This is a genomic window from Amycolatopsis speibonae, from assembly GCF_042647925.1.
Lineage (GTDB): Bacteria > Actinomycetota > Actinomycetes > Mycobacteriales > Pseudonocardiaceae > Amycolatopsis > Amycolatopsis speibonae.
In genome coordinates this window covers 115,343-228,054 of the sequence record NZ_JBHRWK010000009.1, presented here as the reverse complement: position 1 = coordinate 228,054, position 112,712 = coordinate 115,343, and the positions used below count along the sequence as shown (strand labels likewise).

At 68.9% G+C, this 112,712-nt stretch carries 102 protein-coding genes, 1 other RNA gene and 1 pseudogene (2 of these 104 running past the window's edge); 57 read left to right on the top strand and 47 right to left on the bottom strand.

The annotated features are described in order from the left end of the window. The 5 genes from prfB to ACFOSH_RS05270 all read left to right on the top strand — a co-directional run. A protein-coding gene (gene prfB / locus ACFOSH_RS05290) for a peptide chain release factor 2 (RefSeq protein ID WP_020633848.1) crosses the window boundary here: on the top strand, nucleotides 1-792 show its 3' portion. The gene continues 312 nt to the left of window position 1, outside the view; the window shows 792 of its 1,104 coding nt (coding positions 313-1,104); its start codon lies beyond the left edge, outside the window; the stop codon is at nucleotides 790-792. Nucleotides 793-928: 136 nt separating this feature from the next. Further along, on the top strand, nucleotides 929-1,618 hold the full coding sequence (gene ftsE / locus ACFOSH_RS05285) for a cell division ATP-binding protein FtsE (RefSeq protein WP_005168409.1): 690 nt from the start codon (nucleotides 929-931) through the stop codon (nucleotides 1,616-1,618). Between the two features lie 51 nt (nucleotides 1,619-1,669). Continuing rightward, complete coding sequence (gene ftsX, locus ACFOSH_RS05280; RefSeq protein ID WP_378237527.1) at nucleotides 1,670-2,563, top strand: permease-like cell division protein FtsX; 894 nt, start codon at nucleotides 1,670-1,672, stop codon at nucleotides 2,561-2,563. A 52-nt stretch (nucleotides 2,564-2,615) separates the two neighbouring features. After that, entirely contained in the window at nucleotides 2,616-3,098 is a 483-nt protein-coding gene (smpB, locus tag ACFOSH_RS05275; RefSeq protein ID WP_101612637.1) for an SsrA-binding protein SmpB, read from the top strand. Further along, nucleotides 3,095-3,991, top strand: coding sequence for an amidohydrolase family protein (locus ACFOSH_RS05270; RefSeq protein ID WP_378237526.1), 897 nt, complete (start codon nucleotides 3,095-3,097; stop codon nucleotides 3,989-3,991). The genes smpB and ACFOSH_RS05270 overlap by 4 nt, the downstream gene beginning before the upstream one ends. Here the strand turns inward: ACFOSH_RS05270 and ACFOSH_RS05265 are convergent. From ACFOSH_RS05265 to ACFOSH_RS05245, 5 genes are all read right to left on the bottom strand, one after another. Beyond that, nucleotides 3,981-5,306, bottom strand: a complete 1,326-nt coding sequence (locus tag ACFOSH_RS05265) for an acyltransferase family protein (RefSeq protein ID WP_378237525.1) — start codon at nucleotides 5,304-5,306, stop codon at nucleotides 3,981-3,983. The genes ACFOSH_RS05270 and ACFOSH_RS05265 overlap by 11 nt on opposite strands. A gap of 93 nt (nucleotides 5,307-5,399) precedes the next feature. After that, nucleotides 5,400-5,651 (bottom strand): hypothetical protein, encoded by a 252-nt coding sequence (locus ACFOSH_RS05260; RefSeq protein WP_378237524.1) that lies wholly within the window; start codon nucleotides 5,649-5,651, stop codon nucleotides 5,400-5,402. An 81-nt stretch (nucleotides 5,652-5,732) separates the two neighbouring features. Then, the gene (locus tag ACFOSH_RS05255) at nucleotides 5,733-6,374 is read right to left on the bottom strand and encodes a response regulator transcription factor (RefSeq protein ID WP_378237523.1); all 642 of its coding nucleotides are present in this window, start codon (nucleotides 6,372-6,374) and stop codon (nucleotides 5,733-5,735) included. A 52-nt stretch (nucleotides 6,375-6,426) separates the two neighbouring features. Continuing rightward, nucleotides 6,427-7,566, bottom strand: coding sequence for a sensor histidine kinase (locus ACFOSH_RS05250; protein ID WP_378237522.1), 1,140 nt, complete (start codon nucleotides 7,564-7,566; stop codon nucleotides 6,427-6,429). Further along, nucleotides 7,563-8,258 carry a sensor domain-containing protein gene (locus ACFOSH_RS05245; protein ID WP_378237521.1) on the bottom strand — a complete coding sequence of 232 codons (696 nt, stop codon included), beginning with the start codon at nucleotides 8,256-8,258 and terminating at the stop codon, nucleotides 7,563-7,565. The genes ACFOSH_RS05250 and ACFOSH_RS05245 overlap by 4 nt, the downstream gene beginning before the upstream one ends. Before the next feature lie 156 nt (nucleotides 8,259-8,414). Between ACFOSH_RS05245 and ssrA the strand changes: the two genes are divergently transcribed. From ssrA to ACFOSH_RS05230, 3 genes are all read left to right on the top strand, one after another. Continuing rightward, nucleotides 8,415-8,787: a transfer-messenger RNA gene (gene ssrA, locus ACFOSH_RS05240) on the top strand. 116 nt (nucleotides 8,788-8,903) lie between these two features. Next, nucleotides 8,904-9,725 carry a MerR family transcriptional regulator gene (locus ACFOSH_RS05235; RefSeq protein WP_378237520.1) on the top strand — a complete coding sequence of 274 codons (822 nt, stop codon included), beginning with the start codon at nucleotides 8,904-8,906 and terminating at the stop codon, nucleotides 9,723-9,725. Between the two features lie 605 nt (nucleotides 9,726-10,330). Next, the gene (locus ACFOSH_RS05230) at nucleotides 10,331-10,546 is read left to right on the top strand and encodes a hypothetical protein (protein WP_093936178.1); all 216 of its coding nucleotides are present in this window, start codon (nucleotides 10,331-10,333) and stop codon (nucleotides 10,544-10,546) included. Here the strand turns inward: ACFOSH_RS05230 and ACFOSH_RS05225 are convergent. After that, complete coding sequence (locus tag ACFOSH_RS05225) at nucleotides 10,534-11,319, bottom strand: IclR family transcriptional regulator (protein WP_378237519.1); 786 nt, start codon at nucleotides 11,317-11,319, stop codon at nucleotides 10,534-10,536. The two genes, ACFOSH_RS05230 and ACFOSH_RS05225, sit on opposite strands and share 13 nt — an antisense overlap. Nucleotides 11,320-11,495: 176 nt before the next feature. Here ACFOSH_RS05225 and hutH point away from each other — a divergent pair, with 176 nt between their 5' ends. Genes hutH through hutI form a run of 5 tightly spaced genes read left to right on the top strand, consistent with a single transcriptional unit; the run spans nucleotide 11,496 to nucleotide 18,327 of the window. Further along, on the top strand, nucleotides 11,496-13,022 hold the full coding sequence (hutH, locus tag ACFOSH_RS05220; RefSeq protein WP_378237518.1) for a histidine ammonia-lyase: 1,527 nt from the start codon (nucleotides 11,496-11,498) through the stop codon (nucleotides 13,020-13,022). Between the two features lie 4 nt (nucleotides 13,023-13,026). After that, nucleotides 13,027-14,679, top strand: coding sequence for a urocanate hydratase (hutU, locus tag ACFOSH_RS05215; protein WP_378237517.1), 1,653 nt, complete (start codon nucleotides 13,027-13,029; stop codon nucleotides 14,677-14,679). Next, a complete protein-coding gene (locus ACFOSH_RS05210) occupies nucleotides 14,676-15,872 on the top strand; it encodes an allantoate amidohydrolase (RefSeq protein WP_378237516.1) in 1,197 nt (398 codons plus the stop codon). Before hutU ends, ACFOSH_RS05210 begins: the two co-directional genes overlap by 4 nt. Then, complete coding sequence (locus tag ACFOSH_RS05205; RefSeq protein WP_378237515.1) at nucleotides 15,869-17,173, top strand: formimidoylglutamate deiminase; 1,305 nt, start codon at nucleotides 15,869-15,871, stop codon at nucleotides 17,171-17,173. The genes ACFOSH_RS05210 and ACFOSH_RS05205 overlap by 4 nt, the downstream gene beginning before the upstream one ends. Next, nucleotides 17,161-18,327: an imidazolonepropionase gene (gene hutI / locus ACFOSH_RS05200; RefSeq protein ID WP_378237513.1), complete on the top strand. Its 1,167-nt coding sequence runs from the start codon at nucleotides 17,161-17,163 to the stop codon at nucleotides 18,325-18,327. Before ACFOSH_RS05205 ends, hutI begins: the two co-directional genes overlap by 13 nt. A gap of 27 nt (nucleotides 18,328-18,354) precedes the next feature. On the opposite strand, the gene ACFOSH_RS05195 is transcribed toward hutI, so the two are convergent. Continuing rightward, nucleotides 18,355-19,113, bottom strand: a complete 759-nt coding sequence (locus ACFOSH_RS05195) for a hypothetical protein (protein ID WP_378237512.1) — start codon at nucleotides 19,111-19,113, stop codon at nucleotides 18,355-18,357. Next, complete coding sequence (locus ACFOSH_RS05190) at nucleotides 19,110-19,319, bottom strand: hypothetical protein (protein ID WP_378237511.1); 210 nt, start codon at nucleotides 19,317-19,319, stop codon at nucleotides 19,110-19,112. The genes ACFOSH_RS05195 and ACFOSH_RS05190 overlap by 4 nt, the downstream gene beginning before the upstream one ends. A 107-nt stretch (nucleotides 19,320-19,426) precedes the next feature. Between ACFOSH_RS05190 and ACFOSH_RS05185 the strand changes: the two are divergent. Both ACFOSH_RS05185 and ACFOSH_RS05180 read left to right on the top strand, forming a co-directional pair. Continuing rightward, nucleotides 19,427-21,048, top strand: a pseudogene (locus ACFOSH_RS05185) (sensor histidine kinase). Next, nucleotides 21,023-21,697, top strand: a complete 675-nt coding sequence (locus tag ACFOSH_RS05180) for a response regulator (RefSeq protein WP_378237510.1) — start codon at nucleotides 21,023-21,025, stop codon at nucleotides 21,695-21,697. The pseudogene ACFOSH_RS05185 and the gene ACFOSH_RS05180 overlap by 26 nt, the downstream one beginning before the upstream one ends. On the opposite strand, the gene ACFOSH_RS05175 is transcribed toward ACFOSH_RS05180, so the two are convergent. Further along, on the bottom strand, nucleotides 21,642-22,763 hold the full coding sequence (locus ACFOSH_RS05175; RefSeq protein WP_378237509.1) for an FAD-dependent monooxygenase: 1,122 nt from the start codon (nucleotides 22,761-22,763) through the stop codon (nucleotides 21,642-21,644). The two genes, ACFOSH_RS05180 and ACFOSH_RS05175, sit on opposite strands and share 56 nt — an antisense overlap. A gap of 43 nt (nucleotides 22,764-22,806) precedes the next feature. Here ACFOSH_RS05175 and ACFOSH_RS05170 point away from each other — a divergent pair, with 43 nt between their 5' ends. Further along, nucleotides 22,807-23,352: a TetR/AcrR family transcriptional regulator gene (locus ACFOSH_RS05170; RefSeq protein WP_378237508.1), complete on the top strand. Its 546-nt coding sequence runs from the start codon at nucleotides 22,807-22,809 to the stop codon at nucleotides 23,350-23,352. A 140-nt stretch (nucleotides 23,353-23,492) separates the two neighbouring features. Here ACFOSH_RS05170 and ACFOSH_RS05165 read toward each other — a convergent pair whose 3' ends face one another. The 3 genes from ACFOSH_RS05165 to ACFOSH_RS05155 are packed head-to-tail and all read right to left on the bottom strand — an operon-like array spanning nucleotide 23,493 to nucleotide 26,193. Next, nucleotides 23,493-24,239, bottom strand: coding sequence for an ABC transporter permease (locus ACFOSH_RS05165; RefSeq protein WP_378237507.1), 747 nt, complete (start codon nucleotides 24,237-24,239; stop codon nucleotides 23,493-23,495). After that, the gene (locus ACFOSH_RS05160; RefSeq protein WP_378237506.1) at nucleotides 24,236-25,279 is read right to left on the bottom strand and encodes an alpha/beta hydrolase family protein; all 1,044 of its coding nucleotides are present in this window, start codon (nucleotides 25,277-25,279) and stop codon (nucleotides 24,236-24,238) included. Before ACFOSH_RS05160 ends, ACFOSH_RS05165 begins: the two co-directional genes overlap by 4 nt. Next, the gene (locus ACFOSH_RS05155; protein ID WP_378237505.1) at nucleotides 25,276-26,193 is read right to left on the bottom strand and encodes an ABC transporter ATP-binding protein; all 918 of its coding nucleotides are present in this window, start codon (nucleotides 26,191-26,193) and stop codon (nucleotides 25,276-25,278) included. Before ACFOSH_RS05155 ends, ACFOSH_RS05160 begins: the two co-directional genes overlap by 4 nt. A gap of 136 nt (nucleotides 26,194-26,329) precedes the next feature. On the opposite strand from ACFOSH_RS05155, the gene ACFOSH_RS05150 reads away from it, so the two are divergent. After that, nucleotides 26,330-27,118 (top strand): ion transporter, encoded by a 789-nt coding sequence (locus ACFOSH_RS05150; protein WP_378237504.1) that lies wholly within the window; start codon nucleotides 26,330-26,332, stop codon nucleotides 27,116-27,118. A gap of 60 nt (nucleotides 27,119-27,178) precedes the next feature. Here the strand turns inward: ACFOSH_RS05150 and hrpB are convergent, their stop codons facing one another. Further along, entirely contained in the window at nucleotides 27,179-29,569 is a 2,391-nt protein-coding gene (gene hrpB, locus ACFOSH_RS05145) for an ATP-dependent helicase HrpB (protein WP_378237503.1), read from the bottom strand. Beyond that, nucleotides 29,566-30,393, bottom strand: coding sequence for a glutamate ABC transporter substrate-binding protein (locus ACFOSH_RS05140; RefSeq protein ID WP_378237502.1), 828 nt, complete (start codon nucleotides 30,391-30,393; stop codon nucleotides 29,566-29,568). Before ACFOSH_RS05140 ends, hrpB begins: the two co-directional genes overlap by 4 nt. Nucleotides 30,394-30,484: 91 nt before the next feature. Between ACFOSH_RS05140 and ACFOSH_RS05135 the strand changes: the two genes are divergently transcribed. Together ACFOSH_RS05135 and ACFOSH_RS05130 are read left to right on the top strand one after the other, a co-directional pair. Next, complete coding sequence (locus ACFOSH_RS05135) at nucleotides 30,485-30,973, top strand: MauE/DoxX family redox-associated membrane protein (protein WP_378237556.1); 489 nt, start codon at nucleotides 30,485-30,487, stop codon at nucleotides 30,971-30,973. Nucleotides 30,974-30,975: 2 nt separating this feature from the next. Beyond that, entirely contained in the window at nucleotides 30,976-31,770 is a 795-nt protein-coding gene (locus ACFOSH_RS05130) for a DsbA family protein (protein WP_378237501.1), read from the top strand. Between the two features lie 203 nt (nucleotides 31,771-31,973). Here the strand turns inward: ACFOSH_RS05130 and ACFOSH_RS05125 are convergent, their stop codons facing one another. Next, the gene (locus tag ACFOSH_RS05125; protein WP_378237500.1) at nucleotides 31,974-32,858 is read right to left on the bottom strand and encodes a LysR family transcriptional regulator; all 885 of its coding nucleotides are present in this window, start codon (nucleotides 32,856-32,858) and stop codon (nucleotides 31,974-31,976) included. Between the two features lie 131 nt (nucleotides 32,859-32,989). Between ACFOSH_RS05125 and ACFOSH_RS05120 the strand changes: the two genes are divergently transcribed. Together ACFOSH_RS05120 and ACFOSH_RS05115 are read left to right on the top strand one after the other, a co-directional pair. Further along, nucleotides 32,990-34,819 carry a glycoside hydrolase family 3 protein gene (locus ACFOSH_RS05120; protein WP_378237499.1) on the top strand — a complete coding sequence of 610 codons (1,830 nt, stop codon included), beginning with the start codon at nucleotides 32,990-32,992 and terminating at the stop codon, nucleotides 34,817-34,819. Between the two features lie 3 nt (nucleotides 34,820-34,822). Continuing rightward, on the top strand, nucleotides 34,823-35,644 hold the full coding sequence (locus tag ACFOSH_RS05115; protein WP_378237498.1) for a ThuA domain-containing protein: 822 nt from the start codon (nucleotides 34,823-34,825) through the stop codon (nucleotides 35,642-35,644). A 219-nt stretch (nucleotides 35,645-35,863) separates the two neighbouring features. On the opposite strand, the gene ACFOSH_RS05110 is transcribed toward ACFOSH_RS05115, so the two are convergent. After that, the gene (locus ACFOSH_RS05110; protein ID WP_378237497.1) at nucleotides 35,864-36,562 is read right to left on the bottom strand and encodes an RraA family protein; all 699 of its coding nucleotides are present in this window, start codon (nucleotides 36,560-36,562) and stop codon (nucleotides 35,864-35,866) included. A gap of 9 nt (nucleotides 36,563-36,571) precedes the next feature. Beyond that, on the bottom strand, nucleotides 36,572-37,525 hold the full coding sequence (locus ACFOSH_RS05105) for a hypothetical protein (RefSeq protein WP_378237496.1): 954 nt from the start codon (nucleotides 37,523-37,525) through the stop codon (nucleotides 36,572-36,574). Nucleotides 37,526-37,706: 181 nt separating this feature from the next. Here ACFOSH_RS05105 and ACFOSH_RS05100 point away from each other — a divergent pair, with 181 nt between their 5' ends. From ACFOSH_RS05100 to ACFOSH_RS05080, 5 genes are read left to right on the top strand one after another with little or no spacing between them, the layout of a single operon-like run. After that, nucleotides 37,707-38,900: a lipid-transfer protein gene (locus ACFOSH_RS05100; RefSeq protein WP_378237495.1), complete on the top strand. Its 1,194-nt coding sequence runs from the start codon at nucleotides 37,707-37,709 to the stop codon at nucleotides 38,898-38,900. Nucleotides 38,901-38,920: 20 nt separating this feature from the next. Further along, on the top strand, nucleotides 38,921-39,352 hold the full coding sequence (locus ACFOSH_RS05095) for a type II toxin-antitoxin system Rv0910 family toxin (RefSeq protein WP_101612668.1): 432 nt from the start codon (nucleotides 38,921-38,923) through the stop codon (nucleotides 39,350-39,352). Next, the gene (locus ACFOSH_RS05090) at nucleotides 39,349-40,194 is read left to right on the top strand and encodes a MaoC/PaaZ C-terminal domain-containing protein (RefSeq protein ID WP_378237494.1); all 846 of its coding nucleotides are present in this window, start codon (nucleotides 39,349-39,351) and stop codon (nucleotides 40,192-40,194) included. The genes ACFOSH_RS05095 and ACFOSH_RS05090 overlap by 4 nt, the downstream gene beginning before the upstream one ends. A gap of 10 nt (nucleotides 40,195-40,204) precedes the next feature. Next, nucleotides 40,205-41,074 (top strand): SDR family oxidoreductase, encoded by an 870-nt coding sequence (locus tag ACFOSH_RS05085; protein WP_378237493.1) that lies wholly within the window; start codon nucleotides 40,205-40,207, stop codon nucleotides 41,072-41,074. Next, nucleotides 41,071-42,285: an acyl-CoA dehydrogenase family protein gene (locus ACFOSH_RS05080; protein ID WP_378237492.1), complete on the top strand. Its 1,215-nt coding sequence runs from the start codon at nucleotides 41,071-41,073 to the stop codon at nucleotides 42,283-42,285. Before ACFOSH_RS05085 ends, ACFOSH_RS05080 begins: the two co-directional genes overlap by 4 nt. 190 nt (nucleotides 42,286-42,475) lie before the next feature. Here the strand turns inward: ACFOSH_RS05080 and ACFOSH_RS05075 are convergent, their stop codons facing one another. Both ACFOSH_RS05075 and ACFOSH_RS05070 read right to left on the bottom strand, forming a co-directional pair. Beyond that, nucleotides 42,476-44,962 carry a DNA gyrase/topoisomerase IV subunit A gene (locus tag ACFOSH_RS05075; RefSeq protein ID WP_378237491.1) on the bottom strand — a complete coding sequence of 829 codons (2,487 nt, stop codon included), beginning with the start codon at nucleotides 44,960-44,962 and terminating at the stop codon, nucleotides 42,476-42,478. Between the two features lie 29 nt (nucleotides 44,963-44,991). Continuing rightward, nucleotides 44,992-47,043 carry a DNA gyrase/topoisomerase IV subunit B gene (locus tag ACFOSH_RS05070; protein WP_378237490.1) on the bottom strand — a complete coding sequence of 684 codons (2,052 nt, stop codon included), beginning with the start codon at nucleotides 47,041-47,043 and terminating at the stop codon, nucleotides 44,992-44,994. A gap of 277 nt (nucleotides 47,044-47,320) precedes the next feature. Between ACFOSH_RS05070 and ACFOSH_RS05065 the strand changes: the two genes are divergently transcribed. Next, entirely contained in the window at nucleotides 47,321-48,211 is an 891-nt protein-coding gene (locus ACFOSH_RS05065) for a hypothetical protein (protein ID WP_378237489.1), read from the top strand. Here ACFOSH_RS05065 and ACFOSH_RS05060 read toward each other — a convergent pair. Then, complete coding sequence (locus tag ACFOSH_RS05060; protein WP_378237488.1) at nucleotides 48,195-49,619, bottom strand: glycoside hydrolase family 76 protein; 1,425 nt, start codon at nucleotides 49,617-49,619, stop codon at nucleotides 48,195-48,197. The two genes, ACFOSH_RS05065 and ACFOSH_RS05060, sit on opposite strands and share 17 nt — an antisense overlap. A gap of 135 nt (nucleotides 49,620-49,754) precedes the next feature. Here ACFOSH_RS05060 and ACFOSH_RS05055 point away from each other — a divergent pair, with 135 nt between their 5' ends. Both ACFOSH_RS05055 and ACFOSH_RS05050 read left to right on the top strand, forming a co-directional pair. After that, nucleotides 49,755-50,831, top strand: coding sequence for an LLM class flavin-dependent oxidoreductase (locus tag ACFOSH_RS05055; RefSeq protein WP_378237487.1), 1,077 nt, complete (start codon nucleotides 49,755-49,757; stop codon nucleotides 50,829-50,831). Continuing rightward, nucleotides 50,828-51,406: a CE1759 family FMN reductase gene (locus tag ACFOSH_RS05050; protein WP_378237486.1), complete on the top strand. Its 579-nt coding sequence runs from the start codon at nucleotides 50,828-50,830 to the stop codon at nucleotides 51,404-51,406. The genes ACFOSH_RS05055 and ACFOSH_RS05050 overlap by 4 nt, the downstream gene beginning before the upstream one ends. Nucleotides 51,407-51,715: 309 nt before the next feature. Here ACFOSH_RS05050 and ACFOSH_RS05045 read toward each other — a convergent pair whose 3' ends face one another. Beyond that, a complete protein-coding gene (locus ACFOSH_RS05045; RefSeq protein WP_378237485.1) occupies nucleotides 51,716-52,057 on the bottom strand; it encodes a YciI family protein in 342 nt (113 codons plus the stop codon). Next, nucleotides 52,057-53,286, bottom strand: coding sequence for an MFS transporter (locus ACFOSH_RS05040; RefSeq protein WP_378237484.1), 1,230 nt, complete (start codon nucleotides 53,284-53,286; stop codon nucleotides 52,057-52,059). The genes ACFOSH_RS05045 and ACFOSH_RS05040 overlap by 1 nt, the downstream gene beginning before the upstream one ends. Nucleotides 53,287-53,434: 148 nt before the next feature. Here ACFOSH_RS05040 and ACFOSH_RS05035 point away from each other — a divergent pair, with 148 nt between their 5' ends. From ACFOSH_RS05035 to ACFOSH_RS05025, 3 genes are all read left to right on the top strand, one after another. Beyond that, nucleotides 53,435-53,848 carry a PGPGW domain-containing protein gene (locus tag ACFOSH_RS05035; protein WP_378237483.1) on the top strand — a complete coding sequence of 138 codons (414 nt, stop codon included), beginning with the start codon at nucleotides 53,435-53,437 and terminating at the stop codon, nucleotides 53,846-53,848. A 29-nt stretch (nucleotides 53,849-53,877) separates the two neighbouring features. Beyond that, nucleotides 53,878-54,546, top strand: a complete 669-nt coding sequence (locus tag ACFOSH_RS05030; protein WP_378237482.1) for a TetR/AcrR family transcriptional regulator — start codon at nucleotides 53,878-53,880, stop codon at nucleotides 54,544-54,546. An 86-nt stretch (nucleotides 54,547-54,632) separates the two neighbouring features. Beyond that, entirely contained in the window at nucleotides 54,633-55,490 is an 858-nt protein-coding gene (locus ACFOSH_RS05025) for an oxidoreductase (protein ID WP_378237481.1), read from the top strand. Between the two features lie 59 nt (nucleotides 55,491-55,549). Here ACFOSH_RS05025 and ACFOSH_RS05020 read toward each other — a convergent pair whose 3' ends face one another. Together ACFOSH_RS05020 and ACFOSH_RS05015 are read right to left on the bottom strand one after the other, a co-directional pair. Continuing rightward, nucleotides 55,550-56,374, bottom strand: coding sequence for an ABC transporter permease (locus ACFOSH_RS05020; RefSeq protein ID WP_378237480.1), 825 nt, complete (start codon nucleotides 56,372-56,374; stop codon nucleotides 55,550-55,552). Continuing rightward, nucleotides 56,364-57,260, bottom strand: a complete 897-nt coding sequence (locus tag ACFOSH_RS05015) for an ABC transporter ATP-binding protein (RefSeq protein ID WP_378237479.1) — start codon at nucleotides 57,258-57,260, stop codon at nucleotides 56,364-56,366. Before ACFOSH_RS05015 ends, ACFOSH_RS05020 begins: the two co-directional genes overlap by 11 nt. A 155-nt stretch (nucleotides 57,261-57,415) precedes the next feature. Between ACFOSH_RS05015 and ACFOSH_RS05010 the strand changes: the two genes are divergently transcribed. Continuing rightward, on the top strand, nucleotides 57,416-57,874 hold the full coding sequence (locus ACFOSH_RS05010) for a hypothetical protein (protein ID WP_378237478.1): 459 nt from the start codon (nucleotides 57,416-57,418) through the stop codon (nucleotides 57,872-57,874). Between the two features lie 7 nt (nucleotides 57,875-57,881). On the opposite strand, the gene ACFOSH_RS05005 is transcribed toward ACFOSH_RS05010, so the two are convergent. Together ACFOSH_RS05005 and ACFOSH_RS05000 are read right to left on the bottom strand one after the other, a co-directional pair. Continuing rightward, entirely contained in the window at nucleotides 57,882-58,202 is a 321-nt protein-coding gene (locus ACFOSH_RS05005; RefSeq protein ID WP_378237477.1) for a hypothetical protein, read from the bottom strand. After that, nucleotides 58,192-58,815, bottom strand: coding sequence for a hypothetical protein (locus ACFOSH_RS05000; protein ID WP_378237475.1), 624 nt, complete (start codon nucleotides 58,813-58,815; stop codon nucleotides 58,192-58,194). The genes ACFOSH_RS05005 and ACFOSH_RS05000 overlap by 11 nt, the downstream gene beginning before the upstream one ends. 641 nt (nucleotides 58,816-59,456) lie before the next feature. On the opposite strand from ACFOSH_RS05000, the gene ACFOSH_RS04995 reads away from it, so the two are divergent. The 3 genes from ACFOSH_RS04995 to ACFOSH_RS04985 all read left to right on the top strand — a co-directional run bounded on the left by ACFOSH_RS04995 (nucleotide 59,457) and on the right by ACFOSH_RS04985 (nucleotide 64,151). Next, the gene (locus tag ACFOSH_RS04995; RefSeq protein ID WP_378237474.1) at nucleotides 59,457-62,069 is read left to right on the top strand and encodes a CHAT domain-containing protein; all 2,613 of its coding nucleotides are present in this window, start codon (nucleotides 59,457-59,459) and stop codon (nucleotides 62,067-62,069) included. Nucleotides 62,070-62,305: 236 nt separating this feature from the next. Next, entirely contained in the window at nucleotides 62,306-62,821 is a 516-nt protein-coding gene (locus ACFOSH_RS04990) for a lytic polysaccharide monooxygenase auxiliary activity family 9 protein (RefSeq protein WP_378237473.1), read from the top strand. A gap of 388 nt (nucleotides 62,822-63,209) precedes the next feature. Further along, on the top strand, nucleotides 63,210-64,151 hold the full coding sequence (locus ACFOSH_RS04985) for a DNA polymerase domain-containing protein (RefSeq protein WP_378237472.1): 942 nt from the start codon (nucleotides 63,210-63,212) through the stop codon (nucleotides 64,149-64,151). Here the strand turns inward: ACFOSH_RS04985 and ACFOSH_RS04980 are convergent. The 3 genes from ACFOSH_RS04980 to ACFOSH_RS04970 form a co-directional block, all read right to left on the bottom strand. Beyond that, nucleotides 64,148-64,741 carry an AAA family ATPase gene (locus ACFOSH_RS04980; RefSeq protein WP_378237471.1) on the bottom strand — a complete coding sequence of 198 codons (594 nt, stop codon included), beginning with the start codon at nucleotides 64,739-64,741 and terminating at the stop codon, nucleotides 64,148-64,150. The genes ACFOSH_RS04985 and ACFOSH_RS04980 overlap by 4 nt on opposite strands. A gap of 66 nt (nucleotides 64,742-64,807) precedes the next feature. Further along, complete coding sequence (locus tag ACFOSH_RS04975; protein WP_378237469.1) at nucleotides 64,808-65,473, bottom strand: DUF998 domain-containing protein; 666 nt, start codon at nucleotides 65,471-65,473, stop codon at nucleotides 64,808-64,810. A gap of 110 nt (nucleotides 65,474-65,583) precedes the next feature. Then, nucleotides 65,584-66,735, bottom strand: a complete 1,152-nt coding sequence (locus ACFOSH_RS04970; protein ID WP_378237468.1) for a beta-ketoacyl synthase N-terminal-like domain-containing protein — start codon at nucleotides 66,733-66,735, stop codon at nucleotides 65,584-65,586. A 389-nt stretch (nucleotides 66,736-67,124) separates the two neighbouring features. Here ACFOSH_RS04970 and ACFOSH_RS04965 point away from each other — a divergent pair, with 389 nt between their 5' ends. The 4 genes from ACFOSH_RS04965 to ACFOSH_RS04950 all read left to right on the top strand — a co-directional run bounded on the left by ACFOSH_RS04965 (nucleotide 67,125) and on the right by ACFOSH_RS04950 (nucleotide 71,455). Next, entirely contained in the window at nucleotides 67,125-69,446 is a 2,322-nt protein-coding gene (locus ACFOSH_RS04965; protein WP_378237467.1) for a sensor domain-containing protein, read from the top strand. Between the two features lie 130 nt (nucleotides 69,447-69,576). Beyond that, nucleotides 69,577-70,158, top strand: a complete 582-nt coding sequence (locus ACFOSH_RS04960; protein WP_378237466.1) for an Rv1733c family protein — start codon at nucleotides 69,577-69,579, stop codon at nucleotides 70,156-70,158. A 369-nt stretch (nucleotides 70,159-70,527) separates the two neighbouring features. After that, complete coding sequence (locus ACFOSH_RS04955) at nucleotides 70,528-71,091, top strand: TetR/AcrR family transcriptional regulator (RefSeq protein WP_378237465.1); 564 nt, start codon at nucleotides 70,528-70,530, stop codon at nucleotides 71,089-71,091. A 1-nt stretch (nucleotide 71,092) separates the two neighbouring features. Continuing rightward, on the top strand, nucleotides 71,093-71,455 hold the full coding sequence (locus ACFOSH_RS04950) for a tautomerase family protein (RefSeq protein ID WP_378237464.1): 363 nt from the start codon (nucleotides 71,093-71,095) through the stop codon (nucleotides 71,453-71,455). Here the strand turns inward: ACFOSH_RS04950 and ACFOSH_RS04945 are convergent, their stop codons facing one another. Beyond that, nucleotides 71,456-72,160 carry a CDP-alcohol phosphatidyltransferase family protein gene (locus ACFOSH_RS04945; RefSeq protein ID WP_378237463.1) on the bottom strand — a complete coding sequence of 235 codons (705 nt, stop codon included), beginning with the start codon at nucleotides 72,158-72,160 and terminating at the stop codon, nucleotides 71,456-71,458. Nucleotides 72,161-72,220: 60 nt separating this feature from the next. Between ACFOSH_RS04945 and ACFOSH_RS04940 the strand changes: the two genes are divergently transcribed. The 6 genes from ACFOSH_RS04940 to ribA are packed head-to-tail and all read left to right on the top strand — an operon-like array spanning nucleotide 72,221 to nucleotide 77,123. Beyond that, nucleotides 72,221-73,201 (top strand): zinc-dependent alcohol dehydrogenase, encoded by a 981-nt coding sequence (locus tag ACFOSH_RS04940; RefSeq protein WP_378237462.1) that lies wholly within the window; start codon nucleotides 72,221-72,223, stop codon nucleotides 73,199-73,201. Nucleotides 73,202-73,221: 20 nt separating this feature from the next. Beyond that, complete coding sequence (locus ACFOSH_RS04935) at nucleotides 73,222-73,620, top strand: 6-pyruvoyl trahydropterin synthase family protein (protein ID WP_378237461.1); 399 nt, start codon at nucleotides 73,222-73,224, stop codon at nucleotides 73,618-73,620. Continuing rightward, nucleotides 73,617-74,684 (top strand): glycosyltransferase family 4 protein, encoded by a 1,068-nt coding sequence (locus ACFOSH_RS04930; protein WP_378237460.1) that lies wholly within the window; start codon nucleotides 73,617-73,619, stop codon nucleotides 74,682-74,684. Before ACFOSH_RS04935 ends, ACFOSH_RS04930 begins: the two co-directional genes overlap by 4 nt. Next, entirely contained in the window at nucleotides 74,681-75,499 is an 819-nt protein-coding gene (locus ACFOSH_RS04925; RefSeq protein WP_378237459.1) for a methyltransferase domain-containing protein, read from the top strand. Before ACFOSH_RS04930 ends, ACFOSH_RS04925 begins: the two co-directional genes overlap by 4 nt. Continuing rightward, a complete protein-coding gene (locus tag ACFOSH_RS04920; protein WP_378237458.1) occupies nucleotides 75,496-76,482 on the top strand; it encodes a lysylphosphatidylglycerol synthase transmembrane domain-containing protein in 987 nt (328 codons plus the stop codon). Before ACFOSH_RS04925 ends, ACFOSH_RS04920 begins: the two co-directional genes overlap by 4 nt. After that, the gene (gene ribA / locus ACFOSH_RS04915) at nucleotides 76,479-77,123 is read left to right on the top strand and encodes a GTP cyclohydrolase II (RefSeq protein ID WP_378237457.1); all 645 of its coding nucleotides are present in this window, start codon (nucleotides 76,479-76,481) and stop codon (nucleotides 77,121-77,123) included. The genes ACFOSH_RS04920 and ribA overlap by 4 nt, the downstream gene beginning before the upstream one ends. Here ribA and ACFOSH_RS04910 read toward each other — a convergent pair. After that, nucleotides 77,079-77,774, bottom strand: a complete 696-nt coding sequence (locus ACFOSH_RS04910) for a creatininase family protein (protein WP_378237456.1) — start codon at nucleotides 77,772-77,774, stop codon at nucleotides 77,079-77,081. The genes ribA and ACFOSH_RS04910 overlap by 45 nt on opposite strands. Before the next feature lie 17 nt (nucleotides 77,775-77,791). Here ACFOSH_RS04910 and ACFOSH_RS04905 point away from each other — a divergent pair, with 17 nt between their 5' ends. The 3 genes from ACFOSH_RS04905 to ACFOSH_RS04895 all read left to right on the top strand — a co-directional run bounded on the left by ACFOSH_RS04905 (nucleotide 77,792) and on the right by ACFOSH_RS04895 (nucleotide 80,548). After that, nucleotides 77,792-78,580, top strand: a complete 789-nt coding sequence (locus tag ACFOSH_RS04905) for an inositol monophosphatase family protein (RefSeq protein WP_378237455.1) — start codon at nucleotides 77,792-77,794, stop codon at nucleotides 78,578-78,580. A gap of 80 nt (nucleotides 78,581-78,660) precedes the next feature. Next, nucleotides 78,661-79,755, top strand: a complete 1,095-nt coding sequence (locus tag ACFOSH_RS04900; RefSeq protein ID WP_378237453.1) for a glycosyltransferase family 4 protein — start codon at nucleotides 78,661-78,663, stop codon at nucleotides 79,753-79,755. A 55-nt stretch (nucleotides 79,756-79,810) separates the two neighbouring features. Beyond that, nucleotides 79,811-80,548, top strand: a complete 738-nt coding sequence (locus ACFOSH_RS04895) for a Long-chain-fatty-acid--CoA ligase (protein WP_378237451.1) — start codon at nucleotides 79,811-79,813, stop codon at nucleotides 80,546-80,548. A gap of 715 nt (nucleotides 80,549-81,263) precedes the next feature. Here the strand turns inward: ACFOSH_RS04895 and ACFOSH_RS04890 are convergent. From ACFOSH_RS04890 to ACFOSH_RS04845, 10 genes are all read right to left on the bottom strand, one after another. Continuing rightward, entirely contained in the window at nucleotides 81,264-82,934 is a 1,671-nt protein-coding gene (locus tag ACFOSH_RS04890; protein ID WP_378237450.1) for a M14 family zinc carboxypeptidase, read from the bottom strand. 99 nt (nucleotides 82,935-83,033) lie between these two features. Then, nucleotides 83,034-83,999, bottom strand: a complete 966-nt coding sequence (locus ACFOSH_RS04885; RefSeq protein ID WP_378237448.1) for an LLM class flavin-dependent oxidoreductase — start codon at nucleotides 83,997-83,999, stop codon at nucleotides 83,034-83,036. Between the two features lie 16 nt (nucleotides 84,000-84,015). Continuing rightward, on the bottom strand, nucleotides 84,016-85,938 hold the full coding sequence (locus ACFOSH_RS04880) for a GTP-binding protein (protein WP_378237446.1): 1,923 nt from the start codon (nucleotides 85,936-85,938) through the stop codon (nucleotides 84,016-84,018). Between the two features lie 201 nt (nucleotides 85,939-86,139). Beyond that, a complete protein-coding gene (locus ACFOSH_RS04875; protein ID WP_378237445.1) occupies nucleotides 86,140-87,582 on the bottom strand; it encodes a glycoside hydrolase family 3 protein in 1,443 nt (480 codons plus the stop codon). 3 nt (nucleotides 87,583-87,585) lie between these two features. After that, on the bottom strand, nucleotides 87,586-88,416 hold the full coding sequence (locus ACFOSH_RS04870) for a carbohydrate ABC transporter permease (RefSeq protein WP_378237444.1): 831 nt from the start codon (nucleotides 88,414-88,416) through the stop codon (nucleotides 87,586-87,588). After that, complete coding sequence (locus tag ACFOSH_RS04865; protein WP_378237442.1) at nucleotides 88,413-89,399, bottom strand: carbohydrate ABC transporter permease; 987 nt, start codon at nucleotides 89,397-89,399, stop codon at nucleotides 88,413-88,415. Before ACFOSH_RS04865 ends, ACFOSH_RS04870 begins: the two co-directional genes overlap by 4 nt. Then, on the bottom strand, nucleotides 89,396-90,688 hold the full coding sequence (locus tag ACFOSH_RS04860) for an extracellular solute-binding protein (protein ID WP_378237441.1): 1,293 nt from the start codon (nucleotides 90,686-90,688) through the stop codon (nucleotides 89,396-89,398). Before ACFOSH_RS04860 ends, ACFOSH_RS04865 begins: the two co-directional genes overlap by 4 nt. A gap of 298 nt (nucleotides 90,689-90,986) precedes the next feature. Further along, nucleotides 90,987-91,409 carry a DoxX family protein gene (locus ACFOSH_RS04855; RefSeq protein WP_378237439.1) on the bottom strand — a complete coding sequence of 141 codons (423 nt, stop codon included), beginning with the start codon at nucleotides 91,407-91,409 and terminating at the stop codon, nucleotides 90,987-90,989. A gap of 426 nt (nucleotides 91,410-91,835) precedes the next feature. After that, nucleotides 91,836-93,890 carry a hypothetical protein gene (locus ACFOSH_RS04850; protein ID WP_378237438.1) on the bottom strand — a complete coding sequence of 685 codons (2,055 nt, stop codon included), beginning with the start codon at nucleotides 93,888-93,890 and terminating at the stop codon, nucleotides 91,836-91,838. A 78-nt stretch (nucleotides 93,891-93,968) separates the two neighbouring features. Further along, complete coding sequence (locus ACFOSH_RS04845; protein ID WP_378237436.1) at nucleotides 93,969-94,766, bottom strand: thioesterase family protein; 798 nt, start codon at nucleotides 94,764-94,766, stop codon at nucleotides 93,969-93,971. Between the two features lie 58 nt (nucleotides 94,767-94,824). Here ACFOSH_RS04845 and ACFOSH_RS04840 point away from each other — a divergent pair, with 58 nt between their 5' ends. Together ACFOSH_RS04840 and ACFOSH_RS04835 are read left to right on the top strand one after the other, a co-directional pair. After that, entirely contained in the window at nucleotides 94,825-95,520 is a 696-nt protein-coding gene (locus ACFOSH_RS04840; RefSeq protein WP_378237435.1) for a TetR/AcrR family transcriptional regulator, read from the top strand. Between the two features lie 9 nt (nucleotides 95,521-95,529). Then, the gene (locus tag ACFOSH_RS04835; protein WP_378237434.1) at nucleotides 95,530-96,735 is read left to right on the top strand and encodes a PP2C family protein-serine/threonine phosphatase; all 1,206 of its coding nucleotides are present in this window, start codon (nucleotides 95,530-95,532) and stop codon (nucleotides 96,733-96,735) included. Nucleotide 96,736: 1 nt separating this feature from the next. Here ACFOSH_RS04835 and ACFOSH_RS04830 read toward each other — a convergent pair whose 3' ends face one another. Beyond that, nucleotides 96,737-97,096: a YdeI/OmpD-associated family protein gene (locus ACFOSH_RS04830; RefSeq protein ID WP_378237433.1), complete on the bottom strand. Its 360-nt coding sequence runs from the start codon at nucleotides 97,094-97,096 to the stop codon at nucleotides 96,737-96,739. Between the two features lie 90 nt (nucleotides 97,097-97,186). On the opposite strand from ACFOSH_RS04830, the gene ACFOSH_RS04825 reads away from it, so the two are divergent. Next, nucleotides 97,187-97,549 (top strand): arsenate reductase family protein, encoded by a 363-nt coding sequence (locus tag ACFOSH_RS04825; RefSeq protein WP_378237431.1) that lies wholly within the window; start codon nucleotides 97,187-97,189, stop codon nucleotides 97,547-97,549. Between the two features lie 186 nt (nucleotides 97,550-97,735). Here ACFOSH_RS04825 and ACFOSH_RS04820 read toward each other — a convergent pair whose 3' ends face one another. After that, nucleotides 97,736-98,917 (bottom strand): MFS transporter, encoded by a 1,182-nt coding sequence (locus tag ACFOSH_RS04820; protein WP_378237430.1) that lies wholly within the window; start codon nucleotides 98,915-98,917, stop codon nucleotides 97,736-97,738. Nucleotides 98,918-98,992: 75 nt separating this feature from the next. Here ACFOSH_RS04820 and ACFOSH_RS04815 point away from each other — a divergent pair, with 75 nt between their 5' ends. Then, nucleotides 98,993-99,535 carry an ArsR/SmtB family transcription factor gene (locus tag ACFOSH_RS04815; protein ID WP_378237428.1) on the top strand — a complete coding sequence of 181 codons (543 nt, stop codon included), beginning with the start codon at nucleotides 98,993-98,995 and terminating at the stop codon, nucleotides 99,533-99,535. A gap of 313 nt (nucleotides 99,536-99,848) precedes the next feature. Here ACFOSH_RS04815 and ACFOSH_RS04810 read toward each other — a convergent pair whose 3' ends face one another. Both ACFOSH_RS04810 and ACFOSH_RS04805 read right to left on the bottom strand, forming a co-directional pair. Further along, on the bottom strand, nucleotides 99,849-102,899 hold the full coding sequence (locus ACFOSH_RS04810; protein WP_378237427.1) for an AfsR/SARP family transcriptional regulator: 3,051 nt from the start codon (nucleotides 102,897-102,899) through the stop codon (nucleotides 99,849-99,851). Between the two features lie 211 nt (nucleotides 102,900-103,110). Next, nucleotides 103,111-104,268 (bottom strand): epoxide hydrolase family protein, encoded by a 1,158-nt coding sequence (locus ACFOSH_RS04805; RefSeq protein WP_378237426.1) that lies wholly within the window; start codon nucleotides 104,266-104,268, stop codon nucleotides 103,111-103,113. A 61-nt stretch (nucleotides 104,269-104,329) separates the two neighbouring features. Between ACFOSH_RS04805 and ACFOSH_RS04800 the strand changes: the two genes are divergently transcribed. Next, on the top strand, nucleotides 104,330-105,310 hold the full coding sequence (locus ACFOSH_RS04800; protein ID WP_378237425.1) for a helix-turn-helix transcriptional regulator: 981 nt from the start codon (nucleotides 104,330-104,332) through the stop codon (nucleotides 105,308-105,310). Here the strand turns inward: ACFOSH_RS04800 and ACFOSH_RS04795 are convergent. Further along, nucleotides 105,307-106,980 carry a sulfatase-like hydrolase/transferase gene (locus ACFOSH_RS04795; protein ID WP_378237424.1) on the bottom strand — a complete coding sequence of 558 codons (1,674 nt, stop codon included), beginning with the start codon at nucleotides 106,978-106,980 and terminating at the stop codon, nucleotides 105,307-105,309. The two genes, ACFOSH_RS04800 and ACFOSH_RS04795, sit on opposite strands and share 4 nt — an antisense overlap. 84 nt (nucleotides 106,981-107,064) lie before the next feature. Between ACFOSH_RS04795 and ACFOSH_RS04790 the strand changes: the two genes are divergently transcribed. The 3 genes from ACFOSH_RS04790 to htpG are packed head-to-tail and all read left to right on the top strand — an operon-like array spanning nucleotide 107,065 to nucleotide 111,214. Then, nucleotides 107,065-107,682 carry a hypothetical protein gene (locus ACFOSH_RS04790; protein WP_378237423.1) on the top strand — a complete coding sequence of 206 codons (618 nt, stop codon included), beginning with the start codon at nucleotides 107,065-107,067 and terminating at the stop codon, nucleotides 107,680-107,682. A gap of 49 nt (nucleotides 107,683-107,731) precedes the next feature. Continuing rightward, on the top strand, nucleotides 107,732-109,318 hold the full coding sequence (locus ACFOSH_RS04785; RefSeq protein WP_378237422.1) for an alkaline phosphatase D family protein: 1,587 nt from the start codon (nucleotides 107,732-107,734) through the stop codon (nucleotides 109,316-109,318). A 30-nt stretch (nucleotides 109,319-109,348) separates the two neighbouring features. Further along, on the top strand, nucleotides 109,349-111,214 hold the full coding sequence (gene htpG / locus ACFOSH_RS04780; protein ID WP_378237421.1) for a molecular chaperone HtpG: 1,866 nt from the start codon (nucleotides 109,349-109,351) through the stop codon (nucleotides 111,212-111,214). A gap of 213 nt (nucleotides 111,215-111,427) precedes the next feature. Here the strand turns inward: htpG and ACFOSH_RS04775 are convergent, their stop codons facing one another. Then, nucleotides 111,428-112,712 carry the 3' portion of an iron ABC transporter permease gene (locus ACFOSH_RS04775; RefSeq protein WP_378237420.1) on the bottom strand. The gene runs 755 nt beyond the window's last position, so 1,285 of the gene's 2,040 nt are visible here — the last part of the coding sequence; its start codon lies beyond the right edge, outside the window; its stop codon occupies nucleotides 111,428-111,430.

Sequence of the window (112,712 nt, the reverse complement as noted above, 5' to 3'; positions counted from 1 at the left end):
ACCAAGGACATCGACGGGCTCGAGGTCCGGACCCTGCTGTCGGGTGAATACGACCCGCGCAACGCCGTGGTCACCATCCGGTCCGAAGCGGGCGGCGTCGACGCGGCCGACTGGGCCGAGATGCTGCTCCGGATGTACCTGCGGTGGGCGGAGCGGCACAACTACCCGACGGACGTCTACGACATCTCCTACGCCGAAGAAGCGGGCATCAAGTCCGCCACCTTCAAGGTGACCGCGCCCTACGTCTACGGCACGCTCTCGGTCGAGCAGGGCACGCACCGGCTGGTGCGCATCTCGCCGTTCGACAACCAGAGCCGCCGCCAGACCTCCTTCGCGCACGTCGAGGTGATGCCCGAGGTCGAGGAGGTCGACCACGTCGACATCCCCGAGAAGGACATCCGCGTCGACGTGTACCGCTCGTCCGGCCCCGGCGGCCAGAGCGTCAACACGACGGACTCGGCGGTGCGGATCACGCACATCCCGACCGGCGTGGTCGTTTCGTGTCAGAACGAAAAGTCGCAGCTGCAGAACAAGGCGGCCGCGATGAAGGTCCTCCAGGCGCGGCTGCTGCTGCGGAAGAAGGAGGAGGAGCGCGCCGAGATGGACGCGCTCAAGGACGGCGGCTCCAGCTGGGGCAACCAGATGCGCTCCTACGTTCTGCACCCGTACCAGATGGTCAAGGACCTGCGGACCGAGTTCGAGGTCGGCAACCCGTCGTCCGTTCTCGACGGTGAGATCGACGGTTTCCTGGAGGCGGGCATCCGCTGGCGTAAGCAGTCCGGAGCCGCGTAACAACCCTGCGTGAGAAGAGCAAGGGACCTTTGGTGTCACTCTCCGGAAGAGAGTGACACCAAAGGTCCCTTGCTCGCTTGGCCGCCGGGACCGGGCTACCCGGGCTTAACGACAGGCATGGGTAGTATGCCGAACCGTGATCCGGCTCGAAGAGGTTTCCAAGGTCTACAAGACCTCGACCCGTCCCGCCCTCGAAAGGGTGTCGGTCGAGATCGACAAAGGTGAGTTCGTCTTCCTGATCGGTCCCTCGGGGTCCGGGAAGTCGACCTTCCTGCGTCTCCTGCTGCGCGAAGAGGTGCCGAGCAAGGGTCGCGTCATGGTCTCCAACTTCGACGTCGCCAAGCTCGCCCGTCGCCGGGTGCCGCGCCTGCGGCAGACCATCGGCTGCGTCTTCCAGGACTTCCGCCTGCTGTCGAACAAGACCGTCGCCGAGAACGTCGCCTTCGCGCTCGAAGTCATCGGCAAGCCGCGCCCCACGATCCGCAAGGTCGTGCCCGAGGTGCTCGAACTCGTCGGCCTCGACGGCAAGGCCGACCGTCTCCCCAACGAACTCTCCGGTGGTGAGCAGCAGCGTGTCGCGATCGCCCGAGCGTTCGTGAACCGCCCGCTCGTGCTGCTCGCCGACGAACCGACCGGGAACCTGGACCCCGACACCAGCCAGGACATCATGTTGCTGCTGGAGCGGATCAACCGCACCGGCACGACGGTGCTGATGGCCACCCACGACCATTCGATCGTGGACTCGATGCGGCGAAGGGTCGTCGAGCTTCAGCTCGGCAAGGTCATCCGTGACGACGCCCGAGGCGTCTACGGCATCGGCCGCTGACCGGCCCCGCCCTCCTCCGTTACCCACGACTTCCAAGGGACATCAACCCCGATGCGCGCCAGTTTCGTCTTCAGCGAGGTAGTCACCGGCTTGCGCCGGAACGTCACGATGACCATCGCGATGATCCTCACCACCGCGGTCTCCCTCGCCATGCTCGGCTTCGGTCTGCTGGCCGTCGGCACGATCGACAAGATGAAGGCCAACTTCCTCGCCGACGTCGAGGTTTCGGTCTATCTGGTCAACGACATCAGCTCGGGTGACCCGAACTGCTCGCAGTCCGCCTGCCAGTCGCTGCGCCAGGACCTGCAGGGCAACGACGGCGTCGAGTCGGTCGTGTTCGAGAACCGCGAGCAGTCCTACGAGCGGTTCAAGAAGATGTTCGAGAGCCAGCCGGAACTGCTCGCACTGACCGGGCCGGAGGCGCTGCCCGCGTCGCTCCACGTCAAGCTGAAGAACCCCGAGCGCAGCCAGGCGATCATCCAGGAGTACACCGGCAAACCCGGCGTCAGCAAGGTCGACGATCAGCAGAAGGCACTGGACCGCGTGTTCAACGCGCTCAACGGTGTGCGGAACCTGGCGTTCGGGGCCGCGCTGATCATGGCCATCGCCGCGCTGATGCTGATCGCCAACACGATCCAGGTGTCGGCGTTCACCCGGCGCACCGAGGTCGGCATCATGCGCCTGGTCGGCGCGACCCGGTGGTACACGCAGCTGCCGTTCCTCCTGGAGGCGGTGGTCGCCGGCCTTGTCGGTGCGATCATCGGGATCGTCTTCCTCGTGCTCACCAAGGTGCTGTTGCTCGACTTGGTGCTCACCGGTGACGTGTTCCCCGCGGTCGGCATGCTCGAACTGCTGTTCCCGGTGGCACCGATCCTGCTCGCCGTCTCGGTCGTCATTTCGGCGATCACCGGCTACGTGACGCTGCGCCTGTACGTGCGCCACTAGCCGCCCCGATAACCACCTGCTCGAACACAGGAAATCACGTAGAGTCGCCGCTATGCCCAAGGAACGTGGACACAAGGTGATCGTGTCGAACCGCAAGGCTCGCCACGATTACTCCATCCTCGACACCTACGAAGCCGGTCTCGTGCTCGTCGGTACCGAGGTGAAGAGCCTGCGTGAAGGACGGGCATCACTGGCCGACGCGTTCGCCACGGTGGACGACGGCGAGGTCTGGCTGCGCAACGTGCACATCCCGGAGTACGTGCAGGGCACGTGGACGAACCACACGCCGCGCCGCACCCGGAAGCTGCTGCTGCACCGCCAGGAGATCGAGCGGCTCATCGGCAAGACCAAGGAGAGCGGGCTTTCCCTGGTCCCGCTGTCGATGTACTTCAAGGACGGCAAGGTCAAGGTCGAGATCGCGCTCGCCAAGGGCAAGAAGTCCTACGACAAACGTCAGGACATCTCCAAACGCGACGCGGACCGCACCATCAGCCGGGCCCTGGGCCGGGCGCTGAAAGGCCGGTACAACGATTGATCCACGGACCTGCTTCGGACGCCGAGATCCCCGAGTGGATCTCGGCGCTGGGTATCGACGGGCTCGTGGACCTTCATCTGCACTTTCTGCCGAAGCCGGTCATGGACAAGGTGTGGGCCTATTTCGACCAGGCCGAGGAGCACTACGGCATGGCCTGGCCGGTGCACTACCGCACGTCGGAGGAAGAGCGGATCGAAACCCTGCGCTCGTTAGGCGTGCGCAAGTTCGCTCCGCTGGTCTATCCGCACAAACCGGGGATGGCCGAATGGCTGACCTCCTGGGCGCTGGAGTTCGCCGAACGTGTGCCGGACGCCGTCCCGACGGGAACGTTCTACCCCGAACCCTCCGCACTGTCCGTTGTGGACGGAGCGCTGCGGGCGGGTGCCCGCTGTTTCAAGGCGCACGTCCAGGTCGGCGCCTACGACCCGCGTGACGCGCTGCTGGACGGCGTCTGGGGCGCGCTGGCGGACGCGGGCGTCCCGGTGGTCGTCCACTGTGGACACGGTCCGTTGAAGGGCGCCTACACCGGGCTACGACTGTTCGAAGAGATCCTGGTCCGGCATCCCGGCCTGACGCTGGTGCTCGCGCACGCGGGTATGCCGGAGATCGACTTCGCGTTCGAGCTGGCCCGGAAGTATCCGCGGGTGTACCTCGACACCACGATGGTCGGGGTCGAGTTCACCCAGCGCGGCAACCCGCTCCCGCCGGACTGGGCGGATCTGCTGGCGGAGTTCCCCGATCGCGTGGTGCTCGGCACCGACTTCCCCAACATCCCGTACTCCTACGCCACACAGCTGCAGGCGATCGCCGGCTGGGCGGCCGACGATCGCCTGGGTGAGCCCTTCCTGCGGGCGGTGCTGCACGACACCCCCGCGAAGCTGCTCAGCGTTTGAGCTGCGCCGTCTCGGTGACCGAGAGCGCGCGGCCGAGCAGCCGCGTCCCCAGCTCCGAGACCGGGATCTGCTTGCCCGCCAGGAGGAATCCGCCGGTCGCCAGCGCCACCCACGGCACGGGACCCTGCGTGAGACCGTCGCTCAGCGGCGCGAAACCGTGCGCGGCCAGTCCGAGCAGGCCACCGGCGATCGCCAGTCCGGCCAGGACGAGCTGAGGCGTCTGCGCGGTCGAGGCCGGGCCGGAGGCTTGCGTTTCGAAGCGGGCGAAGAGCCGCAGGAGACCGAGGAGCACGAGCCCGCAGGCGCCGAGCCAGACCGGAACCATCGTCAGCCACAGCACGGAACCCGGTTCGGGGGTCTCGTAACCCAGGCCATAGACCGTGACACCGGAGACGACGATCAGCGCCGGCATGTGCCACAGGTAGACGCTCATGAACCGCGGGCCGATCCACTTCAGGGCGGCGTCGAGGTTCGGACGGGCGGCCAGGGCGTTCAGCTGCGGTTTGAAGGCCAGCAGGAGCCCGATCTGGCCGATCGCGAGGAAGGCCAGCAGCACGGTGGGCGGGCTCATGTTCGACACCGGGGCACCCGGCATGCCGATCATGCTGGCCGGGTACGGGCCGAAGACGACCATCAGCGCGGTGATGCCGAAACCGGCGCCCGCCATGCCCAGCGCGGCGTTGCGGCCCATCGAGCCGAGACGGCCTTGCGTGTAGTGGAAACCGAGCTGGTGCACGGCCATCCAGACGAAGATCGCGTTCGCGAAACCGATCAGGCCGAGGTCGTTGAAGCGGGCGACGTCGACGAGGACGGCGGCGGCGAGCATCACGAGCGGGACTTTGAGGCCCCAGCGGCGATGCGCGGCGGCCAGCATCGGGGTGAGCAGCACGGTGAGCACGTACACGGCCAGGAACCACAGCAGCTGGGCGGCGATCGCGCCGCCGACCTGCAGCGGCTGCTCCGGGATGCCCATCCCGCGCAGGATGTCCGGGACGAACAGCCAGACGGCCACCAGCGGCAGCACCGGGATCATCAGCCGCTTGAGGCGGGCCGCGAGCCAGGAACGGGAACTTTCCGCGCGGCCCAAGGAGATCAGGTTCGCCGCGCCGCCCGCGAAGAAGACGAGGGGCATTACTTGACTGAGCCAGGTGACGACCCACCAGCCGGGCGTCGCGAGGGCGTTCCCCGTGGCGAGGTGGCCGTCGGCGTAGGAGAGCACGGGCATGCCCCAGTGCTGGACGACGACCGCGAGGATCGCGACCGCTCGGACGATGTCCAGGAACCTGTCCCGGCCCTGTTTCTGGCTCGTGTGCATGGAAAGAAGCCTGGTGCTTTCCATGCTCGGAAACAGCAGTGCGGGCCGCCGTATCGGTCTTCCGGTTTTCGCCCGCCGAAGGTGGAGTTTTCCCTACCCCACACCGTCGGGTTCGGGCTCCGGCCGCGGCGCCGGCTCCGGAACCTGGGCCTGGCACAGCCGGAACTCCCAGCAGTCGTCCTCGGCGAGGCCGAGTTCGTACCGGGTTTCGATCTTCGGCCCGTCGTGGAGATGGACGTGCTTGAGGACGGTTCCTGCGACCGGCTCGGTATCACCGAGTTCCTGGACGCGTCCGTCGAGGGGCCCACCGAAGAAGCGGACGCTGTGGGAGGTCCGGTCGGTCATGAGGCCTCCTCGGTTCGGCTCGTCACTCACCAACAGTCTGCCCATGTTAGGTGAGTGACGGCTTTGCCACCAAGAGCTACTTCAGCGTCCTAAGTAAGTGAGGACCGCGCGGACCCGGCGGTGTTCCACGGAACTCGCTTCGAGGCCGAGCTTCGAGAAGATGTTGCCGATGTGCTTCTCGACCGCGCCGTGCGAGACGACGAGAGAGTTCGCGATCGCGGTGTTCGACAAGCCCTGCGCCATCAGCCCCAGCACCTCGGACTCGCGGGCGGTGAGCGCGTCGAGAGGGTTCTTGCGGCCACGGGCCATCAGCTGCGCGATGACGTCCGGATCGATGGCCGTGCCGCCGCCGGCGACCCGTTTGACCGCGTCGAGGAAGTCGCTGACGTCGGCGACGCGTTCCTTGAGCAGGTAACCGACTCCGCCCGCGCCGCCGGACAGCAGCTCGACGGCGTAGCTCTCTTCGACGTACTGGGAAAGCACGAGAACGGGAAGGCCGGGAACGGCCTCGCGGGCGCCCAGCGCCGCGCGCAGGCCTTCGTCGGTGAAGGTGGGAGGCATCCGCACGTCGACGATCGCGAGATCGGGCCGGTGCTCCTTGACCGCGCCGAGCAGGTCGTCGCCGTTGTCCACGGCGGCGACGGTCTCGATGTTCTCGTCGGCGAGCAGTCGGATCACCCCCGCGCGCAACAGCACAGCGTCTTCGGCGATGACGACCCGCATCCTGCCCCCAGGTTCGTGAGTGAACGGCAGGGCCTATTCACTCACGAACGGGTCACCATTGGCACGGCAGGTCCGCGCGAATCACCGTCGGGCCGCCGGGCGGGCTGACGACGGTGATCACGCCGTCGATCGTGGCCGCCCGGTCGGCGAGCCCGGCGAGGCCGCCACCTGGCCGGACTTCGGCGCCGCCGTGCCCGTTGTCGGTGATCTCGACGATCACCATCGCGTCGGTGCGCCACACCTTCACGCCCGCTTCGGTCGCGCCCGAATGCTTCGCGATGTTCGTCAGCGTCTCGCCGACGATGAAGTACGCCGTCGTTTCGACCGCGGCGGGCGGTCGCGGTTCGACGTCCACCTCGACGTCGACGTGGATCGGCGACTTCGCGGCCTGAGCGGACAGTGCCGCGTCGAGGCCGCGGTCGCCGAGCACGGCCGGGTAGATGCCGCGGGCGAGATCGCGCAGTTCCGACACCGCGAGCTTGGCGTCGAGGTGCGCTTCGTCGATCAGTTCGCGCACGGCGTCGGGGTCCTGGTCGAACTTCGACTTCGCGCGGCCCAGGCTCATCGCGACGGCGACCAGGCGCTGTTGGGCGCCGTCGTGCAGGTCGCGTTCGATGCGGCGGCGTTCGGCTTCGGCGGCGTCGACACCGCGAGCCCGCGACGCCTGCAGCCGCTCGGCCTTCTGCTCCAGCTTCTGGGTGCGGTTCGGGCCGAGCAGCGAGAACGCCAGGTTGCCGTGCAGCCAGCCGACCCACGGGGTCACCCAGATCGCCATCGGCAGCAGCACGATCGACGCGATCGCGATCGGGAGCTCCACGCAGGCCAGCGGGAACGCCAGCATCAGGTAGGCGAGGTCGCGCCAGGTCGTCGGGTCGGTCAGCCGGGTCAGCCAGCGCTTGACCAGCGAGAGCCCTTCGAGGGAGAGACGTTCGACAGGCTCCAGCGGAGTTTCGAGCATCTTCCGTGCCCAGCCCCGCTCGCGGTCGGCGGACCAGCGGATGAAGTTGGTCGTGGCCATGAGGATCGGGAAGCCGATCCACACCACCGCCGTCGCGATACCGACCGACAGGCCCACGATGATCAAAACGAACTGGAGCAGCCGGAACAAGAAGCTGACGAACATGTAGACGATGGTCCGCAACGGCCGCGGCCGCGGAATCTGCACTTGCTGTACCTGCTGGTCGATCGTCATCCGCGCACCGTGCTCATCGTCGGAACCTCGCCCCATGAATCCTCCAGACGGCGGCGCTGGGCATGGGTCGGCCCGAGCAACGCCGTCGCCAGCCGGGCATGCAGCCCCGCCAGCGCCTTCGTCAACGCTACCGAGAGCGCGACGCACAACACGCCGAGAGCCGCCCAAGGCAGCGCCGAGACCGTCGAGTCGACGGTGAACCACGCGTTTTCCCAGGTCGGGAAGCGGTACTCGCCATTCGGCAGGAAGCGGTAGTAGATCGGCAGGCCGGCGAGGCCGAGACTGGTCGACCAGAACACCGTGACCAGGACGAACTCGACGATTCCGAGCGGGAAGAGCACCAAGAAGTAGCTGAGGTCGCGCCAGGTGGAGCCGTCCCGCAGCCGTGCCTTCCAGCGCACGGACTGGCCGCCGACGGGCAACGGGAGGTACGGCAGGTCGATGTAGCGGTCGAGCAGCGCGTACACCCTGGCGCGCTCCATCCTGGCCGCCCCGCGGACCGACAGGATCACCAGCGCGAGGATCGGCAGCCCGATCCAGACGATCGCCGTGCCGATCCCCGCCCAGATGAACGCCATCATGAGCGCGAACGCGCACACGCCCATCGGCAGGTTCATCAGCAGGTAGACCAGCGAGCCGCCGAACGACGGATCGGACCTGCTCAGCTCCCGCTCGGCCGCTAGCGAACTCATGGTCGTGCTCCTCTCCGAGGTCGATGGGACAAGCATCGTCCTCGGGAGGGGGCGGCGACATGGTGCCCGCGGGCATCCCGCAGGTGGGGCTAGCCCCACCTGCGGGATTAACCCGGTTGCCGAACGCGTTATGCTGTGGAGGTTGTGTCCCACCAAGGGGGTGAACGGTTTCGACTTTGGACGTTGAATCAGGAGAAGCGTGCCGGTGCAGGCGAGAGACCACCGTAAGCGTCATCGCAAACCAATAAGCGCCGAGCCTAAGAGCCAGCGCGAGTTCGCCCTTGCTGCCTAAGCAGTAGAGCAACTCTGTCGGTCCGGGGTCGCCTCCGACCCGGTCACCGGCATCAGCTAGGAGGCTTACCGTCACACTCGGCTACGGAGTGTGGTTGGGAATCAAACAGTGGCTGGGCTCGTCACTTCAGCTTGTTCGCGTGACTGAAGGGGCCAAGTAGAGACATAGCGGACTGCGCACGGAGAAGTCCTGGTGATACGCCAGAGGACCCGGGTTCAATTCCCGGCACCTCCACTGGTCGAACGGCGAGTGCTCGTACTGAGCACTCGCCGTTTCTCGTTTCTTGACCTTCACCCTGGGGCCGGGCTCAGGGTGGTGGAACCGGGCGATCGCCCGGGACGAGGGAGGTGATCATGGACCTGGTGACCATCGGCGCGTTCGCGCGGCTGGCCAGCCTGTCGCCCAAGGCCTTGCGGCTCTATGACGAGCTGAGCCTGCTGTCGCCGGTTCGGGTCGACCCCGGCACGGGATACCGCTGGTACTCGCCGGAACAGCTCGGGCGAGCACGCCGGATCGCGCAGTTGCGCCGCCTCGACATGCCGCTTTCCCGGATCAGGGCGGTCCTCGACCTGCCGTCCGGTGAGGCGGCCGTCGAGATAGGTGCCTTCCGGGGCGAGCAGGAACGGGGGTGGAAGGCCAAAAGCGAACTAGCCGCTTTCCTCGTCGCTCATTTGTTGGGGAAGGAAACCGTCATGTACGAAGTGTCCGTCCGTGAAATCCCGGCTCGCGCCCTGCTCTGTCTCAGCGAGCACCTCACCGCCGACAGGATCGGCGAGTTCGCGACCCCGCTTTTCGGCTTGTTCGGCGGCCCTTCGATCCCGCGGCCCGAGGGGAACGCCGGGCGGCCGTTTCTGCGCTATCACGGGGAAGTCAGCAAAGACAGCGACGCGGTGGTGGAGTTCTGCTGTCCGGTGGATCCGGGTGAGATCGAGGCCATCGGCGCCCGTTTTCCCGAGATGACCCGGAGCGACGAAAAAGCGGGCCGCGAGATCTACGTCAGCATTCCCAAAGCGAACATGATGACCGCGCTCGGATTCGAATCGCTGCACCGGTGGCTCGTCGAACACGACGAGGAAACCGATTGGAAGCCGCGTCAGATCTTCCTGGTCGATCCCACCACGGTCGAGGCGTCCGAGCCCGTTTATGAGCTGGCGGTCCGGCTTGGGGTGCGTTGACGTCTCCGTCGAGCGGGTCGTTCTCGTGCACGGTGTGCTGCTCTGTGGCTGCGTGGCGTGACGTGGCCCGGGCGGTGTGTAGGACTTCGGGGTCGTCAACGCGTGACGCCGAGCTGCGGCAGCTCCTCTTCAGCTCGTCGGAGGACCCTCGCGAGGTTTTCGAAGCGTTCTTCCCGCTCGCGGGTGTGCCGCTGCCCATCCGGATCCGGTGCCGGAAACGTCGCGGCACGGCGTCCACGCCCTGATCGGGATTCGATCGCCGGGAGACGCGAAATCGCCGCTCGATGTGCTGGCCGCGGCGGATTTCTGATGCTCGCGATCATCGCCGGACCACGAGGACATCGCCGCCGCGATCACGGAGGAGGACCGATGCCGCCTGCGGCATCGTCGTGGGGATGGAGCATTCGGTGCCAGACACGAGTGCGCCGTTCACTACCTGAATCGAGTCCTTCTTGAATCACGGAGAGTAGCAGAATCTAGATCATTTTCGTCTCAATTCACCCGCGCCGGGAACTGTCGCAGGGTGGGATGTCATGCTGAGTGTCCGACCATGGCCCTCTATCGAAACGACCCCGAGTCGACGGAGGGCCGGAAGAAGGTGGCAGATGACCTGGGCTAGGCATTCCAGTCGTCCCGACCCCGCTGAAGACCAGAGCCGGATGGCCGGTGTGCGTGCGGAGGAAGAAGTTCGCCTCACCCTGCAGAACGGCAGAGCCGCAAGGACCGTCGCCGGGCACGCCTCGGACGCCATCGACTGTGCGGAACTGCTGGCCATGCTCGGGCTCGAGGGAGTCCAGAAGAAGCACGTTCAGCGCACCTGACCCCCGATCCTCGTGGTCAGTTCGGCCGCGGTCAGGCGGACCTCTTCGGCCAGTTCAGGCCAAGTTTCCTCGCAGCCCTCGGCCCCCGGGCAGAGGTGGCGGAGGGTCACGCTGATCGCGGCCATCGGCCGGCCGCCGTGGTCGAAGACCGGGCAGGCCACCGAGGCGAATCCTTCGGTGACATGGCCGTCTTCGACCGCCCAGCCGAGCCTTCCCTCCGCGTTCAGTGTGCGGCGCAGTTCGGCGAGGGTGCGCGGGCCGCGGCCGGTGCGCAAGACGAACGCCGACGCCGCCGGGAAGAGCGCGCGCACGTGCGGCGACGGCAGGTGCCGCAGCATCGCCCTGCCTGATGCCGTCAGCTGACCCGGCAGCCGGACACCGACCTCGGTGACCAGGGTTTCCGGGCGCGTGGGGCGCTCTTTGACCAGGTAGAGCGACTCGTTGCCGTGCAGCACGCCGAGATGCGCGGTGTGGCCGACGCGGTCGGCGAGTTTGCGCAGCAGCGGGACCGCGAGCCGTTCCAGCGGATCGTGCCGCAGATAGGCCGAGCCGAGCTCGAACGCGGCGATCCCGAGGCCGTACCGGCGCTCGGCGGGCAGATGCGCCACGAAACCGGCGGCCTCCAGCTCGGCGAGCAGGTGATACGTCGTCGAACGCGGGAGGCCGAGTTCGCGCGCGATCGCGGCCGCCGACACCGGGCCCGGCCGGGCGGCGAGGGCGCGAAGGATGCCGAGGCCGCGTCGCAGAGCCGGTACTTCGCTGCTCTCACCCATGCAGACCTCCTGTTCGCCCGACCCCAGGGGGAGCAGGGGACCTTTGCTCTCGCTTCTCTCAACGTTGAGAGAAGCGAGAGCAAAGGTCCCCTGCTCCCGCCGCTAGGTCTTGGATACCAGACACAACCACCGGTTGGGGCCGCCCACCAGCGGGCATGGCGTTGTCCAATGGGGCCATGCCGGAAACCGTACTTCTGGGGTCCGAACCGCTTCGGCCCGAACAGGTCGTCGCGGTCGCCCGTGACCACTCGCCCGTCGCGGTCAGCGAAGCGGCCGAGAAGACCCTCGCCGCGACGCGTCAGCACATCGACAACCTCGCCCACGCCGAGACGCCCACGTACGGCGTTTCGACGGGCTTCGGTGCGCTCGCCACCAGGCACATCCCGCTCGAGCGCCGCACCGCCCTGCAGCGGTCGCTGATCCGGTCGCACGCGGCGGGCGCGGGTCCGGTCGTGGAGACCGAGGTCGTGCGTGCGCTGATGCTGCTGCGTCTCCGCACCCTCACCAGCGGGTACACCGGCGTCCGCCCGCAGACCGCGCAAGCGCTTGCGGCCCTGCTCAACGCCGGAATCACCCCGCTCGTCCACGAGTACGGCTCCCTCGGCTGCTCCGGCGACCTCGCGCCGCTGGCCGCCGTCGCGCTCGCGCTGATGGGGGAGGGCGAAGTCGAGTACAACGGCGAAGTCGTCCAGGCCGCCGTAGCGCTGAAGCATGCTGGGATCGAGCCTGTCGTTCTCGCGGAGAAGGAGGGCCTCGCCCTCACGAACGGGACCGACGGCATGCTCGGCATGCTCCTGCTGGCCGCCGCCGACCTGCGCAGGCTTTTCGACACCGCCGACATCACCGCCGCGATGAGCGTCGAAGCGCTCCTCGGCACCGATCGTGCCTTCGCCGCCGACCTCCAGGCCCTGCGCCCGCATCCCGGGCAGGCCCGAAGCGCCCACCGCATGTGGACGGCGCTGCAGGATTCGAAGATCGTCGAGAGCCACCGCGGGCCGGACTGCAACCGGGTCCAGGACGCCTACTCGCTCCGCTGCTCGCCCCAGGTGCACGGCGGCGCACGGGACAGCCTCACGCACGCGGAACTCGTCGCCGAGCGTGAGCTCCATTCCGCCGTCGACAACCCGGTCGTGCTGTCCGACGGCCGCGTCGAGTCCAACGGCAACTTCCACGGCGCCCCGGTCGCGTACGTGCTCGACTTCCTCGCCATCCCGCTCGCGGACGTCGCGAGCATCGCCGAGCGGCGCACCGACCGCATGCTCGACAAGGCCCGCTCGCACGGCCTGCCGCCGTTCCTCGCGTTCGACCCCGGCGTCGATTCCGGCCACATGATCGCCCAGTACACGCAGGCCGCCGTGGTCAGCGAGCTCAAGCGCCTCGCGGTGCCGGCGTCGGTCGACTCGATCCCGAGCAGCGCCATGCAGGAGGACCACGTCTCCATGGGCTGGTCCGCCGCGCGCAAGCTGCGCAAGGCCGTCGAGGGGCTCAACACCGTCCTCGCCATCGAACTGCTCACCGCCGCGCGGGCACTCGACATGCGCTCGCCCCTGGTCCCGTCGCCGGTCACCGGCCGGGTCCGGGATCTCGTCCGCACCAAGGTCGAGGGCCCCGGCCCCGACCGTCATCTGGCGCCGGAGATCGCCGCCGCCGAAGAACTCGTCGCGTCGGGTGCCGTCCTCGCCGCGGCCCAACTGGAGGTCTGAGCCCATGACCCGCACGGTCCGTGCCGCCCGAGGCACCACGCTCACCGCGAAGAACTGGCAGACCGAAGCCGCGTTGCGGATGTTCCACAACAACCTCGACCCCGAGGTCGCCGAGCGCCCGGAAGACCTGGTCGTCTACGGCGGCACCGGCAAGGCCGCCCGCAACTGGGCCAGCTTCGACGCGATCACCCGCGAACTGACCACTTTGGACAGTGACGAGACGCTGCTCGTCCAGTCCGGCAAGCCGGTCGGCGTGTTCCGCACGCACGAATGGGCGCCGCGGGTGCTCATCGCGAACTCCAACCTCGTCGGCGACTGGGCGACGTGGCCGGAATTCCGCCGCCTGGAAGCACAGGGCCTGACCATGTACGGCCAGATGACCGCCGGGTCCTGGATCTACATCGGCACGCAGGGAATCCTGCAGGGGACCTATGAAACGTTCGCCGCCGTCGCGAAGAAGCGCTTCGGCGGGACTCTCAAGGGCACGCTCACCGTCACCGCCGGACTCGGCGGCATGGGCGGCGCGCAGCCGCTGGCCGTCACGATGAACGACGGTGTCGCGCTCGTCATCGAATGCGACCCGCAGCGCGCTCACCGCCGCGTCGAGACCCGCTACCTCGACGAGGTCGCCGACGACCTCGACGACGCGATCCGCCGCGTGGAAGCCGCCAAGAAGGAGAAGCGCGCGCTGTCCGTCGGCGTCGTCGGCAACGCCGCCGAGGTGCTGCCCGAACTGCTGCGCCGCGGCGTCGAGGTCGACATCGTCACCGACCAGACCTCCGCGCACGACCCGCTTTCCTATCTGCCCAAGGGCATCGGTGTCGACGAGTGGCAGGACTACGCGGACAAGAAGCCCGACGAGTTCACCGAACGCGCCCGCGAATCGATGGCGGAGCACGTCGAAGCGATGCTCGGCTTCCTCGACAAGGGCGCCGAGGTCTTCGACTACGGCAACTCGCTGCGCGGTGAGGCGAAACTGGGCGGCTGCGAGCGCGCGTTCGACTTCCCGGGCTTCGTGCCCGCCTACATCCGCCCGCTGTTCTGCGAGGGCAACGGCCCGTTCCGCTGGGCGGCGCTGTCGGGTGATCCCGAGGACATCGCGGCCACCGACCGCGCGATGCTGGAACTGTTCCCGGAGAACGAATCCCTCGCGCGCTGGATCAAACTGGCCGGCGAGCGCGTCGCCTTCCAAGGGCTTCCGTCGCGGATCTGCTGGCTCGGCTACGGCGAGCGGCATCTCGCGGGCCTGCGGTTCAACGAAATGGTCGCCAGTGGCGAACTGAAGGCGCCGGTCGTCATCGGCCGCGACCACCTCGACTCGGGAAGCGTCGCCTCGCCGTACCGCGAGACCGAAGGCATGGCCGACGGCTCCGACGCGATCGCCGACTGGCCATTGCTGAACGCGCTGGTCAACACCTCCTCGGGCGCCAGCTGGGTGTCGATCCATCACGGCGGCGGCGTCGGCATGGGCCGTTCCATCCACGCGGGCCAGGTCAGCGTGGCCGACGGAACCCTGCTGGCCGCGCAGAAACTCGAGCGCGTGCTCACCAACGACCCGGGCATGGGCGTCATCCGGCACGTCGACGCCGGTTACGACAGCGCCGCCGAGGTCGCCGACGAGCGCGGCGTGCGCGTGCCCATGCGGGACGCCGAGTGACCGCGTCCTCGCTGCTGGCGGAGATCTCGGACGTCGGCCGCGACCCGAAGCGCGGCGGCTACTCCCGTCACGCCTTCGACGCGGCCGAAACCGAGCTGCGCGCGTGGTTCGTCGAACGCGCCGGACGGCTGGGACTGGGCGTCGAGACCGACCGCAACGGCAACATCTGGGCCTGGTGGGGTACGCCCGGCGCGGACGCCGTCGTCACCGGGAGCCACCTCGACTCGGTTCCCGGAGGTGGCGCCTTCGACGGTCCGCTCGGCGTCGCGAGTGCGCTCGACGCGGTGGAGATCCTGCAGGCCAAGGGATTCCGCCCCGCCAAGCCGTTCGCCGTCGTGGTCTTCGCGGAAGAAGAGGGCGGGCGCTTCGGCGTGCCGTGCCTCGGCTCGCGGCTGCTGACCGGGACGATCGACGCGGACAAGGCGCGCGGGCTGCGTGATCCGGAAGGCGTCACGTTCGCCGAAGCGGCGGCGAAATCCGGTCTCGATCCCGAACTCCTCGGCCGCGACTCCGAACGCCTCGGCCTGATCGGGCGGTTCCTGGAACTGCACGTCGAGCAGGGGCGCGGGCTGATCGACCTCGGCTCGCCGGTCGCCGTCGGCAACACGGTGATCGCGCATGGTCGATGGCGATTCTCCTTCCAGGGGCAGGGAAATCATGCCGGTGCGACGCTGATCGGCGACCGTCGCGACCCGATGATCCCGGCGGCCGAAACCGTCCTTGCCGTGCGGAAGCTGGCGAAGGCGACAGCCGACGCCAGGGCCACTGTCGGCAGGCTCGTGCCTGTTCCGGGCGGGACCAACGTCATCGCGTCCACTGTGGACCTGTGGCTGGACGCGCGGGTGCCGGGCACGGATACGCCCGAACTGGTCGCGGAGATCGCGAAGCTGGCCGAAGAAGCCGCTGGTCAGGAAGGTTGCCGGGTCGAGGTGACCAGGGAGTCTTACTCGGACGACGTCATTTTCGACGACGCGCTGCGCCGCGACTTGGGCACTTGGCTGGGCGGGCCGCCGGAGCTGCCGACCGGGGCCGGGCACGACGCGGCGATCCTCGCCGGATTCGTCCCGTCCGGGATGCTCTACGTGCGCAATCCGACCGGGATCAGTCATTCCCCGGAGGAGTTCTCCGAGGCCGACGACGTCGACCATGGCGCCCGTGCGCTCGCGGACGTCCTGGAAAAACTGTCGACATGACGACATATTGGTGTGAGCGGGCCTGGCTGCCGGACGGGATCGCCGATGCCGTCCGGATCGAGGTCGACGGCGGGAAGATCACTTCCGTGGCCGCGAACGCGCCTCGCACGGGCACCGTCCTGAGTGGACTGACCTTGCCGGGCTTCGCCAACGGTCACTCGCACGCGTTCCATCGCGCGCTGCGCGGCCGGACGCATCATGACCGCGGGACCTTCTGGACGTGGCGCGAGCGGATGTACTCGCTCGCGTCGCGGCTGGAGCCGGACTCGTATTACCGCCTGGCGCGCGGGGTCTACGCCGAGATGGTGCTGGCCGGGTACACGAGTGTCGGCGAGTTCCACTACCTGCACCACGCGCCGGGCGGAAAGCCTTACGCCGAGCCGAACGCGATGGGCGAGGCGCTGCGGCAGGCCGCCGCGGACGCCGGGATCCGGCTCACTCTCCTCGACACGTGCTACCTGGCGGGCGGCATAGGTGTGGAGCCTGACGAGGTCCAGCGGCGGTTCTCCGACGGTTCCGCCACGAACTGGGCGCAACGAGTCGGCGAACTGCGTGAAGGGGAGACGTTCCGGGTGGGCGGCGCGATCCATTCGGTGCGTGCCGTCCCCGAAGATCAACTGTCCGAAGTGGACAAGGGGACGCCCGAGGATCGGCCGCTGCACATCCACCTTTCCGAGCAGCGGGCCGAGAACGAGCAGTGCATGGCGGCCTATCACTGGACTCCGACGGGGCTGCTCTGGGACAACGGCGTACTCACCGATCGGCTCACCGCTGTGCACGCGACGCACCTGACAGCGGGCGACGTCAAATGGCTCGGTGAGGCGCGAAGCCGTGCATGCTTCTGCCCGACGACCGAGCGGGATCTCGGCGACGGGATCGGCCCGGCTCGGACGTTGCTGGACGCGGGGGTGCGGCTGTCGCTCGGCAGTGACAGCAACGCGGTCGTCGACGCGTTCGAGGAGACCAGGGCACTGGAGCTGAACGAGCGGCTCGCCAGTGAGCGGCGCGGCCGGTTCACCGCGGAGGAACTGCTCGCGGCGGCGACGGATCACGGCGCCGTCGGCTGGGACGAGGTCGGAGAGCTGGCTCCAGGAGCGGGCGCGGACCTGGTCACGGTCGGCTTGGGCTCGGTGCGGACCGCCGGGATCGAGCCGTCCGGGGTGGTCTTCGCCGCCTCCGGCGCGGACGTCCGGGATGTCGTCGTCGCCGGGCGTGAGATCGTTCGCGGTGGCGCGCATCAGCTGATCGACCGGCCGGAAACGGTCTTGGCCAAGGAGATCGAAGCATTGTGGCAGTCCTGATCACGGGTATCGGCGAGCTCACCACGAACGACGCCGAGCTGGGCAAACTCCGCGACGCGGCCGTCGTCATCGAGGGTGATGAGATCGCGTGGGCGGGCTCGGCGGCGGACGCGCCCGACGCGGACGAGCGGATCGACGTCGACGGCCGTGCGGTACTGCCCGGCTGGGTGGACAGCCACACGCATCTGGTGTTCGCCGGGGACCGGACGGCCGAGTTCGAGGCGCGGATGGCAGGGAAGGCGTACAGCGCCGGGGGGATCGCGGTCACCGTCGACGCGACGCGGGCGGCTTCCGACGAGCAGCTGGCGGCGAACCTGCGGCGTCACGTCGACGAAGCGGCGAAGCAGGGCACAACGTGTCTGGAGACGAAGACCGGGTACGGGCTCAACGTCGAAGACGAGGTGCGGTCTGCGCGGATCGCCGCCGAGGTGGCCGACGAGGTCACGTTCCTCGGCGCGCATCTGGTGCCGCCTGGCGCGGACGCGGAGTCCTATGTGGACCTGGTGTGCGGCGACATGCTCGACGCCGTGGCGCCGCTCGTGCGGTGGGCGGACGTGTTCTGCGAGACCGGCGCGTTCGACGAGACGCAGTCCGGGCGGGTGCTGAAGGCGGCGCGGGAACGCGGCCTCGGGCTGCGGGTGCACGGGAATCAGCTGGGGGAGGGGCCGGGGGTGCGGCTCGCCGTCGAGCTGGGGGCGGCGAGTGTCGACCACTGCACGTACCTGAGCGAAGCGGACGTCGAGGCTCTCGCCGCTTCGGACACCGTCGCGACCTTGTTGCCCGCGTGCGACCTGTCGACTCGGCAGCCGTTGGCGCCGGCGAGGCGGCTGCTGGACGCGGGAGCGACGGTCGCGCTGGCCAGCAACGCGAACCCGGGCAGCTCGTACACGACGTCGATGGCGTTCTGCGTCACGACCGCGGTGCTGCAGATGCGGATGACGATCGACGAAGCGGTGTGGTCGGCGACGGCGGGCGGCGCTCGCGCGCTACGGCGCGACGATGTCGGCTTCGTGCGGCCTGGGGCGCGAGCCGACCTTCAGGTACTGGAGGCGCCTTCGGCGACGCACCTCGCGTACCGGCCCGGCGTGCCGCTCACGGCCGCTGTCTGGCGGCGCGGCGAGCTGCTGACCAGCGGTTTCGCCGGAAAGCGATAGCAAAGGTCCCTTGCTCCCCCGCCGGGATCAGGAGGCTTGGTCGAGGGTTTCCTCGATGCGTTCGCGCAGGGTGGGCGGGAGTTCGCCGAGCAGGTGGGACCACTGCTCGACGCGCTTCTCGCTCAGATGGGTGAGCAGGTCGAGCACCGGCGCCCACAGCTCCTCGTCGGCGGCCGCGACCTGCAGGAGGCCGCGGAACCGGGCTTCGGAGAGCAGCCCGAGGACGTGATCGATCCGGCTCTTGTCGTCGAGGACGAACGCGATCCGGATCAGCGCCTCGTCGCCGATGACGCCGAGGGCCCGGCGCACCGTCGGATCGGGCAGGTGGCCGACGAACCGGCCGACGGTGATCCAGTCCTCGCGGCGCACCAGTTCCCCGGCGACCGCGACGACGGTGTCGAGCGGGATGCGCGCGATGATCGCGCTCGCCCGGCGCGGGTCCAGTTCGGCCGCGACGTCGGACAGGAACTGCGGCTTCAGCCGCTTCGCGACGTCGACGCCCCTGGAGGCGTCCACGAGCCCGGCGATCCGCGCGCACAGAAGCGGGCCGAAGACCTTCTCGGCGATCTTCGCGAGGATCGGGCTCGGGACGAGCTTGCTCGCCATCGCCATCCGCTCGAGGGCGGCGAGGTTGGCGTCGAACAGCGTGTCCGTGACCTGCTCACGGAACGTCTGAAGCTCCGCCGCGTCCACGTTCTCCAGGTAGGAGAGCCGTTCGGGGGTGGTGCCGAGGACGCGGGCGAGTTTGAGGATCTCCGCCTGCGAAGCGAAGTTTTCGGTGGTCACAGGCCCACTACCTTGCGGATGGTGCCGCGCAGAAGCGCGGGTACGTACCTCAGGCCCTCTTCGCCCGCTTCGGCCAAGGCTTTGGCCTGGCGGTGGCGCGCGTCGCGCAACGCGTCGGAGAGGTCCTGTTTTTCGTTGTCGGCCAGCGCTTCGATGCCTGCCGGGACAGGACCGCCTAGCTGGCCGGTGAGTGTGCGCTCGGCCATGGTCGATCATCATGCCTCATGAATCCGGCGGAGACCCGATGATCGGGGGACCTTTACTTTCGTCCATGGCGGACCGTTCGGCGCGACTTGTAGCGTCCAGGCCTGTGATGGACGTTGAGGAACCCGTGCGGCGCGGGCGGCGGCTGGTCATGGACGTCGCCTTGTGGCTCGGGCTCTGCGGCTGGGTGGTCATCGACGCCGGGTCCAGCACGCGGCCGTGGGAACTGGTCGCCGGGCTCACCGCGACCACCGCCGCGATCGCGGTTTCGCGCCGGTATCCGCTGGTCTCACTCGGGATCGCGATGGTCGCCAGCTTCGTCGTCATGGGCAGCTTCGGCGGCCGGGTGCCGATCTGGGAAGGGTTCGTCCTGGTCGCGGTCAGCTACCTCGCCGGCTACCGGCAACCGGTCGCGAAGCCGATGTTGCGCCTCTTCACCGTCGTTTCCATGATCGCGGTTCCCGTCGCGCTGGTGTGGAGCAAGGACGGCTTCGCGTCCTGGGGTGCCCTGCTCGGTGTCCTGGTCTTCGCGTCGGTGACGCCGTGGCTGATGGGCCGGTACATCCGGCAGCGCGAGGACATGGCGCGCGACGGCTGGCGCCGCGCCGAGGAGATGGAGAGCCGTCAGCGCCTCGTCGCCGACCGTGCGCGGCTGCGCGAGCGCACCCGGATCGCGAGCGACATGCATGACTCGCTGGGGCACGAGTTGAGTCTCATCGCGGTGCGTGCGGCGGCGCTGGAGGTCGCGGGCGGGCTCGACGAGCCTCAGCGGCAGGCCGCGGGCGAGCTGCGGCAGAGCGCCGCGACGGCGACCGAGCGGCTGCGCGAGATCATCGGGGTGCTGCGCGAGGACGACGCGCCGACCGAACCGGTGCACGAGAGCATCGACGACCTGCTCGACCGCACGAGGGCGTCGGGCGTGCTGATCGATTCCTCCGTGGACGGCCCGGTGGACGGCGAGCCGAGGATGGTCGACCGCGCCGCGTATCGCGTGGTCCAGGAATCGGTCACGAACGTGGTGAAGCACGCTCCCGGTGCCGCCGTCACCGTCCGCGTCGTGCGTTCGGAGGGACGGACGGACGTCGTGGTCACCAACGCCGCGCCTCCCGCGGGGCCGCTGCCGGGACGGACCTCGGGCAAACGCGGGCTGATCGGCCTTCGCGAGCGTGTCCGGCTGGTCGGCGGGACCTTGCGGGCGGGCCCCCACGACGGCGGATTCGAGGTCGGCGCGACCTTGCCGCACGACGCGGCGCCGTCGGAGGAATCGCCGGAGAGCCAGGCGGCGATGGACGCCGAGGTGGGGCAGTCGGTTTCGGCCAGGGAACTGGAACGCGCCCGCCGTGACGTCCGGCGCAGCCTGATTCAGGCTGTCGTCGTGCCGATCGGGCTCTTCGGCGTGGTGGTCGCTATCAGCGGGAGCGTGTTCCTCGTCCAGTGGTATGGCTCCGTACTCGCCGGTGCGGATTACGAGCGCATGTCGCCGGGCCAGACGCGGGCGGAGATCGCGCGCGTCCTGCCCGGCGGGCAGCGGATCGCGCGGCCGCGTCAGGTGGAACCGCCGGTGCCCGCCGGGGCGACATGCGAGTACTACGGCACCGAGCGCACCGTGTTCAACTTGAACTACGAGGCCTACCGGCTGTGCTTCACCGCCGGGAAACTCGTGTCGAAGGACTTGATCAGTGAAGACGAGTAAAGGGGGACCCGGATGATCCGGGTGGTGCTGGCCGATGACGAGGCGATGATCCGCGCCGGAGTGTCGGCGATCCTGGCGGCGGACGCCGGGATCGAAGTGGTCGCGGAGGCCGAGAACGGCAGTGCCGCTATCGAACAGGCGCGCGCGACCAGGCCGGATGTCGTGCTGCTCGACATCCGGATGCCGGTCATGGACGGGCTCAAGGCCGCTGAGGAGATCCGGCGGCTGCTGCCCGAGATCGGCGTGATCATGCTGACCACGTTCGGCGAGGACGCCTACATCGAGCGCGCGCTGGGCCTCGGCGCGAGCGGATTCCTGCTGAAATCCGGTGATCCCCGCGAGTTGCTCGCGGGGATCCACGCCGTCGCCGGTGGAGCGGCCTTCCTCTCACCGAAGGTCGCGCAGCGGGTCATCGCCCGGTTCTCCGGCAACCAGGTGTCCCGTGCCGAAGAGGCGAAGACGCTGATCGGCAAGCTGACGCCGCGCGAGCAGGAAGTGCTGGCACTCCTGGGTTCCGGACTGTCCAATGCGGACATCGCGGCGAAGCTGTTCGTCGTCGAGGGCACCGTGAAGGCTTACGTGAGCACGATCCTCAACCGGCTCGGCGCGCGCAACCGGGTGCAGGCGGCGATCACGGCGTACGAGGCGGGGCTGGTCGGCGGGGAACGGGAGGGGTCCAGCCGCTGACGCCGGCGCCGATACGGGCGGTGAGCGCGCCGGGGAGCAGGCGGAACACGCCGTTGCGGACGGCCACGGCGAGCGGGTTGCGCAGCTGTGGCCCTACCTTCCCGGCTTGGACCGAGGCTTTGACGACGGCTTGGCTGCGCGGGCGGCGTTGCTCGTCGTAGCTCTTCAAGGCCGCGTCGATGTCTTCGGTGGTACTGAGCGCGGCGGCGAGGACGACCGCGTCTTCGATCGCCTGGCAGCCGCCTTGGCCGAGGAACGGCGGCATCGCGTGCGCCGCGTCGCCGAGAAGGGCGACGCGGCCCTTCACGTATGAGGGCAGGGGAGTGCCGAGCAGGTAGAGATCGTGGTGGAGCAGCGTCTCGGGCGTTGTCGCGTCGATGAGCTCGGGAATGGGTGCGTGCCAGCCGCCGAAGCGCTCCTTCAGAAACGACTTCGGGTCTTCGTGCCGGATTCCGGCTTCGGCGACGTAGCTCGCCCACCAGTAGACGCGGCCGTCGTGCAACGGGATGACGCCGATCTCGGCGCCGTCGTCCCAGCTCGTGCTGAGTTCGGCCGCGCGGGGGAGGGCGGTCACCGCGCGGAAGGCCGTGCTGCCGCTGTAAACCGGTTCGGGATGCCGCGGCCACAGCTGTTTCCGGACGCCGCTGTGGATTCCGTCGGCGGCGACGATGACGTCCGCGTCGAGATCGTCGAGGCCGGTGACCTCCGTGCCGGTGCGGACGAGGCCGGCGGGCAGCGCGTCGCGGAGTGCGCCGATGAGGTCGGCGCGGTGGATGGCGGCGAGCGGGCGGCCGTGGTGACGGCGGAACGCCTCGGCGTCCCACCGGGTGATGCGGCGGCCGTCGCGGTCGTGGAGCCCGCCCGACGACTGTTCCTGCAGGGTGCCGAGATGGATGTCCAGTGTTTCGAGTGAGCGCAGGGCGTTCGGCCACAGGGAGATGCCGGCGCCGGCGGCGGTGAGTTCCGGGGCTCGCTCCAGGACGGTGACCTCCCAGCCGATGCCGTGCAGCCCGATAGCCGCTGTCAGTCCGCCGATTCCTCCGCCGACCACGATCGCTTTGCGCATGTCGACCTCCTCTACATGTGTAGAGTACTACTACACTTGTAGAGTGCGAAAGGCGACGATCGGGGACGCGGCCATCGAAGTGATCGCGGCCGAAGGAATGCGGGGGCTGACGCATCGCGCGGTCGACAAGTTCGCCGGGCTGCCGTCGGGTTCGACCTCGTACTACGCGCGGACCCGGGCCGCGCTGCTGGAACTGGCGATCTCGCGGATGGTCGAACTCGACGACGTCACGCTCGACCCGCCGCCCGGCGGGCTGGCCGAGTACGTGGCGGGGTTCGCCCACGCGGCGATCACGGGCGGGCGGACGCGGATGCTCGCGCGGTACGAATTCGCGCTGGAGGCGACGCGGCGGCCGGAGCTGCGCGAGGCCTACGACCGCGGGGGGCTGGTCATCCGGCGGCGGTGCGCCGAGGTGCTGGCCGACCGCGGCTCGGCGGAGCCGGAGCGGCACGCGCGGGTGCTCGTCGCGTGGCTGGACGGGACGATCTTCGACGCGCTGGCCGGGACCGGGTCGCTGCGGCCGCCGGATCTCGCGGAGCTGACGCGGGGGGCGCGGGAGGTGCTGGCGGGGCTCGGGGTGGCGGGGTAGCGGGGGACCTTTGGTATCGCCAAAGTCCGTGAAGGCCTCCTTCCCTACCTTGAGAGTAGGGAAGGAGGCCTTCACGGACCGGCCGCGCCACCTGACGTCAGCCGCAGGGGCCGGCGATAGCAAAGGTCCCTTGCTCTCCCTCAGGCGTCGCGGCGCCGCAGGACGGTGGAACCGGCGGCGAGACCGGCCGCAGCCCAAGCCATACAGAGCGCGATGCCGACCCAAGGCGCGTAGGGCGCGACGCCGCCGAAGATCGGGTTCGGCTCCCCTGCGTTGAGCATCGCGTTGACACCCGCGAAGCCGGGGAAGTAGTTCAGGGCGTCTTCGCCGCCCAGTGAACCGGCGAACATCGGGATCATCACCAGCAGCACGAACATCGTCACGATCGTCCCCGCCGTGCTCCGCAGCGCCGTCCCCAGACCGAGGCACAGCAGGCCCAGCAGTGCGAAGTAGCCGCCCATGCCCGCCGACGTGGCGAGCACGTCGCCCACCGACGAATCCCGCGCCGGGATCAGCGGCGCCGAGATCGCCACGCCGACGAGCGTGTTCAGGACGCCGTAGCCGAACAGCACCGGCACCAGGACGGCGGACTTCGCCGCGAGGACCCGGTTCCGCACCGGGACCCACTGCAGGGTCGAGCGGATGCTGCCGCTGGCGTATTCGCTCGTGATGAACAGCGTCGCCAGCGCGACCACGGCGAACTGCGTGAGGTAGAAAGCCGCCCCGGTCACCACGGCGTGCGGGGCCATCGAGCGTTCGACGCCCGCGTTCGCGGCCAGGCCCACCGCACCGGAGTAGGCGAGCATCAACAAGACGCCGGCGATCAGGCACCACCAAGTCGACCGGACCGACCAGAACTTCGTCCATTCCGAAGAGGCCGCGTTCATCGTGCGGTCCACTGCTTGAAGAAGCCGGACAGCTCATCGCGGAAGAACTTCAGCGCCTTCACCGAATCGATCGAGCCGTACTGGTTCTCGACCTCGGCAGGCGGGATGTGCGGCCGCAGCCCCAGTTGGTCGACCAGGATCGCCGCGTCGGTCACCGACGAGTGACCACTGTCCTTGACCAGGAAGTCCTTCTTCGGCCCGGTCAGCCGCGGCCAGGTCTCGTTCCAGGATTCGCGGTAGTACTTCTCGCCGGTCGGGCTGGTCAGCAGCAGGAACGGCCGGTCGAGGGAGACGATGCCGAAGAACGGGCCGTCGACGTTCACGCCCGCCTTGATCCGCCGGTCGGAGACCATCGAAGCGGCGGTCGCCGAACCCCCGGCGGAGTGACCGGCCATCCCGATCTTCCCGGCGTCGATCGACCAGCGCCGGTCCTTCAGCAGGGTGTCGACGACGAACGACGTGTCGATCGCGCGGTTCGCGATCGCGGCGGGCCACGGGTCGGGCTGCTGTCCACAAGCGACACACTGGCGCAGCCCGTCGGGGAACTCGGTCGCCCAGGCTTCGTAGGCGTGGTCGACCCCGGCGACCACGAAACCTTGTGAGGCAAGGTGTTCCGCCACCGAGGTCAGGGTGATCCGGTTGTTGCCAGCGCCCGGCGACAGCACCACCAGCGGACGTCGCCCCGGCAGGGAAGGCGCGTTCTCCCGCGAGTGGACCCGCACCTTGCTCAGCGTGTCCGGCGGCAGGTCGAGTTTCCGCCCGGCGACCGCCGCCGCGGACTCCGCTTCGGTCATGTACAAGGGCGCGCGCCCGATCGGGACGGCCGGATACCAGACGTTGACCATCAGCTCCCGCCGCTTTTCGGGCACCCAGGGGTCGGCCCGCTGCTGATCGGTGAGGTGCAGGGTGCGCAGCCCGATCGGGAGCGGGCCACCCGGCGCGGGCAGCGACAAAGCCGGTGCCGCCGGGGTGGCCGACGCGATCGCCGGTGCTCCCAGCAGGCCCGCGATCACCGCTACCGAGACCATGAGTGCCTTCATGCCGCGACTCCCGTTCCGTATTCGACCGACGAAGCGGTCAGTTCCATGTAGGCCTGTTCGAGCGAGGCGGTCCGCTCCGCCAGTTCGTGCACGCGGATCCCGAGTTCGTGCACGGTGTCGCCGACGCGGTGCACCGGGAGGTCGTGCACGAGAAGTTCATCCCGGTCGGTTTCCGTGGTCGCGCCGAGGGACCGGAGACGCTGTTCGAGCGCCTGCAGTTCGACGGGAACGGGCACCCGCACCGCGACCGAAGTCCGCGAATTACCCGCGATGAATTCGTCGACCGGTGCGTCGGCCAGCAGCTTTCCCTTGCCGATGATGACCAGCCTGTCCGCGGTCAGCTGCATTTCGCTCATCAGATGGCTCGACACGAACACCGTGCGGCCCTCCGCCGCGAGCGACCGCATCAGGTGCCGCACCCAGCGGACGCCGTCGGGGTCGAGGCCGTTGACCGGCTCGTCGAACATCAGCACGCGCGGGTCGCCCAGCAGCGCGCCGGCGATGCCGAGCCGCTGCCCCATGCCGAGGGAGAACGTCCCGGCCCGTTTGCCCGCGACGTCGGTGAGCCCGACCGTCGCGAGCACTTCGTCCACCCGGCTGTCCGGGATCCCGTTGCTGCGCGCCATCGCCAGGAGGTGCTTGCCCGCGCTCCGGCCGGGGTGCAGTGCCTTGGCCTCCAGCAGCGCGCCGACCTCGCGCAGCGGGTGCCGCAGGTCCGCGTACTTCGTGCCGTCGATGTGGACCTCGCCCGCGCTCGGCGTGTCCAGGCCGAGCGTCATCCGCATGGTCGTCGACTTGCCCGCACCGTTGGGACCGAGGAATCCGGTCACCTTGCCCGATTCGACGGCGAAGGTCAGCCCGTCGACCACCGTCTTCTCGCCGTAGCGCTTCGTGAGTCCTCGAAGCGTGATCATCCGCGTCCTCCTTCGTGGTCCCTTGAGTCTTCAATGAGGAGGCCCCCGCGGACATCGACCCGAAGTCATCGGCCGACCCTTACTTTCGGCAGGTGCCGCTCGGCACGAGTCACCGCGGAAAGGCAGAATCGGCGGCATGACCACCCGCGAACAACGGCGCGTGAATCCGCTCGACCTGGTGATGCTCGTCCTCGCCGTGTTCTCCGTCGGGCTGCTCGTCTATGTGACGTTCTTCCCGCATTCGGACGAGACGGCGCATACCGTCTTCATCATCGACACGACGGTGTGCGGGATCTTCGCGCTGGAATTCCTGTGGCGGTGGCGGCGCAACGGCTGGGAGAAGTGGTTCCCGCTGCGCAACTGGTACGAAATCCTCGGCATGATCCCCATCGCGCATCCGGCGCTGCGCGGGTTCCGGCTGCTGCGGGTCCTGGTCGTGCTCATCCGGCTCGCGCGCACGGCCGACCGCGCTTTCGGGGAGCGGTTCACGCAGCGCCTTGTCGAACGGCTTTCGCGGCCGATCGTGCTGGCGATCAAGAAACCGATCACGATCGCGGTGCTCGACGAGGTCGTCAAGGTGCTGGAAACCGGGAACTACCCGCAGAACCTCGCGCGCTCACTCGGCGACAACCAGTCGCTGCTGCGCGGGATCATCGCCGAGAAACTCAAGAACGACCCGCAGGCGGGACGGCTTTCGAAGCTGCCGTTCCACGACGAGGTGGTGCGCTCGGTGATCGACACCGCGATGCGCGTGATCCTCGAGGTACTCACGGACCCGCGGATCGACGAGTTCTTCGCGCACGTGGTGCGGGAGAACCGTGAGCAGATCCGGAGCGCGGTGCAGCTGGGGCTGAACGAGCAGGAGGACGACGAGGAGCTGGCGTCGCACCTGCCGACCCGGCCGCAGCACCAGATGATGGACTGACGGGGCGCGGGGATGTCATGAAAGGGTCGTTCAGGACGAAAAGTGTCTTGACCGCCCCTTTCATGACATCCGGCGCGGGGTGGTCCGCCGGGTGGGCGCCGCACTCAGCGGGTCTTCGGGCCAGGGGTGCTTCGGGTAGCGCCCTCGGAGATCGGCGCGCACGGCCGCGTAACCGGTGCGCCAGAACGACTCCAGATCGGCGGTGACGGCGGCGGGCCGTCCGGCGGGCGAGAGCAGGTGCAGCACGACGGGCACGCCCGCCAGCTCCGGCGTCGCGAGCCACCCGAAGGTCTCCTGCAGTTTCACGGCCAGCACCGGCTGCTCACCCGAGTAGTCGACGCGGATCCGCGAACCCGTCGGCACCTCCAGCCGGTCCGGCGCCAGTTCGTCCAGCCGTGACGCTTCGGGCCAGGGCATCAGCCCGCGCAGCGCGGCGCCCGCGTCCAGTGAAGCCAGGTCCGACCGGCGGCGGGCGGTGCCGAGGTCGAGCCACGAGTCCAAAGTGGACAGCAGGGCGGCGTCGGAGACCGCGGGCCAAGGCGAACCCAGCACTCGATGCAGGAAAGACAGCCGCTCGCGCAGCCGCCGCCCGTCTTCCGACCACCGCAGCAGGCCGAGCCCTTCGGTGCGCAAGCCGTCCAGCAGCGCGGCGCGGATCGCGTCCGGCGCGGGCGAGCGCAACGGCTTCTCCGACAGCACGATCGCCCCGAGCCGCCGCACCGAACGCGCCACGACCTCACCCGAAGACCAGTGCACCTCGTCCTTCGAAGACACCAGATTCGGGGCCGCGCGGACGGCGAGGTCCTCGTCCGCGGGCGCGGCCAGCCGGATGATGCCCTGCGCGCGGCCGGGATCCCGGGTCGCTTCGGCCACCGCCAGCCATTCCACGTCGGCCAGCCCGCTGCCGCGCGGCAGTTCCGCCGCCGTCCCACCGGCCATCAGGTAGACCGGCGTCCCCGCGGACCGCCGTCGCGCGAGCCGCTCGGGATGCGCCAGCGCCACGACCAGCGCCGGATCGGCCGCGCCGCCGCCGTCGGGCACCAGCTTGGAAAGCCTGCGCACGTCGGACTTCCAGCGCTCGTCGCCCCGCACCCGCCGCAGTTCGGCTTCGAGGTCGGTCAGCGAGCCGCCGCTGTCCAGCAGCGCGACGACCTCGGCCGCCGAACGCGCGTTGGTCCGCGCCGCGCCGTCCAGCAACGCCCGCGCCAGTCGCGGATGCAGGCCCAGCCCGGCCATTTTCCGGCCGCGCTCGGTCACTTTCCCGTCTTCGTCGGTCGCCCCGAGTGTGGTCAGCAACGCGCGACCGGCGGCCAGCGCGCCTTCGCCCGGCGGATCCCACCAGGCGAGGCCGGAACCGTCCGGGGTGGACCAGCACGCGAGTTCGAGCGCGAAACGCGCCAGCTCCGCCGTCCTGATCTCGGGTTCGGGGTACGCGGGAAGCGAACCCTGCTCATGCGCCGCCCAGCACCGGTAGACGCGCCCTGGCGCTTCTCGTCCGGCACGGCCGGCGCGCTGGTCCGCGACCGCGGCCGAAACCCGGACCGTCGCCAGCCCCGGCAGGCCGCGCCGATGATCGACCCTGGGCACCCGGGACAGCCCGCAGTCCACCACCGCGCGGACGCCCGGCACGGTCAGGCTGGACTCGGCGACCGACGTCGAGAGCACCACCCGGCGGCGGGCACGCGGGCGCAGCGCGTCGTCCTGGGCCGCCGCCGAAAGCCGCCCGTGCAGCGGCAGCACGTCGGCGTCCAGGCCGTTGAGCTGCCCGCTCACTCTGGCGATCTCGCCCGCGCCAGGAAGGAAAGCGAGCACGTCGCCGTCCCCTTCGGACAGTGCTTTGTGGATCGTGCGGACCACGGTCGCCTCGATTCGCTCACCGCGCGTGGGCGGGGAGTACGCGACGTCGACAGGGTAGGTCCGCGCCTGCGCGGTGATCACCGGCGCGTCCCCGAGCAGGGCCGCCAGCCGCCCGGCGGCCACGGTGGCGGACGTCGCGAGCAGGCGCAGATCGTCCCGCAGCCCGGCGCGCACGTCCAGCAGCAGCGCGAGCAGCAGGTCCGCGTCGAGATGGCGTTCGTGGCATTCGTCGAGCAGGACGGTCGAAACCCCGGCCAGTTCGGGATCGCCCTGCACCCGCCGGACCAGCAGCCCCGAAGTGACCACTTCGATACGCGTCGAAGAAGACACCTTCCGGTCGCCGCGGACCGAGTAGCCGACCGTCTCGCCGACCCGCTCGCCGAGCAGGGACGCCATCCGTGCCGCCGCGGCGCGCGCGGCCAGCCGCCTCGGTTCGGCGACGATCACCCGGCCTTCGCCGTTGTCCAGCGCGAGCGGCACCAGGGTGGTCTTGCCGGTGCCAGGGGGCGCGACGAGCACCGCGGTGCCATGGGCGTCGAGAGCGGCTTCGAGTTCGGGCAGGACGGCGCGAACCGGCAGATCGGGAAGGGTCACTGCTCGGTGACCTGCGGCGGAGGCGGGATCCGGTAGCCGGACGGGCCGATGTTGCGGTTCAGCGATTCGAGCCACTCCCCGGACGAGATCATCTTCTGGATGGCCCTGGCCACCGCCGCCCGCCCCTCGATGTCGTCCTTGCGGATGCCGACGCCGTATTTCTCCTTCGAGAACGGCTTGCCGACCACCCTCAGCAACTCCGGGTTCTGCGCCACGTATCCGGCCAGGATGACGTCGTCGGTGGTCACCGCGTCCACCTGTCCGGCGAGCAGCGCCGTGACGCAGTCCTGGTAGCGCGGGTACTCGACGAGCTGGACGGCCTGGGCGAACTTGTCGCGCACCTGCTCGGCCGAGGTGGTGCCGCCCACAGCGCACAGTTTGCGGCCGTTGAGGTTCTCGGGACCGGTGATGTCTGTCGACCGGAGGCGGACGAGCAGGTCCTGGCCGGTGTCGAAATAGGGTCCGGCGAAAGCGACCATCTGCTTGCGCTTCTCGGTGATGGAGTAGGTCGCCACCATCAGATCCGTGGTCCCGGAGGTGATGTCCGTCTCGCGCGACGACGGCTTGCTGTCGTGCCAGGTGATGTGATCCTCCTCCACGCCCAATTCGCCGGCGATGTACTTCGCCACGTCGACGTCGAAACCGACGTACCGGCCGTCGACCGTCCGCTTGGAGAGGCCCGGCTGGTCGAAGCGGATCCCGATGGTGAGTTCGTTGAACGAGACGGCACGCGCGACGAGGGAATCCGACGGACCGGCCTCTTTGCCGCAGGCCGCCGCTGTGACCAGCATCAAACACGCCACCAGCAGCGCGCGTCCCCTCATCGGGTGCCTCCGTCCGCCGCCTCACATTGTTCTCAGGGTTGACGGCTAGCCTAAGCCCGTGCGTAGACCGCCCCAAGTCGTACTCGACGCCGTGGGCACACTCGCCCGGCTCGGACTGGCCGCCGTGTGGTTGATTTCCGGAGCGCTGAAGATCAGCGATCCGGGACAGACCTACATCGCGGTGCAGGCTTTCGATGTCCTGCCGGACGGGTTCGTGCGCCCGGTCGCGATCGGGATGCCGCTCGTCGAACTGGCGCTCGGCCTGTTCCTGCTCGCCGGGTTCGTGACCCGCTGGGCGTCGGTGCTGTCGGTGCTGCTGCTCGCGGTGCTCATCGCCGCCATCGCCCAATCGTGGGCGCGCGGACTGAGCATCGACTGCGGCTGCTTCGGCGGTGGCGGTCAGATCGCCGCGGATCAGACGCAGTATCCGCAGGAGATCGCCAGGGACCTCGGGTTCGCGCTGCTCGGGGTCTGGCTGATCGCGCGGCCGCGGACCTGGCTGTCGGTGGACGGCTGGCTCGGGAACTCCGGGGGCCCCGCCGACGACGACTATGTGGGTATCGCTGAAGGGAACGAATAATCGTGGGTGGAGCTGAGCGCAACGCTCGGAAACGCAAGCAGGAGCAGACGGCGGCGCGCTCGGTGGCGCAGGCCAGGGGCGTCGCGGGCGGAGACAGGAAGAAGGTCGTCGCGATCACCGTCGCGGTGGTCGTGCTCGCCGCGCTGGTGATCGGTGGCGTGCTCTGGACGACGTCCAGCAAGAACTCCACCGAGGGCAAGGCCATCGCGCCACAGGCGGGCACCTGGGCGCCCGGTGTCGTCGAGAAGCGCGACGGAGCCGTCGTGACCGCGGGCAAACCCGAGGCCACGAAGACCGTCGACGTCTACGCCGACTTCCTGTGCCCGATCTGCAAGCAGTTCGAAGAGACGTTCAAGGACAAGCTCCACGAGCAGGTGAACAACGGGACGCTGACGATCCGGTACCACATGCTGCCGATGCTCAACCAGCGTTCCGACCCGCCGGGGTACTCGCTGGACTCGGCCAACGCCTCGCTCGCCGCGGCCGACGCGGGCAAGTTCCTCGCCTTCCACGACGCGCTGTTCAAGGACCAGCCGCAGGAGGGCGCGCGCGGATTCGACAAGGCGCAGCTGATCAAGCTCGGCCAGGACGTCGGCATCACCGGCCCGGCCTTCGCGACGGCGATCAACACCGGCGTCTACGAGCAGCAGATCCAGGACGCGTACAAGAAGATCTCCACGGATCCGTCGCTGCAGCAGGACTTCGGGCAGGGCCCCGGTTTCGGCACGCCGACCGTGACCGTGAACGGGCAGGTCGTGAAGCTGGAGCAGGACTGGGTGGAGAAGGCCCTGGGGTAGCTCTTCTTTCGGGACTCGCGTGAAGGCCCCCTTCCCTCGGCTCAGCCGAGGGAAGGGGGCCTTCACGCAGCTCGGGGCGGGTTTCGGCGGCAGGCGATAGCAAAGGTCCCTTGCTCCTCCCACAGGTGGGCGCCGCATTCAGAGGACGAGATGCGGGCGTTGGGCGCCCGAGGTACGCGTTCAGAGGACGAAATGCGGGGGAGTCAGGGGAGCGAAGTGGAGGCGACGGACGCGAAGGCCTGTACGCGGGCCGTCTCGGCGGAGCGCGGCCAGACGAGCCCCCACTCGACGTCGGGTGAGCCGGTGAAGGGCACGAAGCGGATTCGCGGGTGGCTGAAGTACTCCTGCGCGTGTGCGGCGAGCGGGCAGATTCCGGCGCCGGTCGCGATCGCGGCGAGCAGTTCCTGGAACGTCGCGAACGGGGTGCTTCGGGTCACGGGATGCCCGGCCGGCGTCAGCCACTGCCGCGGTTCCTCGATCCAGTACGGCTCCGGCGGATGCGCCGCGCGGAGGACGGTGTCACGGGCGAGGTCGTCGAGGGTCACCGACTTCCGTCGCGCGAAAGGGTGTTTCGACGACACCGCGAGCACCATCGGTTCGGTGTGGATGGCCGGTCCGGTGACGAGATCGGGTTCGTCGACCGGGAGCAGGGTCACCAGCACGTCGATCTCGCCCGAGCGCAGCATCGACGCCGGATCGGCGAAATCGGCTTCGCGGATGAGCAGGTCCGTGTCCGGGTAGCGCTGTCGGAAGCGGTCGAGCAGGTCTTCGGTCAGATCGGCGACGCCGGGTGCTTCGAAGCCCAGCCGCAGCACGCCGCCGATCCCGCGTCCCGCCGTGATCGCGCGATCGATGCCTTCGTGCAGCGCGCGGTAGGCGGGGCCGAGGTCGTCCCGCAGCCGGTTGCCGATCGGCGTGAGCCGGACCCGCCTGCTGGTGCGGGCGAACAGCGGTGCGCCGATCCGGCGCTCCACCTGTTTGATCGACTGGCTCACCCGTGCCTGCGAGACGTGCAGCCGTTCCGCGGTGCGGCCGAAATGCAGTTCGTCGGCCAGCGCCAGGAAGATCTCGATGTCCCGCAGTTCCATAATATCCAGGTTATCGATTCGGGCCGGTGTCGGCCATCGGGAACCGTCTTTTTCGCAGGTCTAGACCAAAGAACCTCTGTCATGCGTTAATTCAAGCCTTGAACTTACGTCTGGTGTCGAGGAGGACCCGGATGCGGAGATTCACACTGGGGATATTGACCGCCGCGCTCGTGCTCGGGTCGCACACCCCGGCGCTGGCCGGAAACGGCCCTGCTTACCGGGACGCCTGGCGGCCGGTGAAGGTCCGCGTGGCCGATCTGCTGTCGCGCATGACCCTCGACGAGAAAATCGGCCAGATGACGCAGGCCGAACGTCTCGGCATCAAGGCGCCCGGCGACGTCACCAAGGGAATGCTCGGCTCCCTGCTCTCCGGCGGCAGTTCCCAGCCGACTCCGAACAACGCGGCCACCTGGGCCGACATGTACGACGGCTTCCAGAAGGAAGCGCTCGCCACCCGGCTCGGCATTCCGCTGATCTACGGCGTCGACGCCGTCCACGGGCACAACGGGCTCTACGGCGCCACCGTCTTCCCGCACAACATCGGCCTCGGCGCGACGCGCGATCCCGCGCTGGTCAAGAAGATCGGCCGCGCGACCGCCGAAGAGGTGTCGGGCACCGGGATCGACTGGAACTTCGCGCCGTGCCTGTGCGTCGCCCGCAACGACCGGTGGGGCCGGACGTACGAATCCTTCGGCGAGGTACCGGAAATCGCGTCCTCGATGACGACGGCCATCGACGGCATGCAGGGCCGTTCGCTGTCCGCGCCGGGTTCGGTCCTCGCGACCGCGAAGCACTACATCGGCGATGGCGGCACGACCGGCGGCGACGATCAGGGGGAGACCGACATCAGCGAGGCCGAACTCCGCGCGGTGCACCTGCCGCCGTTCCGCGAGGCCGTCCGCCGTGGCGTCGGTTCGGTGATGATCTCCTACAGCAGCTGGAACGGCCTCAAGATGCACGCCGGTTCCTACCTGATCAACGACGTGCTCAAGGGCGAGCTCAAGTTTTCCGGGATCGTGATCTCGGATTACAACGGCATCGACCAGATCGACCGGCAGCCGGGCTTCACCCCGGCCGAGGTCACCGCGTCGGTCAACGCCGGCATCGACATGGTGATGGTGCCGTTCGAGTACCAGAAGTTCATGGACACGCTGAAGGCCGAAGTCGTCGCCGGGCGGGTCACGCCGTCGCGGATCGACGACGCGAACCGGCGCATCCTGACGAAGAAGTTCGAACTGGGCCTGTTCGAACGGCCGCTGACCGACCGCCGGTTCCTCAAGACCGTCGGCAGCGCCGAGCACCGCGCCCTCGCGCGGCAGGCCGTCCGCGAATCGCAGGTGCTGCTGAAGAACGAGAACCGGGTGCTGCCGCTGGACAAGTCGCGCAACCGGATCTTCGTCGCGGGCAAGAGCGCCGACGACATCGGCAACCAGAGCGGCGGCTGGACGGTCGGCTGGCAGGGCAAGAGCGGCCCGGTCACCGAGGGAACGACCATCCTGCAAGGGATCCGGCACACCGCGAAACCGTCGTCCACGGTCACTTTCGACAAAAACGCGAACGGGATCGACAAGTCCTACGACGTCGCTGTCGCGGTGGTGGGCGAGACGCCGTATGCCGAAGGCCGCGGTGACAAGCCGGAGGGAATGGGACTCGACGCCGAAGACCTGGCGACCTTGAAGCGGCTTCAAGACAGCGGAGTCCCGACCGTGGTCGTGCTCGTTTCCGGGCGGCCGCTGGACATCGCCCAGCAGCTTCCGGAGTGGGACGGGCTGATCGCGTCGTGGCTGCCCGGCTCGGAAGGCCAGGGTGTCGCGGACGTGCTCTTCGGCGATCACAACCCCACCGGCAAGTTGCCGGTGACGTGGATGCGCAGCGCTGACCAGCAGCCGATCAACGTCGGTGATGGAAAGTCCGGGCTGTTCCCGTTCGGGTTCGGCCTTCGCTATCGGCACGGGTGGTGAGGTATGAGGAAATTCGCGGTCCGGCTCGCTCTGCTGTTCGTTTCGTGTCTCGCGCCGGCATTGGCGCCTGTCACGGCACAAGCGGCACCCGCGTTCAAAGTGCTGGCCTTCTACAACGGCACGTACGACGCGGCGCACATCAGTTTCGTCAAGGAAGCCAACCAGTGGTTCCCGAAAACCGCGTCGCAGAACAACTTCGGCTACACCGCGACCAATAATTGGAATCAGCTGAACTCGCTGCAGCCCTCGCAGTACCAGGTCGTGCTGTTCCTCGACGACCTGCCGCAGACCTCGGCGCAGCGTTCGGGCTTCGAGCGCTACATGAACGCGGGCGGCGCGTTCTTCGGTTTCCACGTGGCGGCCTTCAACACCAAGCCGTCCGCCTGGGACTGGTACCACAACAGATTCCTCGGAACGGGCGGCTTCGAGTCCAACACCTGGGGCCCGACGACGGCGACGCTGAAGGTGGAGAACAAGCCACATCCCTCGACCACGCGGCTGCCCGCGACGTTCACCTCTTCGGTGAGCGAGTGGTACGCCTGGAACAACGACCTGCGCAAGAACCCGGACATCAGGATCCTCGCGTCGGTGGATCCGGTGAGCTTCCCGCTGGGGACCGACCCGAACCAGTCCTGGTACAGCGGGTACTACCCGATCCTCTGGACCAACAACAAGTACAAGATGCTGTACGCCAACTTCGGGCACAACAAGATGAACTACGAGACGAACCAGCCGCTTTCGTCGACCTTCGCCAGTGAGGTGCAGAACCGGTTCGTCATCGACGGACTGCTGTGGCTCGGCGGAAAGCAACTCGCACAAGGATGAGCCGGGCCAGCCGGGCCAGATTCGCGCGATGCCATTTCTCGGCGAGCTCTTCGCGCCGGATCCGGTCCGGCTGCTCTTTGAGCAACGTCAGGTTGACCGACCGGACGAGGTGGGCCGTGACGCCGGTGGCGGCGGTCGCCGTCCGGGCGATACCAAAGGTCCCTTGCTCTCTTTCCGCAGTTCAGGGGTCGCGGCGATAGCAAAGGTCCCCTGCTCCCCCTACTCCTCGATGGCTCCGCCGACCGCCCGCAGATGCTCCCGGAACGTCAGCGAAGGCGACTTCGCGCGCTCCGCGAGGAAGTCGGTGAAGCGCACCTGGTCGCGAAGGGACTCTCCGGAGCGGATCCGCTCGGCCTGACGCCGTTCGGTGTCGCGGATGGCCTCGGCACGGTCCAGGACCTCGTCCGCCCGGTCGGCCGCGACGAACAGGACGCCGTCCTCGTCGCCGAACACGAGGTCGTCCCGCGTCACCGTCCACTCCCCGACGACGGCCGAGTCGAGCGCGCCGTCCGGGCGGGCGGAGACCGAGAGCGGGCCGGTCGGGATCGAGCCGAGACTGAACACCGGCAGCCCGATCTTCTCGATGTCGGCGGTGTCGCGGTGCAGGCCCCAGATGACGACGCCGCCCAGCCCTGCCGACCGCGCTTCGAGCACAGCCAGGTCGCCGACGCAGCTTTCGTCGAGCCTGCCGCGGTTGTCGACGACCAGGATGTCGCCGGGTGCGGCGATTTCGTACGCCTCCAGGAAGACGTCGACGCTGCCGACGTGCCGGGCGGGGGAGACCCGCCCGGCCACCCGCCCGCCGGGCACGACCGCGTGCGTCCCGGCGGGCGCGCACCGGACCGGGACGCCGGCGCGGACGCAGCCGTCGGTCAGATGCGCGGTGGTCAGCAGCGCGAACCGCTCCTCCAGATCCATGCCCCGACTTTAGCCACGGCGCCACACCACGGGGGTGTTGCCGCCGCCGCTGCCCTCCAGCGTTCCGGCGATCTCGCCGTTGTCGCCCACGACGGTGCCGTACGCGTTGCCGGGGGAGGGGAGCGTCGTCACCGCACCGCCCGGGGACCACGCCGTGGGAGTTCTCGGCGAAATCCATCCCGTGACCAGCCCGGACCCGTTGAGCGCCATCGTGGACATGTTGTCCGGGACCTCCTCGGAGATGTCGAACGCGGTCCAGAGCCGGTCGCCCAGCTGGGTCGAGGCCAGCACCTTCCCGTTCCGGATCGCGATCCCGCGTGATTCGCGGAGCCCCTCCGGGAGCACGAGTTGCCGCAGCACGCCGTCCTTCCAGAGCCAGGTGCCACCGAACTGCTCGTTCAGCAGGATGGTGCCGTCTTGGTCGATGTCGACGGGGGTGAGCAGCGGCGGGACGTCCAGCAGCACCGGGTGCGCGTGGTCGCCGGACGGCCAGAAAGCGGCGGTGGAGCCGTAGCGAATGTCGTTGAACACCGTGCCGACGACGTCGCCGCGGTCGTTCGTGCCGAGAGCTTGCGAGTTGTAGTAGCCCGCCACCTTCCCGAGGAACTGGAATCCGCCGTTCTCGAAGGCGAAGGCGTGCTTGCCCGGGTAGCGGCTCCCCTCCGGGTAGTAGACGGCGTTGCCGAGGACCGAACCGGACGCGTTCTCGTCCACCGTTTCGACCGAGAGGTAGCCCGCCGGGATGCCGTGGTCCGCGACGGCCCCGCCGTCCCAGGTGATCAGCTTCCCGTCGGCGGTTCCCGCGTAGCCCCCGGCGCCGTTCGTGGCGGCCACCCGTGCGATGCCGCTGCCGCCGGGCGGGAGCGGCAGGTAACTCATCGTCCATCCGGTCGCCGACGCTGTGCCCGCTGACAGCAGTCCGGCGGCGACGGTCGCGGCCAGGACCAAGCTCGTCCGTTTCATCGAAACCCCCTGTGAGTCGTGTTCTCCCTGTTTAACGGGGGTGCGAGCCGCTCGTCTGCGTCACCTGACACTCAGCGTGGGATGGGTAACATCCGTTCAGGAATGTATGTAAGGGGTTGATAAATACAGTCCTGTCTGTATCTTCAGTTTCAGCAGCGACCCGGCAACGACAAGGAGCGTCGTGGTGGCCAACAAGGTGTACGTCGTCGGCGTGGGCATGACGAAGTTCGAGAAGCCCGGACGCCGCGAGGACTGGGACTACCCGCAGATGGCCAAGGAATCCGGGACCAAGGCGCTCTCCGACGCCGGGATCTCCTTCGACGAGGTGAAGCAGGCTTACGTCGGCTACGTCTACGGCGAGTCGACCTCGGGGCAGCGCGCGGTCTACGAGCTGGGCATGACCGGGATCCCGGTGGTCAACGTCAACAACAACTGCTCGACCGGGTCGACCGCGCTGTATCTGGCCGCGGAGGCGATCCGGGGTGGCCGCGCGGACTGCGCGCTCGCGCTCGGGTTCGAGAAGATGCAGCCGGGTTCGCTCGGCTCGACCTACGACGACCGCGAGCAGCCGATGGGCAGGCATCTCCAGGCGCTCGCGGAGATCTCCGAGGTGCTCTTCCCTCCCGCGCCGTGGATGTTCGGCGCGGCCGGCCGTGAGCACATGAAGACCTACGGCACCACCGCCGAGCACTTCGCCAAGATCGGCGAGAAGAACCACCGGCATTCGGTGAACAACCCGTACGCACAGTTCCAGGAAAGCTATTCGCTGCAGGACATCCTCGACTCGCGGATGATCTACGACCCGCTCACGAAGCTCCAGTGCTCCCCGACCTCGGACGGTTCGGGCGCGGCGATCCTCGCCAGTGAGTCCTTTGTGGACTCGCATGGGCTCGCCGGGCAGGCCGTCGAGATCGTCGGGCAGGCGATGACCACGGACTTCGCCAGCACCTTCGACGGTACCGCGAAGAACATCATCGGCCACGACATGAACGTCCAGGCCTCGCGCCAGGTCTACGACCAGGCCGGGCTGGGGCCGGAAGACTTCCAGGTCATCGAGCTGCACGACTGCTTCTCCGCCAACGAACTCCTGCTCTACGAAGCGCTGGGACTCTGCGCAGAGGGCGAAGCCGGGAAGCTCGTCGACTCCGGGGCGACCACCTACGGCGGCCAATGGGTCGTCAATCCGTCCGGCGGGTTGATCTCCAAGGGGCATCCGCTCGGCGCCACCGGCCTCGCGCAGTGCGCCGAGCTGACCTGGCAGCTGCGCGGCACCGCCGACAAACGCCAGGTCGACGGCGTCGAAGCCGCGCTGCAGCACAACATCGGACTCGGCGGCGCCGCCGTCGTCACCGCCTACCAGCGCGCCGAGCGCTGATCTCACCGAAAGGAACAACCATGGGCAAGATCAGTGCCTCCGTCGAACTCCCCGCCGCTCCCGACAAGGTCTGGGCGGAGTTCTCCAACCCCAACAACTTCGAGAAGTGGCTGACCATCCACACCAAGTGGAAGGGCGAGGTCCCGGCCGAGTTCTCCAAGGGGGCGCAGGCTTCCGAGGTCGTCACGATGCTCGGGATGCCGAACACGATCACCTGGACCGTCGACGAGTTCGAGGCGCCGTCGAAGCTGGCGATCTCCGGGACCGGGATGGCCGGGGTGAAGGTCAAGTTCGAGCTGTCGGTGGAGGCGTCCGGCGATGGTTCGCTGGCCAGCATCGACGCGGAGTTCGCCGGTCAGATGATCATCGGCGCGCTCGGCAAGGCCGTCGAGAAGGACGGCAAGAAGAACCTCGACGCCTCGCTGGAGAACTTCAAGGCGCTGGTCGCGTGACCGACGAGCGGTTCGATCCCGGCGGGCTCGGCAAGTGGACCGACGAGTCCCGGTTCGAGGTGACCCGTGAGCGGCTGGTCGAGTACGCGAAGGCCACCAACGACCCGATCCCGGCGCATCTCGCCGGGGACGTCGCGAGCCCGGTGTTCGCGATCGTGCCGGTGTTCGAATCGCTGATGGAACCCGCGCTGGAGGTCGTGCCGGTCGGGTTGTTCGGCCGGATCGTGCACGGGGAACAGGAATTCCGGTTCCACCGCCCGATCCGGCCCGGCGACAAGCTCGTGTCGCGGGCGCGGATGACCGGGTACGAGGGCCTGTCGAACGGCACACGCGGCACCATCCACCTCGAATGCCGGACCGAGGACGGCGACCTGGTCAACGAGCAGTACGTGACGTTGTTCGTGCGCGGGTTCGACACCGGCGAGACTCGCGGTGAACTCGGTCCGGAGCACAAGTTCGACGACGCCCTGCGCTCGCGGGCGCCGGTGGCGAAGGTGAACCAGCACGTCGACGACGACCAGACGTACCGCTACGCGCCCGCCGCCGGCGATCCGATGCCGATCCATCTCGACGAAGAGGTCGCGAAGGACTCGGGACTGCCGGGGATCATCGCGCACGGCCTGTGCACCATGGCGTTCACGTCGTGGGCCCTGCTGACCGAGGTCGCCGGATCCGAGGTGGACAGGCTGAAGCGGTTCGCCGTCCGGTTCGCCAAACCGGTCCTGCCCGGGCAAGACCTGACAACGCACATCTGGCGCGCGGAGGCCGGGAGCTACGCGTTCGAAACCACCGTCGGCGAAACCGTCGTGATCAAAGACGGTCTCGCGGAATTCGCGGAGTAGGAGCAAAGCCATGGGAGCACTCGACGGACGGGTCGCCGTCATCACCGGCGCCGGACGCGGGATCGGCCGCGAGCACGCGCTGCTGTTCGCGGCCGAAGGCGCGAGCGTCGTGGTCAACGACCTCGGCGGGGCGAACGACGGAAGCGGGGCCGACGTCGGCCCCGCGCAGGAGGTCGCCGACGAGATCCGCGCGGCGGGCGGGAAGGCCGTGGCGAACACGGCCGACGTGGCCGACTGGGCGGGGGCCGCCGAACTGGTGACGCAGGCGGTGGACGAGTTCGGCAGACTCGACGTCGTCGTGAACAACGCGGGCATCCTGCGGGACGCTTTCCTTGCCGGACTTGAAGAATCCCAGTGGGATTCCGTGATCGCGGTGCACCTCAAGGGGCACGCGGCGGTGCTGCGGCACGCGGCCGCGTACTGGAAGACGGCGAGCAAGGCCGGGGAGCGGGTGGCGGGCTCGGTGGTCAACACCGCGTCGGCCTCCGGGGTCACGCTGCCGAACGCGGGACAGGCGAACTACGGCGCGGCGAAGGCGGGGATCGCCGCGCTGACGCTGGTCGCCGCCGAGGAACTGGAACGCTATGGCGTGCGGGTCAACGCTATCGCGCCGATCGCGCGCACGCGGCTCACGCTGGCGACGCCGGGCATGGGCGCGATCTTCGCACAGGAGGTCGAGGAAGGGGAGTTCGACGCGTTCTCCCCGGCCAACATCTCGCCGCTGGTGGCCTACCTCGCGACCGAGAAGTGCCCGATCACCGGCAAGGTGTTCGCGGTGCAGGGCGGCGCGATCTCGGAACTCGCGGGCTGGCACGACGTCAAGGTGATCGAGACCGAGGAAGCCTGGGAGATCGACGACATCGCGGCGAGGCTGCCGTGATCGAGTGGTCCGAGACCGAACTGCTGATCCGGGACGCGATCCGCGAGTTCGTCGACAAGGAGATCCGGCCGCGGCTGGACGAGCTGGAAAGCGGGACGCTGCCGCCGTACGACCTCATCCGCAAGATGTTCGCGTCCTTCGGCATCGACGCGCTCGCGCGGGAATCGGTGACGAAGCTGTTGTCCGAAGAGCGTGGCTCCGGCGGTGGAGGGTTGGCTTTCGGCGGGCAGGAGGCGATGGCGCTCATCGCGGTGAGCGAGCTGGCCGGGGTCAGCCTCGGCATCGTCGCTTCGCTCGGCGTGAGCATCGGGCTGACCGCGCAGACGATCCTGACCAAGGGCACGCAGGCACAGAAGGAACGCTGGCTGCCTGAGCTCGCGACGTTCGAGAAGGTCGGCGCGTGGGCGATCACCGAACCCGACTCCGGCTCGGACGCTTTCGGCGGGATGAAGACGTCGGTGCGGCGCGACGGTGACGAGTACGTCCTCAACGGACAGAAGACGTTCATCACCAACGGGCCGTACGCCGACACGATCATCGTCTACGCGAAGCTCGACGACGGCTCCGACGTTCGCGATCGCCAGGTGCTGACGTTCGTGCTGGACAAGGGCATGCCGGGGCTCACGCAGGGCAAGCCGTTCAAGAAGATGGGCATGATGTCGTCGCCGACCGGCGAGCTGTTCTTCAGCGACGTCCGGCTCGGGCGGGACAGGCTGCTCGGCGAGTCCGAGACCGGCCGTGACGGCGACAGCAAGGCCGAGGTGAAGTCCGGGTTCGCCGTCGAGCGGATCGGGGTCGCGGCGCTGGCGCTCGGGATCATCAACGAATGCCACCGGCTCTGCGTGGATTACGCGAAGAACCGGAAGCTGTGGGGCCAGGAGATCGGGCGGTTCCAGCTGATCCAGCTGAAGCTGGCGAAGATGGAGGTCGCGCGGATCAACGTGCAGAACATGGTGTTCCAGCTGATCGAGACGCTGCGCGCGGGCAAGATGCCGACGCTCGCCGAGGCTTCGGCGATGAAGCTGTACTCGTCGGAGGCGGCCACCGAAGTCGCGATGGAGGCCGTGCAGCTGTTCGGCGGGAACGGGTACATGGCGGAGTACCGGGTGGAGCAGCTGGCGCGGGACGCGAAGTCGCTGATGATCTACGCGGGAAGCAACGAGATCCAGGTGACCCACATCGCGAAGGGCCTGCTGGGTCCCCGCGTTTAGTCCTCTGAATGCGGTGGGCGCGAGGGCCGGGAGAGCAAGGGACCTTTGCTATCGCGTTGGGGTCCGGGGCTGCCCGCCGCCTGCTGACGACACGCGTGACTGGACGGGCGACACGCGTGACTGGACGGGCGACACGCGTGATTGGGGCCGGAACTCGGGAGTTCCGGCCCCAATCACGCGTGTGACGGGGTCAGTCGCGTTCGATGAGGTGGCCGACGACCTCGGGGCCAGGGTGGGCGTGGCCGGAGCCGTCGCGGCGCGGGTCGACTTCGGGCAGTTCCACCGGGTCACCGGTGCGGGAGGCACCGGCCGGGCGCGGGCCGATCCAGCCGACGACCAGCCGCGTCTCACCCTTGAGGAACCGCTGCGCGCGGACACCGCCGGTCGCGCGGCCCTTGGCCGGGTACTCGTTGAACGGCGTCACCTTCACGCTCGCGCCGGTCGCGGTGACGACCATCGGTTCGCCGTGTTCGGCGTCGTCGGTCCGGATCGCGCCGAAGAAGACCACTTCCGCCTCACCGCGCACGACCATCCCGGCCATGCCGCCGCCCTTGAGACCCTGCGGCCGCACCAGCGAAGCGGCGTAGCGCAGCAGGGACGCTTCGGACGACAGGAACGCCAGCGTCTCGTTGCCGTCGGTGAGCCAGGTGGCGCCGACGACCTCGTCGCCGTCCTTCAGGCTGATCACGTCGAACTCGTCCGAGCGGACCGGCCATTCCGGCGCGCAGACCTTCACGACGCCGTGTTTCGTGCCGAGCGCGAGACCCGGGGAGCCGGTGGCCTGCTCGCCGAGCGGGGCCACGCCGATGACGCGCTCGCCCTTCTCCAGCGGCACCAGTTCCTTCGCGGCCATCCCGCCGCGCAGCGACACGGTGCCCGCCTGCTCGGGCAGCACCGGCAGCGGGAGCACGTCGGTCTTGAACGCGCGGCCGCGGTTGGTCACCAGCAGCACCTGACCGCGCGCGGTCGAGTGCACGACGGCGGACACCGAGTCGTGTTTGACGCGGCCGTTGCGGCGCCGCACCTCCGACGACTCCTCCGATTCCGCCGCGGTCCGCGCGACCAGCCCGGTGGCCGAAAGGATCACCTGGCACGGGTCGTCGGTGACCTCCAGCGGACCCGACGGCTTCGACGCGGCGAGGACCTCCTTGAGGTCGCCGTCGATCAGCGCGGTGCGGCGTTCGGCGGGGGAGTCCTTGGCGACCTTGGCCAGCTCGGCAGAGACGACCTTCTTCAGCACCGACTCGTCGTCGAGGATCTTCGACAGCTCCGCGATCTCCTCGCGCAGCTTGTCCTGCTCGGCTTCGAGCTCGATCCGGTCGTACTTCGTGAGCCGACGCAGCGGGGTGTCCAGGATGTACGTCGCCTGGATCTCCGAGAGCTTGAACCGCTTCATCAGGCCGTCCTTCGCGGCCGCGGCGTTCTCGCTCTCGCGGATCAGCTTGATCACCTTGTCGATGTTGAGCAAGGCGGCCAGCAGGCCTTCGACCAGGTGCAGGCGCTCTTCGCGCTTGCGGCGGCGGTAGCGCGTGCGGCGGGTGACGACCTCGTAGCGGTGGCTGAGGAAGACCTCCAGCAGCGCCTTGAGCCCCAGCGTCTGCGGCTGGCCGTCCACCAGCACCAGGTTGTTGATGCCGAAGGACTGCTCCAGCGGCGTCAGCCGGTACAGGTCCGCCAACAGCGCCTGCGGGTTCACGCCGACCTTGCATTCGATGACCAGCCGCGTGCCGTTCTCGCGGTCGGTGAGGTCCTTGACGTCGGCGATGCCGGTCAGCCGCTTGGACTTGTTGACCTCGTCGGTGATCTTCTCGATCACCTTCTCCGGGCCGACGCCGTACGGCAGTTCGGTGACGGTGATCGCCTGTCGGCCGCGGCTGCCTTCCAGCGGCCCGGTCTCGGCGCTGGCGCGCATGCGCACCACGCCGCGGCCGGTCTCGTAGGCGCGGCGGACCTCGTCGAGGCCCAGCAGCGAACCGCCGGTCGGCAGGTCGGGGCCGGGGACGAACTCCATCAGCTTGTCGAGGGTGGCCGTCGGGTGGTGGATCAGCCACCGCGCCGCGCCGATGACCTCGGTCAGGTTGTGCGGGATCATGTTGGTCGCCATCCCGACCGCGATCCCGGACGTGCCGTTGACCAGCAGGTTCGGGAACGCGGCGGGCAGCACCGACGGCTCTTCGAGCGAACCGTCGTAGTTCGGCCGGAAGTCGACGGTGTCCTCGCCGAGTTCGCCGACCAGCAGCATCGCCTCCGGGGACAGCCGCGCCTCGGTGTACCGCGAGGCGGCCGGGCCGTCGTCGGGGGAGCCGAAGTTGCCGTGCCCGTCGACCAGCGGGACGTTGAGCGAGAAGTCCTGCGCGAGCCGGACCATGGCGTCGTAGATCGCCGTGTCGCCGTGCGGGTGGTACTTGCCCATCACGTCGCCGACCACGCGGGACGACTTCACGTACGCGTGTGTCGGCCGGTAGCCGTTCTCGTTCATCGAGTACATGATCCGGCGGTGCACCGGCTTCAGCCCGTCCCGCGCGTCCGGGAGCGCCCGCGAGTGGATGACCGAGTAGGCGTACTCCAGGTACGAATCCTCGATCTCCGTCTTCAGCGAGTTGTCGAAGACGTTCGCGCCGGGCCTGTCGAACGCTGACGGGTCGACCTTGGTGGTGGTGCCCTTACGGCGTGCCATTGCTCAAAGCTCCTTGAATAGCAACGAAATCAGGCGTCGATGGCTTCGCGGTCGACCCGGTCGGAAGAGGCGACCAGCCAGTTGCGGCGCGGTTCGACCTTCTCGCCCATCAACAGTTCGAGCGCGTTCTCCGCGGCTTCGACGTCGTCGAGGGTGATGCGGCGGACCGAGCGGGTGGCCGGGTTCATCGTGGTGTCCCACAGTTCGTCGGCGTCCATCTCGCCGAGGCCCTTGAACCGCGGCACCGGTGTGACGATCTGCTTGCCCGCGCGCTCCAGCGCGGCGAACTTGGTCTCCATCTCCTTCTGGGTGAAGGTGAAGTGGGTTTCCGGGTTGCGGCCCTTGGTGACCAGTTTGTGCAGCGGCGGCATCGCGGCGTAGAGCCTGCCGTCCTCGATCACCGGCCGCATGTACTTGGCGAACAGCGTGATCAGCAGCGTCCGGATGTGCGAACCGTCGACGTCCGCGTCGGCCATCAGGATCACCCGGCCGTAGCGCATGGTCGTCAGGTCGAACGTGCGCCCGCTGCCCGCGCCGAGCACCTGCACGATCGAGGCGATCTCGGCGTTCTTCAGGGTGTCGCCGAGCGACGCCTTCTGGACGTTGAGGATCTTGCCGCGCAGGGGAAGCAGCGCCTGATACTCCGAAACGCGCGCCATCCGCGCCGAACCGAGCGCGCTGTCACCCTCGACGAGGAACAGTTCACTGCGGGAGACGCCGGTGGTGCGGCAGTCGACCAGCTTCGGCGGCATGGCCGCGCCTTCGAGCGCGGTCTTGCGCCGGGCGGCGTCCTTCTGCTGCTTCTGGGTGAGCCGGACGCGCGCCGCGTCGACCACCTTCTGCAGCACGACCTTGGCCTCGGACTTGGTCTTGCGCTCTTCGGTCCAGGCGCGGATGTGCTTGTCGACGATGCCCTGGATGACGCGGGTGATGCCGGCGGTGGACAGCTCGTCCTTGGTCTGCGAGGTGAACTGCGGCTCCGGCAGGCGGACGTGGACGACCGCCGTCATGCCTTCGAGGACGTCCTCGACCGTCGGCATGTCCTCCTTGGGCTTGAGCAGCCCGCGGGTCTTGGAAATGGCGTCCTGCAAGGACTTCAGCACCGCGCGGTCGAAACCGCGGCGGTGGGTGCCGCCGTGCACGTTGCGGATGGTGTTGGTGAAGCACTCCACCGTGCGCTCGTAGCCGGTGCCCCAGCGGAGCGCGACCTCGACCTCCGCGTGACGCTCCACATTGGACTGCATGACGCCGCTGGCGTCGGCGGCGTTCTCCTTGTACGTGCCCACGCCGTTGATGATCAGCGTGCCGCAGACGGGTTTCTCGCTGTCCGGGGCGAGGAAGTCGACCATGTCGCCGAGGCCGTTGGGGAAGTGGAAGGTCTCTTCGCTGATCGAGTCGTCGACCGCGGTGCGCAGCACGTACGTGACGCCCGGGACCAGGAACGCGGTGTTGCGCATCTTCGCGCGGACGCCTTCGACGTCGAGCGTGGCGCCTGTCTCGAAGTAGCGCGAGTCGTACCAGTACCGGATCGACGTGCCGCCGCGCTCGCCGCGCTTCATCTTCCCGGTGACGTTCAGCCCGGACTTGCGGGTGAACTTGGCCTTCGGGCCCGGCCCGTCGAACACGCCGGGCACGCCGTGCGCGAACGACATCTGGTGGACCTTGCCCTCTTGCTTCACCGTGACGTCGAAGCGGTGCGAGAGCGCGTTCACCGCCGAAGCGCCGACGCCGTGCAGGCCGCCGGAGGTCTTGTAGCCCGAGCCGCCGAACTTGCCACCGGCGTGCAGCCTGGTCAGCACGAGCTCGACACCGGACAAACCGGATTTGGCGTGCGTGCCGGTGGGGATGCCGCGGCCGTCGTCGTCGACCTGGACACTGCCGTCGGCGTGCAGGGTGACCACGATCTTCGCGGCGTGACCCGCCACACCTTCATCGGTCGAGTTGTCCACGACCTCGGAGAACAGGTGGTTGATACCGCGGCTGTCGGTGGAGCCGATGTACATCCCGGGGCGCTTGCGGACCGCTTCCAGACCCTCGAGATGCGTCAGGTCGTCGGCCCCGTACAGGGTCTCAGCAGTCACTGGGTACTTCTCCTGGAGTCGTGGCTCGCGAACTGGCTCGTGACGGTGGCGTTCAACGCGACACCGTACTGGAGGATATCCGTCCCCTCCGACAGCTTCCTCTTCAGAAGCACCCCGGTGTGGCGGACCACCCGTCCCGATGACCGGGTCACGGCTGGGGAAAGCTGCTTTCTCGCGCCTCGGACGAGGCGTTATCGTTTCCGGTGTCACAGGGTGACGGGGGGAAGAAGTGGCCGTCGGAACCGGTCCTGCACGCGTCTCGGCCACGCGACGCGTCTTGAGTTTGTGGTACTTCGTCGTGGTCATCGGGTCGCTCGGCGTGCTTTCGCCCTTGCCGTTCGTGCACGCTGCGCTGCGGTTGCGCCGCGCGTTCCTGCTGCTGTTCGTGGTGCTCTACGCCGCGGCCGACACCGGCCTGCTCTTCCTGCTCTCCCTGTCGGGAACGGATGCCGACGAGACGATCCTGGCCCTCGGCTGGTTCTTCGGCACGATCCTGCTGATCGCCGTGACCTGCGTCCACCTCGCCGTGCTGCGGAAGAAGATCCTCTACCCGCCGCGGGGGGCCTGGGTCGAAACCGGCATGCACTGCGGGCTGTTCTCCATCGACATCGCCGGATTCGGCCAGGTCGGGCGGAGCAGCGAGATCTTCGTCCAGGTGCGGCGGATGCTCTTCAGCCTGCTGGCCGGCGCCTTCGAGGCCAGCGGCATCGCCTGGGACGCCTGTCTCAAACGGGACACCGGGGACGGCATGATCGTCGTCGTCCCGCCGCATTTCCCGAAGTTCCGGCTGCTGCTCCCGCTGCTTTCGCAGCTGGCGGCGGAACTGGCCAAGTACAACGTGGTCGCCGAGCCCGCCCTGCGGATCCGGGTGCGCGTGGCGATCCACGCCGGTGAGGTCACGCTCGACGAATACGGCGTGACAGGACGGCCGAAGGTGCTGCTCGCCCGGCTGCTCGACTCGCGGGTGCTGCGTGACGCGCTCGTCGAAGCGCCGGACGGCTCGCCCGTCGTCGTGCTCGTCTCGGATCGGTTCCACGAGGACGTCCAGGACCAGGGAGGCCCCGGTCTCGACACGATGAGCTACCGGCAGGTGCTCGTGCACGAGAAGGAGACCGAGGCTCTCGCCTGGCTGCACGTCCCGACGCCGGTGATCAGAAGGCTGCGGTGAGGACCTCCAGCGCGCTGTGCTGACGGGCGGCGTCGACCTTGTCGACCGGCCCCGCCCAGCGCAGGCCGTGCTGGTCGAGCGACGTGCGGTTGTTCGCGATCGTCGAATTCGCTTGGCGGGTCAGGTAAGCGCGGTACGGCCTGCCCGGCAGCGCCCGGTCCAGCTCGCCGAGACCGCGGGCGTACGCGCCCTTGAACGACGGCCCGTCCGCTCCGCAGTCGCCGGACTCGCACGGGTCGCGCAGGATCCCGTTCGAGTGCAGCAGCGAGGTCGTGGTGGCGGCGTCGGCGAGCTGACGGGCGCGGGTGAGGAGGGCGGCGTCACCGGTCGCGCGGTTCAGCTCGACCAGCGCGCCGAGGACGATGCCCTGGTTGTAACTCCAGACGGCCTGCCCGTTGTTGGCGCAGGAGGCGTTCAGGCCGTCGTTGACCAGGTTGTTCCCGTTGATCATGCCGCTCGCGCGGAACCAGTCCCAGACCTCGCGCGCCCTGGTGAGCTGGAGTGTGTCGCCGGGGAGACGGTTGTGCAGCGACGCGGCGACCTTGACGTACAGCTCGTTGGTGACGGCGTTCTTGTACGTCTTCGCCGTCGACCACCAGAGGCCGCCGCCGCAGGTCCTGTCGCGGTAGGAGTACATGTAGTTCGCCGCGATGACGGCGGTGTCGAGGTAGCGGCGGTCCTTGGTCAGGTCGTAGGCGCGGATCCAGGCGAGCGCCCACCAGCCGGTGTCGTCGATGTACTCGTTGGTGAAGTTGTTGCCGCGATTGCGGTCGAAGGTGTTGGCGATGGCGTAGCGGTAGTTCTGCGAGCCGGTGCGGATGCTGTAGTCGAGGATCGCGGTGAGCGCGTTCGCCGAGTTCCACCAGCCCGTGGTCTGCCAGAGTCCGGTGCCGTTGTCGTAGAACTGCATGAGCGCGGTGGCCGCGGCTTCGGTGCGGTTGTTCGCGGCGACCGTGGTGCGGAACCACGGCGTGCAGGCGATTTCCGGCCGGTTGCCCGCCTTCCCGCAGGCGCGCAGGGCGCCGAAACGGTGGGTGGCGGGGTCGTCGGCGTTGAACATCAGGGTCCGCCGGCCGCGTTGTCCGGCGGGGATCTTCGTGTCGCCGATCCGGCTGTCGGCGGACCACGTGCGGCCGCCGTCGAAGGAGCGGTCGAGCCAGAGCTCGTCGCCGGGGTCGCCGTTGGCGATGCTTCCCCAGCCCATGTCGTCGCCGTCGGACAGGTGCAGCGTGATGCCCCGGCCCCAGACCGTCGCGGTGCTGGGTCTTCTTTCGCCGACGGCCAGCGCGGGGTCGCGACTGTCGCAGTACTTGGCGCAGATCGTCGCCGAGACGGTGGGTTCGGGAGTGGTGGCGGCCGGTGTGAGAGCGAATGTCAACGTTGTCACGAGCAGGGAAGCGATCCACATGGATCCGAGTGTGAGGGCGGCCACTTTCCGAGCCGATCAAGTCACCCTTTCGGCCTGCGTCGATGGTCTGGAATACTTCTTGCGCGCGTGAGGTTGAACGCTCAAGCAACAACAACCCGGCTTAGGGAGCAGGTCATGCAGTTCGGAATCTTCACGGTGGGCGATGTGACGACCGACCCGACCACCGGGGAGGCGCCCAGCGAGTACGAGCGGATCAAGGCGATGGTGCGGATCGCGCTCAAGGCCGAAGAGGTCGGCCTCGACGTCTTCGCGACGGGCGAGCACCACAACCCGCCCTTCGTGCCCTCTTCGCCGACGACGATGCTCGGCTACATCGCCGCGCAGACGTCGAAACTCATCCTCTCCACCTCGACCACGCTGATCACCACGAACGACCCGGTGAAGATCGCCGAAGACTTCGCGATGCTGCAGCACCTCGCAGACGGCCGGGTCGACCTGATGATGGGCCGTGGCAACACCGGCCCGGTGTACCCGTGGTTCGGGAAGGACATCCGCCAGGGCATCCCCCTCGCGATCGAGAACTACCACCTGCTGCACCGGTTGTGGCGCGAAGACGTGGTCAGCTGGTCCGGCAAGTTCCGGACGCCGCTGCAGGAGTTCACCTCGACCCCGCGGCCGCTCGACGGTGTCCCGCCGTTCGTGTGGCACGGCTCGATCCGCAGCCCGGAGATCGCGGAGCAGGCCGCCTACTACGGCGACGGGTTCTTCGCGAACCACATCTTCTGGCCGAAGGAGCACTTCCAGGCGCTGATCGACCTGTACCGCGAGCGGTACGAGCACTACGGGCACGGCAAGGCGGACCAGGCGATCGTCGGCCTCGGCGGACAGGTGTTCCTGCGGCCGAAGTCGCAGGACGCGGTGCGGGAGTTCCGGCCGTACTTCGACAACGCGCCGGTGTACGGGCACGGGCCGTCGCTGGAGGAGTTCACCGAGCAGACGCCGCTGACCGTCGGCAGCCCGCAAGAGGTGATCGACAAGACGCTGAGCTTCCGCGAGCACTTCGGCGACTACCAGCGTCAGCTGTTCCTGATGGACCACGCCGGGCTGCCGCTGAAGACCGTGCTGGAGCAGCTCGACCTGCTGGGTGAGCACGTGATTCCGGTGCTGCGCAAGGAACTTGACTCGCCTCGCCCCGCTCACGTTCCTGAGGCTCCTACGCACGCTTCGCTGGTGTCGGGGGTGACGGTATGACGACGATCGCTGTCGTGACCGCGGGGTTGAGCCAGCCGTCCTCGACGCGGTTGCTCGCGGACAAACTGGCCGCGGCGGCTTCTTCCGCGCTGCCGGACGTGAAGATCGAGGTGATCGAACTCCGCGACCTGGCCATCGACGTCACGAAGAACATGCTGACCGGGTTTCCTTCCCCGGCCCTGCGCACGGCCATCGACACGGTGACCGCCGCGGACGGCCTGATCGCCGTGACACCGGTGTTCACCGCGTCGTACAGCGGACTGTTCAAGTCGTTCTTCGACGTGCTGGATCAGAAGGCGCTCGACGGGAAGCCGGTGCTGATCGGCGCCACCGGCGGGACCGAACGGCACTCGCTGGTGCTCGACTTCGCGCTGCGTCCGCTCTTCGCCTACCTTCGCGCCGAGCCTGTCGCGACGGCGGTGTACGCGGCTTCGGCGGACTGGGCGTCTCCGGGGGATCTCGATACGCGGGCTTCGCGGGCTGGGCGGGAGTTCGCCGCTCGGTTGTCGTCGGCGCCGGTTGAGGCTCCGAGCAGCGGGTTTGTGCCGTTTGAGCAGCTGTTGGGCGGTGGGTGAGGGAGCGGGGGACCTTTGCTATCGCCTGGCGGGGCGTGAGGCGGTGACGCGTCGGTACAGCGGGTCGTGAGTGGTAAGTCGCGTTCTAACGACACTTGCCACTCACGACCACCCTGACCCACTCGGTGCCGCCGCCCTGGTCGCCTGAGGTACGTGAAGGTCGAGTTTCCTCGGCTGAGCCGAGGGAAGGGGGCCTTCACTCGCGGCCGCTGTGACTTCTGGTGCGCGTGGTGATCGCGGAGGTAGTGAAGGCCTCCTTCCCTACCTACAGGGTAGGCAAGGAGGCCTTCACGGAGAGCGTAGAGACGGTCAGGGCGTCGGCCAGATCGGCCGGATCTCGATGGTCGCGAACTTCGTGACCGGATGCTTCGACGCGACCTCGATCGCCTCGTCGAGATCGGCGCACTCGATCAGGTCGTAGCCGAGGATCTGTTCCTTCGTCTCCGCGAACGGCCCGTCCGAGACGAGCAGGTCGCCGTCGCGGTGGCGCACGGTGGTCGCGGTGGCCGTCGAGCGGAGCCTGCTGCCGGACAACCGCACTCCGCGAGCGGTCATCTCGTCGACCCACGCCTGGGTTTTTTCGTCTAGCGGGTCGTCGCAGCCGTCCGCGCCGGGGTGAGGGCTCCCGCAGATCAGCAACATGTAGCGCATCAGTCCTCCATCGCCAGGGCTTTTTCGGGCCGCAGCGCCGAAAGAGCGATTGCCAGGCCCAGCACCGCGAAGCACGCGGCGACCGCGAATCCCGCGCGGAAGCCTCCGGTCACGGCTTCCGCCGACGTCGCGGTACCGGTGACGGCCGCCGACACGGCCGAGGCTACCGAGACGCCGAGCGCGCCGCCGACTTGGAAGGCGGCGGTGTTGATACCGGACGCGAGCCCGGTGTCCCCGGCGTCGACGCCGCCCAGCGCGGCCATCGGCGCGGCGACGGTGGCCGCGCCCAGCCCGAGCCCGAAGGCGGCGAGGCCGGGCAGGAGATCCGTCAGGTAGGCGCCGTCCGGCGAGACGCCGGCCAGCGTCAGGCAGCCGGCGCCGAGCAGCATCGTGCCCGCGGCGGCCAGGCCACGGACGCCGATCCTGAGGATCAGCGCGTGCCCGCCGTACGCCCCGACGACCGCCATCACCGGCAGCACCGCCGTCGCGACGCCGAACAGCAGCGGCGAATAGCCGAGTACCTCCTGCGCGTAGCGCGAAATCAGGAACGAGACCGCGAAAGCGCCCATCGCGCTGGTGAACATCACCAGGTTGCCGCCGGTGAGCATCCGCGACGAGAAGATCCGCAGGGGGATCAGCGGCGCTCCGCGTCGTGAAGCGTCGCGGCTTTCCGTGAGCAGGGCAGGCGTGGCCACGAGCAGCACGAGCGCGACCGGGATGTTCAGGAAGAACACCCACTCCCAGCCGAACGCCCGCGTCAACGCCCCGCCGATGAGCAGCGCCGCCGTGGCGCCGAAGCCGCCGACACCCGACCAAGCGGCGAGCGCCTTGGTGCGTTCGCCGTCGTCGGTGAACGTCGTCATCACCAGCGAAAGCGCGCTCGGCGCCATCAGCGCGGCCGAAATCCCCTGGAGGACCCGGGCGGCGATCAGCACGTCGTCGCTCCAGGCGAGTCCGCACCAGAGCGAGGAGAGCAGGAACAGCAGCGTGCCGGCCGAGAACGTCCGGCGGCGGCCGAGCAGGTCCGCGGCGCGGCCGGCGGGCAGGAGCAGGAGACCGAAACTCAGCAGGTACGCGCTGAGCACCCAATGTGTCCCGCCGCCGGCGAAACCCAGGTCCCGTTCGATCGACGGCACCGCGAGCACGACGATCTGCGAGTCCAGGATGACCATGAAATTGGCCGTGCAGAGCAGGGCCAGCGCTCGCCATCGGCGCGGGTCGGGGTGCATGCGTGCCTCCGTCCTTCGGTGGGTGGTTCACCCCACCGACGAACGGCTCCTCCCGGAACAGACAGGTCCGGCGAAGAGTTTTCAGATCGGGCGGGACCAGCGCGTTCCCGGCACAATCGGTCAGAGGAACGACGGCGAGGAGAATGACGTGGGCATCGGAAAACCCGTGAGGCAGGTGCTGATCCTGATCGCGGGCGTCATTCTCCTGCTGGTCGGCATCGCGCTGCTCGTGCTGCCCGGACCCGGCCTGCTGCTGGTGCTCGCGGGTCTGCTCGTGCTGGCTTCGGAGTTCCCCGCGGTGGAGAAGTACGTCGATCCCATCCGCGACAGGGCGATGAAGGCGGCGGAGGACAGCGTTTCGTCTCCGCTGCGCATCGCGGGTTCGGTGCTGGCCGGGCTGTGCCTGCTGGCCGCGGGCGTGGTCTGGGGACTCGTGCCCGGCCTGCCGCTCGCCGGCTGGAGCACCGGTTCGAGCCTGATCCTGTCCGGGCTCATCCTGTTCGCGCTGCTGATCTGGAGCTACAAGCGGGTGCAGGCACGGAGGGCCGCGAACGCCGAATAACAGCCGGGTGGTCTGGTACCGTGCGGCGCGTGTCCCCCGAATTCCAGCGCGCCCGGCGGCCGGAACAGGTGGAGGCCCGGCGCGCGGCGATCCTCGGCGCGGCGCGCGAACTCCTGGCCGAGCGGCCCGTCTCCCGGATCAGCCTGCGGGAACTGAGCGACAGGGTCGGCCTGGCGAAGTCGAACGTGCTGCGCTACTTCGACAGCCGCGAGGCGATCTTCCTCGAAGTCCTCGACGCGGTCTGGGTCGCGTGGCTCGACGAGCTCGAAGACGAACTGGGCGCGCTTGAGGACGCTGGTTATGAGAGCGTCGCGACAGTCATCGCGAAGTCGATCTCGCGGCAGCGCCTGCTGTGCGAGCTGATCAGCACGATGGCCGCCGTACTCGAACGCAACATCGCCGTAGAGACCGCGCGGACGTTCAAGAGCCGGGCGGCCGAACGGACCGAACGGCTCGGCGACGTCGTCCGCGCACAGGTCCCGTTGGACGCTCAAGCCGCCGGACACTTCGCGAAGGCCGTCTTCATCCTCGTCGCGGGGCTGTGGCCCTACGCGAACCCTGGCGAGGCGGTGGCGACGGTCCTTGCCGAACGGGGAGCGCCCGCCGGCCGCGAGATGTTCGTCGACGGGCTGACCGAAGGACTGGCGAACCAGCTGGTCGGCCTGGCTGTTCGCACAGGTCAGAGCCCCGGGCGATAGCAAAGGTCCCTTGCTCCCTTCCCGCGCGAGCCGGACCGGCCGGATCTGCTTAAGGTGAGCGCAACCCACTCGTACAAGGAGCGATCATGAGCCCAGGCGGCACCCACACCCTCGGCGATCTCACCGTGAGCCGGATGGGCTACGGCGCCATGCGGCTGTCCGGCCCCGGCATCTGGGGACCCCCGAGCGATCGTGACGCCGCGCTCGTCGTCCTCCGCGAGGCTGTCGAGCTGGGCGTGACCCACATCGACACCAGCGACTTCTACGGTCCGCACACGACCAACGAGCTGATCCGCGAGGCACTGCACCCGTACGCGGACAGCCTGCACCTCGTCACGAAGGTCGGCGCGAAGCGGACTCCGGACAAGGGCTGGCCTGCGGCGCTTTCGCGCGAGGAGCTGACCTCGGCGGTCCACGACAACCTGCGCAACCTCGGCGTCGACGTGCTCGACGTCGTCAACCTGCGGCTCGCGGGGGAGCACGGGGTCTTCCCGATCCCGGTTTCGGTCGCGGAGCCGTTCGAGGTCCTCGCCGAGCTTCAGCAACAGGGCCTGATCCGGCACCTCGGCCTGAGCCACGTCTCGGCGGAGCAGGTCAAGGAAGCCCGCTCGATCGCGCCGGTCGTCTGCGTGCAGAACGAGTACAACGTCGCGAACCGCGCCAACGACGGCCTGCTCGACGCCCTCGCGGCCATCAACATCCCGTTCGTGCCGTACTTCCCGCTCGGCGGGTTCACGCCGCTGCAGTCCGGCGTGCTGGACGACTGCGCCCGTCGCGTCGACGCGACGCCGATGCAGGTCGCGCTCGCGTGGCTGCTCCAGCGGTCGCCGAACATGCTGCTGATCCCGGGGACGTCGTCGGTGTCGCACCTGCGGGAGAACATCGCCGCCGCGGAACTGGAACTGCCCAAGGACGTCATCGCCGACCTCGACGCCCTCGCCTAGCGGTCCGTGAAGGCCTCCTTCACCACCCTCAAGGTAGGGAAGGAGGCCTTCACGGATCTTCAGAGGACATCCCGGCGCCGCAGCAGCCATCCGCCGAGAACGGCGAAGACCACGAGGTACCCGGCCACCACCAGCGTCGCCTGCGAGGCACCGACGAGGGCCCCGATCCCCGGCGTCGCACCCGAAGCGCCGAGCGACGCGGCCAGTGCGCCGGCGTTGGCTCCCGGCAGGGCCAGCTGGACGGTGTTCACCCAGTCGAGAAGCGGGGCCGCGACCCCGAACAGCAGGTTCTGGACCACCAGCAGCCACACCAGGCCGAGCCCGATCGGCAGCGCCACCCCGCGCATCGCGATCGCGAGCGCCGCGCCGAACGCCGCCCAGGTCATCGCGATCAGCCAGCCCGCGCCGATCCCCGTCAGCAGCGAGCCGAATTCGGGCCAGTCCGTCGGCTGGCCTTCCGAGGAAGCGATGATCGCGCTCGTGACCGCGCCGGTCGCGAAGGTCGTCAGCACGACCGTCAGGGTCGCGACGGCCAGCGCGAACAACTTTCCACTGTAGACAGTCAGCCGTGAAGGACCCTGTGTCAGCACGGTCTTCCACGTGCCCCAGCCGTATTCGCTGCCGACGGCCAGCACCCCGATCACCAGCATGATCGCCCCGAGGAACACCGGCAGCCCGCCGATCGAGTTGCCGACCAGGTTCGACGGTGACGTCGCGGCCAGTCCGCGATCCGTGCCGGGCGCCCCGCTCGGCGAGCCGGCCGCGCCCGCGAGAGGCAGCAGATAGGTGAAGGTCAGGCCGAGCACGACCGCGATCGCCAGCAGGAACCAGTTGGCCGGACGCCGGACGAGTTTCGCCAGCTCGGCGGTGCAGCTACCCCACATGACTTGCCACCTCTCCGGTGAGCTCGAAGAAGACCTGTTCCAGATCCCGTTCGCGGACGTGCAGTTCGCGCACCGCGATCCCTTCCGTGACGAGTTCGCGGTTCAGCCACGACGCGCGCTCCGGGGCGACTGTCAGATCGAGCCCGGTCCCGCTCGCCCGCACGTTCTCCGCGCCGATCCAACGCCGGGTCAGATCGGCGGCGCGCAGGTTCTCGTCGGTCTCGATGTGCAGCACCGTGCCGCCGCGGAGTTCGGTCACCGTGTTCTCCGCGACCAGCCTGCCGCGGGAGACGACGCCGACCCGGTCGCAGATCTGCTGGACCTCGCCCAGCAGATGGCTCGACAGCAGCACGGTGCAGCCTTCCGCGCCGAGCCGCCGGATCAGCACGCGCATGTCGGCCATCCCCGCCGGGTCGAGGCCGTTGGTCGGCTCGTCGAGGATCAGCAGCCGAGGGTCCTTCAACAACGCCGCCGCGACACCCAGCCGCTGCTTCATACCGAGGGAGTAGGTCGAGTACCGGTCCTTGCCTCGATCGGCGAGGTCGACCATCGCGAGCACTTCGCCGACGCGGAGCGGATCCGTTCCACTGTAGGAGGCCAGCACCTTGAGGTTCTCCGCGCCGGACAGGTACGGGTAGAACCCGGGCGATTCGATCAGCGCGCCGACCTCGCCGAACGCGCCGGGCGGTCTGCCGAACAGCCGCACGCTGCCGGAAGTCGGCCGGACCAGGCCCAGCAGCATCCGCAACGTCGTGGTCTTGCCCGCGCCGTTCGGGCCGAGGAAGCCGTAGATCTCACCGGGCAGCACGGTCAGCTTCATCCGGTCGACGGCGAGGTGCTCGCCGTACCGTTTCGTGAGTTCGTCTGTGTCCACGGGAAGGTTCATGGTGACGAATGGTGGCGCGGGAGGGGCCCTCGCCACATCCGTTCCCAAGCGGCACTCCGCGTACGTCACCGGACGTAGGAGATGGCCGGAATCCTGTGATATCCGTCGAAAACACCGGTACCGGGCACCGGGGTGAGGATCATAGGCTCGGCGGCGTGTCGAAAGTTCTCTTGATCATCCACGTACTCGCCGCCGTCATCGCGATCGGTCCGGTCACCGTCGCGGCCAGCATGTTCCCCGCCGCCGCCCGGAAGGCGTTCGCCGAACCGGGTTCCGGGCTGTCCGTGGTGCGCTTGCTGAACCGGATCTGCCGCGTCTACGCGATTCTCGGTCTGGCGGTGCCGTTCTTCGGACTGGCGACGGCGGGGAGCATGCGGGTGTTCGGCGACCTGTGGGTGATCGTGTCGATCGTGCTCACCGCCGCGGCCGCCGGTGTGCTGGCGCTGCTGGTCCTTCCCGGGCAGAACGCGATTCTCGCGGCGCTGACCGCCGAGCCGCCGTCGGAACCGGTCACGGCGGGCCGCGTGGCGATGTACACCGGGATGTTCAACCTGCTTTGGGCCGTGGTGACGGTCTTGATGATCGTGCGGCCCGGATCGACCACCGGCGCGTGAAGACCTCTTAGGACTTCAGCAGCTGATTGAAGAACGACCGGTAGCGGCGCAACGCGATCCGGAGGTCTTCGGTGGCCGGTTCACCTTGGCTCCAAGCGGATTCCAGGTCCTTCTTGTGGTCCGCGAAGGTCGTGGCCAGGTTCTGGATCACGACGGCGACGAGTTCGTCGGCCTCCTTGACCGCCCGCTGCGGATCGTCCACAAAGGCCGTCTGGATGCCCTGCCAGCTGTCGCGGAACCGTTCGACGTCGGTGACGGCGAACAGGGTCTGCTCACTGTCCTCGGTGGATTCCCTGGTGGATTCTTCCGGGACGGGCTCAGCGCTCACCAAGTCCTCGGTTCCCAGAGGCCTGCTTTCCGTGTCCTCGGTTCCCAGAGGCCTGCTTCCCATGATCTTCCACTCCTTCGTCACCGTCGGTCAACAGATCTTCGAACACCTCGCGGTAGTGCTTCATCGCCGCGCGCATGTCCTCAGTGGACATTTCGGATTCCCTGTGGTTCTCCAGGGTCTCGTGTCCGGCGCGATAGTGCCGCAACGCGTTCGCGTGCCGGACGGACAAGTCCGCGAGCTGCTGGTCGTACCCTTCGGTCGGGTAGCCGCGCTCGGCCATCAGGGAGACCAGTACCCGGTCCGCCTCGACGACGGCGCCGGACGGGCGGTCGACGAACTGTTCCTGGATCAGCGCCCATTCCTGCGCGTACCGGTCCCTTGTGGACGACGGCAACGGCCGGATGTCGAGATCCGAATGGCGTTTCACCCGCGAGGAAAGCTCACGTTCGGCTTCCCTCGGGCTTTCGTGTTCCTTGACGGCCCGGTCGTATTCGGGCCCGAACGTCTCTCGTAACCGCCGCCTGCGCTGCCCCTCGATGACGAACCAAACGGCCGCTCCCACTACCAGGACCGCGGCGGCGACGATGATGATGACCAACCATGTTGGCATCGTTATCTCCTCCGGATTTTTGCCGGTCAACCCCCGACCGGTCGTGAGTTCCCCGGCGTTTGTCGGCGGAAACCCTTGTCGCGCAAGAAGTTTTGGATCTTAGGCCGGATGGAGCAGCGAAATGATCTCGATCCGTCGTTGTCGGAGAGGGCGGCGTAAGCCCCTACCGGCCATTTGGTGCAGGTCGTAAGGCTCGCTAACTAGGCGTCCCTCTTTTGGGTGCCGCCGATGACTCAGTGTAGGTAAAAACTCCCGATCATTGCTCCGTTGTGGCACTATTGCCCCGTTCGCAGGAAGAGGGCCTGCGCACAGAGGGGGCCGCCGTAATGGGGCTGCCTGGTAAGACAGAGAAAGATCAGCAGGGGAGGAGATCGTCAAATGTCGACGCCTACGGACGTCAAGGACCCCATCGGTGAGGAGGAGCCGGTCGACCCGGCTCAGCCCAAGCCTGAACTGCAACATCACGAACACAGCCCGGACTGTGACCACTTTCGTGACAAGCTGCTGGAATGCTCGGGCGGCTGTATCCAGACCCCGCCTCCGACGCCTTGACCGCGTGAGTTGAAAGACTTGAACCGCCCGTCAGGGTATTCCCTGGCGGGTGGCGGTCTTTCGGCTACCGACTGTGCTGTCATAGATCAGTGGTCGTAACAGAACTCGGGATGGCCGAGGCCATCGAAAAGGCGCGTGCCCTGCAGCGGGCAGGGGTCGACGCGGTCTGCTCGGCGCGACCACGCGAAGGTTTGAAGCTGCTCCACCAGGGGATGTCGGTTCTCGACTCGGTGGAACCGGCGCTCGAAGGCGACCGGTCGGAGTGGCTCGCCGTGCGGATCCGCCTCACGAACTCGCTGGTCGCGCTCGGCGCGGAAACCGGCGGCGAGGTCGCCGCCGGGCTGGCCGAACTGGACGAGGTCCGGTCGCTGCTCGCCGACGTCGGGGATCCGAAGCTGCGGGCGGAACTGAGTGGTGCCATCGACCACAACTACGGGCTCCTGCTGATGGCGGTGGGGCAGAACGAAGACGGCATCGCCTACTTCGATTCATCCATCCACAGTAAGGAATTCGTTCTCGCCTCGGCGCAGGATCCGATTCCCGTACTTCATCCGTACCTGGGAACGATGATCACGCGCGGGCTGGCGTACACGCGGTTGGGCGCCGTCGGCCGGGCTCGTGAGGATCTGGCTCGTGCCATGGACATCGCGGAGAAGTACGAACTGCGGTTCCAGGCGGCCGACGTCCGACGTCCGCTCGGTTCGCTCGAACTGCGGGTCGGGAACGTTCCCGCCGCGCTGCGGCTGTACGAGGAGAGCGAACGGATCTATCGGGCCCTCGACCAAGAGGTGCATCCACTTCTGCGGCTGGACCAGGCTCAAGCGTTGCTGGCCGCGGGCCTGGCGGACGAGGCGGCCCGGCATCTCGACGAGGTGCTGGAGGTCATGCGGGCGCAGAGCAGTGCCACCCGCGATCTCGCCGACGTGGAGTTGTACCGCGCGTCGGCGGCGCTGATGAGCGACGACCTCGAACTCGCGCGCGGCTACGCGGCCTCGGCGCGGCGAAGGATGCTGCGCTGGGGATGCCAGACTTGCGTCGCCAACGCGACCATCGTCGGTCTCCGCGCCGACGTCCGGGATGCCTTGCGCACCAATGAAATCCCGCTCACCCTGACCGCCCGCGCGCTGCGCGCGGCGAACGGGATGCCGATGCCGCGACTCGCCGACCAGGCCGCGCTGGCGCGCATGCTGGCCGTCCGGGTCGAGCTGCGGAAGGGGAAACGCAAGCGTGCGGCCGAGTTGCTCGACAGGATCCCGCGTCCGGGGCGGCTGACCTCCGTCGATCATCGGATGCTGCGAAGACTTTGCCGCGCGGAACTCGCGATCGCGGAGGGGAACAAGACCAGGGCACTGGCGGAGATCCGGGCCGGGCTCACCGAACTCGACCGGGTCCGCGACCGGATGGGCGGCCTCGAACTGGTGTCCGGGACGGCGTTGCACGGCCGGGAGCTGGCGGATCTGGCCGTCAAGATCGTGCTCGAACGTGCGGACGCGGCCCGATTGTTCGCCTGGACGGAGCGGACCCGCGCGCAGAGCTATCGGTACGAACCCCTCGCGGCGACGGATCCGGAGCTCGCCGAGCGGGTCGGCGAGCTCCGGGGTCTCGACCAGGCGATCCACCAGGCGCAGCACGAAGGACATCCGACGGCGGCCCTGCGCGCGAAACATGCCGAGCGGCTGCGTGATGCGCATCGGCTCGGGTGGCATGCCGGACGCTGGGGCAAGCCAAGGCCGATCGCGCGGCTCGCGGAGGTCGCCGAACGGCTGGGCGAACGCGCGCTGGTGAGTTTCGCGTACTCCGGGGACGACCTGGTGGCGATGGTCGTCGCGGGCGGGCGATGCGAACTGGTGCGGCTCGGTTCGGCGGCGCGGGCGGCGGAAGCCGCGCGGATGCTGAACGTCGATCTCGACGCCCTCGCCCCGGATCAGCTGCCGGCGCCCCTGGTCCAGTCGGTACTCGGTTCGGCGCGGAAACAGGCGGAACGGCTCGACATCCAGCTGATCCGGCCGCTGGAAGGGCTGCTCGGGGATCGCGGTCTGGTCGTCGTGCCGACCGGCCCGTTGTACGCCGTCCCTTGGGGCGTACTGCCCGCGCTGCGGTCGCGGCCGATCGTCGTCGCCCCGTCGGCGACGGCATGGCTGGGCGCGGAACGCTCGGCGGTGCCGAGCGCGCGGAAGGTCGTGCTCGTCCGCGGTCCGGGTCTCGTGGGCACGAGGGGAGAGCTGGACAAGCTCGCCACGCACTATCGGGACGCGCACACGTTGACCGGGCCCGACGCGACAGTGTCTTCCGTGCTGCGCGCGCTGGACGGCGCGAAGCTCGCGCACATCGCCGCGCACGGCGCGCACGAACCCGAGAACGCCTTGTTCTCCCGGCTGGAACTGGCGGACGGCGCGCTCTTCGCGCACGAGATGGCCGGGCTCGCGCAACCGCCGTCACAGGTCGTCTTCGCGGCGTGCGAACTGGCGCTGAACCGGATCCGGCCCGGCGACGAAGTCCTCGGTTTCGCCAGCGCGCTGCTCGCGAGCGGTTCGCGGACGGTGATCGCCCCGTTGAGCCGAGTCGGTGACGAGGCCGCGGCGGCCGCGATGGACGATTACCACCGCGGACTCGCCGAAGGGGCCGGACCGGCGACGGCGTTGGCGGACACCATCGCCGTTGATCCGTTCCGGCGACCGTTCGTCTGTTTGGGTGCGGGCTGAACGTACGGCTTGACAACCCCTGTTCGATCTTCACGACACCAAGCGCCCGGTTGGTCACTCTTGACCGACTCGTCTGAACCAATTATGGTCTAGACCACATTCGCCTGCTCGGCCCTTTGGCGGATGTGGTCCCAACCTTCATTGGTTTTTCGCTCGCTGTGGCCCAGGAACCTCGAGTCCGCGGACGGTTCCCCGACCGGGTCAGCGGCGGGTGTAGAGATGGGAAAGGGGTAGGCATGAGCTTCAAACGACGGCTTTTGACCCTGACGGCAGGCGCGGCAATGGTGCCGGCGGTTCTGGTCGCGATCCCGGCGGGAACAGCCAGCGCGCACGGTTACGTTTCCTCGCCCGCCAGCAGGCAGGCACAGTGCGCCCAGAGCACCGTTTCCTGTGGTGACATCAAATGGGAACCGCAAAGTGTCGAGGGCCCCAAGGGGCTCATGAGCTGTAACGGCGGTGTCGGCCGTTTCGCGGACCTCAACAATGACAGCAAGGGCTGGAAGGTGCACTCCATCGGGCGCACCACCCAGTTCCGGTGGACGCTGACGGCTCGCCACCGCACCAGCACGTGGGAGTACTTCGTCGACGGCGCCAAGGTCGCCACCATCAACGACAACGGCGCGACCCCGGGTGCGACGGTCACGCACAGCGTGAACCTGCAGCAGAGCGGGCGGCACAAGATCCTCGCCCGCTGGAACGTCTACGACACGGCGAACGCCTTCTACGCGTGTATTGACGCCAACATCAGTTAGGCGCCGACTTTAGTAGGTGCCAGGGCTCGTGAGTGGCAGTGACGGCCTGATCCCAGGGCTCGGTCCGTGAAGGCCTCCTTGAGGGACCCAGAGTCCCTCAAGGAGGCTTTCCCATACTTCAAGCGGGCAAAGGAGCCGGAACAGGTACCTACGGTCGGGCGGTTTCGCGTGACCAGCGGGGCGACACGCGTGATCAGCGGGGCGACACGCGTGATCAGCGGGGCGACACGCGTGATCAGCGGGGCGACACGAGGGTGGGTCTCGGCGTGGCGGGTGTCGTCCACTCGGTCACGCGAAAGTACCGGCTCGGCCCGCTTTCCTCGTGAGGGGTAAGTGCCGTTAGAACGACACTTGCCCCTCACGAGTTTTTTTGTGCCAGGCTCACCCCATGAGCGATGACGAGCGCGACGGGGTCAAGCTGACCAACCTCGACCAGCCGTTGTTCGAGGGCGCGACCAAACGCGATCTCGTGGATTACCTGGACGCCGTCGCGGGCCGCCTCCTCCCGGTACTGGAGAACAGGCCGCTGTCGGTGATCCGCATCCTGCGCGGCCAGGACCCGTTCATGCAGAAGAATCTGCCGAAGTACACGCCCGCCTGGGTGAAGCGGCACGGGATGTGGGCGGAGACGTCGAAACGGCAGGTGTCGTACGCGCTCTGCGACGACCGCCGCACGCTGCTGTGGTTCGCGAACCAGCGTGCCGTCGAGTACCACCCGACGTTGATGACGGCGGACGCGGGCCCGACCCATCTCGTACTGGACCTCGACCCGCCCGCCGGAGACGACTTCGCGCATGTCGTGAAGGCCGCGGAACTGGTGCGGCAGGCCCTTTCCGACACCGGGCTCGCCGGTGCGGTGAAGACCAGCGGTTCCAAGGGAGTGCACATCTTCGTCCCGCTGGTGCCGGGGCAGGGCTTCGAGGACGTCGCGGCCGCGACCCGCGCGCTCGCCGCCCGCGCGGAGCAGGTCGACCCGTCGGTCGCGACGACCGCGTACATCGTGGAAGACCGCGAGGGGAAGGTGTACCTCGACTCGACGCGGGCGGGCGGGAACACGGTCGCGGCGGCGTACAGCCCGCGGTTGCGGCCGGGACTGCCGGTGTCGTTCCCGGTGGCCTGGGACGATCTCGGCACCGTCCACCCCGCCGACTTCACCGTCTACACGGCGCCGGATCTGCTGGGGGACAAGGATCCTTGGGCCGAGGCGATGCCGTCGCCGCAGACGTTGCCCGCCGACCTCGTCGAACAGGGGCACACGATCCCGGTCGCCCGTGTCGTGGCGATGCACGAAGGGAAACGCCGGGCGAGGTTGCGCGCCCAGGAGGGCTAGGCGGCGCGCCGCTCAGCAGGGAGGAGCCGGACTCTTCCCGGCTCCTCGTCGGTGACGAACCGCAGCGCCCCGGTGAATTCACGGGTCACCATCCGGGCGCTGTGCCAGCCTGCCGGAACCCAGCCGGAGCGCAGTTCGCGGCGCACCTTCTCGGCCCTGTTGACGTGGCGGGCGAACGAATGCCGCCGGATGACGCGCCCGCGCGCGACCTGGCCTGCGCGGGCGTCCTCCGGGGAGACATCGAGCCACAGCAGCCGGACCGGGCGACGGCTCAGCAGGCCGAGCAGGGCCAGCAGCCCGCGGGTGGTCGCGCGGGTCGACGGCTCGTGCACGACCAGCGGTCCGCCGTCCGCCAGCGCTGCCCGGACGACCCGCGCACGGTGCCACCCGTGGACCAGCGGCCGGTAGAACCGGTACGGCAGCGCGGCGGGCAGCCGTTCGCGCAGCCGCGCGCGGACCTGGTCGGAATCGAGCACCGGCAGCGTGCCGGTCGCCGCTCGGGACAGCAAGGTGGTCTTGCCCGCCCCGGGAATCCCCGCGACCACCAGCAGATCGCGGCGGTCCAACTGGAGTGCGATGCGATCGGTCATAAGGCCTCAACGACCCGGCCGATGATAAAGGTTCCTTTACCTTGATCGCCTCGGCTCCGGGACTGGTCAGACCGTCACGGTCGCCCCCGGTGTCACGGCCCGGTCCGGCAGCAGCGTCCCGCCCTTGGTCAGCCACGCGACGCCGAACGCGAAAATCGCGATCGATTCCAGCCACAACGCCGGGTAGAACGACTTCGTCAGGTCGTCGAAAACGAGGCCGCAGACCACGATCAAGGCCAGGCACACCAGCATGATCACGCCGGAGGTGACGTACAGCCGGTTCCGTTCGGGTTTGCGGGCGCCGGGGATCTCCTGATCCGACTTGGTGAACAGCACGATGCAGAAGAACGCCAAGGTGAGGAAGAAGACCGCGGCGAAGACGAGGTGCAGCCTGCCGATGAACACATCCGTGCTGTCGCCGTTCGACGGCGTGGTGGGGAAGAGCGCCACCCCGACCGCGGCCACCGCCGCGATGTTCCCGGCGATGTCGTCGATCCGCCCGTAACCCCGATAGGACAACAGGAAGACGCCGATGGCGCACATGACGCCGACCCAGACGTCGCGCATTCCCGAGTAGTAGTACCCGCTGATCGAGTTGAGCAGGCCGCCGCCGTCGGCGAACAACTTCCCGAAGATCAGCACGAAGGGCAGTCCGATCCCGAGGAAACCTATGGCGCGCCGCAGGAACAGGTAGTTACGGACGAGATTGTCGGATGCCGTTCGCGCGCTCATGATCGCCTCCGTGCTCAGTGCGTTGTCGCTACTCGGGAGTATCGACCACATGAGCACGGTAAATGACACTTCGTGACGACGTTGAGACCGTGTGTTATCGAATTGGTCGGCTACGCGGTCTCCAGCACGACAGCGGTGACGTAACCGCCCATCCCGATCGACGTCTTGACGGTGAGCCCGTTTTCCGGCCGGGACGGTCCTTCCAGCAACTGCGGATGCCCGTCGGCCACCGGTTTCGGCGCCGGGATCAGATCCCGCTCCGCCGCCAGGCAGCTCGCCGCGATCTCGGTCAGCGCGCTGCTCGACTGGCTGTGCCCGGTCAGCGGCTTGATCGAATAGATCTGGGTGCTACTGGGGAAGACCCTCTCGAGGATCTGGGATTCCGTGCGGTGGCAGAGTTTCGTGCCGGTTCCGTGCGCGTTCACGTAGCGGATGTCCGAGGCGGAGACGTGCGCGTTCTCCAATCCCTCGGTCACCGCCGCGATCGCTGTCGTCGGGTCGGGGTCGAGCGCCATCGCGTTGTGCGCTTCGTGGGTCATGGCGCCGCCGAGCACGGTCGCGTACGCGTCGGTCTTCCGCTGGGTCAGCACTATCGCGACCGCGGCTTCGGAGAAGGTGAAGCCCTTGGTGCCCTCTTGGAAAGGACGGCACGCATCGAGCGGCGGCACGTCGGTGATGGCCACTCCGCAGTGCACGAAGTTGCGGACCACCGGCCTGGTCGCGGACAGATCCGTGGTGAGCACCACGACGTCGTCGGCCATCCCCGCGTCCAGCCACATCTTCGCGGTGAGGGTCGCGGCGCTGCCTGTCGCGCACATGGCGGACGTCGTCATCGACGGGCCGCGGAAGCCGAACTCCGACATGAGCGCGGCGATCGGGGTCGAGGGCATCATGCCGATGAACTCGCGCCGGTACATGAGCTGGTCGCCCATCTCGGTGAGCCTGTCCCAGCTTCGGAGGTCCTCTCGGACGCCGCCGGCGATGACGCCGACCCGTCGCCCGGGTGACCAGCCCCGTGCGCCGGCGTCTTCGATCGCTTCGCGTGCCGCCGCGAGCAAAGCGCGGGCGTGCAGGCTGCCGTCCCTGGATCTGCCGCCCTCGGCGACGTGCGCGACCCAGCCCGGCAGATCCGGTGTCTCCCCGTAGCCTTCGGTGAACTGGGCGCAGGGGACGCCACTGGCGAGGCCCTCCCACAGCGGTTCGCGCCCCCAGCCGTAGGCGGTTACGGCGCCGATGCCGCAGATGTCTGTTTTGCTCCGCACGTGTTTCCCTTCAACTACATTCAGTCAACGCTGGGGTGGAATAGCCGCACCGATCAGCTGTCCGGGGAGGACGGCTACGTCGATTTAGTGATCTAATCGGAAGCTACATCAGTCGAGTAGGGGGTTTGGATCAGATGGATCCTGACGATCTCGACGGTGGGACTCCCGACACCCACCGGCCCTCGGATCAGGATTCCTCGCCAGCGAACGGCGCCGCGACCCGCACGGTGGGAAAACCCGACCGGCATGCTTCGCTCGTCCGTCTGCTGACCGAGTTGTCCGCCGAGAGGGATCACCGCGGTGACCCCGCGCTTGCTTTTCTCGGTCATGGGTACCGCCTTTTGGAGCAAAACTCCGACGGCGGGACATTGGGTACGCAATATCTCACGATGGTCGAGGCGAGCCCTTACGGGATCTGCGTCCATCAGCGCGGCAAAATCGTGTTCGTGAACTCCGCCGCCATGCGGTTCGTCGGCGCGAAGGTGTCGACGGAGATCATCGGGACGCACATCACAGACCTGGTCGCCGCCGGTTCGCAGGACGCGCTGCTGGCGCGGATCGGTTCGCTGGCCTCGCCCGGCTCGTTCAGCGAGCCGACCGAGATGACGCTGCGGACCCTGGACGGCCGCGGCGTCGCCGTCGAGTCGCAGGCGGTGCTGACGACCTGGGAAGGCGAACCCGCCTACCAGGTGATCATGCGCGATCTGACCACGCAGAAGGCGGCCGAGGCCGGGCTGCGGTTTCAGGCCGCGCTGGTCGGGCACGCGAGCGACGCGATCATCGCGACCTCGCCCGACGGGCTGGTGACGAGCTGGAATCCGGCGGCCGAGGCCGTCTACGGCCACGAACTCGACCAGGTCATCGGTGTCCCGGTGGCCGAGGTCGTCGGCGCGCCGATGAGTCCGCGGCAGGTCGTCGCGGCGGGCGGTGTCGTGCAGGCGACGCATTTCAGCGCCGACGGCACGGCGCTGGCGGTGCGCGTCTCCGCGGCCGAGATGTTCGACGGCTACGTGCTGCTGTGCGCCGACGAGACCGCGCAGCGCCGGGCCGAGGCCGAATTCGCCACCGTCGTCGAAACGCTCGACGAAGGCGTGCTGCTGGTCGGGCCCAGTGGGCGGATCGAGCTGGCGAACTCCGCGGCGCACCGGATCTCCGGCGTTCCGGCGGGCTCCCTGGTCGGCCTGGAGAGCCGGACGCTGCGGCTGCACGACGAACACGGCGTCCCGGTGCCCGTCGAGGATCTGCCGTCCGCGCGCGTGCGGCGGTCCGGGAAGGTCGAGACCGGGCGGGTCGTGCAGGTGCGGCGCCGCGACGGTGCGCACCGGTGGCTTTCGCTGACCTCCGGACCGCTGATGGCGCCGGGGCAGAGCGTGCCCTCGGTACTGACGTCCTTCGCCGATATCACCGAACGGCGGGCGATCAGCGAGCGGCTGGCCTACGAGGCCACCCACGACCCGCTGACCAGGCTCGCGAACCGCACGCTCGCGCTGAACCGGCTGCGCCTCACGATCGCCGAGCCGGCGCGCACGACCACCGTGATGTTCATCGACCTCGACAAGTTCAAGATCATCAACGATTCGCTCGGTCATACCGTCGGCGACCAGGTGCTGCGCATCATCGGCGACCGGCTGCGGGCCGCCGCCGGACCTTCGGATCTGGTCGGGCGGCTCGGCGGGGACGAGTTCCTGGTCATCACCACCGGTTATACCGAAGCCGCCGAGGTACGGGCGCTGGCAGATCACCTTCAGCGGCATCTCGCCGAATCGCTCACGGTGCACGGCCGAGAACTGTATATAAATACGAGTATCGGAATAGTGATCGCGGAACCCGGCGATACCCGCAGTGCCGATGAATTGCTGGAAGACGCCGATCTGGCGATGTATCAGGCCAAAACATTCGGCCCAGGCCGGTACGCGTTCTATGCGCCGATCATGCGGAAGAAAGTGCAGGATCGATTCATTCTGGAGCAGGATCTGCGGAACGCCGTCGCGGAAGGCCTGGTCGAGACCGTTTATCAGCCCGTCGTCGATTTGCGGACCGGTGACATGGTCGCGGTGAAGGCGAAGTCCAGTTGGGATCACCCCGACCGGGGACCGGTCGATCCGGCCGAATTGGCCGAGATCGCCGACGACGGCGATCTTTTGACGGTCATCGGTGCGGAGGTCCTTGCCAAGGCCGCCGGCGAGATCGCGCGATGGCGTGCCGATCATGGTGTGCACTGTAATGTGAATGTGAGCCTTTCGGTCCGCCAACTGGGCGATCCCACGTTGCTACAGGTGGTTCAGACAACTCTGGAGGAAGCGGGGCTGGGGCCGCAGGACCTGAGCCTCGACGTCGACGAAACGGCGCTGAAGGACGCGGCCGACGCGGTCGACGCGCTGCGGAAGACCGGGGTCAGGGTGACCGCGGAACGGTTCGGCGCCGGGTACTCCTCGCTCGCCCAGCTGTGCCGCCTCGATCTGAACGTGATCGAAATCGACCGGTCGTTCGTGGCCGACCTCGGGAAGTCGACCGACGCCGAGCCGATCGTCGCCGGGATCATGGCGATGGCGCACGCCGTCGACCTCGTGGTGGTCGCCGAGGGGGTCGAGACCGTGCGGCAGCTGAAGGTGCTGCACGAACTCGGCTGCGATTGGGCGAAAGGGCCGCTGGTGGCGCCGCCGGGTCCGATTGAGGACCTGAAGCCCGCGTACGCGCACGTCGTGCGGTGAACCGGGCGGACACCGCGTACGTGATCCCAGGTGAGATCGTTCCTCGCCGCTGACGGGACCAAAGCCTCCTATCACTCCGGCTCTTCGCGACGCAGTCTTGTCGGTGGGGAACCGGTGAAGGAGGCCCGTCGTGTCGCTTCTGTACCTGTGGCGCCGGATTCATCCCGGCCGGAATCCGCTCGCCCGGCTCTCCGACCGGATCGAGGGAGTGATCCTCCTCGGCGGTGTCCTGGCGGCGCTGCTCGGTGTCCCGCTGGCCGCGGCGGCCGGTTCGGAGGCCTACGCGACGATGATGGCGCGCTCGGCTTTGGAGACGGCCACCCGTCATTCGACGACCGCGTTCCTCCTTGAAGACGCTCCGCCGGCGCGCATCGGCGTCGACGGGACCCCTTCGATGGAGACCGCTCGTGTCCCGGCGCGCTGGGCGCTGGCGGACGGCACGGTTCAGGAGGGGCTCGCCACCGCCGATCTCGGCGCTACGGCGGGTGACGGGGTGACCGTGTGGCTCGACGAGTCCGAGGCCGTCGTCGCTCCGCCGGTGATGCCGCTGGACGCGACCAGTACGGGGGTCGGCGTCGGGGTGGGGGTGTGGCTGATCGCGGCGACGGTGCTGGCTTCGGGGTATCTGATCGCTCTGCGCCTGCTGAACCGGGCGCGGCGGGCGGCTTGGGACCGGGACTGGGAGCGGTTCGGGCAGGACTCGCGGCCCTGAGGTGCCGCACTCAGAGGACTAAACGCGTTCTGTTGAGGGTGGGTCGGGGTGGTCGTGAGTGGCAAGTGTCGTTAGAACGACACTTGCCACTCACGACCACCTGTACCGATGCCTCACCGCCGCTTTGGTCGCCTTCACGTACTTGGGGGAGGTGTGAAGGTCGAGTTCCCTCGGCTGAGCCGCGTGAAGGGGGCCTTCACGCGGCTCGAACGTGAGGCATGAGGTCACTGTGGCGTACGTGGCGATCCGCAAGTCCGTGAAGGCGGCGCGAGGGGCTGACCTGTGGGTTTCCGGGAAAGTGGCAGCAAAGGTCCCTTGCTCCCGCCGCCCCGGGTTGTCTCTGTACCTACTAGTATGTACGGTCGGAGCGTGGACAAGAGGGAACAGCTCATCGAGAGCACTCGCGAACTCCTGTGGGAGCGCGGGTACGTCGGCACCAGCCCGAAGGCGATCCAGGAGCGCTCCGGCGCCGGCCAGGGCAGCATGTACCACCACTTCCAGGGCAAGTCCGGGCTCGCGCTCGCCGCGATCGGCCGCAACGCCGACGATCTGCGCGCCAGGGCGGAGGCCGAGTTCACCGGGTCGGGCACCGTCGTCGAGCGGATCACCGTCTACCTGCGCCGCGAGCGCGACGCCCTCAAGGGCTGTCCGGTCGGCAAGCTCACCCAGGACCCCGACGTGATGGCCGACGCGGACCTGCGAAAGCCGGTCGAGGAGGCCTTCGGCTGGGTCACCGGCCGCCTCGCCGAACTGCTCGAAGAGGGCCGCGAGAAAGGTGAACTAGACGCTTCGCTTGACCCCCTCGCCACGGCGATCGCCCTGGTCGCGGTCCTGCAGGGCGGCTACGTCCTCGCCCGCGCCGCCGGATCCCCGGACGTGTTCGCGAAAGCCGTCGACGGCGCCCTCGGCCTGCTCGCCACCAAGGAGAACTGACATGCCCTTCGTCCGCATCGACGCCGTCGGGACCGAAAAGCTCGAAGCCCTCGGCAACGCCGTCCACGACGCGATGGTCGAAACCCTCGGCATCCCGGCCGACGACCGCTTCCAGGTCCTCAACGGCCGGAGCACCCTGAAATACGACGACTACCTGGGGGTCCACCGGGACGAAGGGATCGTGTTCGTCGCGATCACCATGCGGACCGGACGCACCGACGAGCAGAAGAAATCGCTGTACCGGCGGATCGCGGAGCTCGCCGAGGAGTACGCGCGAGCCGAGCCGCGGAACGTGTTCGTCACGATCTCCGAAACGGATCTGGTCAACTGGTCGCTCGGGAACGGCGAAGCGCAGTACGCCTGATCAAGCGATTTCGGCGGGAACTGCCCTGAAGGCGTGCTGTTCCAGCAGCCACCACGTGTCCCGGCCGAAAGACCAGGTCAGCAGCCCCAGCGCGCCCAGCGTGACCACGAAGCCGGCCCAGGGCGGAAGGACCGTCGAAGCCACCGCGACCAGCACGATGCCCTGTACCGCCGCGACCGTCTTGCGCGCCATGCTCGGCGGCAGCGGCGTGTTCAGCCACGGCCACAGCCTGCTCGCGGCGACGAAGGCGTAGCGCATCGCGCCGATCGTGAGTACCCACGGGCCCAGCGACTGGGCGACGACCACGCTCAGGACCAGGATCAGATACGCGTCGACCTCCATGTCGAAGCGTGCGCCGAGCGGCGACGCCGTCCCGGTACGGCGCGCGACCTGGCCGTCGACGGCGTCCAAGGCGAGGGCGACCGACGCGATGACGACCATCGTGACGATCTCCCGGCCCGCGGTGTCCACCACGAGCGCGGTCACGCAGCCGACCAGCCCGGAGCGGGCGAGCGTGACGGCGTCGGCCGGGCCGAGGGAGCGCGCGGTGCTCCGGCTCAGCCCGTAGGTCAGGAATCCGCCCACGGCGATGCCGTAGGCCGCACCGGCGAGCCAGCCCAGCGGGCCCAGCCCGGCGACGGCGTCCAGCGTCCCCAGCAACGCCAGCTGGACGAGGACCCCCAGGAAAATACCGGGGTTGATCACGAGGCCTCCTCGTTATGGTGACGGCGACCCCGTCTCCAGGGTCCGGCATGAGAGGACACGATGGAACGCGCCTTCTGGTTCAGTGGTTCCGGCGGCGGCGAGCTCCGGCCGGTCACGCTCCCTCCGCTCGGTGACGGCGAGGTGCTGGTCCGCACCCTGTGCTCCGGCGTGAGCCGGGGCACCGAGACGCTCGTCTTCCGCGGCGAGGTCCCGGCCAGTCAACGAGCGGCCATGCGCGCGCCGTTCCAGGAAGGCGACTTCCCGGGGCCCGTGAAGTACGGCTACCTCAACGTCGGTGTGGTCGAACGTGGTCCGGAGGATCTCGTCGGGCAAGTCGTTTTCTGCCTCTATCCACACCAGACGCGCTACGTCGTCCCGGCGTCGGCCGTCACGCCGGTGCCGCACGGCGTGCCGCCGGAGCGCGCGATCCTCGCGGGCACGATCGAGACAGCGGTCAACGCCGTGTGGGACGCGGCGCCGAAGCTCGGCGACCGGATCGCCGTGGTCGGCGCCGGCATGGTCGGCAGCAGCGTGGCGAAACTGCTGGCGGGTTTCCCGGCGACCCGTGTGCAGCTGATCGACGTCGACCCGGAGCGCGCGAAGGTCGCCGAAGCACTCGGTGTCGAGTTCTCGACACCGGAGGACGCGCTGGGCGACTGCGACCTCGTCGTGCACGCCAGCGCGAGCGAAGCGGGGCTCGCGCGTTCGCTGGAACTGCTCGCGCCGGAGGGCGAGGTCATCGAGCTGAGCTGGTACGGCGACCGCCGGATCAGCGTCCCGCTCGGCGAGAACTTCCACTCACGACGGCTGACGATCCGCGGCAGCCAGGTCGGCATGGTCTCGCCCGCGCGCCGCACGAACCGAAGCTATCGCGACCGCTTGGCTCTCGCTTTGCAAATTTTGTCGGACCCCGTCTTTAGTGTGCTGGTCAGTGGGGAATGCAGGTTCCATGAACTACCGGACGTCTTGGGGCGTCTGGCCGCGAATGAACCAGGAACGCTCTGTCTCCGTGTCACCTATCAGATGGAGGACACGCGTTAGGGCACTACCCGGGAGGTCCGTTGTTCAGCATCACCGTCCGAGACCACGTCATGGTGGCCCACAGCTTCCGCGGCGAGGTCTTCGGGCCCGCGCAGAACCTGCACGGAGCGACCTTCGTGGTGGACGCGACGTTCCGCCGGTCCGCGCTGGATGCCGACAACATCGTCGTCGACATCGGCAAGGCGACCGAAGAGCTCAAAGCGGTGCTCGCCGACCTGAACTACCGCAACCTCGACGACGTGCCCGAGTTCGCCGGGATCAACACCTCGACCGAGTTCCTCGCCAAGGTGATCGCCGACAGGCTCGCCGAACGCGTCCACACGGGAGCGCTCGGCGAAGGGGCGCGCGGGCTCGAGGGGCTTACCGTCTCGCTGCACGAATCCCCTGTCGCGTGGGCGAGTTACGAGCGTGCGCTGTGAACGGCCTCCCGGTCGTCCTGCCCGGCGACATCGACGACCCGAGCGCCCCCAGCGGCGGGAACGTCTACGACAGACGGTTGTGCGACGGCCTCGTCGCGGCGGGTGTGGAGGTCCACGAGATCGCCGTGCGCGGGAACTGGCCGCGGCCCGACACCGAAGCGCGCAAGGTGCTGGAGCGCAAGCTCGCCGGCCTGCCCACCGGTGCGACGGTCCTGCTCGACGGACTGGTGGCCTGCGGAGTGCCCGAGGTGATCGTGCCCGCGGCGCAGCGGCTGTCGATCGCGGTGCTGGTGCACCTGCCGCTGGCCGACGAAACAGGACTTTCGCCTTCGCTCGCCGCCGACCTCGACAGGTGGGAGCGGGAGACTCTCGGCGCTGTCGAGGCCGTGGTCGTGACCAGCGACTGGGCGGCGCGGCGACTGATCGAGCACCATGATCTCGCCCCGCATCGCGTGCACGTGGTGCCGCCCGGGGTCGACAGGGCCGAACTCGCTTCCGGGAGTCCGGACGGGACAAACCTGATCTGTGTCGCCAACGTGACGCCGCGCAAGGGCCAGGGCCTGCTCGCGGACGCGCTGAAGTCGCTCACGGATCTCCCGTGGAGCTGCGAATGCGTCGGCGCGATCCGCCGCGAGACCCGCTACGTCGAACGCCTGCGGCGGCACACCCTCGGCGATCGATTCACGCTCGCCGGTCCCCGGTCCGGCGAAGCTCTCGAAGCGACGTACGCGGCCGCAGACCTCCTTGTGCTGCCTTCGCGCGCGGAGACCTACGGCATGGTCGTCACCGAGGCGCTCGCCCGCGGCATTCCCGTGCTGGTGACCGCTGTCGACGCCTTGCCGGACACGCTCGGCCAGTCTCCTGACGGCAGTGTGCCCGGTCTGCTCGTCCCGGGTGAGGACGTCAACGCGCTGGCCACGGCCCTTCGCCGCTGGCTCACCGAGCCTGAACTGCGTGACCGGCTTCGCGCCTCCGCGCGCCTTCGCCGCGAGATGCTGGCCGGCTGGGACGCGACGGCCCGCGGCGTCGCCGCCGTGCTGCTGAGCGAAAGGACGGCGGCATGACCAAGTTCGCCCCGAGCTGGCTTCAGTTGCGGGAAGACGCCGACGCCGCCGCCCGCGCGACCGAGCTGATCGAGCCGGTGCGCACGTTCCTGCGGGGACAGGACGAAGTCGTCGTCCGGGACCTCGGCTGCGGCACCGGTTCGCTCGGCCGCTGGCTCGCCCGGCGGCTGCCCGGACGGCAGCGCTGGATCCTGCACGACCGCGACCCCGATCTGCTCACCCACGCGCTGGCCCGCACCAGCCGTCCGGAGCACGCTTTGGACGGCAGCGAGGTCACCGTCGTCACCGAACAGCGTGACATCACCGAACTGCGCGCCGAAGACCTCGCGGGGACCTCGCTCGTGACGGCGTCGGCGCTGCTCGACCTGCTCACCGCCGAGGAGATGTCCCGGCTGGCCGAGGCCTGCGTCGAGGCCCGATGCGCGGTCCTGTTCACGTTGAGCGTTTCGGGACGGGTCGTGCTGGCGCCCCAGGACAAGTTCGACGTCGACATCTCCGACGCCTTCAACGCGCACCAGCGCCGGGTGACCAACGGCCGGTGGCTGCTCGGCCCGGACGCGGTGGACGTCGCGGCCGGGGTCTTCGAACGGCTCGGCGCCACCGTGCGGCGCGCCCCGAGCCCGTGGCTGCTCGGGGCGGATCAGGCCGCGCTGACCGCGGAATGGCTCACCGGCTGGGTCGGCGCCGCCTGCGAGCAGTACCCGGAGCTTTCGGCGGACGGCGACGCCTATCTGCGCCGGCGGCTCGCGCAGTGCGCGGCGGGCGAACTGAACGCGACGATCCAGCACGAAGACCTCCTGGTGGTGCCGTCGTGAAGCGCTTCTGGCCCTGGCTGCGGATCCTCGGCGCGCTCGGCATCCTCGGGGTGCTCGTCTGGCAGCTGGGCACGAGGGCGTTCCTCGACGGACTGCGCGAAGTCGACGAGGGCGGTGTCGCCGCCGCACTCGGGATCGGTTTCGCCACCACGGTTTTCAGCGCCTGGCGCTGGTGCCTGGTCGCGCGGCGGCTCAGTCTGGAGCTGTCGCTGCCCAGCGCCGTCGGCCAGTACTACCGCGCGCTGTTCCTCAACGGTGTCCTGCCGGCAGGCGTGCTCGGCGACGTCGATCGCGCCGTGCAGCACGGCCGCGGCGCCGGTGACGTCCTGCGCGGCGTCCGCGCGGTGGTGCTGGAGCGGACGGCCGGGCAGATCGTGGTGATCGGCGCGTCGGTCGCCGTGGTGCTCAGCACGCCTTCCGTGGTGCCGCCGCCGATCGACGGGGTCGTCACGGGCGCCGGGATCGTGGTCGTCGTGCTCGCTTTCGCGGCCGTCGTCACCGGGATGACGGCGGGGAAACACTGGATCCACAGTGGATCGAAATGGCGCCGCGGGTTCGCCGTCACCCTCGCCGACGTCCGGCTGGGCCTGCTGACCAAGGAGACCTGGCCCGGCGTGAGCCTGCTTTCGGTGGCCACCCTGGCCGGGCACCTCACCCTGTTCGTCGTCGCCGCGCGCGCGGCCGGGGTCACCGCGCCGGTCGGGGAACTGCTGCCGCTGATGATCCTCGCCCTGCTCGCGATGGGGCTGCCGCTGAACATCGGCGGCTGGGGCCCGCGCGAAGGCGTGTGCGCGCTGTTGTTCGGCACGGCGGGCCTCGGTTCGGCGCAGGGCGTCACCGTGGCCGTCGTCTACGGCGTGCTCGCGCTCGTCTCCAGCCTTCCCGGCGCCGTCGTGCTGCTCGCCGGCTCCCTGAAGACCCGTACACCTGCCGCACCGCGCAGCGCGGCGAGGACACCCGTAAAGACAGGAGACACGCGATGACCGTCGAGAGAGTCGTTGAGACCAGGCTGCCGACCCACTACGGCGTCTTCCGCGCGTACGGATACCTGGACGCCGACGGCACCGAGCAGATGGCGCTGGTGCACGGCGACATCGCGGGCTTCGACACGCTGGCGCGGGTCCATTCGGAATGCCTGACCGGCGACGTCTTCAGCTCGATGCACTGCGAATGCGGAGACCAGCTGGCCGCGGCCTTGCGGGCGATCGTCGAGGAGGGCGCCGGGGTCCTCGTGTACGCCCAGGGCCACGAAGGACGCGGCATCGGCCTGCTCGCGAAGCTGAAGGCGATGCGGCTACAGGACGAAGGGCTCGACACCGTCGAAGCCAACATCGCGCTCGGGTTACCGGTGGACGCGCGCGACTACCGGGCGGCGGCGGCGATCCTGACCGACCTCGGGGTGCGGTCGGTGCGGCTGCTGTCCAACAACCCGACGAAGGTCGACCAGCTGAAGTCGCACGGGGTGCGGATCAGCGAGCGGGTGCCGCTGCTGGTGACGCCGAACGACGAGAACCTGCGGTACCTGCGGACGAAACAGGAGCGGATGCACCACTTCCTGCCGCATCTGGACCTGATCGACTCAAGCGAGCACGGTCAGAGTCTCCCCGAAGCTCTCCACCAGTGACTCCAGCACCAGCCGTCCCTTCTCGGCCGTCGCCAGCGAAGGCCGTCCCACCACACCGGACTCCGAGTACGGCCGAAGCCCGACGGTGAGCAGGTGCCGCCTGTCGTCGGCCAGGTGGTCCGCCTCCTCGAAACCGGGCCGGACGAGCGACGGATGGGCGTGCAGCAAAAGGGAAGTCTCCAGTTCCCCGGCGTGCATGTCGCTGTCCAGCGACGTCTCCAGCCCGGCCGCGTCGTGCGCCGCCTGCCAGCCTTCGACGCCGGGGAAGAGCGCCATCGGCGACGCCGACTCCTGGACCACGTTGGACAGCACGTAGTTGCCGCCGTGCGCGTTCACCAGCACCAGTTTCGGCACCCCGGACCGGCGCAGCGACGCGGCGACGTCGTTCACCACGGCGTACAGCGTCGCCGCCGAGATGCTGACCGTCCCCGCCCAGTCCGCGTGTTCGTGCGAGCAGCCGATCGTGACCGGCGGGAGCCGCAACACCGGATACGCCGCCGCGAGCGCGTCGGCGATCGTCGTCGCGATCACCGTGTCGGTGGCGAGCGGGAGGTGCGCGCCGTGCTGCTCGAAACTGCCGACAGGCAGCACCGCGACGTCGGCGCCCCGGGCACGTTCGTCGGCCGTCGTGGCCGTCGGAAACAGGTTCACGGGGCTACGGTACCCAGATGACCGATCACGCCGCATTGTTGTCCGTCGCCCGCGAGGCTGTCGCGAAGGCGACCGGGATCATCCACTCGATGACGTCGTTTTCCGTTGCCGCCAAAGGTGATCGCGACATGGTGACCGACGTCGACCTCGCCGTCGAGGACGCCGTCCGCGAATTCCTGGCGCGCGAGACCCCGGAGATCGGCATCCTCGGCGAGGAACGCGGGCATGAGGGGAACGAGGACCTGTGGTGGGCGCTCGACCCGGTCGACGGCACGGCCAACTTCGCGCGCGGCATCCCGCTGTGCGGCGTTTCGCTCGGCCTCGTCGACGGCCTGAAGAGCACGGTCGCGGCGATCTCGCTGCCGTTCCTCGACGTCACCTACACCGCTGTCGAGGGACAGGGCGCGTACGCAGGCGAAGAGCGTCTCGAAGCTTCGAAGGCGACGAAACTGTCCGACGCGATCGTGAGCATCGGCGACTTCGCGGTCGGCGAGGGCGCGGAGGTCAAGAACCGGGTCCGGATGGCGTTGCTGGCCGAACTCGGCGGCCGCGTGCAGCGGGTCCGCTTCCTCGGCTCCGCGGCGATCGACCTGGCCTGGGTCGCGCACGGCAAACTCGACGCGAGCGTCATCCTCGCCAACAAACCGTGGGACACGATGGCGGGGGTCCTGCTGGTGCGCGAGGCCGGGGGAGTGGTCGTCGACACCGGCGGCGGCGATCACACGGTGCGCTCGGCGGCGACCATCGCGGTCGGCGCCGGGCTGCGCGACGACATCGTGGCGGCGATCGCCCGCATCGGAGGGTGAAAAGTTTGTCATACCTGAGATGAACCGGGCGGGCGCCGGATCCGTGTCTCCTGGTAAGGCGCCCGCATCTGGAGGTAACCGTGTTCACCTCGAATGTCCGCGTGACCGAACCGGTCGTCTTCGTCCTGCCGGGGGACGCCGAGGACACCAGCGGTGAGTACGACCGCCGCATGTGCCAGAACCTCCCGGCCACTGGTCTCCCGTTGCTCGAACTGCCGATCGCCGGTACCTGGCCGATGCCGGGGCCGTTGTCCCGGTCGAGACTGGCCCGTTCGCTCGCCGCGCTGCCCGACGACACCGTCGTCCTGATGGACGGCACGGTCGCCTGCGGGGTCCCGGAGATCGTGGTCCCGCACGCCCGGCGGCTGCGGCTGGCCGTGCTGGTCCACCAGCCGCTCGCCGAAGATCCCGCCCTCGACCCGGCGCAGGCCGCCGAACTCGACGCGTGCGAACGGGAGACCCTGCGGCTGGCCGGCCTGGTCGTGGCCACCGGGCCGTGGCTCGCGCGGCAGCTGATCGACAGGCACGACCTCGACCCCACCCGCGTCTACGTCGCGACACCCGGCACGGACGCGGCCCCGCTCGCCGCCGGCGCCGACGGCGTGTCCCGGCTGCTCTGTCTCGCCCCGATGACCGCGCGCCACGGCCAGGACGTGCTCATCCGGGCGCTCTCGACGGTCGACGAACTGGCGTTCAAATGCGTGTTCGCCGGGGCGACGCACCACGATCCCGCCTACGTCGACGAACTGCGCTGGACGGTCGAACGGCTCGGGCTCGGTTCCCGCATCAGCCTCATCCGGCCGCCGGAAGACCTCGACCTGGTCTACGACGGCGCGGATCTGCTCGTCCTGCCCGCTCGCGGCGGTACGTCCGGGCTGGTCGTCGCCGAGGCCCTGGCGCGCGGGATCCCCGTGGTGACCACCGATACCGCCGGCGCGCACGACGCGCTCGGCACGGCGCCCGGCGGCGGCGTCCCCGGCATGCTGGTGCCGCCGAACAACCCGGCCGCGCTCGCGACGGCGTTGCTGCGCTGGTCGCTCGACGCCGAACTCCGCCATTCGCTGCGGACGTCGGCGCTCGCGCGGAGCAGTGTCCTGGAGGAATGGGACGTCGCCGCGGGCAGGCTCACCGACGTTCTTTCCCGGCTGCAGACCACGCCGCACCAGCTCGCTTGATCATCGCCCGGAAGCAGCTATCGCCGGTGATGATCGGCTCGGTTGACTTGGCGGCATGCGAATCGTCGATCTTGCGTCCCGTCCCGATCTTCTCGATCCAGCGCTGAATCTCGGCGACGTCGGCGGTGAGTTCATCTACGCCGGGTTCAGCGGCAAGATGATCACCCCGGAACGGTTCCTGCGGCATTGGGCCCGGTATTTCCTGATCGCCCTGGACGACGACGGCGTGCCGATCGCGCGGGCGCTGTCGGTTCCGCTGACCTACCCCGCCGATGACCGCCCGGAGCTGCCGGAACACGGCTGGGACGAGGCGATCCAGTGGGCCGCGCACGACCTCATGGACGGCCGCGCGCCGGACACGCTGTGCGCCCTCGAAGTCGTCGTGGCGCCGCATCTGCGGGGGACCGGCCTGTCCACGCCGATGCTGAAGGCGCTCAAGGCGCGCGCGGCCGAGACGGGGCTGAAGCGGCTGATCGTCTCGGTGCGCCCGATCGGCAAGGAGGACGAGCCGGACGTGCCCATGGAGTCCTACGCCTTCCGGCGCCGCGAAGACGGGCTGCTCGCCGACCGCTGGCTGCGCACCCACGAACGGCTGGGCGCGCGGCTGATCAAGGTCTGCCCGTTCGCCGTGACCATTTCGGGCTCGATCGCGGACTGGCGGAAGTGGGCCGGTGTCGAACTCGCCGACGGCGACAACGTGATCCCCGGCGGGATCGCGCCGGTGCACGCGAACGTCGAGCGGGACTGCGGGGTCTACGTGGAAGCGAACGTGTGGATGGAGCATCCGTTCTGATCAGGTCGTGAGTGGCGGTTCGGGTTGTTGAGGTGTGCGCCCAATGCCACATTGTGGGCTTTCCGAGGGCGTGTCGTGAAGGCCCCTTCAGGACAGTGACGTAGCGGGAGCCTGGGGGACCGGAAACCAGCGGGAGGTGACGCGAAGGGAGACTTTCCCGCATGCGATGCGGCGAAAGCCCCCTTCGCCGGCCCGACACGTTTGCCTTACCCCTCAATAGAACCCGAAACGCCACTCACGAGGGTGTCAGGCGAGGCCGCTGCAGAGGCAGGCCTTTCAAGGGCCTTGGCGGCGTGGTTCCGGACTGGCCGCCGGAGGTCGGCCGCACCATGAGTGTCTACAGAGGACATTGTCGACGACCGAATGTCCGGTCCGTGCCTGTATGTGCGCTTAATGAAGGGGTCGTGAGCGGCAAAGAGCGTTCTAACGCTACTTGCCACTCACGACCCACTCGCAAAACACTCATACAGGGCACTTCGACGAAAAAGTTGTCCTTTGTGGCCAGTCGGGATCGCGGTCGGATCCGTATGGGCCGGTTCCGGCCGCGCCACGAAGGCCCTGCTTTGAAGCCGACGGTTCTCTTGAGGGGTAAGGCACAGGTGGCCTCGTGCCTGAACCCGCGTGATCGAGGACGTGACTCGCGTGATCAGGAACGTGACTCGCGTGATCGCCGTCTGATCGCCCATCTCGCCCGGACGCGACACCTTTGATCTGGTCAGGCGAGGGCCGCGCTGAGCCGTTGCCCGGCCGCCCCTTCGGCCCGCGCCGCGAACTCCTTCAGCAGCGGCCACGCTTCCGGCACCGCCTCGCCGATCGCCGTCGCGGCTTCGGCCAGCTTCGCGGCGACGCCGCTTTCGAGCACCGGATCGTGCTCCAGCTGGGCGGCCTCCGTGAGCCGTTTCAGGGCGATCGTCGCGGTCACCCGCGCCCGCGGATCGTCGCCCAGCGCCCGCAGGATGGACGGCCCGTGCGCGACCAGACCGTCGTACAGTTCCCGCGAAGAGCCCATGTGCCGGCCGAGGACTTCCTCCGCCTCTTCGAGCAGCAGGCTGTCGGGACCGGTCGGGCAGTAGATCTCCAGCAGGAACTCGACCACCGCGGGGCCGACCTCTTCGATCACCTTGCGGGCTTCCTCGTAGGGCGGCTGGAAGGCGCCGAGGACGTCGCCGCCGACCGGTGGCTTGCCGGTTTCGATGCAGAACGTCCGCACGTTCTTCAGCCCCGGATTCACGAAATGCCGGGAGAAGGTGTAGTCGTCGATGGTCGCCGTCGTCGGATAGAGCCCGACACTCTGCTGGACCGTGTACGTGCGGCCGTGCTGCTTCGCGATCATGTCCCGCATCCGGTTTCCCGTGCGGATGAACCAGTTCAGGTCGCCAGCCGGGATGTACTCGCGGTAGCGGCCGTCGTTCGGCACGCCGCGATCCGGGTTCGGCACCCGGAAGTTCTGCGCCGGATCGGTGGTCTGGTTGTCGTCGTCGCCCCACGGGTAGAGGATCAGTTCACTGAAGGAGTGCAGGTCCAGCACGGCGGTGATGTGCGGGAAGGTGTCCAGCAGCCAGCGGATGTCGCGGGTCTCCGGTTCGGAGAAAGCGCCCGGCCCGCGGTAGACCTCGCTCGCCGGGTCGGCGCTGGTGCCGATGCCGCTGTCGAAGAGGAAGTCGTAGTTGCGGTTGAGGTCCACGCGACGGCTGTTCCCGCGCCACATCCGCAGGTTCTCGGCGGAAAGGACGATGTCGTGGCCGTCCGGGTTGATCAGCGGGACGACGAAGATGTCCAGGTTGTCGACCAGCATTTTGATCGTGCTGAACTGGTAGGTGACGGCTGGATAGTTCACCGTCGTCTCCGAGGACAGGCAGTAGGCGACGCGGAAGACCCAGTTGTACAGCAGTTCCGGGTTCATCAGCTCGCGCGCGTGCGCCCCGGCCATCAGGATCACGCCCGGCCGGTCGGCGCGGGTGCCGCCGCGGATGCGCAGCGCGGAGATGGGCTTGCCCTGGACCGACGGTTCGGGCAGCCGGACCTCGGTCATGATGCCCGGCAGCGACTGCGCCATGTCGTGGATGAACCGCTGGAAGTGGTACGACGCCTGATAACCGGGCGGCACGGCGGCTTCCGGTCCGGCGGCGAGGGTCCGCGCGCCGGGTTCCGGCGCGATCTCCAGCGGCGCGGCCTCGACGGCGGGGTGGATGAGGACGTCGTGACCGTCGCCGATGAGGTCGGTGATCTCCGCGTCGGCGAGGTACCCGTCGATCGCGGCGCCGCCGTCGGTCTCCCTCGCCGTCGAGGGGAACAGGTCGAGCCCGCGCCGCGCGAGCAGGCGCAACGACGCGGGGTCGGCGACGGAGACGGTGACGAAATGCCGTGCGGCCTCGATGTCGGGCATGGTGGTGATCCCCTCTGTGCTCGGTACCCCGACGACGTTAGGGATCACCACCTGCCGCGACAGCGGCGGAACGGACCGGCTTTCGGGCAGCTGGAAGGGCTACCGGCGCAGTTCCGCGGAGATCCGGCCCGCCGCGGCGAAGGACTCCTCCTCCGGCTCGCCGAGCAAGGGGAGCAGGATGACGGATTCGGTCCCGGCCGCGTACAGCGCGCGGATCCGCTCGGCACACTGGTCGAGCGAGCCGCTGACGCTCAGCCTGTCGATCCACTCCGGACGCAGGCGCCGGGCCAGCTCAGCCCGGTCGTCACCCGAGGCGGCGATCTCGGCCTGCAGTTCGGCGCCGAAGTCCAGCGGCTTCAGCGCCGGGCCGGAGTCCGGCCCGATCGCGGACGCGACGGCGGCCCGCACCCGCTCGCGGGCCCGCTCGGGGTCGTCGTCGAGGGCCAGCCAGTTGTAGGCGGCGATCGTGTGGCTTTCGACGCCGATGAGGTCCCGCGTCGCGCGGACGTACTCCGGTGTCGCCGGTTCGGCCAGGAGCGTCCCGTCGGCCGCCCGGCCCGCCGCCGCGAGGGACTTCGGGCCGCGGACGCCGGCGATGAGCTTCGGCGGGACCGCGGGCGGGAACTCCAGTTCGACCTCGTCGAGCCGGACATGCTTGCCCTCGAAGGAAACGCGCTCGCCAGCGAGCAGCAGCCGGATGACCGTCAGCGTCTCCTCGAACGCGGCCAGCGCCGAGGGCGGCCACGCGTCGATCTGCCGCATCCAGCTCGGCACACCGTGCCCGAATCCGGCGATCAGGCGCCCGGGGTGCAGCTCCGCCAGCGCCGCGATCTCCATCGCCGCGATGGCCGGGTTCCTGGCCACGGCGGGCATGATGCCGATGCCGACGGTGATCTTCTCGGTCGCCGCCAGCACCGTCGCCGCCGTGGCGATCCCGCCCGCGTAGAAGCAGTCTTCGACGATCCAGACCTCGTCGAGGCCCTCCTGCTCCGCACAGCGGGCCAGCGCGGTCAGCCGGGAGGCGGGCAGTTCGCGCGGGATCCTGACCCCGAGCCGTGAAACCATGACGTACTCCGTTCCTTCAGACGCGCCGCAGCACGCGTAGCAGATATTCCTTGCGGTCCAACGGGTTGTGGTCGGTCCTGGACCGTGACGGCGGTGCTCCCCGGACGGGCCGGTAGCCGTGGAAGGCGGTCTCCAGCGCGCCCTCTCCCCGGGTCGCCGAGGGCAGGAGCTGGTGCACCTCATGGATTTTCGCCGCCGGGATCTCGCCGTCGAGTTCCGCTGTCCCGCCGTTCGTGAGCGTCGCATTCGGGACGGCACGCGCGTGCGCCAGCAGCGCGGTGACCGGGCCGAGCGTGTCGGCCGGAGCCTGGAGGGTGAACCGGTGCATCGGCTCGTGCACGGTCGTCCCGGCCTCGCGTAGTGCGGCCATCAGCACCAGCGGCGTCAGGGCGCGGAAATCGCCCGCGGTGCTGGACATGCTCTTGTCGAAGGTGCCGTGGGCGTGGCTTTGCCGGGCGTAGTAGCCGGAACGCGTCATCGTGACCACGCAGTCGAGCACCTCCCAGCCGTGGACGCCTTCGCGCAGCGTCTCCTTCACCGTGTCCTCCACGGCCTTGACGAAGGAGTACGGCATCGAACCGAGTTCGACCTCCAGCCGGAACGAGATCCCGCTCCCCGGCGGCCCTGGCTCGACGCGCAGTCCGACCGTCGCCAGGAAGGGATTGGGCGCCTTGCCGATGAGTTCGGCGGCCGATCCGGCGCCGGAGACGTGTTCGACGCAGATCGTGGTCGTCTCGCTGAACGCGACGTCGATGCCGTACTCGTCCGTGAGCGTCGCCTGAATGACTTCCTTCTGCACTTCTCCGTACAGTGAAACGGAAGTCTCCTGCCGGATCTCGTCGTGCCGCAGGCCGATCAGCGGATCCTGTTCGGTCAGCCGGGTGAGCGCCTGGTGCAGGGGACCGCGATCGGCCGGGCGCACCGGGGAGACGACGGTTTCCAGCGTCGGCGGCGAGAACAAGGCCTGGGGCACGTGCTCGGGCCGGATCCCGAGGACGTCGCCGATCCGGACGTCGAGCCCCGACAGCTTCGCGATCTGCCCGGCCTCGGCCGCTCCCGACGGGACGGCCGAGCCGTTGGCGAAGACGCTGATCGCGGTGACCTTGCCTTCGCCGTCGCCGAGCGGGACCTTGTCGCGGACGGCGACGCTGCCGGAGAACAGCCGTACATAGGCGATCCTTTCGCCGCCCGGAGCGCGTTCGACCTTGAACACCGTGCCGGACAGCGGTCCGTCGACGTCGTTTTCCTTGGCGGGCAACAGGTTCTCGATGCCGTCGCGGAGCGCGTCGATACCGGCGCCGGTGATCGCCGATCCGAAGTAGACCGGATAGGCGAGCCCTTCGGACACCTTCGCGGCGAACTCGGCATGGAGCCGTGACGGCGTGAACTCGTCCGGGTCGGTGAGGTACCCGGTCAGGAAGTCCTCGTCGAGTGTCGTCAGCAGGTCGACCACCCGATCGGGTGGCATAGGGTCCATAGTGACGACCGAGGGCGTGAGTTTCCCGGCTATTTCCCGGAACACGCGATCCGGGTCGGCGCCGCGGCGGTCCAGTTTGTTCACGAACAGCAGCGCCGGGAGGCCCAGCCGCCGCAGGGTCCGCATCAGGACACGGGTCTGCGCCTGGACGCCTTCGACCGCCGACAGCACCAGGACGGCGCCGTCGAGCACGCCGAGCGCGCGTTCGACCTCGGCGATGAAATCGGGGTGGCCGGGGGTGTCGATCAGGTTGACGGTGACGTCGCCGACGGCGAACGACACCACGGCCGCCTTGATGGTGATGCCGCGGGCGCGTTCGAGCGCCAGCGTGTCCGTCTGGGTGTTGCCGTCATCGACGCTGCCCAGCTCGCCGATGATCCCGGCGGTGTGCAACAGCCGCTCTGTCAGGCTCGTCTTCCCGGCGTCAACATGCGCCAGGATCCCCAGGTTGAGGGTCTTCACGAGGTGTCTTGTCCTTGAGGTAGGCGGAAATTACCCGTGGGAAGGACGCTGACACCGGCAAGACGATCATCTCCTAGGTCCACTCGACTACAGCACCCTCACCTCGATGCCGCAACCGAATTACCCCCGAACGCATTTCGTCCTCTGAACGCGGTAGTTGCGTGTGCAAGTACCGCATCCAGAGGACGAAATGCGAAAGGATCAGGCCAGGTACTCCGCGGCGGCGCGGAGGCTGACGTAGGACCCGCTGAACGTGTCGATCCGCGGGCCTTCGGTGGCGGGGCCGGGGGCGCCGGTCTCGACCCGGATGTAGTCCGAGCCTGACTCCCGGAGCCAGCTCAGGAACTCGCGGACCTCGGGGTGCCGGTGCGCCTCACGCGTCACGACGACGAGGTCGCGCGCGCCCTGGGCGGCTTCGATCGCGGTCGCGATCCCGTCCGCGCCGACCTTGACCGTGCGGGTGCCGGGCACGAGTTCGGTCAGATGCGAGCCGAGCCCCCACGGCATCGGGCCGGCCGCGATGATCGGCTCGGTTTCGATGTCGATCACCAGCGGCGGGCCGTCCAGCTTCGGCGTGCCCTGGATCCGCAGCGCCTTGCGCGCCGCCTCCAGGCCGAGCCGGTGGTCGACCGGCGAAATCGGCGTCGACACCGGGGGAGCGCCCAGCGCGGCGACCCGCTCCGACGCCTCGGCCAGCCGCTCCAGCGGCAGTTCACCGGACTTGACCGCGGCCGCGATGACCGCGGCGATCTGGTTCAGCTCGTCCTCTTCGAACGACACACCACCGAGGCAGAGCGCGTCGGCACCGGCGATCAACGCCTTCACCGACGCCCGGCCGACGCCCTCGGTCTTGCCGAGTTCGCCCGCGATGGCGCCCATGTCGAGCGCGTCGGTGATCACCGCGCCGGTGAAGCCGAGTTCACCGCGCAGGACGTCGGTGAGCGCCTTCGGGTTGAGCGTGGCGGGCAGGTCACCCCAGGCGCGCACGACGAGGTGCCCGGTCATCACCGCGCGCACCCCCGCCGCGATCGCCGCCTTGAACGGGACGAGTTCGATCTCGTGCAGTTCCGCTTCGGTTCTCGGCAGCACCGGCAGCGCGTGGTGCGAATCGTCGGTCGCCGCCCCGTGCCCGGGGAAGTGCTTGGCCGACGCGGCCACGCCGTACTTCTGCATCCCGGTGATGTACGCCGCGACGTGCGGCGACGCCTTCACCGGGTCCGAACCGAACGCCCGGACCCCGATGGAGGGATCCTCCGCCGCCAGGGTCAGATCCGCGCACGGGGCGAAGTTGATCGTCACCCCGCAGGCGGCCAGCCGCTCGCCGAGCGACGCGGCGACCGACGCCGTCAGCTCGACGTCGTCCGCGGCGCCGAGTGCGAGTGGCCCCGGGATGAACGAGCCGGTGGCGACGTCGAGCCGGGTGACGTCACCGCCCTCTTCGTCGATGCCGATGAGCACGCCGGGCCGTTCCGCCCGCAGCTGCGCGCTGAGCGCGGCCACCTGCTCGTCGTCGACCACGTTGCGGCCGAACAGGATCACGCCGCCGAGACCGTCGGCCACCTTGCGGCGCAGCCAATCCGGAGCGGTGGTGCCGTCGAAGCCCGATACGAGAACGGATGCGGCGAGCTTTTCCGGTGAAGACAAGGATTACCCCTTCACTGCGCCTGCGGTCAGATTGGACACGAGCTTGCGCTGGACGAGAATGAAGAACACCAGTGCGGGCACGGCGTAGATGACCGACGCCGCCATGATCCCGCCCCAGTCCACGGAGAACGCCGTGCGGAACGAGGACAGCCACACCGGCAGTGTCTGCTTGTTCTGGTCGCGCATGAACACGAACGCGAACAGGAACTCGTTCCACGCGGTGATGAAACTGAACACCGAGGTGGTCACGAGACCCGGCGCGAGCAGCGGCAGCGTCACCCGGCGGAAGGCACCCGCCCGGCTGCAGCCGTCGATCATCGCGGCCTCTTCGAGGTCGTACGGGATGCCGTTGACGAAGCCGTAGAGCATCCAGCACGTGAAGGGCAGCGTCGCGGCGAAGTACACCAGCAGCAGCGAAGGCAGCTGGTTGAGCAGCCCGGCGTCGCGCATCAGCAGGTACATCGGGATCAGCAGCGCCTCGAACGGGGCGAGCTGGGCGATCAGCACCAGCAGCAGGAAGCCCTTGCGACCGCGGAAACGCATGCGGGACAAGGGAACCGCCGCCAGCACACCCGCGACGAGCGAGCACAGCACCGCGCCGAGCGTGACGATCAGGCTGTTGGCGAGGTACGTGGTGAACCCGGGCTTGGTCAGCGCCGAGACGAAGTTGTCGAGCGTCGCCGCGGACGGGATCAGGTCGTAGTCCGGGGACAGGACCTGGCCCGGCGTCTTCAGCGAGGACGTGATCATCCAGTACGTCGGGAAGACGAACAGGAGGGCCACGACCACGCCGAACGCGCCGAGGCCGATCCGCTGTGTCAGGGACTTCTTCATGACAGGTCGGCCTCCTTCGTGCGCACCAGCAGCTGGACGTACCGGGCGGTGAGCAGGATCAGCACGAGCATCATCAGCAGGGCGGCGGTCGCCGCCAGGCCGAAGTGGTTGCCCGCGAGGCCCTTGAGGTACATGTAGACCGGCAGCGTCGTGCTGGCGCCGTCCGGCCCGCCTTGGCGGATCGCCCAGACCTGGGCGAACAACTTGAAGTCCCACAGGACCGACAGGAACGTGACCATGGTCAGGATCGGCCGGATCGCCGGCCAGCTGACCGCCCAGAACGCCTGCCAGCCGTTGGCGCCGTCGATGCCCGCGGCCTCGTACTGCTCCTTCGGGACGCCGAGGAGCCCGGCGTAGAGCGTGAACGCCACGAACGGTACCGCCTGCCAGACGACCAGCAGGCCGATGACGGTCAGGGTGCTCGGGCCGGTGGAGAACCAGGAATGCCCGATGAAGCCCTCGAAACCGAGTTTCGCGAGCGTCTTGTTCAGGATCCCGTACTGCTGGTCGAAGATCCACTGGAAGACCGTGGTCGTCGCGACCACCGGCGTCGCCCACGCGAGGATCAGCGCGACCTGCAGGATCACCCGGACCACCGGGTTGAGGTGTCGCATCAGCAGCGCCATGAACAGCGCGAGCAGCAGGGTGATGATCACGACCGAGGCGGTGAACACCAGGGTGCGGACCGTGATCTCCCAGAATTCGGGGTCGGAAAGGATCGCGGAGAAGTTCTCGAACCCGACCCAGACCATGTCTCCGGAGACCAGCTCACGGAGGTCGAGCTTGCGGAAACTGATCCCGATCAGCTGCATCGTCGGCCAGCCCAGCAGGACCAGGATCGCGACCAGCGCCGGAAGGATCAGCAGGTACGGCGCCGTCCGTTCGCCGAGACGGAGACGCCGAGTGGACTTCGGGGGCTTGATGCGCGGCGAAGCCGGCGGGGTGGCCCCCGCCGGCGTCGTCACATCTTTGGTCGTGGTCATCCGCCGATGAGCTTGTCGAGCGCTGCGTTGGCGTCGGCGGTCGCCTGGTCGAGCGTCTTCGTTCCGGTCAGGTAAGCGGTCAGCATGTCCTTGATCGGGTTCTGACCGGACTCGACGTCACCCCACTTGGGGCTGGTCGGGACGGCACGGCCGTTCTTGGAAGCCTCGGCCATGACCTTGGTGAGCGGGTTCGCGTCCAGCGCGGACACGTCGGTCGAGGTACCGGGGACGTAACCGGCCTTGGCCAGCTCGGTCTGGTACTTCGGGGTGGAGAACAGCTTGACGTAGTCCTTGGCCGCGGCCGCGTTCTTGCTGTTGGCCGGGATGACCAGGTTCGAGCCGCCGAGGAAGACCGGGGCCGACTTGTCGGCGGTCTTGCCCGGGATCGCGAAGGCGCCCGACTTCTCCTTGATCTTCGGGTCGGTCTTCGCCGCGGTGTCGGCCTCACCCGGGACACCGACCATCATCGCGACCTTGCCCGCGCCGTAGATGCCGGCCTGCTGCGGGGTGGCCTCGTCGGCGTCCTTCGGGGCCTTGGTGCCCGAAGCGTCGGTGAGCTGCTTGTAGAACTCGAGCCCGGCCTTGGCCTGCGCGGAGTCCAGGGTCGCCTTGAAGGACTTCCCGTTGGCCTGCGCGATGTCGCCGCCCTCGTCCCAGATGAACGACAGCAGCTCGTACCAGTTCTGGCCCGGCTGGTAGAGGGCCTGGAACTCGGGGTCGCTGCCGAACTTGGCCTTGAGCTTGGTGATCGCGTCGAGCCACTCCGCGCGCGTCTTCGGCGTCGCGGTGATGCCCGCCTGCTCGAACATGTCCTTGCGGTAGATGACCTCACGGTTGGCCGCGTAGAACGGGACACCGTAGGTCTTGCCGTCGAACTCGCCCGAAGCCTTGAGGCCCTGCAGCCACTGCGCGCCGTTGAAGTCGCCCACGCTCGAGGTGAGGTCGGCGAGCACGCCCTGGTTCGCGAACGCGGGGGTCTGGGTGTTGCCCAGCTCGATCACGTCCGGCGGGTTGTCACTGGCCAGCGCGGTGGTCAGCTTCTGCTGGATGCCGTTCCACTGCTGGATCTCGTACTTGACCTTGACGCCGGGGTGTGCGTCTTCGAATTCCTTGTGGAGCGAGTTCGTCAGAGATTCCGGGGCCGTCCCGGTCATGAGCCAGACCGTGAGCGAGCCGTTCGAGGCCGGAGCGCTCGAATTCGTGCTGTCGCCACTGCCGGAACCGGCGCAGCCCGCCGTCGCGAGGGTGATGGCGGCGGCGCCCGCAGCCATCTTGAGCCAGCGCTTCACTCGTGCCGTCCTTTCGATGCCCGGCCACTGTGCCGGGCTCCCACAAAATGGTGTAGACCAATGTCGGCAGCGTGGTACGTACCACTCCGACTGTCAAGCGGGTGGCCGGTTCGTTGTAAACGAGCCGCAATCTTTCACCTTGAGTGAGCGGATGATCACGCTGATGATCGGATTTCGGCACGCCCGTCAGCATGTCGCGAGGCGCGCTGACATGCGGTTTTTCGTTGACTGTGCCGGTGACCGGGGCATTCGGCAGGGGGGTGCTGCGCCGTTCAGGGGAACGGGGCCTCGCGTTCGGCTAGCGGGAATCCTCGTCGTCTTCGGGCGGCTCGATGCCGAAGAGCGTGCGGGTCTGATCTTGGTGGAACCACGCCAGCGTCGCGGTGAAGATCAGCAGGATCAGCGGGAGGACCGGGTCGCCGTTGGTCAGGATGAACAGCTCGGTGACGCTCGCGCCCACCATGACGCCCGCCAGCAGCAGCGCCGACGGCCCGCCGAAACGGGGGACGAGCAGCCCGATCGCGCCGCCGACCTCGAGGACGCCGGTGACGTACCGCAGCCACTGTCCGAGGCCGATCTCGGCGAAGGTCTGTTCGGTGTGGCCGCCCGCGAACAGCAGGTAGCCGCTGTAGAGGAACTCGGCGGCGAGTGCGACGCGCACGACCCACAGCGCGATCGAGCCGATGGGCAGGCTTCGGATACCGCTGGTTCCTCCGGACATGCCGGGGATTTTTCTCCGGGGCGAGGCGGGTGGCAAGGGCCCGGTGGCTGGCGAGGGTGCGGTGGCGGGGTGGTCGTGAGTGGCAAGTGGTGTTCTAACCCCATTCGCCACTCACGACCACCTGGACCCTCCCCGTTGGCCGTGCCTCAGGCGGGGATCTGCCAGGACTGGCCGGCGGACCCGGTGCAGGTCGAGATCACCAGCCACGTGCCCTCGCCCGTGCCGCCACCCTGGACGTCGAGGCATTTACCGGGATGACGCCGAGCGCCAACGCGGCGCCTGCCACGAGGCTGAGGAATCTTCTGGTCATGCCGAACCGCCTTTTCCTCGCGGGGATGAGGCATCCGGATGCGGTGAAGAGGTCTGGACCGGCAGGAATCACAAGCAGCTCAAGGTGGGCATGTCACTGACAGAACAGGACACACGTCACTTTTGTTCACCGAGGAGTATCTGTTCGAGCAACAGGTCGACATCGCGGGCGGACTCGGCTTCGCCTATCCGGTGGAAGGTTTCGGCGGCGCGGAGCGCGCGGCGGGCGGCTTCCCGGATCCGGCCCGCGGCGCTGAGCACGTGGGCGGCCACGTGGTCGAGTTGCGCGACGAGATGCTCCCTGGCGGGGGCGGTTTCGGTCTCCACGGCGTGCACCGCGGTTTCCGCGGCGTCGAGCGCGGTCAGCGCCGCGTCGAGGTCGCCGGACCGCAGCCGGGAAAGCGTCGCGGCGTTGCGGCAGGTGGCGGCCACGTAGCCGCCGCCGATCGCCACGGCCGCGTCGGCGGCCCGCGCGTAGAAGTCGGCGGCGTTCGCGCCGTAGCCGAGCAGATCCAGTTGTTCGGCGGCGGCCATGCTCACCGAGATGTAGGAGTGCCCGGTGTCGCCCGACTCCTCGAGGATTTCGGCGAGGACGGCGTATTCGTTGAAGGCGCGCGAAGATTCGCCGAGCGCGCGGTAGCTGTCGGCGTACATCCACCGGCAGCGGTGCCCCCAGTCCGGTAACCCGGCGAGCAGGTCGATGGTGCGGGGTGCGACGTCGAGCACCTCGTCGTAGCGGCCGGCGCCGTGCAGCGCGGTGACGAGGACGTACCAGTGTTCCGCGGTGTCCTTGCCTTTCGACACGGCGACTCCGAGGGACGCGTAGGCGTCTTCGACGGCTTCGGCGAACCGGCCGGTGCCGATCAGGGACAGCGCCCGGAGATGGCGGAGATGACCGCGCAACCGTTCCGGGCCGCCGACGGGCAGCGTCGACAGCAGGTGCTCCACGAAGACGTCCAATTCGTCGAGCGATCCCGTGCGTTCATAGGCGATCCGGACCTGTTCCACGGCCTCGACGGCTTTCTCGCCGACGTTTCCGACGATGAAGGCGTCCGTCGCCGCCTGCGCGCGTTCCAGGGTGGTCAACGGATCTTCGCCGTCGCCGTTGCGCAGCGACGCCTCCAGACACAGAAGAGTGCCGTGCAGCAAGGGATCGCCCGCTTCACGAGCTCGCTCGGCTCCCCTTCGCAAGGCCTCGTACGCCTCGGGAGTGCGGCCCTGTCCGGAAAGCACGTGCGCCAGCCAGTATTCGCCCCAGCAGGCCGCGCTGTCGTCGGCCCCGGCCCGCAACCGCGCCGCGGCCACCGTCGTCAGCGCGACCCCGGTCTCGGCCTGATCGTCGAAGACGAGCCACAGGCCGAGCCAGCATTGGTTGAGCAGGAACCGGATTTCGTCGCCGTGCCGCCGGAACCCGGCCGCCGCGCGGCGCAGCCGTTCCTCGGTGTCGCCGTCCTGGAAGAAGATCGCGCGCAACTCGGCCAGCCGCGGGGCGATCCCGTCCGGGATGGTGCCGATCTCGGCGAGACAGGCCCGCGCCTCGTCGGGCTCGCAGCGGTGGTTGTGGATTTCGGCGCGGGTGACGAGTTCCTCCGCCGACAGGCCAGGCGGAGGCAGGATCGGGACCCGGGGAAGCGCGGAAGGCAGGAGCGGGACGAATTCCGCGACCGGTTTCGCGGCCATCTTCCGTTCGGCGTGCGCGGCGAAGTACCCGGCGGGATCGCGCTCGTCGAGTTCCTCCGCCTCGACCAGCGCCGCCGCCCGCATCCGCCGGTGCAGCAGTTTCAGGGAAAGCCCGTCGTACGGACCGTCGAGGACGAACGAGATCTCGCCGTATCCGGTTTCTGTCAACCGTCGGGTGAGCAGCGCCGCCGAAGCGAAGAACTCCAGCCTGCCGATGGCTTCCGAGTGGTCGCCGACACCGTCCAAAAGCGACAGAAGAGCGAGACCGGTGTGCTCGTTGCCGGTGAGCGCGCAGAACTCCAGCCGCGAAGCGTGGTCGCCGTAGCGGTCCGGGGCCCCGGACGAGGCCCTGGTCACCCACCGATAGGTCGACGCGGCCTCGGCGTGCTTGCCCGCGGTTGCCAGCGGCACCAGGGTCCGGCAGAGCCGGGTGATCTCGGCCCCGTCCCCGTCGGAGCCGTCCGCGTCCGCGCGGCGTGGTTCCACTTCCATGGTCCTGCCCCCAGAACAATGACGTCGACGCCGGATCTTAACTCCCGGAGTTCCGTCATGGCCCCGCTTTCGGGTGGTTCAGGGGACCCGGACGGCGGCAATCTGGGTGGCTTGCCCGATCAACCTGTTCTTTTCGTCCCAAAGCTCCGCGACCTCGTCCATCCGGTCGCCGCCGACCTCGCCGGCCCGCATCCGCACCCGGACCGGGCCCGGCGCCGGGAGCCCACGCAGGTACGCGGTGAACTGGATGGTCGGCGCCCAGCCCGCGATGCCGAGGTCGTAGGAGATCGGGGGCACCGGGTCGAGCGCCACGAGCAGGCTCGCCGGGTCCCAGTCGGTGCCGTCGGCGAGCCGCAGCCAGGACGAGATGACGCCTTTCCGGGACGGCTGTCCCACCGCGAAGCCCGCCGCGGCCGGGTCGAGCCGCTGCTCGACGACGTCCATCAGGCCGATGCGGAAGCCGCCACCGCCGTCGGCGGGCACGGGCAGGCAGTCCTGCTCCGGCGGGATCTCGACCGGGTCCACTCCGGACCACCACGCGTCGCCGTCGGTCAGGACGCCCTGGGTGATCAGGGCCTCGGTGCAGGGCGCGCCGTTCTGGCTCAGCCGCGCGCGCAGCTGGGTGAGGCCGCGGCCTTCGCGCAGTACCTCGACCTCGACGACCGCGGGACCGGGGTCCGGCGCCAACGAGAACGAGCCGCTGATCGCGGTCAGATGCGGATGTGAGGAGATCTCGGCGGCGGCCCTGGCGAGCACGGCGAGCAGGTAGCCGCCGTGCAGCTTCGTGCCGATCGTCCACTGTGGATCGAGCTCGGTGTCGAATACCTGGCCCTCGCCCCGGCGGAGCAGGGCGGTCGCGGTCCGGAAGTGCGCCATGCCTCAAGCTGACATCGTCAAGTTGACGGTGTCAAGTCAATGCTGGCAGCATCACGGCATGGGCGCGAAGCGGACGAAGGCGCGGCCGGGCGAAGGGGAGAAGCTGCGGGGCGAGATCCTGTGCGCCGCCGATGCCCTGCTCGGCGAGGCGGGAGACGACGAGGCGCTGACGCTGCGCGCCGTCGCGCGGCGGACCGGCGTCTCCACTCCCTCGGTCTACGCGCACTTCCCGAGCCGCGACGCCTTGCTGGAGGCTGTCTGTCTCCGGGTGTGGGACGAACTCGCGCACCGGATGCGCGATCACGCCGCCGGGGTCGCCGACCCCATGCGCGCGCTCAGCCGCTGCGCGCGGGTGTACGCCAGGTTCGCCCTGGACCATCCGGTGCAGTATCGGGTACTCCTGATGCGCCCGTCCGCCGGTTCGTCTCCCGGCGCGGTCGCCTGTTTCCGGCATCTCGCGGACGCGACGGCCGCGTGCGTGCGCGCGGGCATCCTGCGGGGCGAACCGGAAGTCCTCGCGATGGGGCTCTGGTCGGCGATGCACGGCTGCGTGAGCCTGCTGATCGCCCAGCCGGGGTTCGACTGGCCGGAGGAACCCGAGGCGCTGATCGACACCGTGATCCGGATGGCCGGGCTCGGCACGGCGCTCGCCTGCCGGGTCCCGCGCGACGCGCTCCCGCCGAGCGCCGAACTGGCCGCCGACCTGGATGAAGTGGCGGCGGGCTGGAAGACGTCACACGATCGAACTGGTTAGGCTCAGCGCATGTCCGGGACATCGACGGCAGACGAACGCCTCCAGGTGCTCGAAGCCATCACCGACACCGCGCTGGGGCACCTCGGTCAGGACGTGGTGATGGCGAAGATCCTCGCCAGGGTGCGCGAGGTGCTCGGGGTCGACACGGCCACCGTGCTGCGGCACGACCCGGACTCGCAGCTGTTGCAGGCCATCGCCGCTTCCGGCATCGAGGAAGAGGTCTTCCAGGACGTCCGGATCGGCGTCGGCGCGGGTTTCGCCGGCCGGGTGGCGCTGGAACGGCGTCCGGTGTTCCTCGACCACGTCGACGAGACCACCGTGGTCAACGCGCTGCTGCAGGAACGCGGGCTCCGTACCCTGCTCGGCGTGCCGATGGTGGCCGGAGACGAGCTGATCGGCGTGCTGCACGTCGGCTCGGTGACTCCGCGCGAGTTCCCCGAGGCCGACGTCGAGCTGCTGCGGCTGGTCGCCGCGCGGCTCGCGCTGGCGCTGCAGATCGACAACTCCACCACCGACCGCGCGGCCGCGGCGGCGCTGCAGCGGAGCCTGCTGCCGGGACGGCTGCCCGACATCGCCGGAATGAGGTTTTCCGCGCGCTACGTGCCGGGTACCGAACCCGGGGTCGGCGGTGACTGGTACGACCTGTTCCCGCTGCCGGGCGACCGGCTCGGCATCGTGATGGGCGACGTCGCCGGGCACGGCCTCAACGCCGCCGTGATCATGGGGCGGCTGCGCAGCGCGCTTCGCGCCTACGCGCTCGAATCGGACGACCCGGCGGAAGTCCTGTCCAAATTGGACCGAAAGGTCCAGCATTTCGAACCGGGGGCACTGGCCACCGTCGTGTACGGCCTGGTGCCCGCTTCCCGGGACAAGGTGGCGATCTCGCTGGCGGGTCATCTGCCCCCGGTGCTCGCGGCGCCGGGCCGGCCGTCGGCGTTCGTCGACGTCCCGGTCGACCCGCCCATCGGGGTCACCGGGCCGCGTCGGCGACGAACCGTGGTCGAACTGCCGCTCGGCGGCGTGCTCGCCTTCTACACCGACGGTCTCGTGGAGCGCCGGGACCAGCTGATCGACGTCGGCCTGCAGCGGCTCACCGAAGTGGTCACCCCCGACCAGCCCGGCGTGGTGTGCGCGCGGGTGATGGCCGCGCTCGTCGGCGCGACACCGGCACAGGACGACATCGCCCTCCTCGTGGCGCGGCGCGAACCGAACTGAGTCACCCTTCCGGGGCCCAGCGGCCCTTCTCCTTCGCCGAGTCGATCGCCGCCTGACCCCGCTCGGTCATCAGCCCCTCGGCGACCAGGCGTGCGGCCCGCTCGCGGTTGATCCGGCTCCACGAACTCCGGGGGCGGCGCGGGGTGAACCGCAGCCGGGAACTGGAGCCGTTCTTGCGGTGCAGCCCGTCGATCCAGCCGAAGCAGAGGGCTTGCTCCATCGCCTCGTGGATGCGGACGCTCGCGATCCCGCTGCCCTTGTGCCGGATGACCAGCCAGACCTCCTTCTCGGTACCGGCGTTCTCGGCCAGCCAGGCGCGCCACTCGGCGGGGGTGGCGGCGGTGAAGGTGGGCTCGTCCATGACCGGGTTCCTCTCGTCGTAACGTCTGTGACCATCATCGGAACCAAAGTGCTCATCAAGTGAGCGCTTTTCGAAGGGAGGCTGTCTCGGATGGAGATCTGGGTGAACCCGGCGTGCTCCAAGTGCCGGTCGGCGGTGTCGATGCTCGACGCGGCGGGGGCCGAGTACACCGTGCGGAAGTACATCGAGGAGCCGCCGACCGCGAAGGAACTGAAGGCCGTCCTCAAGCGGCTCGGGCTCGAACCGTGGGACATCACCCGCACCGCCGAGGCGGTCGCGAAGGAACTCGGGCTGAAGACCTGGGGACGCACGCCCGCCGACCGTGACCAGTGGATCGACGCCCTGGCCGCGCATCCGAAGCTGATCCAGCGGCCGATCATCACCGCCGACGACGGCACGACCGTCGTCGGGCGGACCCCGGAGGCCGTTCAGTCGGTGCTGCCCGGCTCGTGAGTGGCGGTGAGCGTTGGGCCTCGTGAGTGGTGAGGACGGTTCCAGTGAGGGGTGTCCTCGCGACGATGGAGGAATTGGGACACTGAACGTCCCGATTCCTCCATCGTCGACCCGGCACTCTCCTGAAACGCCACCTTCGCGCAGGTCAGCGGTAGGCCGGCAAAAATCGGTCCGCTCTGACCGTCCTCACCACTCACGAGGGGTGAGCAGCGCCAGCGCCAGGATCAGCGCCGCCGCTCCCGCGAAAACCGGCCGCAGTCCGACGATCTCCGCGAGCAGTCCGGCGGCCGCCGCGCCCAGCGGCTTGGTGCCCCACGCGACGAGCCGGTAGGCGCTGGTGCCCCGTCCCAGCAGGTGGTCCGGGATGATCCGCTGCCGCAGCGAGACGACGATGACGTTCCACACCACGACCCCGGCCCCGCCGACGAAGAACACCGCGCCGATCACATACGGATTCGTGGTCACCGCCGGGATCCCGACGAGCGCGGCGCCGGTGAGCAGGCTGAGGACCAAGGCCCGGGAACGCCCGAGCGCGAGCTCGATCCGCTCGGCCGCGAACGACGCGGCGAAACTGCCGAGGGCGATGGCGGACAGCAGAAAACCGTAGGTCTGTTCCGTCAGGCCCATCTCCGAGGGCGGGCCCACCGCGTAGAGCACGAAGACCGTGATCATGGCGCTCGTGGCGAAGTTGAACCCGCCGACCATGATCGCCGTGACCCGGAGAATCCGGTTCTCCCAGAGGAAACGCAGCCCTTCGGCGAGATCCGCGCGCACGCTCGTGCCGTGTGTCCGCTCGGCGCGGAACGAGCCGGGGACGACGAAGAGCGCGACGACCGCGACGATCCAGAGCGCCGAGGGAGCCGCGAACGCGGCGAAAGCGCCTGCGGCGACCAGGAATCCGCCCAGCGGTGGGCCGGCGAACTCGTTCGCGGTCACTTCCGCGGCGTAGAGGCGGCTGTTGGCCCGCGTCAGCTGCTCGCGGCCGACGACCTGGGGGAGCATCGCCTGCGCGGCCGTGTCGTGGACCGTTTCGGCGAGCCCGAGCCCGAGCGCGACCACGCAGAGCAGCCAGATCGACCCGAAGCCCAGCGCGATCGCCACCGCGAGCGCGCCGAGCAGGCCCGCGCGGAACACGTTGGCGGTGAGCATCGCGCGACGGCGGTCGACGCGGTCGGTGAGCACCCCGGCGTGCAGGGCGAACACCAGCCACGGCAAGGACGACACGAACGTCAGCCCCGCGATGAGCGCCGGCGACCGGGTGAACTGGATGGCCACCAGGCCGAGCGCGATCTTGACGATCCCGTCGGCCAGATTCGACAGCCCCGACGAACTCCACAGCCGCCAGTAGGCGGTCCCCAGTGAGGTCATCGATCGAGGATTGCACATCGATTGAGAAAACTCCATCGATGTATCTCTTCCCCATCGGTCGACTACGCTGCGGTCATGGACGATCAGGTCGCCGCCAGGGTCGCGGACCGGCGGCGCGAGGCGACGGCGCGCGAGGCCAAGGCGCTCGGTCATCCCCTGCGGCTGCGCATCCTCCGGCTCTGCGGCGAGCGGGAACTGACCAACAAGGAGATCGCCGACCGGCTCGGCAAGGATCCCGGCACCGTGCTCTACCACGTGCGGCAGCTCGCCGAGGCCGGTCTGCTGGAGCAGGCGCCAGTGCGCACCGGCACGAGCGGCGCGCTCGAGAAGCCCTACCGCAGTGTCGGCAAGAGCTGGTGGCTGGACGGGCCGCTGAACGGCGAGGACGCCGATACCCGATTCGGTCCCATCGAGGCGTTCCAGGACGAACTTCGCGAGGCAGGCCCCGGTTCGGTGCGGGTCGTCGAGCGGTTCGCGCTGCACCTCTCGCCGGAGGAGGTCACCGAACTCGACAACCGCATCCTCGACATCCTCGACGAGTACGTGGCCACCGATCAGCAGCGGCTCGACAGGCCGTTGCTGAACGGGATCTTCCTGCTGCACCGCCTGGCCGAGTGAGCCTCACGCCCCGGACGCCGTTCAGTCGGTGCTGCCCGGCTCGTGAGCGGCGGTGAGCGTTGGGCCTCGTGAGTGGTGAGGACGGTTCCAGTGAGGGGCAAGGGCAAAGGTGTCGGGCCGGCGAGGGCGCGAGGTGCCACACACCCCTCAAGCCTCTCGGCTACCCGGCCGTCGTGACCGGTCCGATCACGCGGGACTGTATGGATTCTGGTCATCCAACGCACCAAAATCCACACAGCCGACGCCACCGACCGGGGACACACCTCAACGACACGCCACGGCCGCCTTACCCCTCAATAGCCGTCCTCGCCACTCACGAGGCCCGGCGGCTGAGTGCCCTGGCCCGCTCCTCCGGCAGCCGCCGTCCCCGTTTCGCGGCGAGCCGTACCGCCTGGCCGGCCAGTTCCCGTGCGGCTTCCGGCTCGCCGAGGTCCAGCCGGGCGTGCGCGATCTCGGTGAGGGCGTCCGCCTCCAGCAGAAGCTGACCGTTCTCGCGAAGCGTGGCCAACGCCTTTTCGGCGTACCCCAACGCCTTCGCGGCGTCGCCGAGACTCCGGTGCGCGAACGCGAGCCCGATCCGGACGGACCCCTGGCCGAAGCCGAGGCCGATTTCCGTGAACACCCGCAACGCCTCGTGCAGCCCCTCGATGGCCTCCGCGTGCTCGCCCCGCCGGTTCCGCACCGTCGCGATGACCTCTACGGCGGCGGCCTCGCCTCGCCGGTCGCCGATCTGCACGGAGCGGGCGTTGCATTCGACCGCGAGCGTCATCGCGAGGTCGAGACGGCCCGCGTCGCAGTGGGTTTCCGCGAGGCAGTTCAGGGTCGCTGTCTCCCCGTAGCCGAGGCCGGCTTCGCGGGTGTAGGCGAGCACCTGTTCGTGGTCCGTGATGGCCTCGTCGAACCTGCCCAGTGCCCACAACGCGATCCCGCGGCCGTTGAGCGCGTGGAACGCGGCTTCCCGTTGCCCGGTTTCCTCGGCCAGCTTCAGGGACCTGTCGTGCCAGTCGACCGCCGTCCTCGGCCTGCCGGAGAAGGTGTGGATGACACCGATGCAGTTCAACGCCAGCGTTTCCGCCCCGGTGTTGCCCGCCCGGCGGCTGACCGTGAGCGCCTGGCCGTGGAAGTGCAGCGCCTGCCTTGCCTTGCCCTGCTGGCTGGACGCACGGCCGAGGTTGCGCAGCGCGTCGGTCTCCGCGTCGAGGTCCTCCAGCTCCCGCGCGGCCGCGAGCGCCTGGTGGAAGTGTTCGATGGCCCGGTCGTAGTCGCTGAGGTTGTGCGACATCTGCCCGAGGACGTCGAGCAGGGACAGTCGCGCCCGCACGTTGCCGGTCTCGGTCGCCGAGCGCAGGGCCGCCGTGCAGGTCGCGACCGCTTCCCGGGCGTGCCCGCTCGCCTGGAGGTAGCCGCGCAGCACGTCGATCAGCCGCCACGCGGCGGGCTGGAACGCGGGATCCGTGGTGGCGCAGGCGATCGTGTCGACCAGGTTGTCCCGTTCGGTGTCCAGCCAGCGCAGCGCGGTGTGCTCGTCGAAGATGGGTGAGGCGGCGCCGGCGTAGAGCACCCGGGTGGCCGAGGCTGCGGTGTCCACATAGGACTCGATCAGCCGGGACAGCGCCGCCAGCGAGGCCGTCTGCGGGTCTTCGGCGTGCCCGCGTTCGGCGGCGTACTCGCGGATGAGGTCGTGGAACTGGTAACGGCCGGGCGCGGTCCGCTGCAGCAGGTTCGCCGCTGCCAGCCGGTCCAGGGCACGGCCGGTCTCCACCCGAGGCGCCCCGGCGACCGCGGCCGCCGCGGGGGCGCCGAAGTCCGGACCCGGTGCGCGGCCGAGCATCCGGAACAACGACCGGTCCGGTTCGGACAGCCGGAGATAGGACCGGTCGAAGGCGACCCGCACGGCCGAGGACGCGTCGCCGTCGATGGCCAGTTCCTCCAGCCGTCCCGAACGGGTCAGCTCGGCGGTGTACTCCGCGACGCCGCGTCCGGTGTCGGCGGCGAGGTTCGCCCCGGCGATCCGCAGCGCCAGCGGCAGATGTGCGCAGGCCGCGGCGAGGGCGCCGACGGCTTCGGGTTCGGCGGCCGCGCGCGCGGGCCCGAGCAGTTCGGCGAGCACCGCGCGCGATTCGTCCTCGGCGAGCACGCCGAGTGGCAGGTGCACGGCGCCCGGATTGACCGCGAGCCCGCGCAGGTCGTGGCGGCTGGTGATCAGCACGGCGCAGCCGGGCCGCCCCGGCAGCAGCGGTCGTACCTGGTCGACGTGCACCGCGTTGTCCAGCAGCAGCAACATCTTCTTGTCCGCCAGCACGCTGCGGAACAGCGCCGCCTGCTCGGCGGGTTCGGCCGGGATCCGGTCCCGGTGCACGCCGAGCGCGCCGAGGAACCGGGTCAGCGCGGCCGACGGGTCTAGCGGCGGGCCTGCGGCGTAGCCCTGGAGGTTCACATAAAGCTGGCCGTCCGGGAAGTGCGGCCGGAGCAGGTGCGCGACGTGCACCGCGAACGCTGTCTTCCCGACGCCCGGCGGCCCGGAGATCACGACGTTGCGCCCGGTCGCGGGGAGCGACAACCCGGCGAGTTCGGCGATCGGATCCGCGCGGCCGACGAACCGGTGGACGTCCGGCGGCAGCTGGCTGATCGGCTCCCCCGGTGGATCGGTGCCCTCGTCGAGGATCGCGTCGTGGACGCGCCGCAACCGCGGGCCGGGTTCGATGCCCAGTTCGTCGGCGAACATCCGGCGCGTCGAACGGTAGGTCTCCAGCGCGTCGGCGCGGCGGCCGGACCGGTCGAGCGCGGTGATGAGCTGCGCCCAGAACGTCTCCTGCCACGGGTGTTCCTTGGTGAGCGTGATCAGTTCGGCGACCAGTTCGCGATGCCCGCCCGCTTCGAGACCGGCTTCGATCCGGCGCTCCAGCGTGCGGAGGCGTTCTTCGCCGAGCTGGGCGGCTTCGTCGCGCTGCAGGGATTCCGACGGGACGTCGCAGAGGGCCGGGCCGCGCCAGCACTCCAGCGCTTCGGCCAGCAGGGCGAGTTCCTTGGCGGAATCGCCCGCTTTGCCCGCTTCCCGGCCCGCGTCGGCCAGCCGCCGGTAGCGGAGCAGGTCCAGCTGCTCGGGCCGCACCTGGATCCGGTAGCCGTCCGGGCGGGTTTCGATCAGCCCGTCGCCCAGCATCCGGCGCAGCCGCAGCGCGTAGACCTGCGTGCTCTTGCGGGCGGTGGACGGCTGGTCCTCGCCCCAGAGCCGGTCCGCGAGCCGGTCCAGCGAGACCGTGGAGTTGGCCCGCACCAGCAGCGCCGCGAGCAGCACACGCAGTTTGGGCCCGGCGATCGTCACCGGTTCCCCGTCGCGGGTCACCTCGAGCGGGCCGAGCACGCCGAAACCGAAGCAGGGGATACGCGTTCACCTCCCGATACGCCAGATTACCGCTGTTGCCCGCTTGAAACCGGAACCTGCCACGATCACCTCCGCGAGGCCACCCGATGGTCTCGTTCAAGACGAGCCCGGGTGTACCTGGGGGTTACGCGGTCTTCGTCTGCTCGTGAGTGGTGAGGGCGGTTACCCATCCTCACCACTCACGAGTCCTTCAGACCAGCTTGCGGAAGAACGCCCGGATGTCGCCGAGCAGGAGGTCCGGCGCGTCCTGCGTCGCCCAGTGGCTGCCGCGGTCGAACTCCTGCCACGACACGATGTTCGTGTGGTCCCGCTCGGCGAACCGGCGCAGCGGCCGGAAGTCGTAGGCGAAACTCGCCAGCCCGGTCGGCGCGGTCGTCGGCTCGGCCGGGTGCTCGGTGTGCTTGTCCTCGTAATAGAACCGCGCCGCCGACGCCGCCGTGTTCGTCAGCCAGTACAGCGTGGCGTTGGTGAGCACGTGGTCGTCGCTCGTGCCCGACAGCAACTGCGCGCTCCACGCCAGCTGCCCGGTCGGCGAGTCGGCCAGCGCGTGCGCGAGGTTCTGCGGCGCGCTCTCCTGGAGCTTCGCGTAGCCGGACATGTCGTCGTTGAAGGTCTGAAGGAACTGCATGTACTCCAGTTCCTTCTCGGTCATGCCCTCGAACTCCGCCGGGTCCCCGCTCGGGAACGAGAACAGCTGCGTGACGTGCACGCCGATGACGTGCTCGGCGTCGGCGCGCCCCATCTCGGGGGCGACGAACGAACCGGCGTCGTTCCCGTGCGTGCCGTAGCGCTCGTAGCCCAGCCGACGCATCAGCTCGGCCCACGCGCGAGCCGTGCGGTACCGGTTCCAGCCCTTCTCGCGGGTGGCACCCGAGAAGCCGAAGCCGGGCAGCGACGGGATCACCACGTGGAACGCGTCAGCCGCATCGCCCCCGTGAGCCTTCGGGTCGGTCAGCTGGTCGATCAGCTCCAGGTATTCGAAGACCGAGTTCGGCCAGCCGTGGGTGAGGATCAGCGGCGTCGCGTCCGGCTCCGGCGAGCGGACGTGCAGGAAGTGGACGTTCTGCCCGTCGATCTCGGTGGTGAACTGCGGGTACTGGTTGAGCTTCGCCTCCCACGCCCGCCAGTCGTAGCCGTCGCGCCAGTAGGCGACCAGGCGCCGCACGTACTCCAGGGGCACGCCGTACTCCCAGCCCGGCGTGACCGGCCCACGCCGCACCCCGTCGGTCACCTGGTCGGCGGGCAGTTCGCTCGCCCAGCGGACCTTGGCGAGGCGATCGGCCAGATCGTCCAATTCGGACTGCGGGAGGTCGACGCGGAAGGGTCTGATCTCGGTGTTCTCGTTCATGAGGCCAAGGTAAGCTGCCATTAGGAACATACCATTCCTAATGGAGAGGCAGTCTCGAAAAATGTTGGAAACTTCCGCAAGGCTGCTCCGTTTGCTCTCCCTTCTGCAGACTCCCCGTGACTGGACCGGCACTGAACTGGCCGAACGCCTCGAAGTCAGCTCCCGGACGATCCGCAACGACGTCGAGCGCCTGCGCGCGCTCGGGTACCCGGTGAACGCGACCCGCGGTTCCGTCGGCGGCTACCGCCTCGGCGCGGGCGCCGACCTGCCGCCGCTGCTGCTGGACGACGAGGAGGCCGTCGCCGTCGCGATAGGACTCCGCACCGCGGCGGGCGGCACCATCGCGGGCGTCGAGGAGACGTCGCTGCGCGCGCTCGCGAAGCTGGAGCAGGTGCTCCCGTCCCGGTTGCGACGCCGCGTGAACGCCCTGCAGGCGTACACGATTCCCGTACCGAGGGATGATCCCGGCCCGCGCGTCGACGCGAAGACGCTCACCGTACTGACAGCCGCCTGCCGCGACCACGAGCAGATACGTTTCGGCTACCGGGCCCACGACGGCTCGGAAAGCGTCCGCAAGGTCGAGCCGTACCGCCTGGTGAACTGGGGGCGCCGCTGGTACCTGGTCGCGTGGGATCTCGATCGCGGCGACTGGCGCACCTACCGCGTCGACAGGCTGACCCCGCGTGTCCCGATCGGACCCCGGTTCACCCCGCGCGAGCTGCCCGAGGACGTCACGGACCGGGTGCGGCGCGGTGTTTCGTCCGCCGCGTGGCGGTACCGGGCCGACGTCACCGTGCACGCGCCTGCCGACGAGGTGACGGCGCGGATCAACCCGGCCGTCGGCACGGTGGAGGCCGTCGACGCGAGCACGTGCGTGCTGCACACCGGCGCCGACAGCATCGAGACGCTGGCGGTCCACTTGGGACTCCTCGGGTACCCCTTCAAGGTCACCGAGCCCCCGCAGTTGGTCGACTACTTGCGCACACTGGCCGACCGGTACCGCGACGCGACCCGCGTTTGGTCCGCTGAATGCAGGGGCTAGTGCGCGAAGGTGGTCAGGAACCGGTCCCGGAACGTGTCCATCCGCCACACCGGCGCGTTCCGGTCCGGGTTCAGGCCGTCCTGCCAGCTCCATCCGGCGACCTTGTCGAGCACGGCCTTGTCCCGCGTGACGACGGTGATCGGCACGTCGCGATCCGCGCCCGCGCCGGCGACGATCGGGTTCGGCTGATGGTCGCCCAGGAACACGAGCACGAGATCGTCGTCCCCGAAAGTCTCCACGTACGAGATGAGCGAGTTCAGCGAATAGGCGATCGAGTCGCCGTACGCGCCGCGCACCTTGGCGGAGTCGGTGAACACCTCGTCGGGCGTTTTCCCCTGCGACGGCATGGGGTTGTAGATCGAGCCGTCGCCGACGGCGGCCCAGTCGACCATGCGGGGGAGCGGCGTCCACGGCCAGTGACTGGTGACGAGGTCGATTTCCGCCATCAGCGGCGGATGATCCTGTTTTCGACGTTCCAGTGCGCGTTCGGCGCGCTGGAAAGCCGAAAGCGTGAACTGGTCCGGCATCGTGGCGTAGGAGAACGGCGGGCCGTGATATCCGACGGCGCGTGAGTCGTAGTAGCGGTCGTAGCCGTAGACCTTGCCCTCCGGCCAGTCCTCCGTATGCGCCGGGACGACGCCGACGGTCTCCCAGCCCGCGCGTTTGAACGCGCCGCCGAGGGTGAAGCGGTCGGTCTTCACGAAGTCGTCGTAGCGGTGCTGACTGTCGACCCAGACGCCGGACTGGAACGTCGAATGCGCCAGCCAGCTTCCCGCGCTCGTCGTCGGCGACGTCAGGAACGCGCTGCGCGAGCCGTACCCGGCGGTCTTGAGCCGCGCGGTCCCGGCGTCGAGCACCGCGTCGACCTTGGGCGCGATGTCGGAGTCCTGGACGGCCACCCGCCCGTAGCTTTCGATGAAGGTGAACAGGACGTCCTTGCCGCGCAACGCGTTCAGCAGCCCGGACGGCGGGGCACCGCGGAAGGCGTCGGCGCCGACTTCCGCGGCGAAGGCCTCCCGGTCCCGGATACCGGCCCGCACCTGGCGGAGGTCGTCGTAGGCGAAGGCGGCCGCGCTGCGCGACGCGAGCGGCTGCCCCGGGGCGAGTTGCGCGCCGGACACCGCGCCCACGATCCAGAGCACGCTGAGCACGGCGATCACCCTGGTCGACGCGGTGCGCCGCCCGGCCACCACCCGGCTCAGCCGCAGCGTCGCCAGCGCCATCAGCACGATCACGACCACGGCCAGCAGCGTCAGCCCGAGGAACGACGCGATCGCCCCGGTCCGGCCGATCGACATGCCGAGCAGGTCGACGCCGTTGCCGAGCACACCCCAGTCGAACACCGGGTTGAACCGCCGGTTCAGCGCGAGCCCGAAGCCGATGTCGATGGCCTTGACGACGGTCAGGAGACCGAGGACGGCGCCGGCGGACACCGCGACGATCCGCCGCGCCCCGTCGCGCAACACGAGTACGACAGCCACCCCGAGCAGCGCTTCCACCGGCAGCCGCACGAACGCTTCCGGGGTGAGCCTGTCGAGGTCGTTCGGCGCGAGCAGGGCGAACAGCACGAGGACGGCGGAGGAGGTGGTCACCGCGCTGGACGTGATCTCGCGGGCGGCCGTCCGGTCGCCCGGCAGGCCCACCAGGGCGGGACGCGTGAAAACCGACAACGCAGGAACCTTTCCGAGGGGCAGCCTTCATCGGGTTACACGGACTGGGGGACCCGGTGGTTCAAAGGTCGCTAGTCTGCGCCGGTGAGTGAAGAGATCTGGGCGGCCCTCGGTGCGACGACCCTGGACGAGGTGCGGCGGCGCGCCGCGATCATCGACGCGGTCACCGAGATCGAGCCGGTCGAGGTGGACGGTGCGACACGGTTCGCCTGGAACGACGGCGGCGGACAGTCGGCCGTCTGGTATTTCACGCCGGATCGGCACGCACTGCTGCTGACCTTCGACCACGAGTCTGCCTTGAACCTGTTCGCCGAAGGCACCTACGAGGATCAGACGGCGCTCTACGGCGGCGTCCCCGAGCACCTCGTCCGGCTGGTGCGCGATCGCCCGGAGAACTACGAGTCCCTCAACATCGTCGACGAGGACACGGGAGCCACGATCCTCTACGCCGGCGGCGTGTTCTGGTTCGACGGCGAGCGGTGGTCGCAGGCCGAAGGCTTCCTCGACCACTGTCGCAGGGAAGGCTTCGACGCGTTCAGCGAGTCGGGGTTCACCTACTGCCTCGGCGACTACCGGTTCGGCGAGGAGTTCAGCCCCGAGGCGATCGTCGAAGCCCGCGCCGAAGACGGGTACTACGAAGACGACGCCGAACGGCGGAAGGGGCTGGCCGAGATCAAGGAGATCTTCGCCCGGCTCGGCTGACCTTCCGCTCAGCGCACGATCTTGGCCCCGTTGTGGCACCGTTTCAGGCATGAGCCTGCTCCTGGGTCCCCTGCTGCGGCACGTAGACGAGAAGTCGGCGACGGTCTGGGTCGAGACGCGGGCCGAGGGTGAGGTCGAAGTCCTCGGCACGACCGCGAGGACCTTCGAGATCCGGGGCCACCACTACGCCCTGCTGGTGCTGACCGGTCTCGAACCCGGCTCGTGCGTCGAGTACGAGGTGCGCGTGGACGGCGAAAAGGCGTGGCCCCTGGAGGGTTCCGCGTTCCCGCCCAGCCGCATCCGGACACTGCCCGGGAACGGGTCCCGCTTCCGGCTCGTGTTCGGCTCCTGCCGCAAACCGCACGACGACGATGCCTTGGGCCCCGACGCGCTGGCCGCGTACGCCCGCCGGATGGCGGACGGCGAGGAGGCCGACTGGCCGCAGGCGCTGCTGATGCTCGGTGATCAGGTCTACGCCGACGAAACCACCGACGAGACGCAGGAATGGCTGAGCCGCCGCCGCGACACGGCCGAACCGCCGGGCACGGAGGTGGCGGATTTCGAGGAGTACACCCACCTCTACCACGAGGCCTGGGGAGAACCGGCGATCCGCTGGCTGCTGTCCACCGTGCCGACGTCGATGATCTTCGACGATCACGACGTCCGCGACGACTGGAACACCTCCTACACCTGGCAGCGGCAGATGCGCGCGCAGCCGTGGTGGAAGGAGCGCCTGCGCGGCGCGATCATGTCGTACTGGGTGTACCAGCACCTCGGGAACCTCGGCCCCGCCGAACTCGCCGAGGACGCGACCTTCCAGAAGGCCGTCACCTCCGGTGGCGACAACGCGGACCTGCTCGTCTCGTACGCCGACGAGGCCGACAACGAACGCGACGGCACCAAAGGCGCGAGATGGAGCTATCGCCGCGACTTCGGCACCGTGCGGCTGCTGGTCATCGACAGCCGGGCGGGGCGGATCCTCGCGGGCGGCACCCGGTCGATGGTCGACGAAGACGAGTTCGACTGGATCGAGAAGAATGCCGCGGCTCCGTGCGACCACCTGCTCATCGGATCGTCGCTGCCGTGGCTGCTGCCGCCGGTCGTGTCCCATCTGCAGTCGCTCAACGAGCGGTCCTGCGCGCGCCCGGGACGGCGGGGCAGGTTCGCGGAGAAGCTCCGGCAGGCCGCTGACCTCGAACACTGGGCGGCGTTCCGCGCCTCGTTCGAGCGGCTCGCCGCGATGATCGCCCGCGAGGGACGCCGGGAGGACCCGCCCGCCACCATCGCGGTGCTCTCCGGCGACGTCCACCACGCCTACATCGCCGAAGCGCGGTACCCGAGGCCAGTGGAATCGGCGGTCTACCAGCTCACCTGCTCGCCGGTGCACAACGCGATGCCGCGGCCGCTCAAGCCGATCTTCGCCGCCACCTGGTCTCCCAGGCTGGCGTCGCTCGCGCGCCGCTGGGCGACGCGGGGCGGTGTCGGACCCGATCCGGTGACCTGGGCCAAACTGTCCGGCCCGCATTTCGGCAACGTCGTCGCGACGGTCGAGGCCACCGGACGAACCGCCGTCACGACCATCGAACAGGCCACCGTCGACGGGCTCGTCGAGGTGGCCAGGCAGAGGCTGGCTTGAGCCGATTCCGCGCTCGGTAATATCGGGCGCGTGACCACCTCTGCCGAAACACTCGAGTTCCAGTCGGAGGCACGTCAGCTGCTTCAGCTGATGATCCATTCGATCTACTCGAACAAAGACACGTTCCTGCGGGAACTGGTGTCCAACGCCTCCGACGCACTGGACAAACTCCGCCTCGAAGCGTTCCGCGACAAGGAACTCCAGGCGGATACCGACGATCTCCACATCGAGATCGACACCGACCCCGAAAACCGCACCCTCACCGTGCGGGACAACGGAATCGGGATGAGCCGGGACGACGTCGTCGCGTTGATCGGCACGATCGCGAAATCCGGCACCGCCGAATTCCTGAAGAAGCTGAAGGAAACCAAGGATTCCGCGGCCTCGCAGGATCTGATCGGCCAATTCGGCATCGGTTTCTACGCCAGCTTCATGGTGGCCGACAAGGTCACGCTGCTGACGCGCCACGCGGGTTCGGACGAGGGCGTCCGGTGGGAGTCCGAGGGCGAAGGCACGTACACCATCGAGACGGTCCCGGACCTGCCTCAGGGCACGTCGGTCGTCCTGCACCTCAAGCCCGAGGACGCCGAAGACCAGCTCTTCGACTACACCTCGGCCACCAAGATCAAGCAGATCGTCAAGAAGTACTCGGACTTCATCACCTGGCCGATCCGGATGACCGAGGGCGAAGAGGTCGCCACGGTCAACTCGATGAAGGCGCTGTGGGCCCGCTCGTCCAGCGATGTCACCGAAGACGAGTACAACGAGTTCTACAAGCACGTCGCGCACGACTGGAACGACCCGCTGGAGACGATCCGGCTCCAGGCCGAGGGCACCTTCGAGTACCAGGCGCTGCTGTTCCTGCCGGGACACGCGCCGCTCGACCTGTTCATGCGGGAGCGCAAACGCGGCGTCCAGCTGTACGTGAAGCGCGTCTTCATCATGGACGACTGCGAAGCGCTGATGCCGGAGTACCTGCGCTTCGTGAAGGGTGTCGTCGACGCGCAGGACCTCTCGCTCAACGTCTCGCGCGAGATCCTGCAGCAGGACAGGCAGATCCAGCTGATCCGCCGTCGCCTGGTCAAGAAGGTCCTCTCGACGGTCAAGATCCTGATGGCGGACGAGAACCCGTACAAGTACGAGACGTTCTGGAAGGAGTTCGGCCGGGCCGTCAAGGAAGGCCTGCTGGACGACCACGAGAACCGCACCGCGATCCTCGACATCTGCTCGTTCGCTTCGACGAATGACCCGGAGAAGCTGACGTCGCTGCGCGACTACGTCGAGCGTATGAAGGACGGCCAGGAGCACATCTACTACCTGACCGGTGATTCGCGGCAGAGCATCGAGAACTCCCCGCATCTGGAAGCCTTCCAGGCCAAGGGGTACGAGGTGCTCGTGCTCACCGACCCGATCGACGAGATGTGGGTCGACGCCGTCGCCGGCTTCGAGGAGAAGCAGTTCCAGTCGGTCGCGAAGGGCGAGGTCGAACTCGACTCCGACACCACCGACGAGCAGAAGGAAGAGTTCTCCGGGCTGCTGACCTGGCTGACGACGACGCTGTCGGAGCAGGTCAAGGAGGTCCGGCTGTCTTCGCGGCTGACGACGTCGCCCGCCTGCATCGTCGGCGACACGAACGACGTCACCCCGACGCTGGAGAAGATGTACCGCGCGATGGGCCAGGAGATGCCGCAGATCAAGCGGATCCTGGAACTCAACCCGGGCCACCCGCTGGTCGCCGGGCTGCGGTCGTCGTTCGCCGAGAAGGGCGAGTCCGAGGGGCTCGGGGAGACCGCGGAACTGCTCTACGGCATGGCTTTGCTGGCCGAGGGCGGGGAACTGGGCGACCCCGCCCGCTTCACCAAACTCCTCGCCACACACCTCCAGAAGACCCTGTAGACCCGATCACGCGTGATCGCTCGTGGCTCACGACCAGTTCGGCCGAGTCGGTGCTTCGCGTGACTGGGTGGGTGACACGCGTGCTCAGACGGGCGACACGCGTGATTGGACGGGCCACACCGCGAGTCGCCCACCCAGTCACGTGTGTTGCCCCTCCAATCACGCGAAACCGCCTGACTGTGGGTACCACGACCAACCGCCGGGCTTGCGCTCTCAGGGCCGGGTCTTCCAGAGCACCAGCACGAAGTACGGCGTCCCGACCATGGCGATGACCAGGCCGGCCGGGATCTGGGCGGGCGCGATGACCGTCCGCCCCAAGGTGTCCGCGACGCTCACCAGCAACGCCCCGAGCGCCGCGGCCACCGGGACGATCCGGCCGTGCCGTCCGCCGACCAGCGACCGCGCCAGATGCGGCGCGACCAGTCCGACGAAGACGACCACGCCGATCGCGGACACCGCGGTGGCCGCCAGGATCCCGGAAGCCCCCAGGATCAGCAGCCGCGACCGTTCGATGCGCATCCCGAGCACCCGCGGGGTGTCCTCGTCGAGCGCGTGCAGGTCCAGTTCGCGGTGCTTGAGCCATAACAACGGCGTCAGCGCGACGAACGCCAGCGCCACCGGCGCGACCTGCTCCAGGGTCCGGCCGTAAGTCGACCCCGAAAGCCAGGTCAGCGCCTTGGCCGAGTTCCACGGGTCGGAGACCACGATCAGCAGCGTGATCAGCGCCATCCCGGCCGACCAGACCGCGATGCCGATGATCACCAGCCGGTCCGAATCCAGCCCCGACCGCCAAGCCAGCCCGTAGACCAGCAGGAACACCACGGTCGCGCCCGCTCCGGCGGCCCCGGCGATCGCCCAGGCACCGGCCACGGGGACGATCGTGATCAGCGTGATCGCGCCGAGCCCGGCGCCCGCGGTGATGCCGAGCAGACCCGGTTCGGCGAGCGGGTTGCGGCTGACCGACTGGATCCCGCAGCCGGACACCGCCAGCGCGGCACCGGCGAGCAGCGCGGCCAAGACGCGCGGAAGTCGTTGGTCCAGCACGAAAGTGAGCGCGGTCCCGGTGTCGCCGGTGACCCAGTTCGCGAGGTCGCCGAGCAGCACCATCCGGTCGCCGAGCATCAGCCCGACGACCGGGATCACGGCGAGCAGCGCCACGAGCACGACGGAGATCAGCACGAGCCGCCGTGTCGACCCGGCGACCCCGACCCGTCCCGCCGGAGCCGGACGGCGCGAGCCGCTGCCCCGGCCGCGCCGGGCCAGCCACACCATGACGACCGCCCCGATGATCGTGGTCACCACGCCGGTCGGCACCCGGACAGCGGCGGCCGAACCCATGATCGCCCGCAGGACGACGTCGGCGCCGAGCACCGTCACGACGCCGACCAGGCCGGACACCGGCAGCAGCACCCGGTGCTTCGCGATCGGCAGCAGCAGCTTCGTGATCACCGGCGCGCTCAGCCCGACGAACCCGACCGGCCCGGCGACGGTCACCGCC

Bases quoted from the DNA above. Each gene is read 5' to 3' on its own strand.
- ftsX (WP_378237527.1), top strand. From the start codon at position 1,670: ATGCGCGCCAGTTTCGTCTTCAGCGAGGTAGTCACCGGCTTGCGCCGG.
- smpB (WP_101612637.1), top strand. From the start codon at position 2,616: ATGCCCAAGGAACGTGGACACAAGGTGATCGTGTCGAACCGCAAGGCT.
- ACFOSH_RS05265 (WP_378237525.1), bottom strand. From the start codon at position 5,306: ATGCACACGAGCCAGAAACAGGGCCGGGACAGGTTCCTGGACATCGTC.
- ACFOSH_RS05260 (WP_378237524.1), bottom strand. From the start codon at position 5,651: ATGACCGACCGGACCTCCCACAGCGTCCGCTTCTTCGGTGGGCCCCTC.
- ACFOSH_RS05255 (WP_378237523.1), bottom strand. From the start codon at position 6,374: ATGCGGGTCGTCATCGCCGAAGACGCTGTGCTGTTGCGCGCGGGGGTG.
- ACFOSH_RS05250 (WP_378237522.1), bottom strand. From the start codon at position 7,566: ATGACGATCGACCAGCAGGTACAGCAAGTGCAGATTCCGCGGCCGCGG.
- ACFOSH_RS05245 (WP_378237521.1), bottom strand. From the start codon at position 8,258: ATGAGTTCGCTAGCGGCCGAGCGGGAGCTGAGCAGGTCCGATCCGTCG.
- ACFOSH_RS05235 (WP_378237520.1), top strand. From the start codon at position 8,904: ATGGACCTGGTGACCATCGGCGCGTTCGCGCGGCTGGCCAGCCTGTCG.
- ACFOSH_RS05230 (WP_093936178.1), top strand. From the start codon at position 10,331: ATGACCTGGGCTAGGCATTCCAGTCGTCCCGACCCCGCTGAAGACCAG.
- ACFOSH_RS05225 (WP_378237519.1), bottom strand. From the start codon at position 11,319: ATGGGTGAGAGCAGCGAAGTACCGGCTCTGCGACGCGGCCTCGGCATC.
- hutH (WP_378237518.1), top strand. From the start codon at position 11,496: ATGCCGGAAACCGTACTTCTGGGGTCCGAACCGCTTCGGCCCGAACAG.
- hutU (WP_378237517.1), top strand. From the start codon at position 13,027: ATGACCCGCACGGTCCGTGCCGCCCGAGGCACCACGCTCACCGCGAAG.
- ACFOSH_RS05205 (WP_378237515.1), top strand. From the start codon at position 15,869: ATGACGACATATTGGTGTGAGCGGGCCTGGCTGCCGGACGGGATCGCC.
- ACFOSH_RS05190 (WP_378237511.1), bottom strand. From the start codon at position 19,319: ATGGCCGAGCGCACACTCACCGGCCAGCTAGGCGGTCCTGTCCCGGCA.
- ACFOSH_RS05180 (WP_378237510.1), top strand. From the start codon at position 21,023: ATGATCCGGGTGGTGCTGGCCGATGACGAGGCGATGATCCGCGCCGGA.
- ACFOSH_RS05175 (WP_378237509.1), bottom strand. From the start codon at position 22,763: ATGCGCAAAGCGATCGTGGTCGGCGGAGGAATCGGCGGACTGACAGCG.
- ACFOSH_RS05165 (WP_378237507.1), bottom strand. From the start codon at position 24,239: ATGAACGCGGCCTCTTCGGAATGGACGAAGTTCTGGTCGGTCCGGTCG.
- ACFOSH_RS05160 (WP_378237506.1), bottom strand. From the start codon at position 25,279: ATGAAGGCACTCATGGTCTCGGTAGCGGTGATCGCGGGCCTGCTGGGA.
- ACFOSH_RS05155 (WP_378237505.1), bottom strand. From the start codon at position 26,193: ATGATCACGCTTCGAGGACTCACGAAGCGCTACGGCGAGAAGACGGTG.
- ACFOSH_RS05150 (WP_378237504.1), top strand. From the start codon at position 26,330: ATGACCACCCGCGAACAACGGCGCGTGAATCCGCTCGACCTGGTGATG.
- ACFOSH_RS05140 (WP_378237502.1), bottom strand. From the start codon at position 30,393: ATGAGGGGACGCGCGCTGCTGGTGGCGTGTTTGATGCTGGTCACAGCG.
- ACFOSH_RS05125 (WP_378237500.1), bottom strand. From the start codon at position 32,858: ATGGAACTGCGGGACATCGAGATCTTCCTGGCGCTGGCCGACGAACTG.
- ACFOSH_RS05120 (WP_378237499.1), top strand. From the start codon at position 32,990: ATGCGGAGATTCACACTGGGGATATTGACCGCCGCGCTCGTGCTCGGG.
- ACFOSH_RS05115 (WP_378237498.1), top strand. From the start codon at position 34,823: ATGAGGAAATTCGCGGTCCGGCTCGCTCTGCTGTTCGTTTCGTGTCTC.
- ACFOSH_RS05110 (WP_378237497.1), bottom strand. From the start codon at position 36,562: ATGGATCTGGAGGAGCGGTTCGCGCTGCTGACCACCGCGCATCTGACC.
- ACFOSH_RS05105 (WP_378237496.1), bottom strand. From the start codon at position 37,525: ATGAAACGGACGAGCTTGGTCCTGGCCGCGACCGTCGCCGCCGGACTG.
- ACFOSH_RS05095 (WP_101612668.1), top strand. From the start codon at position 38,921: ATGGGCAAGATCAGTGCCTCCGTCGAACTCCCCGCCGCTCCCGACAAG.
- ACFOSH_RS05085 (WP_378237493.1), top strand. From the start codon at position 40,205: ATGGGAGCACTCGACGGACGGGTCGCCGTCATCACCGGCGCCGGACGC.
- ACFOSH_RS05075 (WP_378237491.1), bottom strand. From the start codon at position 44,962: ATGGCACGCCGTAAGGGCACCACCACCAAGGTCGACCCGTCAGCGTTC.
- ACFOSH_RS05060 (WP_378237488.1), bottom strand. From the start codon at position 49,619: ATGTGGATCGCTTCCCTGCTCGTGACAACGTTGACATTCGCTCTCACA.
- ACFOSH_RS05055 (WP_378237487.1), top strand. From the start codon at position 49,755: ATGCAGTTCGGAATCTTCACGGTGGGCGATGTGACGACCGACCCGACC.
- ACFOSH_RS05050 (WP_378237486.1), top strand. From the start codon at position 50,828: ATGACGACGATCGCTGTCGTGACCGCGGGGTTGAGCCAGCCGTCCTCG.
- ACFOSH_RS05045 (WP_378237485.1), bottom strand. From the start codon at position 52,057: ATGCGCTACATGTTGCTGATCTGCGGGAGCCCTCACCCCGGCGCGGAC.
- ACFOSH_RS05040 (WP_378237484.1), bottom strand. From the start codon at position 53,286: ATGCACCCCGACCCGCGCCGATGGCGAGCGCTGGCCCTGCTCTGCACG.
- ACFOSH_RS05025 (WP_378237481.1), top strand. From the start codon at position 54,633: ATGAGCCCAGGCGGCACCCACACCCTCGGCGATCTCACCGTGAGCCGG.
- ACFOSH_RS05020 (WP_378237480.1), bottom strand. From the start codon at position 56,374: ATGTGGGGTAGCTGCACCGCCGAGCTGGCGAAACTCGTCCGGCGTCCG.
- ACFOSH_RS05015 (WP_378237479.1), bottom strand. From the start codon at position 57,260: ATGAACCTTCCCGTGGACACAGACGAACTCACGAAACGGTACGGCGAG.
- ACFOSH_RS05000 (WP_378237475.1), bottom strand. From the start codon at position 58,815: ATGCCAACATGGTTGGTCATCATCATCGTCGCCGCCGCGGTCCTGGTA.
- ACFOSH_RS04990 (WP_378237473.1), top strand. From the start codon at position 62,306: ATGAGCTTCAAACGACGGCTTTTGACCCTGACGGCAGGCGCGGCAATG.
- ACFOSH_RS04985 (WP_378237472.1), top strand. From the start codon at position 63,210: ATGAGCGATGACGAGCGCGACGGGGTCAAGCTGACCAACCTCGACCAG.
- ACFOSH_RS04980 (WP_378237471.1), bottom strand. From the start codon at position 64,741: ATGACCGATCGCATCGCACTCCAGTTGGACCGCCGCGATCTGCTGGTG.
- ACFOSH_RS04975 (WP_378237469.1), bottom strand. From the start codon at position 65,473: ATGAGCGCGCGAACGGCATCCGACAATCTCGTCCGTAACTACCTGTTC.
- ACFOSH_RS04965 (WP_378237467.1), top strand. From the start codon at position 67,125: ATGGTCGAGGCGAGCCCTTACGGGATCTGCGTCCATCAGCGCGGCAAA.
- ACFOSH_RS04950 (WP_378237464.1), top strand. From the start codon at position 71,093: ATGCCCTTCGTCCGCATCGACGCCGTCGGGACCGAAAAGCTCGAAGCC.
- ACFOSH_RS04940 (WP_378237462.1), top strand. From the start codon at position 72,221: ATGGAACGCGCCTTCTGGTTCAGTGGTTCCGGCGGCGGCGAGCTCCGG.
- ACFOSH_RS04925 (WP_378237459.1), top strand. From the start codon at position 74,681: ATGACCAAGTTCGCCCCGAGCTGGCTTCAGTTGCGGGAAGACGCCGAC.
- ribA (WP_378237457.1), top strand. From the start codon at position 76,479: ATGACCGTCGAGAGAGTCGTTGAGACCAGGCTGCCGACCCACTACGGC.
- ACFOSH_RS04905 (WP_378237455.1), top strand. From the start codon at position 77,792: ATGACCGATCACGCCGCATTGTTGTCCGTCGCCCGCGAGGCTGTCGCG.
- ACFOSH_RS04895 (WP_378237451.1), top strand. From the start codon at position 79,811: ATGCGAATCGTCGATCTTGCGTCCCGTCCCGATCTTCTCGATCCAGCG.
- ACFOSH_RS04890 (WP_378237450.1), bottom strand. From the start codon at position 82,934: ATGCCCGACATCGAGGCCGCACGGCATTTCGTCACCGTCTCCGTCGCC.
- ACFOSH_RS04885 (WP_378237448.1), bottom strand. From the start codon at position 83,999: ATGGTTTCACGGCTCGGGGTCAGGATCCCGCGCGAACTGCCCGCCTCC.
- ACFOSH_RS04870 (WP_378237444.1), bottom strand. From the start codon at position 88,416: ATGAAGAAGTCCCTGACACAGCGGATCGGCCTCGGCGCGTTCGGCGTG.
- ACFOSH_RS04865 (WP_378237442.1), bottom strand. From the start codon at position 89,399: ATGACCACGACCAAAGATGTGACGACGCCGGCGGGGGCCACCCCGCCG.
- ACFOSH_RS04855 (WP_378237439.1), bottom strand. From the start codon at position 91,409: ATGTCCGGAGGAACCAGCGGTATCCGAAGCCTGCCCATCGGCTCGATC.
- ACFOSH_RS04850 (WP_378237438.1), bottom strand. From the start codon at position 93,890: ATGGAAGTGGAACCACGCCGCGCGGACGCGGACGGCTCCGACGGGGAC.
- ACFOSH_RS04845 (WP_378237436.1), bottom strand. From the start codon at position 94,766: ATGGCGCACTTCCGGACCGCGACCGCCCTGCTCCGCCGGGGCGAGGGC.
- ACFOSH_RS04840 (WP_378237435.1), top strand. From the start codon at position 94,825: ATGGGCGCGAAGCGGACGAAGGCGCGGCCGGGCGAAGGGGAGAAGCTG.
- ACFOSH_RS04835 (WP_378237434.1), top strand. From the start codon at position 95,530: ATGTCCGGGACATCGACGGCAGACGAACGCCTCCAGGTGCTCGAAGCC.
- ACFOSH_RS04830 (WP_378237433.1), bottom strand. From the start codon at position 97,096: ATGGACGAGCCCACCTTCACCGCCGCCACCCCCGCCGAGTGGCGCGCC.
- ACFOSH_RS04825 (WP_378237431.1), top strand. From the start codon at position 97,187: ATGGAGATCTGGGTGAACCCGGCGTGCTCCAAGTGCCGGTCGGCGGTG.
- ACFOSH_RS04820 (WP_378237430.1), bottom strand. From the start codon at position 98,917: ATGACCTCACTGGGGACCGCCTACTGGCGGCTGTGGAGTTCGTCGGGG.
- ACFOSH_RS04815 (WP_378237428.1), top strand. From the start codon at position 98,993: ATGGACGATCAGGTCGCCGCCAGGGTCGCGGACCGGCGGCGCGAGGCG.
- ACFOSH_RS04805 (WP_378237426.1), bottom strand. From the start codon at position 104,268: ATGAACGAGAACACCGAGATCAGACCCTTCCGCGTCGACCTCCCGCAG.
- ACFOSH_RS04800 (WP_378237425.1), top strand. From the start codon at position 104,330: ATGTTGGAAACTTCCGCAAGGCTGCTCCGTTTGCTCTCCCTTCTGCAG.
- ACFOSH_RS04785 (WP_378237422.1), top strand. From the start codon at position 107,732: ATGAGCCTGCTCCTGGGTCCCCTGCTGCGGCACGTAGACGAGAAGTCG.